Consider the following 110590-nt stretch of genomic DNA (forward strand, 5'->3'; position numbering starts at 1 on the left):
GTCGGCCGCCGTCTCGGCATGTACCCGATCGAGACCGCCATCGTGAATGCCTGCCATAGCGGCCAGGGCGGCACCGGGGACGTGGCGATCCTCACCGCCGCCAACCGCATGGCGCTGATGCCCTTCGCCCAGATCGCCACCCGCATCGGCGGCGCGCTGACGGTGACGGGGACGCTGGTGGTGATGCGGTGGGTCAGCGGGGCCTGAGGGGGCGCCTGTCGTTCCCCCGACCGGCTTCACCAGCGATAGATCAGGCTCCCGATCACCGTGGCGGGGGCACCGCGGTAGCAGAAGCCGGCCTGGCAGTTGACGTAGCTGCGGTCGAAGATGTTGAAGCCGTTCACCTGGACGCGGAAGCCCTTGTATTTCGGGTCCAGCGCCGAGAAGTCATACGCGACCAGCGCGTCCCACAGGGTCACGGTGGGGTTGCGCACGGTGTTCAAGTCGTCGGCGAAGCTGGTTCCGGCATAGCGCAGGCCGCCGCCGATCTGCAGGCCCGCCAGGACGGACGTGGACGGGAACTGATAGGTCGTGAAGGCCGAGAAGCTGTCGCCGGGGATGCCCGAGAGTCGCCTGCCCTCGAGCGCCTCCACGGTCTGGTTGACGAGGCGGAAATCGAGATGGGTGTAGGACAGCGTGAGGTTGGTGCCCGGCGCGAAATTGGCCGTCGCTTCCATCTCGAACCCACGTGAGTTCACCGCACCGGTGGCCACCTGATTGGCAGGACTGCCGGGATCCTGCTGTAGAATGCTCGACTGGTTGATGTCGAAGCCGGCGATGGCGGCGGTGATGTTGGTGCCGGGGATCGCGTATTTTACGCCGGCCTCGATCTGATCCCCGGTGGCGGCCTTGAAGGCATTGCCGCTTCTGTCGAAGCCCGCCTGAGGCGTGAAGGTGGTGGCGTAGCTGACATAGGGCACCACCGCGTCGGTCAGCAGATAGCTGAGGCCGACGCGGCCCGAGAAGGCTTGATCGCTGCTGGTCTGCGCGGTGCCGATGGTCCGGTCGGGGACCGTGCTCTGGGATACCCAGTCGTGCCGGCCGGTCATCGTCAGGATGAAGCGGCCGAGTTTGGCCTGATCCTGCAGGTAGATCCCGACCTGGTCCTGGCTCTGCCCCTGGAAGGTCGTCAGGGCCGGCCGCGCGATCGCTTGCTGGCCGTAGTTGAGGGTGACGAGGTTCAGGTCCGGCGCCGCGCCGAAGCCGAAGGCGCGCGTGTAATCGTAACGCGCGTAATCGACGCCGCCGATCAGCGTGTGCTGGATCGGGCCGGTGTCGAAATGGCCTTCGAGTTGGGTGTCTAGAGAGACTTGGCTCAGCGTATCGCGATAGTACCCGACGCCTCGTGTGGCCGCCGTCCGATTGGCGTTCAAGCCCGTGAAGTAGGCATACCCGTAATCGGCGTCGACGTTGTAGTAGCGAAAGTTTTGCCGGACGATCAAATCCGGTGAGAATTTGTGCTCGAATGCGTAGCCGATGCGGTATTGCTGCTGCTTGTACTGATTGAATGCCGGATCGCCGGAATAGAATTTCGTCACCTTGAAGCCGGGGTCGTTGTAGAAGAACGACGTGCCCGGCAAGCGCGATTCGAAGTACTCGGATAGGAACGTGAAGGTGGTATCGGCCGACGGCTTCCAGGTGAAGGACGGCGCGATGAAGCTGCGGTCGTCGCCGCCGCCAGGCAGGAAGGTGTTCGACTGGCGCTTCACCCCGGTCACGCGGTAGGCGAGTGTTCCGTCTGTCCCCTCCACCGGACCGCCGATGTCGAAATTGCCCTGGAAGCGGTCATAATTGCCGGCCTGGAACTGGACTTCGCCGAAGGGCACGAAGACCGGTCGTTTCGACGTCGAATCGACAATGCCGCCGGGGGAGCCGAGGCCGTACAGGCCCGAGGACGGCCCGCGCAGGATCGTCACGGCATCCAGGCCATAGGGCTCGCTGCGCGGGATCGTCAGGCCGACCGCGTTCAGGCGCAGCCCGTCGCGGAAGATGCCGTTGTAGGTGGCGGAGAAGCCTCGGATGTAGAAGGCGTCGTAGCGCGGATCGAACCCGAAGACGCTGCTCGAGACGCCGGGCGCGTAGGCGATGGCCTGGGCGAGGTCCTGCACGTTGCGGTCGTTCAACTGCTCGCGCGTGACCACCGAGACCGATTGCGGCGTCTCGATCAGCGGTGTGTTGGTCTTGGTCGCCGTCGGGCTGATCCGCGCGGTGTAGCCGGTGATGCCGGAAGGTCCGCCGCCGCCGCCGCTGGTCGCGGAGCCGTCCTGGCCGGTCGCGACGTTGCCCTGGCCGAGCCCGACCCCCTCCACTGAGAGCTGATCGAGCTGAACGCTCGCTTGCTGCGCCCGGGCGGTGCCGGCCAGCGCGGTGGAGGCGAGCAGCAGGGCACCGAGGCGGACGAGACGTCGATGAGATGACATGACAGGACCCTTAAGACGCCGGACGGCCAGATCTCGGTCCCGAATATCAAACTCGGCTCGGTTCTCAAGTCATAATCGTTGCATATTTGCAACTTAAGGCTATTCGATTTGTATCAGTTTATAATAATTCCATAATGATGGTTTGATTTGGATATTTATAGTTTTCATTTTGATTCTATCATATGCTTCTATCTGTCATTAAGGCGCATCGATCATCGAATTAAATCGAAAATTGGCTTATTATTGAGTCGATGTCCGTCGGGTCGCCCAGCTTTTCGCTGGCATATGATCCGCGCCTTGTCGGGGACGTGGCGATCCTCACCGCCGCCAACCGCATGGCGCTGATGCCCTTCGCCCAGATCGCCACCCGCATCGGCGGCGTGCTGACGGTGACGGGGACGTTGGTGGTGATGCGGTGGGTCAGCGGGGCCTGAGGGAGGCGGCCACGACGATCTCCGTCCTCACCGAATTCGCGATGAAGCACTCCTCATGCGCGGCCTCGTGGAGCGCCGCGAGCTGTCCGGCATCCGGGGTCTCGCCGGCCCAAGTGATGTCCGGGTGGAGCGTGACCCGCGTCACCGCACGACTTCCGGGGCTCATCTCCTGCAGCACCCCCTCGGCATGGTCCCGATAGGCGGTGACGCGAAAGCCCGCGAGGCGCGCGAGGTGGAGGAAGGTCAGCATGTGGCAGCTCGACAGGGCCGCGACGAGCATCTCCTCCGGGTCGACGGCGTCGGGGGCGGCCCATTTCCCGACCACGTGCTCCGACGCGGTGCCGGCGAGCGTCACGCCGCCGTCGAAACGCACGCCGTGCCCCCGGCCGTAGCGCCCGGCGGCGAAATCCTCGCCGGGCTTCAGGGCCCAGGCGACATCCGCGATATGGGTCGACATGCGGCGTCTCCTCCGTTGCATCGCCGGTGGTGGGGCGACGCTACCCTCCTCCGTGCTCGCCTTCCACCGTCTCGCACGCGAACGGCGACGGTGGCGCGTTCACCCCGCGCCAGCGCCCATAGGTCCATGGGGCGTACCAGGCCGAGCGCGGCGGCAAGGTTTCGGGTACGAGGTCGATGCCATGGGTGCCGAAGGGGCCGCAGCGGCAGATGCGGGACAATCCGATCCAGCCGCCCGGCCAGAAGCCGTGCCGGCGGATCGCCTCGTCAGTATAGTCCGAGCAGGAGGGCCAGTGCCGGCATTGCCGGCCGATCAGGCTCGACAGGGTGAGCTGGTAGCCCCGGATCGCCCAATGGGCCGCGCGGCGGACCATGGCCTCACTCTACGGCCTGGGCCTTCGCGGCGACCTGATCGAGGGCGTTCACCACGGCGTCGAAAGTGAGGAGGGTCGAGGCGTGGCGCGCCTTGAAGTCCCGCACCGGCTCCAGCACGGCGAGATCGGCCCATTCACCCTGCGGTGCCGGCCCGTTCTCTTTGAGCATGCGACGGACCGTGTCGCGCAGGCCCCGAAGCTCGTCCGCCTTCGCGCCGACCACATGGCGGGCCATGAGCGAGGAGGACGCCTGGCCCAGAGCACAGGCCTTCACCTCGTGGGCGAAATCCGTCACCGTGCCGTCCTTGACCGCAAGATCGACGGTGACGGTGGAGCCGCAGAGCTTCGAATGGGCGGTCGCGCTGGCATCCGGCGCGTCCAGGCGCCCGAGACGGGGGATGTCGGCGGCGAGTTCGAGGATGCGGCGATTGTAGATGTCGTCGAGCATGAGGCGGGTCCTGCCGGGGGACCGGCGGCGAGCCGGCTTCCGATCATGATGGTCTGATCCGCATTCCCCGCATTGCGCGGCGGCGCGATAACGACGATATAGGCGCCAGCGTGCCGTTTCGCGAGGAGGCGGCTCGTCGACCAGGGTCGCGCCCACGGCCTAGGAGACCTTATCGTTCGGGCGCCGGCCGGCGGCAACGCGGCTGATAACGCGGCCGAGATGGTTCGACGATGTACGCAAAACCGGATAGCTCGACGATGAACGCCCGGGTCGCTCGGGCGGGAGATGCCATGGATGCCGCGCTCAAATCCCTCTCCTACCGGCTGACCGAGACGGATCATCAGGGAATGGACCCGACTGCCACGGCCGCGCCCGCGCCCCTGAACGGGATGCGCAACGACAATTCCCGCCCCGTGGAGGTTCCCGCCGAGGTCGCTCCCCTGCCCGCTTCCGCCAAGCGCGTGCCCGATGCCGTGGCCACCGGCCGCCCGAGCCGGGAGGAGGCCGAAGCCGCCGTGCGGACCCTGTTGCGCTGGGCCGGCGACGACCCGAACCGCGAAGGCCTGAAGGACACGCCCGCCCGTGTGGCGAAGGCCTATGGCCAGCTCTTCGGCGGCTACGAGCAGGATGCCGACGCCCTGCTCGAGCGCGTGTTCGAGGAGGTGGAGGGCTATTCCGACATCGTGCTCGTGCGCGACATCCCGTTCTACTCCCATTGCGAGCACCACATGGTGCCGTTCATGGGCCTCGCTCACATCGCCTATTACCCGACCAAGGGCGTGGTCGGCCTGTCGAAGCTCGCCCGCGTGGTCGATACCTTCGCCCGCCGCCTGCAGACGCAGGAGACCATGACGGCCCAGATCGCCGACGTCATCGAGAGCATCCTCAAGCCGCGCGGCATCGCCGTGATGGTGGAGGCCGAGCATCTCTGCATGGCCATGCGCGGAGTGCAGAAGGCCGGCGTCTCCACCCTGACCACGCAATTTCGCGGTGCGTTCAAGGACGATGCCAACGAGCAGGTCCGGTTCCTCACCCTCGTCCGCAACAGCAAGAACTGACGCGGGCTTCCCGGCAATGACGGTGAGCCCAGCCTCCGCCCCGGCCGGTGGATTTCCTTCGCCCGGCCCGCGCAAGGACGTCGAGGAAGGGACGCGGCTCACCCCGCGTTTCGATGCCAACGGGCTCGTGGCCTGCATCGCCGTCGACGCCCATGACGGGCGGGTCCTGATGCTCGCCCATATGAACGCCGAATCCCTCCGTCTCACCCTCGAGACCGGCGAGGCCTGGTACTGGTCGCGCTCGCGCGGGGAGCTCTGGCACAAGGGCGCCACCAGTGGGCAGACCCAGCGCGTCGTCGAGATGCGGGTCGATTGCGACCAGGATGCGCTCCTGATCTCCGTGGAGGTCGGGGGCGATGGCGGATGTTGCCATACTGGGCGCCGCTCCTGCTTCTACCGCGCTGTCTCCCTGGATCCGCTATCCGGCGAGGCCCTGCTCGGACCCGCCGGGCCGTGACCTGGGATGGGCTGTCCTTTCGCGGGGTCGCCCTCTACCGCCAGGGCATGCTGTCCACCCTGTCGCAAAAGCCGGTCTTTCCACGGGGCAATGTCGAGCCCGTAGCCGAACAGCCGCCTCCACGACCGCGAATCGGCCTCGCCCTGGGCGGCGGCTCCGCGCGGGGCTGGGCGCATATCGGCGTTATCGAAGTGCTGGAAGAGGCCGGCATCCACCCCGACATGGTGGCCGGCTGCTCCATCGGTGCCGTGGTCGGCGGCTGCTACGCTGCGGGCAAGCTCGACCTGCTCAAGGATTTCGCCCTGTCGCTGACGAAGCGGCGGGTCATGGGGCTCCTCGACCTGCGCCTGGGGTCCGGCCTCATCGCGGGTGAGCGATTGAAGCGCCGTCTCGAAGGCGACCTCGGCACGCGGCGGGTGGAGAACCTGCCGATCCGGTTCGCCAGCGTTGCGACGGATCTGGGCTCCGGCGACGAGATCTGGCTGACCCGTGGCTCCCTGGTGGAGGCGATCCGGGCCTCCTACGCCCTCCCCGGCCTGTTTCCGCCGGTGCGCCTGGACGGACGGCTGATGATGGACGGGACGCTGGTGAATCCCGTGCCGGTCAAGCTTGCGCGGGAGCTCGGGGCCGAACTGGTGATCTGCGTGAACCTCAACGGCGATCCGCGGACCGAGCCCGGCCTGGTGATCGGGCCGGACGGCGACGGGGTCGTTGCGCCGGCCCTGCCCCTCACCACGTCGCGCCGGGGATGGAGCCTGCTGAACCGCATGCGCGGCACCGGTCGGCGTGGGCCGGGGCTACGCCCTGCCCCACCCCGCGAGCCCGGCCCCCCCGGCATGGGGCGGGTGATGTTCGATGCGTTCAACATCACCCAGGACAGGATCTCGCGGGCGAGGCTGGAGCGGGACCCGCCGGATCTGATGCTGTCCCCGCGTCTTGCGGAGATGGGATTGTTCGAATTCCACCGCGCCGAAGAGGCGATCCGCCTCGGGCGGGAGGCGGCCAAGACCGCCCTGCCGCGCATCAAGGAACTCGTTGCCCTGGCGGCCGAGCGGGTCTGACCTCGCCGGAACCCGTCCGCTTCGGGCGAGAGATGCCCGATGCGCGTTCGGGGCCTCGTCAGGCCATGGTGATATAGTCGCGCATGGCCTGATGCTCCGCCTCCACGGCGGCGATCCGGCGCTTGACCACGTCACCGATGGAGACGAGGCCGGCGAGGCGCCCGTCCTCGACCACCGGAACGTGGCGGAAGCGCCCGTCGGTCATCAGCTGCATGACGTCCTCGACGGTGCTGGAGCGCGTGCAGGTTGTGACCGCCACCGTCATGTGTTGGGAAATCGGTGCATCGAAGGCCCCCGCTCCCTGGCGGGACAGGGCCCGAATGATGTCCCGCTCCGACAGGATGCCGAGGACGGCTCCCTCGTCGTTGCTCACGACGATGGCGCCGATCCGCTTCTCGGCGAGGAGATGGATGGCGTCGTCCAGGGTCCGGTTCGGCTCCACAGTGACGACGGAGCGGCCCTTTTCGGAAAGGATGCGTGCGACGGTCATGGCCATGATCTCCCTGGGGCTGTCTCGCGGGCCGGGTTGATCCCGGCGCATCACGGAATTGTGTGACGTCATGTCGGACGTGACAACCCACGGGACGGGCCTTCCGGTGCCGAAACGTGCGGAAAAATTACGCTTTTGCGCTTCCTATGCGGTCAAAAATCGGAAAGAGGAAAAATCCTGCCAGGAACCCGCCCAGATGGGCGTCCCAGGCCACGGTCGAGGATTCCGCGCCCAGCGGCAGTGAGATGATCCCGAACACGAAGTTGGTGACGAGCCAGATGCCGAGGAACACCACAGCGGTACGGTTGCGCAGGAGTTCGGGAATGGTCTGGAGCGGCGGCTGCACGGCGCGCTGCCAGGGTGGGCCGGCATGGAAGGCCGGGGGTGGTTGGAACACGAAGCGCGCGGCGGCGGCCATCAGTGCCGAGACACCGGCCGAAGCGCCGATCAGGGGGGCCGTGCTCAACGGGTCGATCGCCACGTGCAGGACGCCTCCCGCCACCGCGCCGATGAGTCCGAGGATTCCATAGCGCCAGGGGCCGCAGCGCCGCGCCACGGGGGAGCCGAAGGCGGCGAGCCAGACCACGTTGAAGATGACATGCGTCCAGGAGCCGTGCAGCAGGGCATAGGTGGCAAAGGTCCAGAGGCTGGCCGAAGGGTTCGCCACAACGTACTGGGCAAAGGCCGCGCGGGCCTGGACCACATCCGTGTCGCCCGTTGCCGAGGAGGCGGCCGACAGGATCGCCGCGGCCCGGTCCGGATCCACCGAGACGAGCCAACGGCCCGGGATCAGGGCGAGATTGAGGAGGAGCGTGATGTCCCATTCGTCCGGCAGGACGAAGTCGCGCAGGGCATGGAGGCCGAGCAGGAGGGCGATCGAGGCCGTCACCACGCCGGGCATGTTGAAGACGGGGACGCGGCTTTGGCGCGGCAGGTCGGGCATGGCATCCATGGCGCCACCATGTCGGCGCGGATGCCGCCGCCGCAAGCCCCATAGCCATGCAAATTCAGGGGAGCGGTGCGCGATCTAGCCGAAGGGTCATCCCTTCGAAGGACGCTCTCCCGGCGATGAGCGACATCGCCCCGGATTGCCCCCCGCCTTTTCGTGCCTCGGCCGCGTTAACCCTAATCAAAGCTTAAGCGAGCGCGCGGCGTTGGACGGGCATAAGGTATGCGGCAGGCTTGTTAACCGAACCGCACGCTGTGTCCAGCGCCCTGTGGATCGGGTCGAATTCGAACAGGTCCCCCCGGGACCGTGCCACGACGGGACACCATGAAGCATCCGACCAGCCGTATGCTCTACCATTACTGGGACCGGCTTCGTGGGACACGGGCCGCGCCCGAGAGGAGCGAGATCGAGCCCGGCGAGATCCGCAATCTCTTGTCCGAGAGCCTCATCCTTGAGCTCGACATGGCGCAGTCCGCGGCGACTGTCCGGCTCGCGGGAACCCGCGTCTGCGCCCTGTTCGGGCGCGAATTGCGCGGCAGCGCCTTCGGCGACATCTGGGGCGCGGGACAGGCCGATCCCTGGCGCCTCGTGGAGACGGTGGCGGTCGATACGGTGGGGATCGTCGCGGGTCTGCGCGGGATGACGCAGAGGGACGAACAGATCGACCTCGAACTCCTGCTCCTTCCCCTGCGCCACCGCGGGCAGACCCAGGTCCGCCTGCTTGGGGCGCTCAGCCCGAAGGTCGTTCCGCAATGGCTGGGCCTTCGGCCCGTGACGCGGCTGGAATCCATCTCGCTTCGCGTCCTCGACCCGACCTACGACGTCATCGATCTCGCCAGGAACGATGCGGCCTCCAGCCTCAGGAACCTGCCCGAGCCCGCCAATGACAGTGTCCCGGTGCGGCGCGGCCATCTCATGGTGCATCCCGGTGGGCGGGCCTGATCGGCGCTTTACTGGACCAATCGCGACACTCATCTGTCTTCGGCAAAGATTTTCGTAACCAGCTGCCCTGTAGGGTTGTGCTGACGACGATCTAACCCGAGTGCGGATTTCGCGATGATCGAGGCTTTCGCGCCCGCCGAAACGACGCCGGTCCGCCTGGTGCGGCCGGCGGATCTGCGCCGTCATCAACGGGTCAAGGTCGCCCTCCTCGGCCGCTACATGCTGGCCGACCGCCGCGAATACCCCTGCCAGACCGTGGACATGTCACCGGGCGGAGTCCGCCTGACCTGCGCGGTCCTCGGGGAGCTCGACGAGCGCGTCGTGCTGTATCTCGAGAGTATCGGGCGCATCGAGGGGGTGATCGCCCGGTTCCCCAGCGGTGGCATGGCGGTTCGCCTGAACGCGACTCAGCGCAAGCGCGACAAGATCGCGTCCCAGCTCACCTGGATATCCAATCGCGAGGCCCTCGGCCTGCCCGAGGGGCGCAACCACGAACGCCTCACGCCACAGGAGACGGGCGTGCTCCTGAGGCTCGAGAACGGGCGCGAGGTCGCAGCCCGCATCATCGACGTGTCCATGTCCGGCGTCGCCCTTTCGACCCAGGCGCATCCGCCGATCGGAACGAGCCTCATGGTCGGGCGCACGCCGGGGCGGGTGGTGCGCTACTTCGAGGGCGGCATCGGCGTGGGCTTCATGCTCCCGATCTCGCCGGACCTGTTCCATGAGGGATTGACGCTCTGACATCGGCGTCCCGCCCCGAACCGGGCGGGAGATTGCCATCGTCGCTTCGAGGCCTGCCGGCGCCGGGCGCTCGTCCGGGGCTCTGCGACATGCCATCCTTCGAAGTCGCCGTTGCCGGGCGGGGATGAGCGCGGCGGCGGAAGTCCCCCCTCTGTCGGCTCGCATCGCCGATCCGCTCTCGGTCGAGGCGTCGATCACCGGGATCGATCGCTCCTCCGACGCTTAACGCGGCACGGCTGGATCGCCCGATCTCCGCTTCGAGCCGGGTCACACGAGTCGTCATCGCTCGTCCCGCCGCCCGTCCCGCGCCGTCATGGTTACGGATTCCTGATCTCAGTCGCGCCAATGCGAGTCGTCGATTCAGCCGCCGGTTGGCTCTGTCCGCCAGCGGCCCCGCTTCGAGACCGGATCGATAAAATTGCGCTTATCTGTTTCAGCACAGGTCAGGAAGCGTGGCGGCATCGTGGTCCTCGTTGGACGAGGTGGTCGCGATGTCACGGACGAAGTCACTCTTGGTTGGGATTCTCGCGGCCTTAGCGATGTTCGGCGTCGGGGCCTCGCAGGCCCAGACCATGGCCGCCCTGCCCTCGCCGTCCCAATCCGCCGACGTTCTCGGCGCCGCTCGCCCCATCGTCGGCTGGGTCTCGTTCTGCCAGCGCTACCCGGCCGAATGCGCCATCGACGCGAACGAGCCGCCGCGGATCGCCCTGACCCCCGCCACCTGGAGCCTGATCGTCTCGGTCAACCGCCGGGTGAATACGGGCCTCCGCGCCGTCACCGACATGGAGCATTGGGGCGAAGCCGACCGCTGGGACCTCGCCGAGGACGGAAAGGGAGATTGCGAGGATTTCCAGCTCCTCAAGCGCAAGCGTCTCGCCGATGCGGGGCTCTCCCGCCGCGCCATGCGGATGACCGTGGTCATCGACGAGAAGGGCGAGGGCCACGCCGTGCTGACGCTCCTCACCGACCGGGGCGAGTTCATCCTCGACAACAAGACCAGCGAGATCGTGCCCTGGTATCGGACCGGCTACGTCTTCATCAAGCGCGAGAGCCAGGATTCGGTGGCCTGGGTTTCGCTTGGCGGTGTCACCTCCCCGGTGACCACTGCGAACCGCTGAAGCGGATTCTCGCGGGTTGCCCGAAAACATCACGTCTCTGCCATGGAACCCATGGCCGCGTGGGAAGTTAATTCGCGTTTAATTTTTGGATTGAGCCCCGGCCCTCGCCGTGCCAGTTTCTTGCCTTCGGCAACGAATGGCAGGGCGACCGGAATGCGGCACGCGGTTCTGCGAGGCGTCGATGGCGCGAGCGTCTCGGCGAGCAGGCTATCCTGGCGAGGCCTTGGCCGTGCGGCCAAGCTGTCCCTGGTGGGCTCCATCCTCCTCCTCGGAGGGGCCGTGACGCAAGCGCGCCCGGTGGCCGCTCTCCCCGATGCGCCGGCCGTCAACGAGAATGGGGGCGCCCGGCCGGTGGCGGCCTGGAACGGGTTCTGTGCCAGATACCCCGCCGAATGCGTCGTCGATACGTCGCAGCCCGCCATCATCGCCCTCAATCCGGCGATCTGGCGGACGCTCACCAGCGTCAACCGCCGCGTCAACGCGCGCATCCATCCGATCACCGACATGGCCCATTGGGGCGTCGTCGACCGGTGGGACTTTCCCGATGACGGATTCGGCGACTGCGAGGATTTTCAGCTCCTGAAACGCCGGATGCTGGTGGAGCGGGGCCTCCCCCGCCGCGCCCTGCGGATGACCGTGGTCATCGACGATATCGGCGAAGGCCATGCCGTTCTGATGGTCCGCACCGACAAGGGCGACCTCATCCTCGACAACAAGACCACCGCGATCCTGTCGGCGCCGCGCACCGGCTACACCTACGTCAAGCGCGAAGGCCAGGACAGCATGGCCTGGGTCTCGCTCAACGGCGTCGCCTCGCCGGTGGCCACGGCCAACCGCTGAAAGAGGGGGTATCGATTCCTCTCCTCCGGTCCCGGCCGAGGACAGGTCGTGCGCGAGGCGGTCGATGGCCCGTACGTCATCGAGCCGCAGCTGCGGCTCGTTCCGCTCAGCCGGTGATCATCTGGGCGAGATCGAGGGCGACGCGGCCCGACAGCAAGCTCCAGCCGCAGGCGATGATCGTGGCGATCATGACGAAGGGAATCGGACGGCGCTCGATCCGGCGGCCGCGCACGGTGTTGCGCAGGATGATGAAGGGCGCGCCGAAGGCGAGGATCGGCAGGGCCGCCACCGCCCCGACACCGCCGCGTTCCAGCAGGCTGAAACTCGCGCGGCGGTCGGAGACCAGTTCGAAGGCGCTGGCGAGGAGGCCAGACAGGGCGAGACCGACGCACAGGGTTCGGATCGACTCGATGGCGGAGGGGCTGATATCCATGACGCGCTCGACCCTTGAGGACGGATTGAGCATGCACTCTGCCAGAGCGTTTACGAGTTGTTAAGGATGTCCCGGCGTCGGGATGAGCCGACGCACAGGGAGAACTACGTGCATCCGGGCGTCGCGCGGATCGCGGCTTCAGTCAGCGCGCGATGCGGGATGCGAGGCAGACTGCCCTTAGGCGCTTCAGTCTTCGAGATCGATGTCGAGGATAGCCATGGCGAAGTTGAACGACCGATCACCATCCTCGTCGTCAACGGAGACCACACCGAGGAACTCCTCGCCGATATAGACCTCGGCGGAATCGTCCTTCTTGGGCCGGGCGACGAGACGGATGTTCGTGTTGGCGAAGGTCCGGCGCATATAGTCCTGGACCTTCGTGATGTCGGTCTTGTTCACGCGTTCGCCTCTTGATTCATCGGTGGTCAGTGGAGGCCGGACTCGCTTCGAGCGATCGGGTACCCCCGGATGGGCACCGCTTGCCACGCCGCTTCGTTATGGGCAAGCGCGGGCGGGCGGGTTCAGATGCCGTCGGCCATGTGGATGAACTGGTCGATATTGACGAACTGGTCCATGGCGCGCGCCGGCTCGGCGCAGCCGGCGGTGCCGACCACGCGGGCGGGCACGCCCACCACGGTGGTGTGGGCGGGCACCGGGCGCAGGACCACGGAGCCGGCGGCGACGCGGGCATATTCGCCGACCTCGATATTGCCCAGGATCTTGGCGCCGGCACCGATCATGACGCCGCGGCGGATCTTCGGGTGGCGGTCGCTGCCCTGCTTGCCGGTGCCGCCGAGGGTCACGGCGTGCAGGATGGACACGTCGTCCTCGATCACGGCGGTGGAGCCGACGACGACGCCGGTGGCGTGGTCGAGGAAGATGCCCCGCCCGATGCGAGCGGCCGGATGGATGTCGGTCTGGAAGACCTCGGACGAGCGACTCTGGAGGTAGAGCGCGAGGTCGCGCCGACCGCTGGTCCAGTACCAATGCGCCAGCCGATGCGCCTGGATGGCGTGGAAGCCTTTGAAGTACAGGACGGGTTCGATAGCCCTTGCCGCCGCGGGGTCGCGATCCAACACCGCCCCGATATCGGCGCGGAAGCTGTCGCCGATGCGCGGGTCGGCGGCGATGGCCTCATGAAAGCCATGCGCCACGAGTTCCGTCGGCAGCGACGGATGGCCGAGGCGCGCGGCGACGCGGTGGGACACCGCCGCTTCGAGCGTCGCCTGGTTGAGGATGGTCGCGACGATGAACGAGGCGAGTTGCGGTTCCTCGCGGACCACGGCCTCGGCCTCGCCGCGCAGGCGCGACCAGACCGGATCGACGGTCCCGGCGATGGCTTCGTGTCCGATCGCGGGATTCGAAAGTGGGCTGGCGGACATGGACTCCTCCGCGATGCAGAATATCTATGGCGGGCGGCGCGGCCCGGACGGCTGGATCGCCTCGTCCGGGTCCGGACGGGCCTAGCCGGGAACCGATAGGGGAGAACACTCTCCCCGAGGTCAAGGGCGGACGGAGCACTCCGTTCCCTCGCGCCCTGTCCATAGCGTGGGGAAAGGCATCCCCGGTATCAAGGGGCATCTTCCCGTAACGATGGCCCGTTAGGCACTGCGCCGGTAATCCGCCGATCCGAAACGCGCATCGATCACGGCGGCGAGCCGGTCGATCATCTCTTCGAGAGGGACGTCGGACGTGTCCACCACCGCCGGGGCGCGGGCATAGAGCGGCTCGCGGCTGAGCAGCACGGCACGCAGCTCCTGCATGGCGGAGGCATGGTCGCCCGTAGTGGCGAGTTTTCCCTGGTCGCGCACGCGCTGCATGTGCTCCTCGGGCTTGGCGCGGAGCCACACCGTGAAAAAGGCCTGGAGGAGGAGGTCGTAGGTCAGGGGCTCGGCGACAATGCCGCCGCTCGTGGCCAGGATCATCGGGCCGGGATGTTCGGTCAGCCGGCGCAGGGCGGCCTGTTCGAGGCGGCGATACCCCTCCTGGCCGTAGATCGCGAAGATCTCTTTCACGGAGAGCGCGTTCTCGCGCTCGATCTCGGTGTTGAGCTCGATGAAGGTCCAGCCCAGGCGCTCGGCCACCCGGCGACCCAGGGTCGATTTGCCGGCTCCACGCAGGCCGACCAGGGCCACCCGCGGCATAGGGGTGTCACCGCTGGACGTGGCATGGCCGGACAGGATGCCCTTCGCCAGGGTGATCTGTTCCGCCGATGCCGAAGCGAGGAGGTCGCGGATCACGTGCCAGTCCGGCGGGGTGTCCTGCACGGTGATCATGTCGTCGAGCCGCACGCCCATCGCATCCGCCACGCGGCGCAGCAGGATGATCGACACGTTGCCCTGCCCGCTCTCGAGCTGGGCGATGTAGCGTTCCGACAGACCCGAGGTCTGGGAGAGGAGTTTTCGCGAAAGGCCTCGCACCGTCCGCGCATGCCTGACACGCCGACCGAGTTCGGCCAGGAAAATCGATTCTTGTTCAGCCGCGCCGGCCATGCCGTCGTCCGTCTTCCGTGTTCGCGTCCCGGACCTGACCGTCCCGGAGGCTGATGACCTCACCATATCCCGCCGGGCGATCCGGACCCGGCACGAATTCGTGCCGGCGAGATCGATTGCGGCAGGCTCCCGAGCGCCGATCGCGATCCTTCGTTCGGTGGTCGTTCGACCAAGATCAGGCTCGCGCCTAGGCTTCACCGTCGCCAGCGTTGGCCTCGATGTCCAAGACTTGCACTTCACGCCCCGGGTTGGAAGCCCGATCTTGCAAGCCGTGGTCGCTGAATGCCGCGCTGCACCATGTGATGTCGGCGTCGCTCATACGCAAGAGAGACATTTGTTGTCTCTGACGCAATCAGCATGACCGAGGGAGGGTCTGTGCGGGTTGATTTCAGACGCGATACCCCTTCGTCCCCGGCGGGGACATAACGCTTAAGTCAGGAAGCGAGGACCGCCGACCAGGTGAGGAGGCGCGTCCGGTACCGACGGCCTTGGGAGACCTACTGGCTCGGTGGGAGCGCCGAGGCTTCCATGATGGTGCCGGGCGTCGGCGCTTTCCTGGCCACGATCGGTCGTCCTACCGCGGCGAGGACCACGGCGGAGGGGCGACGCGGAGGCAGTGGGACCTCGACCGTTTCCGTCTGAGTCATCTCGCCGGAGGCCGCCCCTGCAGCCGTCCGGGGCGCAGCCGGATCCACGGACAGTGCGGCGAGCGCCGTGGCCTGGGGGGTGATGGCCGGCGCATGGGCCGGACCGATCTCCGCGACGGCGGGTGCGAGACCGGACAAGGCGGCCGGGCGACGCGGCGGTAGCGGGACTTCCACCAGTTCGGTCGGCATGGGGGTAGCGGTCAGGCTCGGAGCGTAAGCGAGGGCCGTGCCGGCGGCGATGACGTTTGCATCGGGCTGCGCTTTGCGCTGTCCATCGAAGCCACGGGTGAACACGTCGCCGAAGGCGACACCCGATTGCGGCGAGGCGGTTGTGGTCTCCTCGATGCCGGCGACCAGGGTGCCCTGGCGCTTGCCCGCATAGTAATAGCCACGATTGTAGTAGGTATAGGCTTGGTGAATATTGCCTCTTGCGGTGCGATAGGCACCGGCGAGGTAGGCGATCCCGTACCGCAGGTTGATCTTCGGATCGTAAAGGCCGGCCGCGTCGCCACGATAACCCAGGCCGCGCGCCGTGGCGTGCTTGATCTGCATCAGACCAAGGGCGCTGCCGCCCCGCGCATTGGGATTGTAGTTGCTCTCGCGCTTGACGACCTGGTGCACGAAGCTCGCCGGGACGCCGTTTGCCTTCGCCTGCTCCTCGATCAGCGCATCGATGTTGTCGCGGGCCGCAGTGCCCTGGCCGAGAACCGGGCCGGGCAGAACGGCCGCAACCACGGCGAGGAGCAGGAGGCGCTGATTCATTCGGAGACCCGGTGGCGTCGTTCTTGATCTGACGGCCAGGGTCGGGGCCAATTGAGGCCGGAAGGCGGCTCCGTCGCCATGATTGCGGGGAAGCGGAGCCGTTTCTCTCTGTGCTGTGGCGCACATGGCACAGGCGCTCTCTCTTCGCTGTCGCCTCGGCCGGCGATTCTGCGAGCAACGCCAAAGGGCTGGCTCGTGCCGGGCGGCCTGGGGCGACGTGGGCGCGTCAGCGCGTCAAGAGAAATTCGTCCACCGCTTTTGCGAACCCGTCCTCGTCGTTTCCCGCCGTCACCGCCGAAGCGGCCCGTTTCACGGCCTCCGTCGCGTTGCCCATGGCCACCGAAAACCCGCTGCGCGCGAACATAGCCACGTCGTTGGCGGCGTCCCCCAGGGTCGCGATCCGTGCGTGGGGGACACCGAGGCGGCGGGCGATCTCGTCGACGAATGTCCCCTTGCCGCGCCCGTGCGGCGTCACGTCGAGATAGTAGGCCTGCGAACGATGCACGTCGGCACCGTTCCCCAGTGCCTCGGCGACCCGGCTCTCGCATTCGGCCAGATGACCGGTATCGGCGCTGACGCCGACGATCTTGGACGCGACGGAGAGGAGCGGACCGAGATCCTCCACGCAGGTGGGCTCGGCCTGCAGGGTCCGGCGTTCGAGATCGGTATAGGGACCGTGAGGATCGCGCAGGTTCCATCGCCCCCGCGCGAACACCCACACGTCGAGACCGAGTCCGCCGAAGAGCCGCACCGCCTCGCGGGCCGTCTCCTCCGGGATGAGATGCTCGGCGATGACGGTGCCATCGGGGTCGACCAGGGTGCTGCCGTTGAAGGCCCCGACCGGGTGGCGCAGGCCGAGTTCGGCGATCAGCGACGTGAGTCCCATCGGCGGTCGTGCGGAGGCGATGGTGAAGCCGATGCCGGCCGCGTCGAGGCGCCGGACCGCGTCCCGGCTGCGCGGTGTCAGGGTCTTGTCGGAGGTGACGAGGGTTCCGTCGACATCGGAGATCACGAAGGCGATCTGCCGATCGCCGGAGGGGTGGCCCGACTTCATGCTGTGTCCCGCGCCGTCTCAATCGTCGGGGGGCAAACCCAGTTCGGCCAGGATCGTTGCCACGATCGCCTCCGCGCTGCCGAGGATCGGCACCGCCAGCGCGCCCTCCTCCGGGCGGGGCGGTTCGAGGGTGGCGAACTGGCTGTCGAGGAGGGCGGCCGGCATGAAGTGGCCGGTCCGGTGGGCGATGCGCGCCGCGATCAGGTCGCGGTCGCCGTCGAGATAGACGATGCGGATGCCCGCGCGGCCCTGGATGAGCGTATCGCGGTAGACCCGCTTGAGGGCCGAGCAGGCGAGAATGCCCGACAGGTCGGTCTCCAGCCGGGTGCCGATCCAGGCCGCCATCGCCGCCAGCCAGGGGGCGCGGTCGGCATCGTCGAGGGCGTGGCCGGCCCGCATCCTGGCCACGTGGTCCGGGCTGTGGAAGGCGTCTCCATCCACGAAATCCCACCCGAGGCGCTCGGCCAGCAGGCTGGCGACCGTGCTCTTGCCCGAGCCCGAGACGCCCATCACGATGATGATTCGGGGCAGGCCCGTCTTCAGTTCCGTGCTCAAGGCTTGGTCGCCGCGCCCGTGTCGATCCGGGGGCCGGTCACCCGGTCCCGCAGGCGCTGCGGGCCGAGCGCCACGGCGAAGAAATCGTACTCGCCGCGACGATCGTTGGCGAAGAGAAACTGGAAATGCATCCGGAACGGCCGCCATCGCACCTTGAGGTAGGTCTCCGGGTCGATGATCTCACGGAACTTGGCCGAGCGCACCAGCGGGTTGCGCGGGGCTCGGCCGCCGAGATCGAGGGGCAGGCGCTCCACCGGATCGAAATCCGGGAAGTTCATCCAGTCCTGCGGGGCAAAATAATCGACCCAGACGATCCGGTCCGAGACGACGAGGCTGGCGATGTCCGTGTGCACCCGGCGCGCCCCGTTCTGCAGGGCGACGATGGGCAGGCCCGAGCCGAGGGTCAGCAGGGAGAACGCCGTCGTTCCCGTACCGATCACAGGATCGGCGGCGAGCACGCGGGCGGCGATTTCCACCGCCGTGAGCGCGCCCGTGGAATGGCCGAGGATCAGCACCTCGTCGAGCTCGACACCCTCCGCCCGGAACGCCGCGAGTCGCTCCACCACCAGGGTGGCGAAGGCGTCGACGCGGGTTTCGTAGTCGCGCCGCCAGCCCTGGCCGTGCTGCCAGTTGAAGACCCAGTCGTTGAGCAACTGCCAAAAGAACGCGCGTTCCAGCAGGACGTCGAGGGACTTGATCCAGGCGATGCCGGCCGCGAGTCCCAGCGGCACCGTCACCCAGGCCGGCCAGTTCAGGCTGTGTCCGAACCCATCGCCCAGGTGAGCATGGATCTGATGCGCGATGAGGCCGCTCACGAGGGTGAGGAGGAGGATCAGGACGAGCGGATAGAGGATGACGTTGCCGTATTTCCAGTTCAGCCGGTAGAACTTCACCATCATGCCGGAGACGACGGCCTGGAGGCTGCCGAGGAACAGCAGCAGGACGCTGACGATGCGCCAGCGGGCGAAATCCTTAAGCACGAGGTCGTCCCAGAGCAGTACGTCGTAGCTCGTCTCCGCTCCGCCGACTGCGGGTTCGGCGGCCACGGTCCAGCGCTGGGAGAGGCCGTCCGCGCCCATGACCGCGCGTCCGGGGCGGCGCTTGGGCTCACCGAATCTCTTGGCATGGAGCGTCAGCTCGCGGACGAACAGCATGCGGTAGCGGGTGCGCCCCTCCGGGTCGTAGCCCGGGACATAGAAGACGTGCCGCCGCCGTACGGGGCCCCGGGAGCCGGCATCGCGGGGCCGCTCGGCGGATGTGCCGGGAGGGCGGTCGGGAATCGTGTCAGACAAAGGCATCCTGCTCGGCTGTCCGCGCAGGTGCCCCCTGCTCGTGATCCCGGGAAATTCGCATGGTGATCCCTTCATCGTCGAGCGCTTTCGGCAGCGAGACGATGCGGATGCGGCCAAGTAGCCATGTACCTCCTCCATCCCGAAGCCGCGACGGCAGGTCCGGACGGTCCGCATGTGGGTAGCGGGGACGATCCGCTGCGTGCATCCCGACGGGACGGCACTGTGACCGGGCCGCCACGGACAGTGACAAGGCTTTGGTTTAGGCAGCGGATGAGAGAAACCGACAGGCGAAACTGCATGCGCACTCTGCCTATCGTCCTTATCACCACGCTTTCGGTGTCGGGATGTGGCGCCTTCCTGCCCGCCGCCGGCCCGTCGACCACGGCCGTGGTGGACGGTGCGGATCAGGCGACGAGCGAAGGGACCTTCGCCCGCTACGAACTCATCGACATGAATGCCGCCGTGGTCGAGGCCCTGCGCGGGCGCTCCCTCGATAGCCTGTTCGCATCCTTCGGCGACCGTCGCGCACCGGCCGAATCCGTGATCGGCGTCGGGGACGCCGTCTCCGTCTCGGTGTTCGAGGCGGGTTCGGGCGGCCTGTTCTCCGGTCCGCTCACCGTGAATTCGTTCTCCGCCGGGTCCAAGGCGGCGCAGCTGCCCGAGCAGGTCGTCTCGCGCGATGGCGCCATCTCGGTGCCCTATGCCGGCCGGATCCAGGTGGCCGGGCGGCGGACGCAGGACGTCCAGGCGCTGATCGAGACCGAGCTCGCCGGCAAGGCGATCCAGCCCCAGGTCATCGTCACCGTGACCCGTGCGGTCTCGCAATCGGTGACGGTCGGGGGTGAATCCGTCGGCGGTGCCCGCGTCCCGCTCGGCACCCAGGGCGATCGCATCCTCGACGTCATCGCCACCGCCGGCGGGGTGAAGACGCCCGTCAACGAGACCTTCGTGCGCCTGTCGCGGGGCGGTACGACGGCGACGGTGCCACTGACGACCGTGGTGTCGAACCCCAAAGAGAACATCTACCTGCGCCCCAACGACAACCTCACCCTGGTGCGCGATCCGCAGACCTTCCTCGCGGTCGGCGCCTTGGGGCAGGCCACGGAGATTCCGTTCCAGGCCGAGGGCATCACCCTGGCGCAGGCGCTGGCCAAGGCGCGCGGTCAGCGCGACGTCGATGCCGACCCGACTGGGACCTTCATCTTCCGCTTCGAGCCGGCGGCGGTTGTGCGGCGCCTCAAACCCGGCAGTCCGCTCCTCGGCACGCCGCTGGTGCCCGTGGTCTACCGCGTCGACATGCGCGACCCCAACAGCCTGTTCCTCACCCAGGCGTTCCGCATGCGCAACCGCGACATGATCTATGTCTCGAACGCGCCGTTCACCGAGATCAAGAAGGTCCTCTCGGTCTTCGCCGCCGCGTCCCAGCCGATCACGACCGGTGTCCGCGTCGGCGGCGCGTTCGACTGAAGCCGGCTCGATCGTCGCGGATCGGGACGGGGCCGCCGGGCTGGGCGGACGGGCCGGGGGACTTGCGTTCTGGCTGGCCTTGCCGCACGGCATCCGCGATGCCATGGGTGCCCTGGGGTCACTCGCGGGGCTCGCTTGTCTTTCAGTGGGCCGGACGGGCGTTGGGGCGGGGCGACATGAGGATGAGACGGGTGGCCCGCTGCTTCGGGCCGGCGAACAGGGTCGTTCGCAGCGCCCTGCGGGGGCGGATGACCGGCGCACCGCGAAGGGTCGCTTCCGGACTCCTGGTCGTCGTCTCAGCCGCTTTCTCCGTTATTCCCTCCGCCCGAGCCGATGTCACGGTCGGCGTGGCGGTGCCGCGATCGGGCGCCTATGTCGCCGTCGGCGAGCAGGTCCTCCGCGGGGTCCGGGCCGCGGTGCGGGACGCCAACGCCAAGGGCGGCCTCGCCGGCCAGACCATCCAGCTCGATGTCCAGGACGATGCCTGCGATTCCAACAAGGCCGTTGCGGTGGCCAAGCATTACGCGGTGAGCGATGTGCGCCTCGTCGTCGGCCATGTCTGTTCCAACGCGTCGCTCGCCGCCTCGGAAGTCTATGCCGCCAATGGCATGACCATGGTCACGGCCGCCTCCGTCGCCGCCAAGCTCACCGATCGCGGCTTGCCGAACGTCTTCCGGGTCTGCGGGCGCGACGACGATCAGGCCAAGCTCTCCGCCACCGTGCTCGCCGAGCGCTTCCGCGACAAGAAGATCGCGATCCTCAACGACCAGAGCCCCGGTTCGCGGGCGCTGGCCGCCGCCACGAAGGACAACCTCAACCGGATCGGCATCAACGAGGCCCTGGCGACCGCCTTCGTCGCCAGCGACGCTGACGACGCCGCCCTCGCCGACCGGTTGAAGGATGCGGGCATCGCCGTGGCTTATTACGGTGGCGACGCCCAGGAGATGGGCCGCCTCGTGCGCATCTCGGCGGACCGGGGCTTCCGGCCGCAATGGTTCGGCACCTCCGCCATCGCCACGCAGGATTTCGCCACCGCGGCCGGACCGGCCAGCAACGGCGTGCTCATGACCTTCTATCTCGATCCGCGCCGCAAGCCGGAGGCGGCTGCCGTGGTCCAGGCGCTGAAGGCCGAGGGCGGCGATGTGGAGGGCTCGACGATCTATGGCTACGCCGCCCTCCAGGCCCTGGTGGAGGCAGGGAACTTCGCCCGCAGCACGGATGCGCGCCGCATCGCCGCCACGCTCCATACGGAGCGATTCGACCTCGTCCTCGGTCCCGTGGGATTCGACGGAAAGGGCGATGTCACCGCGCAGGGCTACGTGCTCTATGTCTGGAAGGACGGCACGTTCACCTATGCCCCTCCCCCCTGACCCGGCCGGGCGGGCGAGGGCCGAAGGGATGGTGCGCGGGGAGAATGATCGGATCGATTTGCCTCCTGCCTCGTTCGTGAACGAACCGACAGACCGGTGAAGCGAGATTCCATGGCCTCACACCCTGCGCGCCGCAGCCTGCTCGCCGCCGGATTGGGCGGTGCAGCCGCCCTGTCGATGGGAGCGGCCCGAGCCGAGACGATGCCCGAGACCCGCTGGCGGCTGGCCCCCCACTACCCGAAATCCCTCGACATCCTGTTCGGCGCGCCCGAGACCCTGTCCCGCCTCGTGGCGGAGGCGACGGACGGCCGTTTCCAGATCCAGGTGCTTTCGCCGGGAGAGCCTGTGCCCGCCGAGGGCGTGATCGATGCCGTGTCGGCGGCGACGGTGGAGATGGGGCATGCGCCGGCCACTCTCGGCAGCGGGAAGGATCCGACCTTCGCGCTGGCCACCGCCCTGCCCTTCGGCCTCAATGCCCGCGGCCAGAACGCGTGGTGGCTGCAGGGCGGAGCCGCCGACCTGTTCGCCGAGGTCTTCGCCAAGCATGGGCTCGTCAGCCTCCCCGGCGGCAATACCGGCGCGCAGATGGGTGGCTGGTTCCGCCGCGAGGTGAAGAGCGCCGCTGATCTCCAGGGCATGAAGATCCGCATCGGCGGACTCGGCGGCCAGGTTCTGGCGAAGTTCGGTGCCGTGCCGCAGGGAATGCCGGGGCCGGAGATTTATGCCGGGCTCGAATCGAAGGCGCTCGACGCGGCCGAGTGGATCGGCCCCTACGACGACGAGAAACTCGGTTTGCAGAAGGTGGCGCCGACCTACCATTACCCTGGGTTCTGGGAGGGCAGCGCGATGCTGCATTTCTGGATCGGCGCCGAAGCGTGGAAAGCCCTGCCGAAGGCCTATCGCGCCATCCTCCAGGCCGCCGCAGCGCAGGCCCATGCCGAGGTTCTGGCGAAATACGATGCGCGCAACCCCCGCGCCCTGCGCCGCCTGGTGGCCGCCGGCGCACAGCTCCGTCCTTTCCCCCAGGACGTCATGGAGACGGCCCTGAAGCATGCCAACGACGTCTATGCCGAGATCTCGGCCAAGAACGCCGATTTCAAGCGCATCTACGAGGCGATGAAGACGTTCAGAAACGAGGAATATCTCTGGTTTCAGGTGGCGGAATACACCTACGACAATTTCATGATCCGGGCGCGTGCCCGCGGATGAGCATGGTGTGGCTCATGGGCACGGCGTGGCTCCGGCCAGAAAAAAGGCCGCTCCGAAGAGCGGCCCGAAGTCTAGGGAGGAAACGCCCAAGAAGGGCAGCGGGAGCACGACGCCATCGCGTTCCCGCAATGCACAATCTGAGCGTCCTACACGGAAATGCAAGGCCGTTCGTGCAACGGAGCCATCTGTTTTCGTGTGGCGGCACACTTCGTAATCCCGCTGTAACGAAAATGTCGCAGGGCAAGGTCAGCCGCAGTCTTCCTGCTTATTGATGGGAGGTGAGGCGACGAGCGCATTCGGAAGCATGGCGTCTGCATTGGACGTGTCGCCCCGAATTCTGATGCTTTCACCTCCCTGGCCCTCGCATCACGAGATCGTTCATTTCCGATTCCCGTCTGACGGGAGAGCAAACTTCGACGGCAAAGGGGCGGTTTCACACGATGGCGATACAGGCGAAGCGACTTCGGGACCTGAACGACGCCGAATCGGATGCGGACGGCTCCTACGTCCTCTATCTGCTGCAGCAGGCGAACCGCGCCCATTTCAACCCGGCCCTGGAACTCGCCATCGAGGAGGGCAACCGGCTCGGCCTCCCCGTGGTGGCGTGTTTCGGCCTGCTCGATGGCGCGAACGGGTTTCCCGAGGCCAATGCGCGCCACTACGCCTTCCTGCTGCAGGGGCTCGCCGACGCGAAGGCGGGACTGGAGGAACGCGGCATCCATTTCGTGATGCGCAAGGCGTCCCCGGCCGAGATCGCCATCGACCTCTCGGCCAAGGCGGCGCTCCTCGTCCTCGACCGCGGCTATCTCGCCATTCAGAAGCGCTGGTACCGAGAGATCGTGGAGGCGGTGAAGACCCGCGTCGTCCAGGTGGAGGGGGACGTGGTGGTGCCGGTGGAGGCCGCTTCGCCCAAACACGAATACGCAGCCCGGACCCTGCGTCCCAAGATCCTGAAGCTCCTCGACGAGTACGTGGAAGACCTCAAGCCCAGGACCGTCAAGCACAAGGCCGGGCGCGGCCTGCCGAAGAGCGAGATCGACGTCTCGGACCCGGAGGCGGTGCTGGCGGGGATGAGCCTCGACCGCGAGGTCGCCCCGGTGACGCGCTTTACCGGCGGCGAGACGGAGGCGCGCCGGCGCCTGAAGGCCTATCTGGCCGGGCCGTTCGGCTCCTATGGCAACGACCGCAACCGGCCCGAGGCCGGCGCCGCCTCGCATATGAGCCCCTACCTGCATTTCGGGCAGATCTCGCCGGTGGAGATCGCCCTGGCGGTACGGGCGTCGAAGGCGGGCGCGTCGGAGGACAAGGCCTCCTATCTCGAGGAACTCGTGGTGCGGCGGGAGCTCGCCATGAACCATGTCCACTACACCGAGCGCTACGACAGTTTCGAGCACGCGGTGCCGGACTGGGCGCAAAAGGCCCTGGCCGAACACGCCGACGACGAGCGGCCGCACCGCTATACCGAGGCGCAGCTCGCCGCAGGCGAGACCCACGACGAGTACTGGAACGCGGCGCAGGCCGAGATGCGGGTGACCGGCTACATGCACAACCACCTGCGCATGTACTGGGGCAAGAAGATCCTCGAATGGTCCCCGAGCGCGGAGGAAGGGTTCAAACGCACCCTGCGCCTCAACAACCGCTACTTCCTCGACGGGCGCGACGCCAATTCCTTCACCAACGTCGCCTGGGTCTACGGCCTGCACGACCGCCCCTGGGCACGCCGTCCGATCTTCGGGACGGTCCGCTATCAGAGCGAGAACTCGCTCAGGAAATTCGATGCCAAGGCCTATCTCGAGACCGTCGGCGACCTCTGCCGAGCCGAGGAGAAGGCGGGAAAGACACCGCGCAAGAAGAGCTGAGGGCCGGTACGCGCCTTGCGTGGCGGCCCTTGCGTGGCGGGCCTTGCTTGGCGAGTGTCTTCGGGCTTCGAGCCCGTGCCGGCACGGGCGCCGTACCGTCTCGTGATCCTCTCCGTCTTTTCGGGACTGCGCAGTACAGCCCGAAAAAAACGGGGTCGGCTCACGAGCGTATCGTCAATCCGACGACCGATCGCCCGTGTGGCCGTGAGTCCGAATTCTACGCAGGCCGGCGACCATGCTTGACCCCGCTCCCCCTTCCTTTCCGCCGCGCACGCGACTGGACCGCCTGCGCGGTGCGGCCGCCGCTGCCGCGCCGCTGTGGCGGCAGCGTCTGCTGTTCCTGTTTGGAGGCCTCTGCGTCGGGCTCGCCGCCGTGGCGATGGCCAAGCTCGCGGATGGGGCGCACGTCGTGTTCCGCTGGATCGTCTCGCCCTCCCCCCTCGTCGCCCTGGTGCTGACGCCGCTGGGTTTCGCCGTCGCGATCCTGCTCTCCCTCCGGGTGTTCCCGAATTCGCAAGGGTCCGGCATTCCCCAGGTGATCGCGGCGCGCCATACGGACGATCCGGCGATCCGCAATGCCCTCGTTTCCCTCAGGACGGCCTTCGGCAAGATCCTGGTCATGACCCTGGGCCTCGTCTGCGGCGCCTCGACGGGGCGGGAGGGGCCGACCGTTCAGGTCGGCGCCGCGATCATGGCCGCTGTCGGCCGGCTCGATGCGGAACGTCTGCCGGGCGTCATCCTCGCCGGCGGGGCGGCGGGGGTCGCCGCCGCCTTCAACACGCCCATTGCCGGCATCGTCTTCGGCATCGAGGAACTGAGCCGGACCTACGAGTCGCGGACCAGCGGCCTCATCGTCGCCACCGTGATCGCGGCCGGGCTGACGGCGCTGGCGATCCAGGGCGACTACACCTATTTCGGCACCACCAAGGCCGCCCTGCCCTTCGGCCCGGGCTGGCTCGCGGTGGCGATCCTCGGCGTGCTCGGGGGTGTCGCGGGCGGCCTGTTCGGCCGCGTCACCCTCCTCTTCGCCAGGGGGCTGCCCGGCCGGGTCGGGGGCGCTATACGCCGCCATCCCATCCTGTTCGGTGCCCTCTGCGGGCTCGGCGTCGCCCTCTGCGGTCTCGCCTCCGGCGGCACGGTCTACGGCACCGGCTACGAGGAGGCCCGCGCCATGCTCCACGGCACCGATACCGGGCATCCGGCCTACGCCCCGCTGAAATTCCTGGCGACGGTGTTCTCCTCCATCAGCGGCATACCCGGCGGCCTGTTCGCCCCCTCCCTCAGCGTCGGGGCGGGAATGGGCGTCTGGCTGCACGGCCTCTTCGCGGACGTGCCCATCGGCGCCCTCGTGCTCATCGGCATGACCGCCTACCTCACCGGCGCGCTGCAGGCACCGATCACCGCCTTCGTCATCGTCACCGAGATGACCCAGGATCACGCGATGATGATCCCGCTCATGGTCACCGCCCTCATCGCCGACGCGGTCTCTAAACTGATCTGCCGCGAAGGGCTCTATCACGCGCTCGCCGCCACCATCCTGGAGAAGGCCGAATCCGGTGCCGCGCCCGTCACCGCGTCGTCGCGCAAGCTTGAGCGGAACGCTTGACCCGGCAGGAGGGTTATCGGTCGTTCCGCACGCTGGAGTTTTGCGCGTATGACCCTCCTCAAATGGGCCCTCATCTGTTTCGTCATCTCGCTCCTGGCGGGCGGCCTCGGCTTCACCGGCATCGCATCCGGCGCGCGCTCCCTGTCGCGGATCCTGTTCGGGGTGTTCCTCGTGATCGCGATCATCATCGTCGTGCTCGCCGTCGCCGCCGGGAAGATGATCTTCTGAACCGATGAACGCACCCGCTCCGGCGATCCCCGGCAAGATCTGTCTCGTGACCGGCGCCACCTCGGGCATCGGCCGCGAGACGGCCCTGGGCCTCGCCCGGGCGGGGGCCCGTGTCGGGATCGTCGGCCGGGATGCCGGTCGTATCGACGAGACGGCGTCCCGCATCCGCGACGCGGTGCCGGGTTCCGTGATCGACTTGTTCCTCGCCGATCTCTCGTCGCAGGCGGAAGTTAGGCGCCTCGCCGCCGAGGTGCGCGCGCTCTATCCGCGCCTCGACGTGCTGGTGAACAATGCCGGCGCCATCTTCGATGCCCGGCACCTCACCGTGGATGGTCTGGAGCGCACCTGGGCGCTCGATCACCTCGCCTACATGCAGTTGAGCCTGGAGCTCCTCGACCTGATGAAGGCGAGCGCGCCCGCCCGCATCGTCAACGTCGCCTCGATGGCGCATAAGCGCGGCCGGATCGATCTCGGGGATATCGACGGGGCGCGTCGTTACGGGGCTCTCAAGGCCTATTCCCAAGCCAAGCTCGGCAACGTGCTGTTCACCGCCGCCCTCGCCCGGCGCCTTGCCGGAACCGGAATCACCGTGAATTCCCTCCATCCGGGCGTGATCGCCAGCGGCTTCGCCGCAGGCACCGGGGGATGGTTCGGCGTCGGCTGGTCGCTGATCCGACCCTTCCTCAGCAACCCCGCCGACGGCGCGGCGACCTCCCTGCACCTGGCGACCTCGCCGGAGGTGGAGGGCGTCAGCGGCCTGTATTTCTCGAAATGCCGCTCCGTCCCGACCTCCGCGGCGGGCGGGGACCGAGACCTTCAGGAACGGGTCTGGTCGTTGAGCCTGCGGCAGCTCGGACGGCCGGAATAGGATGAGGAGCTCAAGGCTCCGGGCCGCGAGGAGCGGGTCAGGGCTCCGCACCTCGCCGTCGCGGCCTCATCCTGAAGTTCCCGCAAAAGCGGGCCTCCTTCGAGGGCCCCGTTCCGCTCCGGCACCTCAGGATGAGGGTGTGATAGGCAGGAATGCGAGACATCGATCCCGCGACGAGACCCGGCCCCCTGAGCGTCAGGAGGCCGGCACGAACGCGCCGGACAGGGCCTTCTCGATCAGCGCCTGCGTTTCCGCCACGCCGTAGAGGGCGATGAACGAGCCGAAGCGCGGTCCCCGCGCCTCGCCGAACAGCACGTTGTAGATGGTGGTGAACCAGGCCTGCGACACGCCGGGGCGGCCGTCCGGGCTCTTGGCCTTGCCGGACAGGTCTGGGAAGTGCCTGCGCCCGACTTCGTAGACGATGGCCTGCAGCCCCTCCGGATCGGTGGAGCCCTTATGGGCGTCCAGCGTCTGCGACAGGTCGGCGAGGGCCGCCCTCTCCTCCTCCGTCGCAACGCGGTAGGTTTTCGCCGGACGGACCAGATCGCGGAAATAGGCGAGTGCGTGCCCCACCAGCTTGTCGAGGACCGGATGGGTCCGCGGCCCGATCTCCGGGTCGTAGCGGCGGATGAAGCCCCATAGCACCGCTGGATCCTCGGTGTTGGCCACCGCCGCGAGGTTGAGCAGCATGGCGAAATTCAGCGAGCCGCCCTTGCCCACGGCTTCGGCCGCCGGCGGATGGCCGGCATGGAGGTGCCAGACCGGATTGCCGAGCTGCTGCGCCGGCTCCTGGCCGGGGAACTTCTCGAGGAAGTTCAGGTAATCGTCCACCTGGCGCGGGATCATCTCAACGAACAGGCGCTTGGCCTCGCGCGGCTTGTTGTACATGAATAGGGCGAGGCTGTCGGCGGTGCCGTAGACGAGCCAATCGTCGATCGAGAGGCCGTTGCCCTTCGACTTGGAGATCTTCTTGCCCTCCTTGTCGAGGAAGAGCTCGTAGTTGAAGCCGTCCGGCGGCTCGCCGCCGAGCGCCCGGGCGATCTCGCCCGACAGCTTGACCGAGTCGATCAGATCCTTGCCGGCCATCTCGTAATCGACGCCGAGCGCCACCCAGCGCATGGCCCAGTCGGGCTTCCATTGCAGCTTGGCGTGGCCGCCGGTGACCGGGGTCTCGTAGGCCGTGCCGGTTTTCGGGTCGCGCCAGACCAGGGCGCCTGCGGAGACCCGCACCTCGTCGATGGGCACCTGCATCACCTCTCCCGTCTCCGGGTGGAGAGGCAGGAACGGCGAGTAGCTCGCCGAACGCTCGGCCCGGAGCGACGGCAGCATGATCGCCATCACGGCCTCGTAGCGCTCCAGCACCGTGAGGAGGGCCGTATCGAACAGGCCGGCCTTGTAGCATTCCGTGGCCGAGCGGAACTCGTAGTCGAAGCCGAAGGCGTCGAGGAAGCGGCGCAGCTCCGCGTTGTTATGGGCGCCGAAGCTCTCGTGCGTGCCGAACGGGTCGGGCACGCGGGTCAGCGGCTGGTTGAGGGCGCCGATCAGCATCGCCTTGTTCGGCACGTTGTCCGGCACCTTGCGCAGGCCGTCCATGTCGTCCGAGAAGGCGATGAGGCGGGTGGGCACGCTGTCGTTGGTGAGCACGCGGAAGGCGTGGCGCACCATGGAGGTGCGCGCCACCTCGCCGAACGTGCCGATATGCGGCAGTCCCGACGGCCCGTAGCCGGTCTCGAACAGCACCTCGCTCTTGGGTTTGCGCTCGAGCCTCGCCACGAGCTTGCGCGCCTCCTCGAAGGGCCAGGCGGCCGCATGGGCGGCGGCTTCCACCAGGGCGGGGTCGAGGGTGAGCGGGGACGAGACGGGCGGGGCGGACATGGAATTGGCGTCAATTCTGCGAGAAGACACGGGAAGGCCGGAACCGGCCGGATTCGGTCCGGCACCCTAGGGAGCGGGCCGGGGAGGGTCAACGCGGAGGGGCAGTGCGGGTCGACGGCGAGGCTGGGGCTGAGGTCGCCGGAAACCGGGCTTTCATGCCCGGCGCCTCATGCAGCCGCGCAGCCCTGACCCCGGCGACGATCGAGACGGGCGGGAACCGTGCCGCGGCCCGCTCCCGGCGTATCCAGCGGACAGGCACGATCCCCTCGTCACCGTCGCGAATGACACCCGCATTGAGCACCGCATCATCCGGAAGGAGGACGCCGCCCCGTCGCTCGCCGAACCGGACGAGGTTGCGCCGAGGGTGAACGTCGTCCTGCTTCGATGGTGTAGACACGTCGTCCCCGGCCGGAAGGAATCCGTACCATGTGGCCCGATAGACGCATCCTCGATCTCGTCGGTCTGGATCATCCCATCGTGCAGGCCCCGATGGTAGGGCCGCGCGCCGGGCTCGCGGCCGCCGTCTCGGACGCCGGCGCCCTCGGGTCGCTGGCCTGTGCCGCCCTGAACGCCGAACAGGTGCGCAGCGAGGTCGCGGCGATCCGCCGGAGCACGGATCGTCCGTTCAATCTCAATTTCTTCTGCCACAGGCCGGCCTCCCCCGATCCGGCCCGCGAGGCCGCATGGCTGGAACGGCTGGCCCCCTATTATCGTGAACTCGGCCTCGACCCGGCGGCGCCGGTCGCCATGGCCAATCGCGCGCCCTTCGACGAGGCGATGTGTGCCGTCGTGGAGGATCTGCGCCCGGCGGTGGTCAGCTTCCACTTTGGGCTCCCCGACGACCTGCTGCTCCGTAGCGTCAGGGAGGCGGGCTGCCTCGTCGTCTCGTCCGCCACGACGGTGCGCGAGGCGCGCTGGCTCGACGCCTGCGGCGTGGACGCGATCATCGCGCAAGGGGCCGATGCCGGCGGTCATCGCGGCATGTTCCTCACCGATGCCCTCGCATCGCAGGTCGGCACTTTCTCCCTGGTGCCGCAGGTGGTGGACGCCGTGCGCGTGCCGGTGATCGCAGCGGGCGGCATCGCCGATGCGCGCGGGGTCGCCGCCGCCCTCACGCTCGGCGCGTCCGCTGTCCAGGTCGGCACGGCCTACCTCCTCTGCCCGGAAGCCGGCATCTCGCCCGTCCATCTCGCCGCCCTCCGGGCGGCCCGCGACGAGGATACCGCGCTCACCAACGTGTTCACCGGCCGCCCCGCCCGCGGCCTCGTCAACCGCGCCATGGCGGAGCTCGGCCCGGTGAACGCCGAGGCGCCCGCCTTTCCCTCCGCCGCCGTGGCGCTTCAGCCCCTGCGCCAGCGCGCGGAGGCTGCAGGCTCAGGCGATTTCTCGCCCCTCTGGTCGGGACAGGCGGCGTCCCTGGCGCGGGAAACCGGGGCTGCGGACCTGACCCTGCGGCTGGCGGAGGAAGCGCGCGGGATGCTGAGGATCCGCCGCTAGATCATTTTCAAGCGAGGTGGATGCCGGCTCGCGTGAAGAAACTGCTCTAGCCCGACACCCCGATGGGGAGGGGCCGGCGAATCCGTATCCTTCGCAAACTCCCGCTGCGCCGTCCTGCTCTGAGCGAGAGCCGACCGAGACCGGAAGTTTCGTGAAGCACTCTTAGAACGGACTGACGGGGAAGAACCGCAGATACAGTTCGGCATATTTCCCCTCGTCCCAGAGACGTTGCAGGGCCTCGTCGAGGGCGCGCGAGAGGGCCGTATCCTCGCGACGGGTGACGAGGCCGATGCCCTCGCCGAAATAACGGTTCTCCAGGTAGTCGCCGCCCACCAGCGCGCAGCAATTCGAGGAGTCGATGCCGCCGATCCATAGGGCAAGGTTGAGCCCGTCGGCGAAGACGTAATCTACGTCGCCGCGCCGGAGCGCGCCTTCGGCCGTGGCGAGGTCGGTGAAGTCGCGCGCCTCCGCCTGGGGGAAGAACGTCTTGAGATAGGCCGCGTGCGCGCTTCCCGCGACGATGCCGACGGATCTGCCCGCCAGCGCCTTGGCCGAGGGGGCGGGCAGGCCCTTGTCCGTTCGGGCGGCGAAGCGGGCTGGCCAGCGGAAATACGGGCGGGTGGCGAGGAAGCGGCTGCGCAGGGTCGGCGTCAGCGGGATCGCGGCCGCGACCACATCGCCCTGCCGCTCGGCCAACGCATCGAGCAGCGTATCGAACCGACGCGCCTGGATCGTGCAGCTGAGCGACAGGCGTTCGCACACCGCTCGGACGAGTTCCACCACGAAGCCCGTGGGCGCGCCGTCGGGGCCGGCAAAATGCAGGGGCGGAAATTCGTCGTCGGTGAGGAAGCGGACGGCGCGCGCCGTCTGCGGCGCTTCGATCCGTTCGAGGCGGCTGCGCGGGTTCCAGAAGTTCGGGATCGTCACCCTCGGCGACGTCGCGTCTTGCGCCGCCGCCGGCCAACCCGAGACCAGCATCGTCACCAGCAATGCGGCGGCGCACCAGGCGAGGCGGCTTGACGGTGTGGTTGTATGTGTGGCGCATTGGTTGTGCGCGGGAATCGTCTGGCTCACGGTTCTCCCACTATCACGTTCCCGGGCCTCGGGGAGCCGTTTCCGGTGTCGCTCGTCGGTTTCAGGAGCCTGCGCGGCGAAACGGTGGCATTGCCGCCGGAGATCGCGTTTCTCCTGGGCCACGCCGCCTCCCCGATGGTGCTGGCGAAGGCCGCCGCCCTGGCGCGGGCGAGCGGCACGGATGCCGCCACCGCCCTGATCCAGTGCGGGCTGATGGAGGAGGAGCGCTTCTACCGTGCCCTCGCCCTCACCCTCGGCGCGCGCTATCTCGGCGAGAGCCTGCCCCTCGGCGCCGGGGCGCGGTTTCCCGACAGTCTGGTCGCGGGGGTCGCGCCCCTCGATCCGGGGACGGGGGCGGCCTTCGTCTACGCGCCGCGGGGACGCGCCGTCGTCGAATTGCTGGAGGGACGCAGCCCCACCGGGCTGATGCCGGCCATCACCACCCCGACGGCCTTGCGCCACGCCATCTTCGCCCAGCGCCCGGCGGGGGTCGCGGCCCATGCCTCGGACGATCTCCTCAGGCGGAGGCCGGACTGGGCCTACAACGCCGCTCCCGTGGCCCCGCTCCTCGCTCTGGCGGGCCTCATCTTCGGTGCGTTCCTCCTCGTCCTGGCTTGGCTGCCGGCACTCCTCGTCACGGCGGCCTGGGTCCTGGTGCAGGTCGGGTTCCTCGCCCTGCTCACCTTTCGCGTGGCGGCCATCGGCCCGACCAGCGGGATCGCGCCGGAGGACAGACCCGGGCAGGGGATGCCGGACGGCGACCTGCCGGTCTACACGGTGTTCGTCGCCCTCTACCGGGAGGCGGCGGTGGTCCCCCGCCTCCTCGCGGCGCTGACGCGATTCGACTATCCCGTGACGAAGCTCGACATCAAGCTCCTCACGGAAGCCGACGATCCCGCGACGGCGGCGGCGCTCGCGCGCCTCGCCCTGCCGGCGCATGTGGAGGTCGTCGTGGTGCCGCCGGGGCTGCCCAGGACCAAGCCGCGCGCCCTCAACGCCGCCCTGCCCCTGGCACGGGGAAGCTGCCTTGTCGTCTACGACGCGGAAGACGTGCCCGATCCCGGCCAATTGCGGGCGGCGGCCGAGGCCTTCGCCCGTGCCTCCCCGCGTACCGCCTGCCTGCAGGGCCGGCTCGTCATCGACAATGCCCGCGATTCCTGGCTGACCCGGTGCTTCGCCCTCGAATACACCGCCCTGTTCGACGTGCTCGGCCCGGCGCTGGCCGCATGGCGGCTGCCGACGCCGCTGGGCGGCACCTCCACCCATTTCCGCACCCACATCCTGCGCGCCGTCCATGGTTGGGATGCATGGAACGTCACCGAGGATGCCGATCTCGGCCTGCGGCTGGCCCGGGCCGGCTACGATGTCGGTGACCTGCCGAGCAGCACGATCGAGGAGGCGCCGGCCCGTTACGGACCTTGGCTCAATCAGCGCACCCGCTGGATGAAGGGCTTCCTCCAGACCAGCCTCACCCATGGCCGCACCCCCCTGGCGACCTTCCGCGAGCTCGGCCCCCTGGCGAGCCTCTGTGCCCTGGCCCTCATTCCCGGTACGGTGGCCTCGGCCCTGGCCTACCCGTTCCTGATGCTGCCGGCCGTGGTCTCCCTCTGGCCGAGCCGGATCGAGGCGGGGAGCGATTTCTGGGCGAACCTGCCCACGGGGGCCGCGATCACGGTGCTCGTCTCCGGCTTCGTGGCGATGCTGCTGCCGGCCTATATCGGCTGCCGGCGTCGGGGCTGGCACGACCTCGCCCCCTTCGTGCCCCTGCTGCCGGCCTATTTCCTCCTCGTCAGCCTCGCCGCGTGGCGGGGGGTGATCGAGCTGATCCTGGCGCCGGACCGCTGGAACAAGACCGAGCACGGCCTGTCCCGCACCTCCCGCAGCGGAGCTTTGACGCCGCACCCGCCGCCGTGAGGCATCACATCGCCTTGGCGAGGTCCGCCGCCGCCTCGTCGGCGGGCTTCGTCAGGTTGAGGGCGTTCACGAAGCGGTTCCTGCCATCCATGATGTAGACGAGCGCCGTGTGCTCCATCGTGTAGTCGTCCCCCTTGGTCGGCACCTTTCGCACGTAGGCACGGTAGCCCTTCACCGCTGCGGCGACCTCCTCCGGCGAGCCGGTGAGGCCGACGATGCGGGGGTCGAAGCTCGCGAGGTAGGTCTTCAACGCCTCGGGCGTGTCGCGCTCGGGATCGACCGCGATGAACAGCGCCTTCGTGTCCTTGCCCTTGGGGCCGAGCGCCTGGAGCACGTCGCCGATCTGCTGCAGCGTCGTCGGGCAGACATCGGGACAATGGGTGAAGCCGAAGAACACGAGGTGGGTCGCCCCGGCGAAATCCCGCTCGGTGACGCGCCGCCCGTTCTGGTCCGTCAGGGTGAAGGGGCCGCCGACGCTGCTGGTCGCCACCTGACCGGCGTTGGGCACGAGTACCACGGTGGCCGCGACGCCGAGCGCCACGAGGCCGAGGGCGAAGAGGATGAGGGGAAGGGCACGACGCATGAGGAGCCTTCAAGCCGGTTCCGGAGGGACGCTGCGGCAAGAGCATGGGCCGGGGATGCGGGCAACCGTCAATGTGTCGCCGCGGGGCTCGGTGGACCAGGCTTCACCGCCGGGGTCAGCGGGTCGCGAGGGCGGCGATCAGCCTGTGGGTCGTGCGGGTCAAGGCAGAGAATGCCGCGAAGTCGATGCGGTTGATCACGACGAAGACCCCGACATCGCGCCCCGGCGCGAAGGCGATGTAGCTCATGAAGCCCGCGCCTCCCCCGCTCTTCGCCAGCAGCGCCGGTTCGTGCCTCTTGGCCGCCAAGGCCACCCAGCCGAGGGCGAGGCCCGCCATGGGCGAGGCTTCGTCGAAGCCGATCGCCGCCGGCATCGCTTGCCGCTGGCGGTAGACCGCATGGCTCAGGGCGAGCCCCCCGCCCGTGGCGGTGACGTTGTGCCGGAGCCAGCGCGCCATGTCGTTGCCCGTGCTGTAGAGGCCGCCGCTTCCCCCCGTCGCCTGGGTGTCGACGCAGGTGGCCGGGCCGCCGAGGCCCGAGCCGATCATCAGCCGCCCGCATTGCTCCGGCGTCGGCGAGAGAACCGTATCGGCCATGCCGAGGGGCGCGGTGACGTGGCTGCGCAGCAAATCGGAATAGGGCGCGCCCCCCGCCACGCCGACGGCATCGGCCAGGAGGTCGAACCCCACATTCGAGTAGGAGGTGACGGTGCCGGGAGCCCAGGGCAGCGTGTACTTGCCGAGCCAGGACCAGCGCTCGTCCCGGGTCGGCCAGGCGCGAGGGTTCGCGCCTTCGGGAGCGTGTCCCATCTCGCGCGGTAGGGCGCCGGAATAGGTCGCCAGATCGAGGAGGGTGATGGGCCGCCCTTCGAAGGCGGGCACCTTCGCCTCCGGGGCGAAGCTCTGCAGCGGATCGGTGAGGGCGAGCCTTCTCTGCGCGGCGAGGGAGGCCAGCACCTCCGTGGTGAAGACCTTGGTGACGGAGTTGAGCCGCACCAGACTCGTGCCGTCGGGCGTGATTCCGTTGCCCTTCTCGGTTTCGCCGTAGCCGCGAATGAAGGTCCCGTCCCCGCGCACGACCACCAGGACCATCCCGGGCGCGCCGGATTCGAGGAACAGCACCTCGCCGGTCAGGTCCGTCGCCGCCGCGATCACCGGATCGTCGGCGCTGACTGCCTGTGTCGTCGTCGCGAGCGACAGAGCGAGGGCGAGGACAACGAATCGCTTGATCACGGCGCGGCTCCGATTCGGGTCGGAACTCTACACGCATCGGACGCGGTGCAAGCCCATCGGGCGTGTGGGGCCGCCGCGTCGGTTCACAGGTGTTCGATCGGTCTCGCCGTTCGGAGGGGCGTTCCCGCATCGGGGGCCAAGGTCTCAGCCCTCGCCGCCCTTCCCACGGTCGCCGGCCAGGGCGGCGCTCTCGCGCCGGAGCGGCCGGCCGATGGGGCAGACCTCCTGCACGAACCCGGCGAGGGTGTTGGCGAGATTGTCCTCCACTTGCCGGTAGAACACGAACTGCCCGCGCTTTTCGCTGGCGACCAGACCGGCATTCTCCAGGATCGACAGGTGCTGCGAGATCGACGGTTTCGACATCTCGAAGCGCGAGGCGATCTCACCCGCACTCAACTCGGCATGCGCCAGATAGGCGAGGATTTTCCGGCGTACCGGGGATGCCAGGGCCTCGAAGACGCGCTGCATAGGGCTGGTGCCTCACTTCACCCGCCATTTAGGCGATGAACTAACGATTGACAAATAGTTCACTGGCGTAATTAGGTAATCATCTAATTACAGGAGGCCGACATGTCGCTTCTCTCGACGCCCCGCCTCGTTGCGGGGCCGGACACCTCCACCATGGAGGGGCGGGTCCGCTGGGCGCCGGCCCGTTCGCTCTGGACCGGCGGGATGACGTCGGCAGCCATCTTCCTGGCGCCGGTCTTCGTCACGCCCGGCGCGGTGCTGCTGTTTCTGGCGACGAGCGCGGTCACCCTCTGTCTCGGGCACTCCATCGGCCTGCACCGGCTCCTGATCCATCGCAGCCTGTCGGCGCCGCTCTGGCTGGAGCGGGTGCTGGTCTATCTCGGCACGCTGGTCGGCATGGCCGGCCCCCTCGGTATGGTGCGGCTCCACGACACCCGGGACTGGGCGCAGCGCCAGGCCGAGTGCCACGATCTCCATGCCCACCGCGCACCGTTCCTGCGTGACGCGTGGTGGCAGATGCATTGCCGCCTCGATCTCGCCCGCCCGCCCCGTTTCGTGCCGGAGGACAGACTCGTCCGCGATGGGGTCCTGCGCTGGCTGGAGAAGACGTGGATGGCGCAGCAGATCCCGTGGGCGATCCTGTTCTACGCGCTCGGCGGCATGCCGTGGCTGGTCTGGGGCGTCCCCGTCCGCATCGCCGTGAGCCTCACCGGGCACTGGCTCGTCGGCCACCTGACCCATCGGCGCGGGCCGCAGGGCTGGGCGGTGGACGGAGTCGCGGTGCAGGGCCACGACCTGCCGGCGGCCTCGCTCGTCACCTTCGGGGAGGCCTGGCACGGCAACCACCACGCCTGGCCGGACTCCGCCCGCCTCGGCATCGAGCCGGGCCAGCACGATCCGGGCTGGTGGGTGTTGCTGGCGATGCGGCGGCTCGGGCTGGTGTGGGGGCTCAGACAGCCGGGCGACCTGACGCCGAGGGAGGGATTGCGGCGCCTCGGTGCGGTGGAGGGGCGGCCATGATCGGCACCTCCGCATCCTGGCCCATCTCCGTGCGCGTCGCGGTCGGCGGCTTCCTCGGCGTGGTCGCGTCGGTGCTCCTCCTTCTAGGTCACGGGGCAGCTCTCGGTCGAGCGGGAGCGACCAGTTCGCTGGCCCTCGACGCCCTGCAAGGGTTCGCCGCGATGGTCATTCTCGTACCGATCAGCCTGACCGTTGCCAGCCCGCTTATCCTCATCGCCATCGTTTGCGGCGTGCTGCTCAAGCGCGCGATCGAACGGCACCTTCTGGCATGGAGCCTCGCGGCACCCGTCATCGTCTGGCTGTTCGTGTCGATGATGGACGCGGTGATGCGGCGAGAGTCGAACGTCGGCATGGCGGAGGTCCCCGGCCGCCTTGCGAGGGCGATGCGGAACGGCGAGAACCTGCTCACGCTCTTTGCCGCTGCCGTGGCGGGCGTGGTCTTCTATGTCCTCTCGGCAAAGCGGAGGAAGCGTCCGGAGGCCTGACCGGGTCGCGATATTCAGACCGCGAGCTTGCCTTCGATCGCCGAGACCGCCGCCTCGGCGCCCATGCGCCGCAAAGCCTCACCCACCATCAACAGGGCCGGCCCCTCGAAGCCGGATGCCTCCACCCGGTCCGCCAGATCGGCGGCGGTACCCGTGACCACGGCCTGATTCGGCCGGGTGGCGTTGAAGACGAGGAGCGCGGTGGTGTCGGGAGCCAGACCTTCGGCGGTGGCGCGGTCCAGCAGCACGCGCAGGGTCTTCTTCGGCATGTACACCACGGTGGTGACGCTGGGATCGGCGAGCGCGCCCCAGTTCAGGTCTTCCGGCAGGGCGCCGCGGCGATCGTGGCCGGTGACGAATTGCAGGCGCCGTGCCGCGTCGCGGTTGGTTAGCGAGACGCCCAGCGATGCGGCCGCCCCCTGCGCCGCCGAGATGCCCGGCACCACGCTCACGGGGATTCCGGCCTGATGGCAGGCGTCGATCTCCTCGCCGGCCCGGCCGAAGACGAGGGGGTCGCCGGATTTGAGGCGGACCACCTGCTTGCCGGACTTGGCGAGCTGCACCATCAGCGCGTTGATGTCGTCCTGGCGGCAGGAGGGGCCGTGCCCGGTCTTGCCCACCAGCATGGTGCGCGCCTCGCGGCGGGCATAATCGAGGATCTCGGGCGCCACGAGGTCGTCGTACAGGATCACGTCGGCGTTGCGGAGGGCCCGCAGGGCCTTGAGCGTCAGGAGTTCGGCATCGCCCGGCCCGGCGCCGACGAGCGCCACGGCTCCGCCCTTCGGCGCGGTTTCCGTGTGATCGAGGAGTTCGGCCAGGTCCGTCTCGGTGGGGACGCGATCCGGCTCGGCGAAGGCGCGGTCCGTGAAGCGCTCCCAGAAGGCCCGGCGATCGGAGAAGGCGTGGAACCGGCCCGTCACCTCCTCGCGCCAGTCGCGGGCGGCGCCGATCCAGGCCTTGAACCCGCGCGGCAGCATGCCCTCGATCCGGGCGCGCACGGTCTGGCCGAAGACCGGGGCGGCGCCTTCCGTGGAGATGCCCACCACCATGGGCGAGCGGTTGACGATGGCGCCGAACTTCACGTCGCAGAGATGCGGCCGGTCGACGGCGTTGACGATCGCTCCGGTCGCCCTCGCCGCCGCGACGAAGGCGATGCAATCGGCCTCGTCCTCCATGGCGCCGATGCAGAAGGCGGCACCGGTCAGGTCGGAGGGCTGCCACTGGCGCTCGTGCAGGGTGACGCTGCCGGCGACGATCTCGCCCGGCACCGCGCGCAATTCGTCGCTGGGCTCGGGGGCATAGACGTCCACATCGGCCCCGGCGGCGGCGAGCAGTTTCACCTTCCACGGCGCCCCGCCATTGGAGCCGGCGAGCACCGCGCGCTTGCCCTGCAGCGGCACGAAGACCGGCAGCACCGCAAGCGGTTCGAGGCCGGCATGTCCGGCGCCCTCACGGGCGGCGATTCCGGCGGGTCGGGTTTCCCGGGGCTGGCGGGGCGTGCTCATCCTGTGAAAATGAGCTTATGCGGCGTCGCGCGCAAGCGCCTGCGGCAGCAGCTTGCGTATCTCTGGAATGCACGAGCCGCAATTCGTGCCGGCCTTGCAGGCCGCACCCACCGCCTCGACGCTGTGGGCACCCGCCGCGATGGTGGCGGCGATGACGTCGAGCCCGACCCCATGGCAGGCGCAGACCGTCGGTCCGGCCGAGGCCGTCTCGGCCCGGCCGGAGAGGAGCGCGCGCCGGGCGGAGGGTTCGAGGCCGTCGGCGGCGAAATAGGCCTTTTCCGATTCCCACCCGGGTCTCGCCTCGCCGGGAGCCAGGGCGAGGCAGGCGACGAGGCGGTCGCCGTCATAGGCGGCGAAGCGGTAGCGGCCACGGGCGTGGTCGGCGTATTCGGCGATCTCGAGGCCCTGGAACATCCCCCGCAGCATCAGCGCGACCTCTCGCGAGCTCTCCTGGGTGGCGAAGTGCAGCCCGGATCCCCCCTGGATCGTGGCGCGTGCCCACCACCAGCCGGCGGGGAGCGACCTCTGATCGCGGGTCAACAGGAAGCCGCGGCTGCGATAGACCGCTGGCGCGATCGCGGCCGGCGTCGCCTTCAGCTCGGGCTGGCCGGACACCGGATCGGGGATGCCGCGTGCGAGGGCGCCGACCCGGCCCTCCGACGCCGTGGCCCCGCTCCAATGGAAGGCGGCGAAGAGGTCGCCCCGGCGCATGCCGGTCCCGACCATCACCTCCAGCACCGCTGCGCCATGCGCCGTGGAGACCGTGGCGAGGCCGCCATGGACCACGCCCATCGCCGCCGCGTCGTCGGGGTGGATCTCGACGAAGGGCACGTCGCGGTGAGCCGAGAGGCGCTGGCTCTTTCCGGTGCGGGTCATCGTGTGCCAATGGTCGCGCACGCGGCCGGTATTAAGCACGAAGGGAAAGTCCTCGCTCACGGCCTGCGCCAGGGCCGGCGCCTGCACCGCGACGAAGCGGGCGCGCTTGTCGAAGGTGAAGAACTGCCCGTCGGCGAAGAGGCGCGGCTTGCCGTCCTTGGCCCCGCGCTTCGTCAGCGGCCATTGCAGCGGCTTCGCTCCGGCATACGCCGCGTCCGAGATGTCGCTCACCGCGCCGATGTCGAAATCGCGGGTGCCGTTGTTCTCGAAGGCCGAGAGCGAGGCATGCTCGCGGAAGATCGCTGCGGCGTTGGGATAGGCGAAGGCCTCGCCGTGGCCGAGGCGCTTGGCGACGTCGCTGATGATCGCCCAATCGGCCCGCGCCTCGCCGGGGGCCTTGAGAAAGCTGCGCTGGCGCGAGATGCGCCGCTCCGAATTGGTGACGGTGCCGTCCTTCTCGCCCCAGGCCTGGGCCGGCAGCAGCACGGTCTTCCGGCCCGTCGCCATGGCGGTGTCGCTGTCGGCCACGGCCTCCGACACGACGTAGAGGTCGAGCCCTTTGATCGCCTCGCGGATCGCGTCGGCGCGGGGCATCGACACGACGGGGTTCGTGCCCATCACCCAGAGGGCCTTGATCTTGCCGCGCTCCACCGCCTCGAACAGGGCGACCGCCTTCATGCCCTCGCCGGTGATGATGCGCGGCGCGCTCCAGAAGCGGCGGACCCGGTCCACCTCTTCGGGAGCGAAATGCATGTGGGCGGCCAGCATGTTGGCCAGGCCGCCGACCTCGCGCCCGCCCATGGCGTTGGGCTGGCCGGTGAGGGAGAACGGCCCCGCGCCGGTCTTGCCGATGCGGCCGGTGGCCAGATGGCAGTTGATGATGGCGTTGCCCTTGTCGGTCCCTTGCGCCGACTGATTCACCCCCTGCGAGAAGGCGGTGACGACGCGCTTCGTGCGGGTGAACAGCGCGAAGAAGGCGCCCACATCCGCCTCCGGGAGGCCGGTGGCGGCGGCCGTTGCGGCGATGTCCGGCGCGATCGAACGGGCGCGTTCGAGCGCCCCCTCGAAGCCCGTCGTGTGGTCGAGGACGAAGCGGGAATCGAGGGCGCCCGCCCCCGCGAGATGCACGAGGAGGCCGGAGAACAGGGCCGTGTCGGTGCCGGGCTTGAGCCCGAGGAAGAGGTCGGCCTCCTCCCCCGTCTGGGTCCGGCGCGGGTCGATCACCACGAGCTTGGTGCCGCGCTTGGCGCGGGCATCGACCATGCGGCGGAACAGGATCGGGTGGCACCAGGCCGTGTTGGACCCCACCAGCACGATCGCGTCGGCCTCGTCGAGATCCTCGTAGCAGCCCGGCACCGTGTCGGACCCGAAGGCACGCCGATGGGCCGCCACCGCACTCGACATGCAGAGGCGCGAGTTGGTGTCCACATGCGGTGTGCCGAGGAAGCCCTTCGCGAGCTTGTTGGCGACGTAGTAATCCTCGGTGAGGAGCTGGCCCGAGAGATAGAACGCGATCGCATCCGGTCCGTGCTGCTCGGCGACCTTGCGCAGGCCGCCGGCCACGGTGCCCAACGCCGATTCCCAGCTCGCGCGCACGCCGTCGACGGAGGGGTGCAGCAGGCGACTATCCAGGGACAGGGTCTCGCCGAGGGCCGAACCCTTCGAGCAGAGGCGACCGAAATTGGCCGGGTGTTCGGTGTCGCCGGCGATGCCCGCTCCTCCGAACCCGTCGGGGGTGGCCAGCACGCCGCAGCCGACGCCGCAATACGGGCAGGTGGTCTTCACCACGGTCGGGGCGGGTGCCTGGACGTGCGCATTCATGGCGGGATCCTCGGCGAATTCCAGGGTTCGAAGGGCAGCAAGAGTCGGGCCGGTGCGCGACGTGGCTCTCCTCCCCCTCGTGGGGAGGAGTTGGAGGTGGGAGTGGTCGGGCGACCCTCAGCCGACTGAGACAAGCGTCGCCACCCCCATGCCCGACCTCTCCCCACAAGGGGGAGAGGGACATGTTCTGCCGGCAAGATCGGGTGCTTGAACCCGACAGCCCGCGAAGGGGGCTTCGCGCGGCTCAGTACACGTCGGCCTGATACCGCCCAGTCTTCTTCAGATGGGCGAGGTAGGCCACGGCCTCGTCGGGATTCTTGCCCCCGAACTGGCCGGCGACATCGATGATCGCCCGCTCCACGTCCTTGGCCATGCGCTTGGCATCGCCGCAGACGTAGAAATGCGCGCCGCCCTCGAGCCATTTCCACAGATCCGCGCCGCTCTCGCGCATGCGATCCTGGACGTAGGTCTTCTCGGTCCCGTCCCGCGACCAGGCGAGGGACAGACGGGTGAGCACCTTGCCGTCCTTCAAGGCGTTCAACTCGTCCTTGTAGAAGAAGTCGCTGGCCTGGCGCTGATGGCCGTAGAACAGCCAGTTGCGCCCCGGAGCTTGCGTCGCGGCACGCTCGCGCAGGAAGGCGCGGAACGGCGCGATGCCGGTGCCCGGCCCGCACATGATGACGTCCTTGCCCAGATCCTCCGGCAGGGCGAAGCCGTGCGCCTTCTGCAGGTAGACCTTGACCATGCTCTTCTCTGAGATGCGTTCGCCGAGATGGGTCGAGGCGACGCCCAGACGGAGCCGCGAGCGGTGATTGTAGCGCACCGCGTCGACGGTGAGGGAGACCCGGCCCGGATCCGCCTTGGGCGAGGACGAGATCGAGTAGAGCCGCGGCTGCAGCTCATCGAGGGCCTCCAGGAACACCTCCGCATCGGGACGGGCGCCGGGGAACTTGTGGAGCGCGCCGAGCACGTCGAGATAGGCGGCGTCGCCGTCCGGATCCTCGCCCGACGAGAGCGCCCGCGCCTTCTTGCGCGCCTCCCCCGAGGTGAGGAGGGAGAGGAGCTGGTAGAGCCCGTCCGGCGCGGCGCCCAGCGCGTAGTCCTTGATCAGCCTGTTCCGCAGGGTCTGGCCGCCGATGACCCGCTCGGGCCGGGCGCCGAGTTCGGCGATCACCGCATCCACCAGGGCGGGCGGGTTCGAAGGGAACAGCCCGAGGGAATCACCCACCACGTACTCGATGGGCGTGCCCGTGAGATCGATCTCGATATGCCAGGTCTCCTTCTCGCCACCCGGCTCGTTGAGGCGGGTGCGGGACAGGAACACGGCCTCCACCGGGTTCTCGCGGCAATAGCCCAGCGGTCCGAGGGGTGCATCCGCCTTGGCCTCGCCCTCCCCCGGTTCGGCGGCCTTCGCACCGCCGCCGCCCGCGCCGAACTCCTCATCCAGCTTCTTGAGCATGCGAAGGGTGTCCTTGCCCCCCGGCTGGCACAGGTTCAGGCGCTCTTCCTTCTTCAGGAACAGGGCGTTGGCGTAATCCGCGCAATTGTAGCCGCACTGGCCGCAATCCTGCTGCGCCATGGCGGCCATCAGCTTCTGTGCCTCCGGCCGTTCCTTGGCGAGTTCCATCCGGTCGGGCAGCGGCATCGACGGGTCGTGCCAGGGCGCGTCGTCGTTGTCGGCGAGCTTCGGCCCGCCGCCCGTGTCGCCGGGAGCGAGGGCCGTCGCGCCCTCCACGGCGGGGCCGAGCAGGGCGGCGAAGTAGCCGGACAGCCACGAGCGCTGGTCCGGGTTGAACGGGGCGTTCTCGGGGATGAGAACGAGCGGAGGAACGACGTGCTCGCTCATGCTGCGGCCTTCAGGACGGGTTGCTCTTCGGCAAGGTTGCGGAGGGTCTCGGGGCCGGTGCGGGCGGTGAAGGCCTGGAAGCTCTCCTCCCGGCTCTCGCGGCGGCCGAGGTAGCTGCGCAGCAGCGCCTCGATCCGCGAGGGGCAATCCTCGGCCCTGACCGCCTTCCAGATCTCGGTGCCGATCTTCGGGCTGTCGCCGAAGCCGCCGCCGACGACGATGTCGTAGCCCTCGACGGTGTCGCCCTCCTCCGAGACGACGACCTTGGCCCCGATGAGGCCGATATCGCCGATATAGTGCTGGGCGCAGGAATGGTGGCAGCCGGTGACGTGGACGTTCACGGGAACGTCGAGTTCGGTGAGATGGGCCTCGATGTAATCGGCGATGATGAGCGCATGGCCCTTGGTGTCGGAGGCGGCGAACTTGCAGCCCTTGTTGCCGGTGCAGGCCACGAGACCGGCGCGGATGCTGGAGGCTTCCGTGGTGAGGCCAAGCGCTGCCACGCGGGCCTGGACCTCGGCGACCTTGGCGTCGGGCACGCCCGAGAACAGGAAGTTCTGCCACACCGTCATGCGGATGGCGCCGTCGCCGCATTCCGACGAGATCTTCGCCAGTTCCCGCATCTGGTCGGAGGTCATCTTGCCCACGGGCAGGATCACGCCGATCCAGTTCAGGCCCGGCTGGACCTGCTTGTGGACGCCCACATGGGAGAATCGGTCCATGGGGCCGCGCGGGGCGATGTGCGCGGGATCGACCCGGTCGAGCTTGTAGCCGAGTTCGTCTTCCACGGCGGCGAGGTACTTGTCGAAGCCCCAGGCGTCGAGGACGTACTTCATCCGGCTCTTGTTGCGGTTGGTCCGGTCGCCGTTCTTGATGAAGACCCGCAGGATCGCGTCCGCGACCTTGTTGCAGGCCTCGGGCTTCAGCACAACGCCGGTGTCGCGGGCGAGATCCTTGTGACCGGAGATGCCGCCGAGCACGAGGCGCATCCAGATGCCGGGCTCGACGGCGGCGCCGTCGAGGACCTTCACCGCCTGGAAGCCGATGTCGTTGGTCTCCTCCAGCACCGGCATCACGCCGCCGCCGTCGAAGGCGACGTTGAACTTGCGCGGCAGGCCGTAGAGCGAGCGGTCGTTGATGATCCAGTTGTGCCAGGACTTGGCGAGGGGGCGCGTGTCGAGGAGTTCCTGGGCATCGATGCCGGCCACGGGTGAACCGGTGACGTTGCGGATGTTGTCCGCGCCCGAGCCCCGCGCCGTGAGGCCGAGGTCGATCAGCCCGTCGAGGAAGGGCTGGCCGTGCTCCGCCGTGATCTCGCGGACCTGGAGGTTGGCGCGGGTGGTGACGTGGCTGTAGCCGCCGCCATGGGCATCGGCCAGATCGGCGATGCCGGCGAACTGCCAGTGCTGCAGGATGCCGTTGGGGATGCGCAGGCGGCACATGAAGTCGCCGCTGGCCGGGGCGAGCCAGAACAGGCCGTGATAGCGCCAGCGAAAATTGTCCTCCGGCTTCGGGGCCTTGCCGGTGGCGGCCTCGGCGATGAGGCGGTTGTGCCCGTCGAACGGATTCTCGGCCCGCTTCCACTTCTCCTGGTCGCAGAGCTTGCCGCCGGCCTTCACCGTGGCGTCCTGGGCCTTGATGTGGATCGCGTCCGGCCCGGTGGGCTCGGCGGGCACGGCGGCACCCTGCCCGAGGGCGAGGCCGCCGGTGAGGCGGGCGGCGGCGATGCCCGAGGCGAAGCCTTCGAGGTAGCGCTTCTGCTCGGCGTTGAAGTCGTCGGCCATGGTAGCCTCCATCATGCTGCCAGGGATTGGGAATCGGGTGCGTGGACGCGCCCGAACATCAGGTCGTCGCGGTGGTCGGCGATGGGTTCGCCGGTGCGGATCAGCGTCTTGCACCAGCCCTGTTCGGCGATGTCGCCGACGAACACGGCGCCGAGGAGCCGGCCGTCGCCGACGATCAGCTTGCGGTAGAGGCCGAGGCCGGGATCGGACATCACGATCGTCTCTGCGCCTTCGGGCGCATCGATCAGCCCGGCTGAGAAGACCGGCAGGCCGGACACTTTCAGGCTGGTGGCCAACGAGGTGCCGGGATAGGCGGCGTCCTCGCCGACGAGATGGCGGCTCAGCACCTCGGCCTGCTCGTAGGCGGGCTCGACGAGGCCGTAGACCATGCCGCGATGCTCGGCGCATTCGCCGAGCGCGAAGATGCGCGGATCGGAACTCGTCATCCGGTCGTCGACCTTGATGCCGCGCCCGACATCGAGCCCGGCGCCCTGAGCGAGGACGGCATTGGGGCGCACCCCCACCGACATCACCACGAGGTCGGCCGGCAGTACGGTGCCGTCCGACAGGACGAGGCGCTCGACCCTGCCGTCGCCCTCCACATGGGCGGTGTCGGCCTTGAGGAGCACGCGGACGCCGCGGGATTCCATGGCCCGCTTGACCAGGCCGGCGGCGTGGTGGTCGAGCTGGCGCTCCATCAGACGGTCCATGACGTGAAGCAGCGTAGTGTCGACCCCGAGCCGCGCGAGGCCGACGGCGGCCTCCAGCCCGAGCAGGCCCCCGCCGATGACGATGGCCTTCGCCCCCGTCACCGCCGCCTTCCGGATGGCCGCCACGTCGGCGAGGTCGCGAAAGGTGATGATTCCGGGCAGGTCCATGCCGGGCTTCGGCAGCCGGATCGGCAGCGAGCCCACCGCCAGGACGAGCTTGTCGAAGGGCAGGACATGGGTCTCGCCGACGATGACGAGGGCGTTCTCCCGGTCGACCTGCGTCACCGGCGCGCCGGTGATGAGGCGGATGCCGTGCGCCTCGTACCAGTCGAGTCCCCGGAACGCGCAGGCGGCCTCGTCCACCTCGCCGCCGAGCAGCGACGAGAGCAGGACGCGGTTATAGGCCGCCTGCGGCTCGGCGCCGACGACGGTGACGTCGTACCGGCCGGGCGCGCGTTCGGTGAGCCGTTCGAGGAAGCGCAACGACGCCATGCCGTTGCCGATCACCACCAGACGTTCCTTCATCACGGAGGTCCGATCCTCAAGCCGCCATGGCGGGCTTGGCGTGGCGGGCATAGAGGAACTCGAGCACCGCCGCGCGGGCATGGGTGTAGGTGGCGTCCTCCACGAGATCGAGGCGGCGGCGGGGCCGCTCCAGATCGACCTTCAGGATCTCGCCGACGGTGGCCGCGGGGCCGTTGGTCATCATCACGATGCGGTCGGAGAGCAGCACCGCCTCGTCGACGTCGTGGGTGATCATGATGACGGCGTTCTTGAGCCGCGCATGGATGTCCATGAGCGAATCCTGGAGATGGGCGCGGGTCAGCGCGTCCAGCGCCCCGAACGGCTCGTCGAGGAGGAGCACCTTCGGTTCCATGGCGAGTGCGCGGGCGATGCCGACGCGCTGCTTCATGCCGCCCGAGATCTCGTTGGGGCGCCGGTCGGCGGCGTGGGTCATGTTCACGAGGGCGAGGTTGTGGTCGATCCAGTCGGAGCGTTCCGCCCGGGTCTTCTTGCCCTTGAGCACCTTCTCCACGGCCAGCGCCACGTTCTCGCGCACGGTCAGCCAGGGCAGCAGGGAATGGTTCTGGAACACCACGGCGCGGTCGGGGCCGGGGCTGTTGACCTCCTTCTCCTCGAGAAGGACGCCCCCGGTGGAGGCCTTGAGCAGCCCGGCGACGATGTTCAGCACCGTCGACTTGCCGCAGCCGGAATGGCCGATCAGCGAGACGAACTCGCCCTTGTCGATCTTCACGCTCACGTCGCGCAGCACCTCGTTGGTGCGCCCGGCGCGGGTGAAGCTGATGCCGACGTTCTCGATGCTGAGATAGCTCATGGGTCTCGTGTCCCTCTGCGAGAGGCGGTCGGGGCACGGCGCGGGGCAAGGCCCCGACGCGCCGCGCGGAGGCGTTCAGGCGGTGGCGCCGCGGGTGACGAGGGTGCCGATGAAGGCCACGAACCGGTCGAGGAAGAACCCGATCACGCCGACATAGACGAGGGCGACGATGATCTCGGAGATGTGCGACGAGTTCCAGGCGTCCCAGATGAAGAAGCCGATGCCGACGCCGCCGATGAGCATCTCCGCCGCCACGATGGCGAGCCAGGACAGGCCGACGCCGATGCGAAGCCCCGTGAAGATGTAGGGAGCCGCCGAGGGCAGCATGATCTTCACGAAGAATTCGAGCGGGTTGAGGCGCAGCACCGCCGCCACGTTGCGGTAGTCCTGCGGGATGTTGCGGATGCCCACCGCCGTGTTGATGATGATCGGCCAGATCGAGGTGATGAAGATCACGAAGATGGCCGAGGGCTGGCCGTCGCGGAACGCCGCGAGGGAGAGGGGCAGCCAGGCGAGCGGCGGGATCGTGCGCAGCACCTGGAAGATCGGGTCGAGGCCGCGCATGGCCCAGTCCGACTGGCCGATCAGGGTGCCGACTAGGATGCCGACGATCGTGGCCAGGGCGAAGCCGAAGGCCACGCGCTGGATGCTGGCATAGATGTGCCAGAACAGGCCCTTGTCGGTGCCGCCATTGTCGTAGAACGGATGGGCGATGATGTCCCACGCCTCGGTGACGACCCGCGAGGGCGGCGGCAGGCCGGCGGTGGGCCGCGAGCACAAGAGCTCCCAGATCACCAGGAACGCGATCAGCACCACGACCGGCGGGATCAGATTGACGGCGATCTGGCGGAACGTCGCCAGGGTCACGAGGGGCTTGCGCGGCGTCTTGACCGCCGCCGGCTTCGCGGCGGCCCCCGTCACGGCGATGGTGGAGGTGGTGGCCATCACGCGATCCTCTTGATGCCGAGGCTGGACAGGTAGGCGGCGGGATCGGCGGGATCGAAGACCTTGCCGTCGAAGAAGGTCTCCTTGCCGCGCGACGTGGAGCTCGGGATCGCGGTGACGCCCAGCGCCTTGGCGGCATCGCGCCACAGATCCTCGCGGTTCACCTTCGCGATGAGGGCCTTGGTGTCCGTCTGCGCGTCGAACTTGCCCCAGCGGATGTCCTCGGTGAGGAACCAGAGGTCGTGGCTCTGGTAGGGGTAGGAGGCGTTGTCGTTCCAGAACTTCATCACGAAGGGGCTGTTCTCGACCACGCGGCCGTCGCCGTAATCGATAGTGCCCTTGATGCGGCCGGCGACGTCGCCCACCGGAACGTTCATCCACTGGCGCTTCGCGGCGATGGCGGCGACCTCGTCCTTGTTCTCGGGCTTGTCGCACCATTGCTGCGCCTCCAGCACCGCCATCAGCAGGGCCTTGGTCGCGTTCGGATACTTCTCGGTGAAGGAGGCCCGCATGGCGAAGGCCTTTTCGGGGTGGTCCTTCCAGAGCTCGCCGGTGGTGAGGGCGGTGTAGCCGAGGCCCTGCTGCACGAGCTGCGCGTTCCACGGCTCGCCGACGCAGAAGCAATCCATCGTGCCGACCTTCATGTTCGCCACCATCTGGGGCGGCGGCACGACGATGGTCTCGATGTCCTTGTCGGGGTCGATCCCGCCGGCGGCGAGCCAGTAGCGGATCCAGAGGTCGTGGGTGCCGCCGGGGAAGGTCATGGCCGCCTTCACCGACTTGCCGGCGGCCTTCTTCTTCTCGATCGCCGCCTTGAAGACCTTGGAATCCAGGGCGACCTTGGCGTCGAGATATTCCTTGGCCACCGAGACGCACTGGCCGTTGGTGTTGAGCCGGGCCAGGATCTGCATCGGCACCGGAACGTTGTTCTGCGTCACCCGGCCGGCCGAGATCAGGTAGGGCATCGGCGTGAGGATATGCGCGCCGTCGATGCCGTTGCCCTCCGAGCCGAGCACCAGGTTGTCGCGGGTGGTGCCCCAGCTCGCCTGTTTCAGCACCTCGACGTCGGGCATGCCGTGCTTGGCGAAGAAGCCCTTCTCCTTGGCGACGAAGAGCGGGCTGGCATCCGTGAGGGCGATGAAGCCGAGCTTGGCGCCTTTCACCTCGGGGCCGGCACCCTGCGCGAAGGCGCCGCCGGGCAGCGCGGTGCGCGCCAGGGCGGCCAGCGACAACGTTGCCGCGGCTCCCTTCAGGAGGCTGCGCCGGCTGTTCTGAAACCCGTCAGTCATTGAGAAATCGACCCCTCGAAGCGTAAGCATTCGACCCGAAAACGAAAAAACCGCCGCCCAAACGCAACCGAAGGCAGCCGCGAAAGCGCGCCAACGGGTTACTTGGGTCAGCGGCTCTGCCGACATTCGTGCCCGTCGCCGTTGACGAGCGGGATAGGCTCAGCAGGTTCCGTGCCAAACGCCGTTCAGCCTGTAACAGCTCTAGGTTCGGGGGTGGGGATCGAGGCTGCGCGGGCTATCGCGGCCCTGGGCCGGGCGGGGCGTGCGGTGCACAATCGGAAGGCTTGTCCTGCCGTCAAAAGCGGCGTCCGGCCCCGTTCAGCCGCTCAGAGCGGCATCGAACAGGTCCGGGCGGTAGACCGCGCGGGCGTCGGCCAGCAGATCGTCGGAGGATGCCAGCTGCCCGGCGCGCTGCGCCTGGTCGATGAACCAATCCGCATGGGCGGGGTCCGGCCGGTGCGCCGCCTCCCCGAACAGGGCGAAATGCGGGTCGCGCCGGCGTCTGCCGCCGGGATCGACGACGACGTCCCCCGTGATCGCCCGTGCGAGGATCGGCGCCGACGTTCCCAGATAGGCCTCACGCGCGAGGAGGGCAGCGAGTTCGACGCCGTTGCCGGGATCGGCGCACCAGCGCCCGGCCCGGTCGAGGGCCCGCACCAGGGGGGCGCACCGCGGGGCCTCGGATTCGGGCAGGGCGAGGACCTTTTCCGGACAGCCGGGCACGAGCTCGCTGCACAGCACGGCGATGCGGCCATAGCCCTCCGCCACGGCGACGCTGTTCCAGGGGCTGCCGACGCAGAACCCGTCGACGAGTTCGCGCCGCAAGGCCTCGGCGATCTGCGGCGGCGGGATCACCACGAGGCGGGTATCCGTATCGAGATCGAGGCCGCCGCGCTCGGCGAAGATCCTCAGCTGGTAGGTGTGGCTGGAGAACGGATGCACCGTGCCCAGGGTCAGGGGCCGTCCCTCCCGCGCCCGCCGCCGGGCGATGCGGGCGAAGGCGGCGGCCACGGTGTCCACCTCGTCGTCCGCGGCCTCCATCGCGTCCCATAGCGGCCGGGACACCGTGACGGCGTTGCCGTTCAGGTTCAGCGCCATGGGCACACAAAGCCGGGTCTGGGGACCGCTGAGCCCCAGCGTGCTGGCGATGGCGAGGGGCGCCAGGATATGCGCGCCATCGAGATGGCCCACGGCCAGCTTGTCGCGCAGGGTCGCCCAGGACGGCTCACGGACGAGATCGAGGGTGAGCCCCTCCGCCCTGGCGAAGCCGAGTTCCGCCGCCGCGATCAGGCTCGCGGCATCGACGAGGGGGACGTATCCGAGGGCGAGCCTCATCCGAAAAGGTCCGCAGTGGTGACGATCGCGCGGGCGATGTCGGCGATCTTGCGCTTCTCGTTCATGGCCTTGCGCCGCATCAGCTTGTAGGCCTCCTCCTCGCTCATGGAACGGGCGGCCATGAGGATGCCCTTGGCACGCTCCACGATCTTGCGGTCGGCGAGCTCCCCCCGCGCCTCGACGAGCTCACGCTGCAACCGGGCGAAGGCCTGGAAGCGCAGGATAGCGATGTCGAGGATCGACCGGATGCGCTGGGGATGGAGTCCGTCCACCACGTAGGCGGAGATCCCGGCATCCACCGCCGCCTGCATCATCGGCGCGTCCGAGCGGTCGACGAACATCGCCACCGGCCGCTCCACATGGCGCGACAGGCCCGACATCTGTTCGAGGATGTCCCGGCTCGGGCTCTCCAGGTGGATCACCACCACGTCCGGGTTGAGGGCGGCCACCTGCGCGGGCAGGTCGGCGGTGTCGGGGATGATCATCACATGCGCGATGCCGGCGGCGCGAAGCCCCTCTTCGAGGATCGCGGCGCGGGCCCGGCTCGGATCGATCACGGCGACGGTGAGGGATGGGTCTGTCATCGGGGCCCAATGGGGCGGCGGGACGGCCGGTGCATGCCGGCCGGAGAGGGCAAGACGCATACCGAATGAGCCGCCTGCCGAACAGGCCGTTCGGCGGCACGGATCGACCCAAGTCCGATGGCGCGGAAAAGCAGCGCCACCGATTCAATCGTCGCCGGTCTGTTTCGATACGAACGGGAAAGGAAATGGCCCAGCTTCCGCCGCAAACGGAGGCGCTTATGGCTGGGTCGAGGCGCGGGGTGAGGTGTTCGGATGGTGGAGTGCCGCATATCGCAACCCGTTGAGAACGCCCTCGCCTCCGAGGCGGGCTCGGGCATGGCGCTTCCGCTGCTGCCGACGATCGTCGTCGCGGTGATCGTCTCAGCCGCGTCCTTCCTCTGCCAGACGCCTTCCGCGACCGTCCCCGAGACCCCCATCGGCCCGCCGATGGTCGAGATGGAGAGCCGGACGGCGCAGGCGAGCCCGACCGAGGCCGATCCCGTCGCTCCCTTCGTCCCGGCGGCCTTCGCCTTCCGCGATCAGTTTCCGTTGCGCGATCACGGTGCCATGAGCGTCGCGGCGATGGGCGCGGTGACCGCGCCCCGTCGTGCGGCACCTCGCGTCGCCGCCAAGCCGTCCCTCCGGCGGACGGATCCCGATCGGTCCGAGACGGCCAGGGCCGAATCCGCGAGGCCGGACGCCGTCCGCGCGCCATCAGTCGTCGCCGCCAGGGCGCCCGCCGCGGCTCCCGAGCCGTTCCGGGTCGAGGCCGAGGCGGACGAGGATCTCGTTCCCCGTCTCGCCCTGCCCTTCGCGCCGGCGATCTCCGCCATCAGCCGGGCCGGCAACTTCGTCGGGACCCAGAGTGCGGCGGCGGGAGCCAGGGCCGTGGCCCTCGGCAACGTGGTGACCGGCCTCGTCGACAGCCTGCCGCTGCGCCCCTGACCGTGCCGGACCGCGCATCACTCGCGGTCCAGACCCTGTCCGGCCTCTCTTTCCGAACGTTGCCGCTGGATTCTCGCCCTGCCGGGGACTAGGTGAGCCTTCATCGAGAGTACGGGCGCGACGACCGGAATGCCGCGGAGTCCCGGCGGCGAGGATGGGCATGGCGGGACGCATCGAGGATTACGCGCTGGTGGGCGATGGCCGCACGGCCGCTCTCATCGGTCGGGATGGCAGCGTCGACTGGCTCTGCTGGCCGCGTTTCGATTCCGCCGCCTGCTTCGCCTCTCTCCTCGGCACCGAGGAGCACGGCTTCTGGAAGCTGTCCCCGGCGGACGGCGACGCGGCGGTCTCCCGGCGCTATCGCGAGGGCAGCCTCGTCCTCGAGACGCGCTACGTCACCTCCACCGGCGAGGCCAGGGTCACCGACTACATGCCGGCCAATGACGGCTCGCACCTCGTGCGCATCGTCGAAGGGCTGTCCGGCTCGGTGGACATGCGGATGGTCTTGTCCGTGCGCTTCGATTACGGGCTCGCGGTGCCCTGGGTCTCGCACAACGAGCTCGGCGACCTGCGCGCCATCTCCGGCCCGCACAAGGTGGTGCTGCGCACCCTGGCCCCCCTCGATGGCGTCGGCCAGACCACGGTGTCGGCCTTCCGCGTGAGCGAGGGCGAGAGCATGGCCTTCAGCCTCAGCTACGGCCCCTCCCACGAGGACGACCCGCCGCCGATCCAGCCGCGCAAGGTCCTCTACGAGACCGACCGCTACTGGCGCGACTGGTCGAGCCGCGCCGCCTCGGGCACCCCGTGGGACGCCATCCTCAAGCGCTCCCTCCTCACCCTGAAGGCGCTGATCTACCAGCCCACCGGCGGGATCGTGGCCGCGCCCACCACCTCCCTGCCCGAAGAGCTCGGCGGCGTGCGCAACTGGGATTACCGGTTCTGCTGGCTGCGCGATTCGACCTTCACCCTCATCGCCCTGATGGATGGCGGCTACCTCGACGAGGCCCGCGCCTGGCGCGACTGGCTGGTGCGGGCGGTGGCGGGCAATCCGGAACAGGCCCATATCCTCTACGGCATCGCCGGCGAGCGGCTGCTGCCCGAGATCGAACTCGACTGGCTGCCCGGCTACGAGGGCTCGAAGCCGGTGCGGATCGGCAATGCGGCCGTCGACCAGTTCCAGCTCGACGTCTACGGTGAGATCTTCGACGCCCTTTATCAGGCCCGCCAGCGCGGGATGCTCGGCGACGCGGACGGCTGGCGCGTGGGCCTCGCCCTGCTGGAGCACCTGGAGAAGGTCTGGAGCGAGCCCGACGAGGGCATCTGGGAGGTGCGCGGCGGGCGCCGCCACTTCGTCCATTCGAAGGTCATGGCCTGGGTCGCCTTCGACCGCGCCATCCGCTCCTTCGAGATGGGCGACGGGCCGCCCGCCCCCGTGGATCGCTGGCGCGCGATCCGCGACCACATTCACGAAGAGGTCTGCGAGAAGGGGTTCGACACCGAGCTGAACAGCTTCGTGCAGTATTACGGTTCGAAGACCCTCGACGCGAGCCTGCTCCTCATCGCCCATATGGGCTTCCTGCCCCAGGACGACCCGCGCGTCGTCGGCACGGTGGAGGCCATCGGCCGGAAACTGATGCGCGGCGGGTTCCTGCTGCGCTACGACACCGAGGATGACAATACCGATGGGCTGCCCGGCGGCGAAGGGGCTTTCCTGCCCTGCAGCTTCTGGTACGCCGACAATCTCATCGGCCTGGACCGTTGCGACGAGGCCCGTGACCTGATCGAGCGGCTGATCGGGGTCTGCAACGATCTCGGTCTGATCGCGGAGGAATACGACGTGGACGCCAAGCGCCTGGTGGGTAATTTTCCCCAGGCCTTCAGCCATGTCACGCTGGTGAACACGATCTTGAACTACAGCCGCGCCTACGGGCCGGCTCGGGAGCGGAGCGAAAAATCCGCCCTCGCCCGCGCCACCTCCCCCAACCGGGCGAAGTCTCTCGGCGAGGTGAGTTCTCCCGGCCGGGGCGGTGCAGACTTAACGGATGCCGCGGCGCAGCGCAGTTGAGCGCCGCCGCCACAAACGACGGGAAGACGAGACCATGAGCGGAGCCGACAACAGGCCGACCGAGGCCCTGAGCGAGATCGACAAGCTGTCGATCGATACCCTGCGCACCCTGGCGATCGACGCGGTGCAGAAGGCGAATTCGGGACATGCGGGTGCGCCGATGGCGCTGGCGCCCGTGGCCTACACCCTGTGGAACCGGTATCTCCGCTACGACCCGGCTCATCCGCACTGGCCCAACCGCGACCGTTTCGTCCTCTCGGCCGGCCACGCCTCCATGCTGCTCTACGGCCTGCTGCATCTCGCCGGCGTCGCCCAGACGGATGGCGGCAACGAGCCGGCCGTCAGCATCGAGGACATCAAGAACTTTCGCCAGCTCGATAGCAAGACGCCGGGGCACCCGGAATATCACTTCACCACCGGCGTCGAGACCACCACCGGGCCTCTCGGCCAGGGGGTCGCGAACTCCGTCGGCATGGCCATGGGCGGACGCTTCCTCGGCGAGACCCTGAACCGTCCCGACCTGCCGCTGTTCGACTTCAACGTCTACGCCATCTGCTCGGACGGCGACCTGATGGAGGGCGTGGCCTCGGAGGCCGCCTCCATCGCCGGGCACCTGCGCCTGTCGAACCTGTGCTGGATCTACGACAACAACACCATCACCATCGAGGGCCATACCGAGCTCGCCTTCTCGGAAGAGGTGGCGACGCGCTTCCTCGGCTACGGCTGGCAGGTGCTGCGGGTGGCCGACGCCAACGACGTCCACGCCGTCTCCGCCGCCCTGGAGACCTTCCTCCAGTCCAGCGACCGCCCGACCCTGATCGTCGTCAACTCGATCATCGGGTATGGCGCTCCCAATAAGCAGAACACCTCGAAGGCGCATTCGGACGCGCTCGGCGTGGACGAGGTCAGGGCCGCCAAGCGCGCCTATGGCTGGCCCGAGGACGCGCAGTTCCTGGTGCCCGAGGGCGTCAAGGAGAACTTCCAGGCCGGGATCGGCGAGCGCGGCGCTGCGCTCTTCGCCGATTGGGAGCGGTTCATGGCGGAGGCCAAGGCCGCCGAACCGGCGCTGGCGGAAGAGATCGACGCCCTCCTCGCCGGCCGCCTGCCCGAGGGTTGGGACCGGGACATCCCGGTCTTCCCGGCCGACGCCAAGGGCATGGCCACGCGCGAATCCTCGGGCAAGGTCCTCAACGCCATCGCCAAGAACGTGCCCCACATGCTCGGGGGCTCGGCCGATCTCGCGCCCTCCAACAAGACCAAGCTCGAATTCGAGGGGGCCGGCACCCTGTCGCCCTTCGAGCCGGGCGGGCGCAACATCCATTTCGGCGTGCGCGAACACGCCATGGGGTCCATCGTCAACGGCCTCGGCCTCGTCGGCCTCAGGGCCTACGGCGCGACCTTCCTGGTCTTCGCCGACTACATGCGTCCGCCCATCCGCCTCGCGGCGCTGATGGAGCTGCCGGTCTTCCACGTCTTCACCCACGATTCCATCGGGGTCGGCGAGGACGGGCCGACCCACCAGCCGGTGGAGCAGCTCCTGACGCTGCGCGCCATTCCGGGCCTCGTCACCCTGCGCCCGGCGGATGCCAACGAGGTGGCGGAAGCCTATCGCGTCATCATGAACCTCAAGGACCAGCCGGCGGTGCTCGCCCTCTCCCGCCAGCCGCTGCCGACCTTCGACCGCGCGACCTATGGCAGCGCGGCCGGCACCGCCAAGGGCGCCTACGTGCTCGCCGACAGCGAGGGCACGCCCGACGTGATCCTCATCGGCACCGGCTCCGAGGTGCAGCTCTGCGTCGCCGCCTACGAGGCGCTCAAGGCCGAGGGGGTGAAGGCCCGCGTGGTCTCGATGCCGTCCTGGGACCTGTTCGAGCGCCAGGACGAGGCCTACCGCAACAGCGTGCTGATCCCGGACGTGCTGGCCCGCGTCGCCGTGGAGCAGGGCTCGGTGATCGGCTGGGACCGCTATTCCGGCTCGTCCGGGACGATCATCGGCATGCACACCTTCGGCTCCTCGGCACCGATCAAGGACCTGCAGACCAAGTTCGGCTTCACCCCCGAGAAGGTGGCGCAGGCCGCCCGCGACCAGATCGCACGGCACAAGAAGTAGGGATCGAGGGTTTTCTGAAGGACGGAACGCACGTCCCCCTCCCCCTTGTGGGGAGGGGAGGCGCGCTTCCTGAGAACGAGTGTTCAACGACGCCGGCTTTCGCGCGCCGCTTACGACGACCACGACGAGGAGTTTTCGCATGAACCCGCTCAAGGCTCTCTTCCCGGAACAGGGCCAGGCCGTGTGGCTCGACTTCGTCGCCCGCGGCTTCATCGCGGACGGGCGCCTGAAGGCGCTGGTGGACGAGGACGGCCTGCGCGGCGTGACCTCGAACCCGTCGATCTTCGAGAAGGCGATCGGCGATTCCAGCGAGTACGACGCCGCGCTGAAGGAGGTCATGGATGCAGGCGACGCCCGCGTCATCGACCTCTACGAGGGCTGCGCCATCGCCGACATCCAGGCCGCCGCCGATGTCCTGCGTCCCGTCTACGACGAGAGCGACGGGGCCGACGGCTATGTCAGCCTCGAAGTCTCGCCGTATCTCGCCCTGTCCACGGAGGACACCCTCGAAGAGGCCCGCCGCCTGCACCAGACCGTGGCCCGCGACAACCTGATGGTGAAGGTGCCCGCCACCCCCGCCGGGATCCCGGCGATCCGGGCGCTCACGGCCGACGGCATCAGCATCAACGTCACCCTGCTGTTCGGGCAGGATGCCTACGAGGAGGTGGCGCGCGCCTTCATCGCCGGCCTCGAGGAGTTCGGCGCCAAGGGCGGCGACGTTTCGAAGGTCGCCAGCGTCGCGAGTTTCTTCATCAGTCGCATCGACGTCGCCGTGGACAAGGCGCTGGACGCCAAGATCGTCGAGGCCAACGATCCCGACGAGAAGGCGGAGCTGGAAGGTCTGAAGGGCAAGGTCGCCATCGCCAACGCCAAGCTCGCCTACCAGCGCTACAAGCGCATCTTCGCCGAGCCGACATGGCAGGCGCTGGCGCAGAAGGGCGCCAAGGCGCAGCGCCTGCTCTGGGCCTCCACGGGGACCAAGAACAAGGCCTATTCCGACGTGCTCTACGTCGAGGAGCTGATCGGCCGCGATACCGTCAACACCATGCCGCCGGCCACCATGGACGCCTTCCGCGACCACGGCACGGTCAAGCCCGCCATCGAGGAGAACCTCGGCGACGCCGAGGCCGTGATGGCGCGTCTCGCCAAGGCCGGCATCGACATCGGTGCGGTGGCCGATACGCTCGTGGACGAGGGCGTCCAGCTCTTCATCGATGCCGCCGACAAGCTCCTCGGCGCGGTGGCGGGCAAGCGCGCCGATTTCCTCGGCGCCAAGCTCGACGGCCAGACCCTGATCCTCGGCGATGTCATCGGCGCGGAGGCGAAGAAGGCCGTCGAATCCTGGCGCGCCTCGGGCTCGATCCGCCGGCTCTGGGCCCATGACAAGACGGTCTGGTCGAATGCCGACGAGGATCAGTGGCTCGGCTGGCTCCGCATCGTCGAGGACGAACTCGCCCGCGTCTCCGAGTACCAGGCCTTCGCCGAGGATGTCCGCCAGACGGGCTTCACCGACGTGGTCGTCCTCGGGATGGGCGGGTCGAGCCTCGGCCCGGAAGTCCTGGCCGAGACCTACGGCACCCGCGAGGGCTTCCCGCGCCTGCGCATCCTCGATTCCACCGACCCGGATCAGGTTCGCGCCACGGAAGGCGCGGTGAACCTCGAGACGACCTTGTTCATCGTCGCCTCGAAATCCGGCTCCACCCTCGAGCCCAACGTCTTCCGCGACTACTTCCTCGGCCGGATGAAGGCCCTGGTCGGCGAGTGGGCGGGGGCGCATTTCGTCGCCGTCACCGATCCCGGATCGGCCATGGAAGCGGCGGCCAAGGCCGACAATTTCCGCCGGATCTTCCACGGCGTGAAGCAGATCGGCGGACGCTATTCGGTGCTCTCCGCCTTCGGCCTCGTCCCGGCGGCGGCCTCCGGCATCGACGTGAAGCAGTTCCTCGACACGGCGCGGACCATGGTCCGCTCCTGCGGCCCGGCCGTGCCGCCCGCCCAGAATCCCGGCGTTCTGTTGGGCACTGCCATGGCGGCGGCGGCGCTCCATGATGGTCGCGACAAGGTGACGTTCATCGCCTCGCCGGGCATCGACACGTTCGGCGCCTGGGCCGAACAGCTCATCGCCGAATCCACCGGCAAGGACGGAAAGGGCCTCATCCCCGTCGATGGCGAGCCGGTGGGCGTGCCGGCGGTCTATGGCCGCGACCGCTTCTTCGTCTACCTGCGTCTCGACAACCGGGCGGATGCCCGGCAGGACGAGGCCGTGCGCAGCCTGGAGCGCGAGGGGCACCCCGTCGCCCACATCACCATGGCGAACGAGGAGCAGCTGCCGCAGGAATTCTTCCGCTTCGAGATCGCCACGGCGGTGGCCGGCGCGCTGCTCGGCATCAACCCGTTCGACCAGCCGGACGTGGAAGCGAGCAAGATCGAGACGAAGAAGCTGTTCGACGCCGCCGAGAAGAGCGGGGCCCTGCCCTCCGAGACGCCGCTCGTCGAAGACGAGACCATCGCCCTCTACGCCGACCCCGCCAATGCCGGGGCGCTGCCGCAGACCGCCGAGGGGTTCGAGGCGGGACTGAAGGCGCATCTCGCACGGATCAAGGACGGCGATTACGCCGCGCTGCTGGCCTATGTCGCCCGCAACGAGGGGCACCACGCCATCCTGCAGGAGGCGCGCATCGCTCTGCGCGACAAGCGCAAGGTCGCGACCTGCCTCGAATTCGGGCCGCGCTTCCTCCATTCCACCGGCCAGGCCTACAAGGGCGGTCCGGATACCGGAGTGTTCCTGCAGATCACCGCCGACCCGTCCGAGGATCTCGCCATCCCCGGCCGGGCGCTGGGCTTCGGCACCGTCGTGGCGGCCCAGGCACGGGGCGACTTCGCGGTGCTGGCCGAGCGCGGTCGCCGGGCGCTGCGCGTCCATATCAAGGGCGGCGACGTGGAGGCCGGCCTCAAGCGCATCGCGGGGGCGATCAAGGCGGCCCTGGCCGGATAATCGCACCGCCTCCGAACACCCGCGATGGGCCCCCTCTCCCGTCTGGGAGAGGGTTGGGGTGAGGGTCGCGGACTGGCCGGATCGGTCACACACCGCACCCCGTCCCTCTCCTTCCAGGAGAGGGAACCCGCGCCCGGCGACGGCAAGTTGGCACGTTCCGAAATCCAAGCACGGAGATCCCCAATGCAGCTCGGCATGATCGGCCTCGGCCGGATGGGCGGCAACATCGTCCGCCGACTTCTGCGCGACGGGCATACGGCCGTGGTGTTCGACCAGAACCCGGAGGCCGTGGCGGCCCTCGTCGCCGAGGGCGCCACCGGGGCTGCGAGCCTGGAAGAGTTCGTGGATAAACTCGATGCGCCGCGTGCGGCCTGGGTGATGCTGCCGGCGGGTGCCATCACCGAGGCCACGGTGGCGAAGCTCGGCGACCTGATGCAGGCGGACGACGTCGTCATCGACGGCGGCAATTCCTTCTACAAGGACGACATCCGCCGGGCCGCCGAACTCAAGCTCAAGGGCCTGCACTACGTCGATGTCGGCACGTCGGGCGGCGTCTGGGGCCTGGAGCGCGGCTATTGCATGATGATCGGAGGCGACACCGACGCCCTCGACAGGCTCGACCCGATCTTCAGGACCCTGGCGCCCGGCATCGGCACGATCCCCAAGACACCGGGGCGCGAAGGCCGCGATCCCCGCGCCGAGCAGGGCTATATCCATGCCGGCCCGAGCGGGGCCGGCCACTTCGTCAAGATGATCCACAACGGCATCGAATACGGGCTGATGCAGGCCTATGCCGAGGGGTTCGATATTCTCAAACACGCCAATTCGAAGGACCTGCCCGAGGGCCAGCGCTTCGATCTCAACATCGGCGACATCGCCGAGGTCTGGCGGCGGGGCAGCGTCGTCTCGTCCTGGCTCCTCGACCTCACGGCCGGCGCCCTGGCGGGCGACGAGACCCTCACCGACTTCTCCGGCTTCGTCGCCGATTCCGGCGAGGGACGCTGGACGCTGAACGCCGCCATCGAGGAATCGGTGCCGGCCAACGTCCTCTCGGCAGCCCTCTACGCCCGCTTCCGCTCCCGCGAGGACGCGTCCTACGCCGACAAGCTGCTCTCGGCCATGCGCAAGGGGTTCGGCGGGCACGTCGAGCCGAAATAGCCCGGAGCCGCGCCATGATCCCACTGCCCAACAACGCGGAGATCTTTCCGGACGCGGACAGCGTCGCCCGCGCCGCGGCCGACCGGCTGGTCGCGCTCTGCGCCGAGAGCAGGCAGGAGCGCATCGCGGTCTGCCTGTCGGGCGGCTCGACCCCGAAGCGGCTCTACGCGCTGCTCGCCGGGCCGGATCATGTCGGCGCCCTCCCCTGGGAGCGCCTGCACTGGTTCTTCGGGGACGACCGGTTCGTGCCCTGGACGGATGAGGCGAGCAACATGCACATGGCCCGGACGGCGTTCGGGAACGCGCCGATCCCGGAGGGCCATCTCCATGGCATCCCCACCGACGGGACCCTGGACGCGGCGGCCTCCGTCTATGCGAAGACCCTGCGGGACTTCTACGGTGCCGATAGTCTCGACCCGGCCCGCCCGCTCTTCGACCTCGTGCTCCTCGGCCTCGGCGAGGACGGACACACCGCCTCCCTGTTTCCGGGCAAGCCCGCCGTGGACGAGCGCGAGGCCTGGGTCGCCGCCGTGCCCGAGGCGGGGCTCTCGCCGTTCGTGCCGCGGATCACCTTGACCTTCCCAGCGCTCGCCTCCTCGCGCCAGCTCCTCGTGCTCGTGACGGGGGCGGGCAAGCGCGAGCCCCTCACCCACATCGCCGGCGGCGAGGATCTGCCCGCGCGTCACATCTCCAGCACCGGCACCCTGACATGGCTGCTCGACCGCGCGGCGGCGGATCTCGGCTGAGACCGAGGACCGGCGGTCCGTGACTGTCCTGCCCCTTGGCATCGTCGCAGGCGGAGGTTACGTTACATGTAACGCTTTGGGAAAGGTCTCGTCATGTCGGCATCTGTCCGTCAGCGCGTGAGCAAGCGCCGTGATGCGCTCCGCGCGGCCGGCCTGCGACCCATTCAGATTTGGGTGCCCGACACCCGAAGGGCGGGCTTTGCCGAAGAATGCGGGCGACAGGCTCGGGTCGTAGCGGCGGCAGATGCGGCCGATCGGGAGCTGGATGCCTTCATGGAGGCGGCGCTTCTCGATATGCTCCCTGAGCGCGAGGCATGAAGCGGGGCGATCTCGTCACCATCGCCATGCCCGGCGATTTCGGCAAACCCCGTCCAGCACTCATCATCCAATCGGACGCGTTCATTGAGACCGGCACGGTCACGGTGCTGCTGATTTCCGGGACGCTGGCCGAGGCTCACCTGATCCGCACGACCATCGAGCCGAGTGAGGCCAATGGCTTGAAGAAGCGCTCACAGGTCATGGTGGACAAGGCCATGTCGGTGAAGCGTGAGGAGATCGGGGCACGGATCGGGCAGCTCGATACAGAGACGATGCTGGCGGTGACGCGGGCGCTGGCCGTGTTCTTGGCAATCGCCTGAGGGCGGATCGCCGCTGAGGCGATCGCACGAGGCCGATGAGAGACCGTCCGGGATCGGCGGCTACGACTTCAGCACCGGATCCGAAATGTCGCCGCCGCCGCGCCGGGCGAGGTAGGCGGGCTGGAACAGGCACATCCGCACCGCGTCGCGGTACTTGCCGTTGACGAAGAACTCGTCCTTGAGGATGCCCTCGGGCTCGAAGCCGCAGCGCTCGTAGATGCGCACGGCGCGGGCATTGTCCTTGTCCACATGCAGGTAGAGCTTGTGGATATTGAGGACGCTGAAGGCGTAGTCCATGGCGATCCGGGTGGCGCGCGGGGCGTAGCCCTGGCCCTGGAAGGCCGGATGGATCGCGATCTGGAACTCGCAGCGCCGGTGCAGGTGGTTGATCTCCACGAGCTCGACGAGACCGGCCGGCTCGCCGTCCGCATTGGCGATGATGAAGCGCCGCTCGGTCTGGTTGTGGATGTTGCGCTCGTAGAGCTGCGCCAGTTCGGCGAAGGACTCGTAGGCCTCCTCGAACCAGTAGCGCATGATGCTGTCGTTGTTGTTGAGCTGATGCACGAACATCAGGTCTTCGCGCTCCAGCGGTCGGAGCTTCACCGGGCCGTCGGCGGCGATGGTGCGGGGAGCGAACTTGCTCATGGTTTGAGGCTCATGGGGTCACGCATTCCGTGATGAGACGGCGCATGAACGCCTCGCCGGCCTCGAGGGCGGCGAGGGTGATGTACTCGTCGGGCTGGTGGGCCTGGTCGATGGAGCCGGGTCCGCAGACCACGGTGGGGATGCCCGCCACCTGGAATCGCCCGGCCTCGGTGGCGTAGGGCACGGAGATGGTGTGGTTGCGCCCCGCCACCCGCAGGGTCAGGCGCTCGGCCTCGGAACCCGGCTCGGGGGCGAGGCCCGGCACCGCCACCTCCTCGATGGTCTCGATCCGCCCGTAATCGCCGTAGCGGTTGAGCCGCCCCGTCAGCACCGCCTCGACCTTGGCCGCGAACAGGCCTGGGATCTCGCCCAGGTCGAGATCGGGCAGGCCGCGAAACTCCCAGTGGAAGGTGCAGATCTTGGGCAGGATGTTGCGCGCCGTGCCGCCGGAGATCGTGCCCACATGGACGGTGGTGGAGGGCGGGTCGAAGCGGCCGGACGCGTCGCCCCGCTCAATCATCACGTCGGCGATGCGGTTCAATTCGGAGACGAGCTCGGCCGCGGCCATCACCGCGTTGGCGCCGAGCATGGGCTTGGCCGAATGCGCCTCGTGACCGTGGACGGTGGTGAAATAGGTCACGATGCTTTTGTGGGCGTCGGCGACGTCGAGATCGGTGGGCTCGCCCACGATCACCGCACCCGGCCGGGGCAGATCCTTGCCGAACCGGGCGATGGTGTCGGCCACACCCAGGCAGGTGGTCTCTTCGTCATAGGAGAGCAGGATGTGGATCGGGCGCTTGAGGTCGGCGGCGAGCATGTCCGGCACGGCGGCGAGCGCCAGGGCGCAGAACCCCTTCATGTCGACGGAGCCGCGTCCATAGGCGCGCCCGTCCGCGATCCGCAGGGTGAAGGGGTCGCTGGTCCAGGCCTGGCCCGTCACCGGCACCACGTCGGTATGGCCGGAGAGGACGACGCCGCCATCCACCATCGGGCCGATCGTGGCGAAGATCGCCGCCTTGTCGCCCGCGGCGTTGGGGATGCGCACATGGCTGACGCCCCAGCCGTCGAGATAGGCACAGACGCTGTCGATCAGCGCGAGGTTGGAGCGCGAGCTCTCCGTGTCGAAGGCGACGAGGCGCGCCAGCAGGTCGAGCGTGCTCAACCGCTCTCCGCCACGGGACATCGGCCTAAGCAGGTTTCGCAAAAGTGGCCCCCGGATCTGCGGCAAACACCTGCGTCAGAGCAGAAACCCAAGCAGGGTGAAGCGTTGGCCCGCCAACGTGAACCCGCTCAGTGGACGCTGCGGCGGACGTGCGGCGAATCGAGGGAGAAGGCGGGGATCTCGGCCTCGAAGCTCTCGCCGGCGGTGGTCGACATGGTGTAACTGCCGGCCATCAATCCGTCGGGCGTGGTGAGCGGGCAGCCGCTCGTGTAGCTGAACGACTCGCCCGGGCCGAGCACCGGCTGCTTGCCGACGACGCCGGCACCGCGCACCTCCTGGGTCTCGCCTCGGCCATCGACGATGCGCCAGTGGCGCGAGCGCAGCTGCACCTGCTCGGAACCGTTGTTCACGATCTCGACCGTGTAGGCGAAGAAGTAGCGGCTCTCGTCGGGCGAGGATTCCTCTTCGACGAAGCGGGGCTGGACGGTCACGCTGATGCCGCGCGTCTGGGCCTTGTACATCGCCTTCAAAGCCTCCCGTACCGTCGCCCACCGATAAGCGACATAGCCTTTTCGCCGTGGTACGTCCCGGGCGAAATCGCGTCAATCGTGCTGAATGCTGGGCTGCCCGCCCCAATCGGAAGGTCGTGCCCCGTGGTCGAGGAGACCGTCTCGCCCCTGCCCGCTCCGTTTCCGAGCCGGGCCGTCCTCGCCAGCCTCGCCATCGCTGTCCTGGCCGCCGCCTTCGCCTGGAGCGCGCCGGAGCGGAACGGCTGGGCCGCCCTCGCCCTGGGGGGAGCGCTGGTGCTCGACGGCTTCGCGCTGCTGGCGGGCGCGCTCCTGGCCCGGCGCGGCCCGGCGCCCCGGATCGCCGGTCTGCCCTCCGTGGTCCTGGCCTTCGGTCCGGCGGCGGGACTTGGTGCCGTGCTCTTCGCCGTGGCGCTCCTGATCCGGCCCGCCTGGTTTCCCCCCGTGGCGAGTGCGCTGGCGGGGCTGATCGCCATGGGCGCCATCGCCCGCCTCGTCGTCGCCTGGATCGTGTTGCGGGCGGGGCGGGAGGACGAGGCTTAACGGCCCCTTCAGCGATCCGTAGGATGGTGCGCCGGATCATGCGGCGTTTCCTGGTCCCCAGCCGGGGAAGGCGGCCGAGTGCGGAGCGGGCGACGCGAGACCATGCCGGATACCAAGCAGGACACGGCGCCGACGAGCCCGCCCCCTTCCCTCGGCGAGAAGGCCGGGGGTATTCTGGCGGCGCAAGGGATCCAGGCCCTGCATGCGGCCGGCGCGATCCTCCCCGAAACCCCCTTCGCGGCCGATCAGGTCCAGCCGGCGAGCCTCGACCTGCGCCTGGGTTCCCGCGCCTTCCGGGTGCGCACGAGCTTCCTGCCCGGTGCGCGGCCGGTCTCGGCCTGTATCGAGGCCTTCGCCCTCCATGAGATCGACCTCACCGCCGGCGCGGTGCTGGAGACCGGCTGCGTCTACATCGCTGAATTGCAGGAGACCCTGGCCCTTCCGGCGGACGTGGCCGCCAGCGCCAACCCGAAAAGCTCCACCGGCCGCATCGACGTGTTCACCCGCGTCATCACCGACCGGGGCCAGGCCTTCGACCAGGTGGAGGCCGGCTATAGCGGCCGGCTCTATGCCGAGATCTCGCCGCGCACCTTTCCGGTCCGCGTCCGCACCGGCTCGCGCCTGTCGCAGATCCGGTTCCGTCGCGGCGAGCCGCGCCTTACGGACGCCGAACTCGCCGCGCTTCATGCGGCCTCGCCGCTCGTCGCCTCCGCCGCCCCGTCCTTCCAGGGCGGCATCGCCGTCTCGGTGGATCTCGCCGGCTTCGAAGGGCTGATCGGCTACCGCGCCAAGCGCCATACCGGCCTCGTCGATGTGGACGCGCCGGGCCGGCACCGCACCGCGGATTTCTGGGAGCCGCTGCCCGCCGACGGCTCGGGCGCACTGATCCTCGATCCCGGCCAGTTCTATATCCTCGCCTCCAAGGAGGCCGTGCAGGTGCCGCCCGATTTCGCCGCCGAGATGGTGCCGTTCGATCCGCTGGTGGGTGAGTTCCGGGTCCATTACGCCGGCTTCTTCGACCCCGGCTTCGGTTTCGCCGCGGCGGGAGGCGCAGGCGCGCGGGCGGTGCTCGAAGTGCGTTCGCGGGACGTGCCGTTCCTGCTGGAGGACGGCCAGATCGTTGGCCGCCTCGTCTACGAGCGCATGGCCGAGCGCCCCGCCGCCCTCTACGGCGCCGATGCCGGCTCGAACTACCAGGCGCAGGGCCTGAAACTGTCGAAGCACTTCGCCTGAGATCGAAGGCGCCCTACTGCGCCGAATCGCTCTCCGCCTCGGCCGGGTCGATGTCGTAGCGCCGCGAGCAGAACTCGCAGGTGATGCCGATGCGGCCGTCCTCGGCGACCATGTCCCGGCGTTCCTGCGGCGAGAACGAGCGGATCATCCCCATGACGCGCTCGGGCGAGCAGCGGCAGCGCTCGTGGACGGCCTGCGCCTCGAACACCCGCACGCCGCGCTCGTGGAAGAGCCGGTAGAGCAGGCGCTCGGAGGAGACCTCCGGATCGACCAGTTCGTGGTCCTCCACCGTGTTGACGAGGCTGCGCGCCTCGACCCAGGCATCGTCCTCCGGTGCCGCGCCCGCATCGAAATGGGCGTGGCCCTCGGGGATGTCGCCGGGGGGGAGGTCGGCGAGTCGGGCGCGGTCGATGGATTGCGGCAGGAACTGGATCATCAGGCCGCCGGCGCGGTAGGTCTTGGCGCCGCCCGCGAACTGCTCGGCCACCGCGAGGCGGACCTGGGTGGGGATCTGCTCTGACTGGCGGAAATACTGATGGGCCGCCTCTTCCAGGCTCTGGCCCTCCAGGGCCACCACGCCCTGGTAGCGGCTGAAATCGTTGCCCTGGTCGATGGTCATGGCGAGATGCCCCTGCCCGATCAGGTCGGCATCCCTGAGAGGGGCGCTCCCCAGAGCTTCGATCCGCGCGGCGTCGAAGCGCGCCGTGGCGCGCAGGCGGTCGGGCGCCTCGAAATCCACCACGATCATCTCCACCGGGCCGTCGGTCTTGGTCTGGAGCTGGAACCGGCCCTCGAACTTCAGGGACGAGCCGAGCAGCACGGTGAGCGCCGCCGCCTCACCCAGCAGACGCGCCACCGGGTCGGGATAGCCGTGGCGGCGCAGGATGGTGTCGACGCTGGGGCCGAGCCGGACCACGCGGCCGCGCACATCCAGCGCTTCCACCGAGAACGGCAGGGCGACGTCGTCGGCACCCTCGATGATCGTGGGGGAAATCTCGTGTCCGGAGGTCATGGCCTCTCCATGTCTCTATTCTCGACCTCATCCTGAGGTGCCGGAGCGAAGCAAAGGCCTCGAAGGAGCCCGCCAGTCCGCGCGATGGCTGCCGGGGGCCTCCTCCGAGGCGGCTTCGCGTCACCTCAGGATGAGGTCGCGCGGGGGGCGAGCAACGCTGCGAGGATCGCGATCCTCGGCATCCACGAGCCGGACGTTCAACCGCCGATCGTGCATCTGGACCCCGATATAGACACGGGGCCGCCATTTCGCATGGCCTTCGGCCCTGGTCGCACGCGACCTCCGCCACCGGCGCATGTGGCCAATCCCGGTCGGGTGCGTCGCGAACGTCGTCCGCGCGTCGAGGCAAGCGCGTCCGGACCGGGCCTCACGCCCCCAGGCACCAGGCCAGAATGCCCTTCTGCGCATGAAGCCGGTTCTCGGCCTCGTCGAACACCACCGAGCGCGGGCCGTCCATGATCTCGGCGGTCACCTCCTCGCCGCGATGGGCGGGAAGGCAATGCATGAAGATCGCGTCGTCCTTGGCCGCCGCCATCAGCTTGGCGTTGACCTGATAGGGCGACAGCAGGTTGTGACGGTAATGCTCGTCGTCGTCGCCCATGGAGACCCAGCAGTCGGTGACGACGGCATCCGCTCCGTCCACCGCCTCGAAGGCGTCAGTGGTGACGTTGATGCGCGCGCCCTCGGCCCTCGCCCAGGCGAGCAGGGCCGGCGGGGCGGAGAGTTCGACGGGGGCGGCGATGTTGAGGGTGAAGTCGAACCGTGCCGCCGCGTGGACCCAGGAGGCCAGCACGTTGTTGGCGTCCCCCGACCAGGCGATGGTGCGTCCCTGGATCGGCCCCCGATGCTCCTCGAAGGTCAGCACGTCGGCCATGATCTGGCAGGGATGCGAGACCTTGGTCAGGGCGTTGATCACCGGCACGTCGGCATAGTCGGCCAGTTCCAGCATCGTGTCGTGGTCGAGGATGCGGATCATGATCGCGTCGATGTAGCGCGACAGCACGCGGGCCGTGTCGCCCACGGTCTCGCCCCGGCCGAGCTGCATCTCGCTGCCCGTCAGCATCAGGGTCTCGCCGCCGAGCTCGCGCATGGCGACGTCGAAGGAGACGCGGGTGCGGGTGGAGGGCCGGTCGAACACCATTGCCAGCATCTTGCCCGTCAGCGGGCGCTCGGCGGCGATCTCGCCCTTGCGGCGACGGCCCTTCATCGCGGCCGCGGAGGTCAGGACGGCACGCAGATCCTCGCCGGAGAAATCCTTCAGGTCGAGGAAGTGGCGGGGCCTGGCGGCGGTCCCGTTGGTCTGGGGAATCATCAGCTCGTTCTTCGTGTTGGGCATATCGGTCGTGCGGGCGTCGCGGTCCGGCGACGAAGCCGGACGGCCATGCGTTACTCCGCGGCTCCGCGCATCTGCGAACCGAGTCGTCCGGCCGTGGCGTCGAGGCGCTCCACCGCCTCGGCCACGTCCGCCTCGGAGACGATCAACGGCGGCAAGAGTCGGACCACGTTGTCGCCGGCGGGAATCACCAGCAGGCGCTCGTCGCGCGCCGCCGCGGTGAAGGCGGTGTTGGGCACGTCGAGCTTGAGCCCGAGGATGAGGCCGGTGCCGCGAATCTCCGTGATCACGCCCGGATGCCGGTCGATGACCGCGCCGAGCCGCTGCTTGAGGAGCAGGCCCATGCGCAGGACATGGTCGAGGAAGCCGTCGGCGAGCACCACGTCGAGGACGGCGTTGCCCACCGCCATGGCGAGCGGGTTGCCGCCGAAGGTGGTGCCGTGGCTCCCCGCCGTCATGCCGCGGGCGGCCTCCGCCGTGGCGAGGCAGACGCCGAGGGGGAAGCCGCCGCCGATGCCCTTGGCCGCGCTCATGATGTCGGGGGTGACGCCCGCCCATTCATGGGCGAACAGGCGGCCGGTGCGGCCGACGCCGGTCTGGACCTCGTCCATGATCAGGAGCAGGCCGTGCTCGTCGCAGAGGGCCCGCAGGCCGCGCAGCATCTCGGTGGGCACCGTGCGGATGCCGCCCTCGCCCTGGATCGGCTCGATCATCAGAGCGGCCGTCTCCGGGCCGATCGCCGCCACCAGCGCGTCGTGATCGCCGAAGGGCACCTGGTCGAACCCGTCCACCTTCGGGCCGAAACCGTCGATGTACTTCTGCTGCCCGCCCGCCGCGATGGTGGCTAGCGTCCGCCCGTGGAACGCGCCCTCGAAGGTGATGATGCGGAAGCGCTCCGGATGTCCGCCCGCCGCGTGGTACTTGCGCGCCATCTTGATGGCGGCCTCGTTGGCCTCCGCCCCGGAATTGGCGAAGAACGCCACGTCCGCGAAGGTCGCGTCCACGAGCCGCCGGCCGAGGCGCTCGCCCTCGGGGATCTCGAACAGGTTCGAGGTGTGCCACAGCTTCTGCGCCTGGGTGGTCAGGGCCTCCACGAGGTGCGGATGGGCGTGGCCGAGGGCGTTCACGGCGATGCCGGCGCCGAAATCGAGATATCGCTCGCCGTCGTGCGTCACGAGCCAGGCGCCCTCTCCGCGCTCGAAGGCGATCGGAGCCCGGGCGTAGGTCGGCAGAAGGGCGGATGTCACGATCCCGACTTCCCATCGTCAAAGCGGACACGCGGACGTGCCGCGGCACCAAATGAAAGTGCCGCCTCGAAACCGGGCGGCACCGCTGCGATTACTAGAGAATTGGCCGGTTCTGTCAATGATCGGCCGGGTTCACAGGCCTGACATGCCTGAGGGTTAAGCTGTGCTGCAGGGCGGTCTCCGGCTGTCGCACGACGGCCATGGCCGGCACGGCCGGGAGCTTGCGCGGCTCGGAGCAAGTGTGCTCTGTCCCGCCCCGGCGGGCATGACCCCTGGGATGGCATGCCCTGACATCAGGACGCTCGCCTTCAAGGCAGGCACCCCCTCAAGGGAAGGACGGACGGATGAGCACGGTCAAGGAACGCCTAGATGCCCTCGGCCTGGTGCTGCCGAAGGCCGCGGCGCCGGTCGCGAACTACGTACCCTTCATCCGCACCGGCAATCTGGTGATCATCTCCGGCCAGATCTGCTTCGGCGCCGACGGCAAGCTCGCCGACGCCCACAAGGGCAAGCTCGGTGCCGAGATCTCCCCGGAGGCCGGCATCGCCGCCGCCCGGCTCTGCGCCCTCAACGTGCTGGCGCAGGTGCAGGCGGCCGTGGGCGATCTCGACCACGGCGTTGTGCAATGCCTGCGCCTCGGTGGCTTCATCAATGCGGTGCCGACCTTCGCCGGCCTCGCCGGGATCATGAACGGAGCTTCCGACCTGATGGTCGAGATCCTGGGCGATCGCGGCCGGCACGCCCGCTCCACCGTGGGCGTCGCCGAACTGCCCCTCGACGCCGCCGTCGAGGTCGAGGCGATGTTCGAGGTGAAGTGAGGGTGGCGCCGAACGCCCCCGCCTGGCTCACCGCGACGCCCATCGCCCATCGGGGCCTGCACGACCGGGCCGCCGGCATCCCCGAGAACACCCTGGCGGCGGCGAAAGCCGCCATCGCCGGCGGCTACGCCATCGAATGCGACGTGCAGCTCAGCGCCGACGGCGAGGCGATGGTGTTCCACGACGAGGCCCTCGGGCGTCTCACCGGCGCCGTCGCCCTCGTGGCCGAGACGCGGGCGGACGCCCTCGCAGCGCTCTCCGTCGCCGGCTCGCCGGAGACGATCCCCACCCTGCCCGTCTACCTCGCCGCCATCGCCGGCCGGGTGCCCCTCGTGGTCGAGGTCAAGTCGCGCTTTACCGGCGATCTGCGCCTGGTCGAACGCGTGGCCGCCATCGTCTCAGGCTATGACGGCCCCGTGGCGGTGAAGTCCTTCGACCCGGCCCTGATCGCGGCCTTCGCCGGTCTCGCGCCGGGTATCCCGCGCGGAATCGTCGGCGAGACCGCCCAGGACGATCCGGCCTACGCACTGATGCCGGAGAGCCTGCGGCGCTCGCTCTCCGACCTGCTGCATCTCGGGGCGAGCCGCCCCGATTTCCTGTCCTGGCGCGTGGACGACCTGCCCTGCGCCGCCACCTATCTCTGCCGCCATCTCGGCCGGATGCCGCTGATGACCTGGACGGTGCGCCATCCCGATCAGCGCCAGCGCGCGCAGGAGCATGCCGACCAGATGGTGTTCGAGGGGTTCCGGCCGTGAGGGCCGGCCTGATGGGAGATTGGACTCCGTTCCGTTGACGGGGGCAATCTTCGTCCTGCTAACCCGGGGCTCCAAATGGCGTGACAGTCATGGACCCACTTGCGTCATTCCGGGGCCGCGGAGCTGAGGCCCGCAATCCGGGTTCATCAACGTCGTCACCTCACCGAATGCGATGGACGAGGGCAAGGTGAGTTCCATGCTCATCGGTCCCCACAACGCCGATCAGGCCGGCACGGGCACGAGCCCGTCGAGGAAGGCCGTGACCTCGCGGCGGTTCCAGGATGCGCCATCTGTCCAGAATCGGAGCAGGGCGACGTGGTTGAGCCGCACCCAGGCGATCACACGCGGTCTCGCCAGGCGGGAAGCGCCCTTGGGCAAAAAGTCGTCGCGCACCTTCGGATCGGCTCCGATGGACACGATCAGGCAGGGCAGGTCGCGACCGGCCCGGTCGGGATACCATTTCACCCGAGGTCCGTGCGAACCGAGGGCCGTCGAAACGAAGATCGTGCCGGGGACGTTGGTGTCCTGCTCGTCGAGATTGGCCATCTCGATCAGGACATCGTCGGCGAAGTCATCCGGCGGCGTCCGCCTTTCGCTGCCGGGTCGGACATCGAGGGTCGTCGGTCCCATCTATCTCATCCCTCCTCGGGAATCGTGCCTGTCATTCTTGATCCAGGGCCATTCGAGCCGCAAGGGCGGCGGTCTCCAAGATCGGTCCCCGGAGGTGACCGGCGTCTGCGTCCGCACCGCGCGCTTGTCCCCTCGCCCCATAGGGCTAGATTGCGGTCATGGAAAAGACCGGACCGGTAGCCGAGCCAGAGCTGGATCCCGCACCGACCCTACAGGTGCGAGCGGTCACCGGCCTCGCCCAGATCCCGGCGGCGGAATGGGATGCCTGCGCCACGTCGCCCGAGACCCTGGCGGCGGGGGACGAGATGCATAATCCCTTCGTCTCCCATGCCTTCCTCTCCGCCCTGGAGGATTCGGGCTGCGTCTCGCGCAGAACGGGGTGGCTGCCCCTGCATGTGGTGGTGGAGCGGGAGGGGCGGCTCGTCGGGGTCGCGCCGTGCTATCTCAAGTCGCACAGCCAGGGCGAGTACGTGTTCGACCATGGCTGGGCGGATGCCTACGAGCGCGCGGGCGGAGCCTATTACCCCAAGCTCCAGGTCAGCGTCCCGTTCACGCCGGTCACCGGCCCGCGCTTCCTTATCGCGCCGGGGCAGGACGTGGCCGAGGCCGCCTCCGCGCTGATCGCCGGGCTGCGCGCGCTCCGGGCGGAGACCAAGGCCTCCTCGATCCACGTCACCTTCATGCAGGAGCGGGAATGGGAGCAGGCCGGCGCGCTGGGGCTCCTCCAGCGGCTCGACCAGCAGTTCCACTGGGACAATGCCGGCTATGCCGGGTTCGAGGATTTCCTCGGGGCGCTCTCCTCACGCAAGCGCAAGGCGATCCGGCGCGAGCGCCGGGACGCGCTGAGCCAGGGCATCACCATCGAGCACATCACCGGCGCCGATCTGACGCCGGCCCATTGGGACGCGTTCTACGAGTTCTACGCCGATACCGGCGCGCGCAAATGGGGCCGGCCCTACCTCAACCGCGAGTTCTTCGGCCTCATCGGCGAGCGGATGCCGGAGCGCATCCTGCTGATCATGGCCAAGCGCGAGGGCCGCTACGTGGCCGGCGCCATCAACCTCATCGGCGACGTGGCGCTCTACGGACGCAACTGGGGCTGCGTCGAGGACCACCCATTCCTGCATTTCGAGGTCTGCTACTATCAGGCCATCGATTACGCGATCCGTCGCGGGCTCAAGCGCGTCGAGGCGGGGGCGCAGGGGGAGCACAAGCTCACCCGCGGCTACCGGCCGGTGCTGATGCATTCGGCCCACGACATCGCCGATCCCGCCCTGCGCCGGGCCATCGCCGATTATCTCCGCCGCGAGCGCGACCACGTGCTCGAGGCGGCCTCCGTCCTGGGTGAGATGACGCCGTTTCGCCGGGACTGCATGATAGCCGATCCCGAGACTCCCGAGGACGAAGAGCGCCCATGAGCCCGATCGACCGTATCAAGGCCTTCGCCGACGACCTGACGGCAATCCGCCGGGACATCCATGCCCATCCCGAGATCGGCTTCGAGGAAGTGCGGACCTCGAACCTCGTGGCCGAAGAGCTGCAGCGCTACGGCATTGCGGTCCATCGCGGGCTCGGGGGCACCGGCGTGGTCGGGGTGCTCGAAGGGCGCTCGCCCAACGGCCGCCGCATCGGCCTGCGCGCCGAACTCGATGCCCTGCCGATCGAGGAGGAGACCAACCTCCCCCACCGCTCCACCATTCCGGGCAAGATGCACGCCTGCGGCCATGACGGCCACACCACCATGCTGCTGGGAGCCGCGCGCTACCTGGCCGAGACCCGGGACTTCGACGGCACCGCCCTGTTCGTGTTCCAGCCGGCGGAGGAAGGCCTCGGCGGCGCCCGCGCCATGCTCGCCGACGGGCTGTTCGAACGCTTCCCCTGCGACGAGATCTATGGGCTCCACAACGCCCCCAACGGCCCGCACGGCAAGCTCAAGATCCGCCCCGGCCCGATGATGGCGGCGGCCGACTTCTTCGACATCCGCATCACCGGGCGCGGTGCGCACGCGGCCGAGCCCCATCGCGGCCTCGATTCCATCGTGGCCGCCTCCGCCCTGGTCCAGGCGATGCAGTCCATCGTCTCGCGCGGCGTCGATCCCCTGAAGAGCGCCGTGGTCTCGATCACCCAGATCCATGCGGGGGCGGCCTACAACGTCATCCCCGAGGGCGCCCATCTCGCCGGCACGGTGCGGACCTTCGACGCGGAGGTGCGCAGGCTCGTCTCCGCCCGCATCCGCGAGGTCGCCGAGGGCGTCGCCCTCGCCCACGGTGTCGAGATCGCGGTGGAGATCCGCGACGTGTTCTCGGTGCTGGAGAACAGCGCCGCGCACGCGGCGGCGGCGGCGGAGATCGGGCGCGAGGTCTTCGGGGCGGAGGGCGTCGACGACGACACGGTGCCCCGCATGGGCAGCGAGGATTTCGCCGACATGCTGAGGGTGGTGCCGGGTGCCTATGCCTGGATCGGTGCAACGCCGGGGCCGGGCCTGCACAACGCCGCTTTCGATTTCGACGACAGCATCATCCCCCTGGGCAGCTCCTACCTCGCCCGCCTCGTCGAGAAGCGCACCGCCGCATGACCAGCCTGTTCGACTTCACGCCCAAGGCCGCCGACGGCACGCCCTATCCCCTGGATCAGCACCGGGGGCAGGTCGTGCTCGTGGTCAACACCGCCTCGAAATGCGGCTTCACCCCGCAATACGAGGGGCTGGAGACCCTCTGGCGCAGGCATCGCGAGGAGGGGCTCGTGGTGCTCGGCTTCCCCTGCAACCAGTTCGGCGCCCAGGAGCCGGGCGATGCCGGGGAGATCGCGCAGTTCTGCAGCCTGACCTACGATGTCAGCTTTCCCGTCCTCGCCAAGGTGGAGGTGAACGGGGCCGGCACCGACCCGGTCTTCGCCCATCTGAAGCAGGAGAAGCCTGGCCTCCTCGGCACCAAGGGCATCAAGTGGAACTTCACCAAGTTCCTGGTGGGCCGCGACGGCAGGGTCGTCGGGCGCTACCCGCCCACCGCCAAACCCGCCGATCTCGAGGGCGACATCGCGGCGGCGCTGGCCGGACGCTGAGCGTCAGGCGGCGGAGCCCTTCGCCTGGATCTCGATGAAGACCCGCTTCACCGCCGGGTTTTGCGCCTTCAGCCGGGCGTCCAGACGGCCGACCATCGCCTCGACCTCACCGGCCTTGAGGTCGTCCTCCATGTCGAGGCTGATGTTCACCAGGATGTCGGAAGGGCCGAGATGCTGGGTCAGCACCGCGTTGACGTGGCGGACGCCGGGCTCGGTCCGCACCGTCTCCTGGATCGCCGCCACGGTTTCGGGGGCGGCCGCCTCGCCGACGAGGAGGCCGTGGGTCTCGATCATCAGGAACAGCGCCATCCCGATCAGGATCGCGCCGATGCCGATGGAGGACCAGCCGTCGAGGGAGGGCATCTGCAGCCATTCGGCGAGGATCACGCCGGCCAGGGCCACCATCAGCCCGAGGAGGGCGGCGACGTCCTCGATCAGGACCGTGAACAGGGCCGGGTCCTTGCTCCGGCGGATCGCGGTGATCGCCTCGCGGTCGCCCTTCTCGGCCCAGAACGCCTTGAGGGCGACGGCGCAGGAATAGCCCTCGGCCAGCACCGCGAAGCCGAGGATCGAGAGGTTGACCCAGAAGCCCGGAATGGTGCGGCCGAAGATCACCGCATCGGCGGAGGCCTCCGGGTAGTGGATCTTGTGGATGCCCTCGTAGACCGCGAAAGCACCGCCGCCGAGGAAGATGAACAGCGCGACGATGAAGGCGTAGAAATAGACCTCGCGGCCATAGCCGAAGGGAAAGCGCGCATCCGCCGGCTTCTTGGCCCGCGACAGGCCGACGAGGAGGAGGATCTGGTTGGCCGTGTCCACCAGGGAATGGACGCCCTCGGCCAGCATGGCCGAGGATCCGGTGAAGAACGCGCCCACGAACTTCGCCGCCGCGATGGCGAGGTTGGCCCCTGCGGCGGTGTAGATCGCGCCGTTGCTCTCATGCGCCATGCCGGCGAAACTCTCTTGGAAGGGACCGCCCCCGCGCCGTGGACGCCAGGGCCAGTCTGTGCAAGGTCCGGCCGGAACCCCGCAGACGACATCCGCGATGGAGACCGGCCCCCATGTCCTCAAACGCCGAAGCTGCGCAGTACGATCCGCAGAATGTCTTCGCCAAGATCCTGCGCGGCGAGATCCCCGCCCATAAGGTCTACGAGGACGAGCACACCTTGGCCTTCATGGACGTGATGCCCCAGGGGCCGGGCCATACCCTGGTGATCCCGAAGGCGCCGGCCCGCGGCCTCCTCGATGCCGACCCCGCCTCCCTGGCCGCCGTCGCCGCCACGGTGCAGCGGGTGGCTCGCGCCGTGAAGACCGCCTTCTCCGCCGATGGCCTCACGGTCTTCCAGTACAACGAGGCGGCCGGCGGGCAGACGGTGTTCCACCTCCACGTCCACGTCGTCCCCCGCTTCGACGGCGTGGCCCTGGGCCGGCATACGGGCAAGATGGCCGACCAGGATCTCCTCGGCATCCATGCGGCCCAGATCCGGGCGGCGCTGGACGGCGCGTGACTCAGTCGGCGCCGGCGGGGGCCGGCGTCGCGGCGACGAGCCGGCGCAGGACGGCGTTCTCGGCTTCGAGTTCGCTGATGCGTTGGATCAGGGCCAGCATCGCGCCCGGCTCGGCCTGTGGCACCGGCGCCGGCGCGGCAGCCACCGCCGCCGTCTCGTCCACGAAGGCGACGCCGATGCCGTCGGTGCGGCGCCAGCGGAGATTGGCCCGATAGGTCCGCTCCTTTTGCGGGATCAGCAGGTCGAACGTATCGGGAAGCGTCGCGGTCTCCGTCAGCGCGAGGCGCGCGCCGATCGACGACAGGTCGCGCACGAGGCAATCCATGCTCGACGCGCCGTTGTTGAAGATGATGCGGCCCTTGAGGAACGTCCTCTGCCGCGCTTCCTTGCGTTTGTCCGACATGACGGCCGGCCTCCGACTTCCGCTTGGTGCGACCGGCCGGACCCTCGCATGACGCCTCTTAAGGAATGATCGCCGCGATGGACGGGCCCGCTCAGTTGAAGCGCCGGTCCATGGTCTCGAACAGGTAGAAGCCGTTGAACCGCACCGCCGTGGTCGCGGCCCGCTCGTCGAAATCGGCCGGCGCCTCGGCCTCGTCGCTCAGGCGTCCGCTGAACGCCCAGTTCCGTCCGCTGAGGAAGCTCGGCACGGCGCGGCTCTCGGGCACCGCGCAGCACAGGCCGCTGACGGACTTCAGGCAGAACACGTTGTAGCTTTGCATCGGTCGGTCTCCGACTGGCCACCCCGACTCGGGCTGATAGTGCCATAATCGGACCGGACTGTGTCGGTCAGCTTTCCGGGACGTTGCGGGCGAGCTCGTCGAGCCAGATCCGGGCGTTGCCGTCGGACGGCGCACGCCAGTCGCCGCGCGGGGAGAGGGCGCCCCCGGCCGCGACTTTCGGGCCGTTGGGCATCGCCGAGCGCTTGAACTGGCTGAAGCCGAAGAACCGCTGCAGGAAGACGCCGAGCCAGGAGCGGATGTCCGGCAGGGCGTAGGCCCGACGCTTGGCCTCGGGAAAATCCGGCGGCCATGCGCCGCGCCCCGCATCGCTCCAGGCATGCAGGGCCAGGAAAGCGATCTTCGAGGGTCGGAAGCCGTAGCGCAGGGTGTAGAACAGGTTGAAATCTTGAAGCGCGTAGGGGCCGATCTTGGCCTCCGTGCTCTGGGGCGAGCCGCCCTCCTCCGCGGGCACGAGTTCGGGCGAGATCTCGGTGGCGAGGATCGCCTGCAGGGTGGCGTTGGCGCCGTCCCCGATCTGGCCGCTGGCGATGACCCAGCGGATCAGGTGCTGGATCAGGGTCTTGGGCACCCCGGAATTGACGCCGTAATGGCTCATCTGGTCGCCGACGCCGTAGGTGCACCAGCCGAGCGCCAGCTCCGACAGGTCGCCCGTGCCGATGACGATGGCACCGTTCTGGTTGGCGAGCCGGAACAGGTAATCGGTCCGCAAACCCGCCTGCACGTTCTCGAAGGTGACGTCGTAGACCGGCTCTCCCCGCCCGTAGGGATGGCCCATATCGGCGAGCATCTGCCGCGCCGCCGGCCTGATGTCGATCTCCTCCGCCGTCGTCCCCAGCGCCGCCATCAGCGCGTGGGCATTGGCCTTGGTGGCGTCCGAGGTGGCAAAGCCCGGCAGCGTGTAGGCGAGGATGTCCTTCCGCGGGAGGCCGAGCCTGTCGAAGGCCTTGGCGACCACGATGAGGGCATGGGTCGAATCGAGCCCGCCGGAGATGCCGATCACGGCCTTCCTCGTGCCGGTGGCGGCGAGGCGCTGGGCCAGGCCCGCCACCTGGATGTTGTAGGCCTCGTAGCAATCCTGAGCGAGGCGGGCGATGTCGGCCGGCACGAAGGGAAAGCGCTCCACCCGCCGCATCAGCCCGAGATCGCCCGAGGGCGGATCGAGGGGGAAGCGGATCGTGCGGTAGGAGAGGCCGCGCCCGTGCGCATTGTCGTCGAAGCTGCCCGCCTGGAGCCGTTCCTGGACGAGGAGGTCGAGGTCGATATCGGCCAGCGTCGCCACGGGACCGGCGGCGAAGCGCTCGCCCTCGGCGAGGCGGAGGCCGGCCTCGTCGATGCTGGTCTGCCCGTCCCAGGACAGGTCGGTGGTGGATTCGCCGAGGCCCGCCGCCGCGTAGACATAGGCGCAGGCGCAACGCATCGAGGCGGACCGGGTGAGCAGCGCCCGGGATTCCGCCCGGCCCACGGTGATCGGGCTGCCCGACAGGTTGGCGAGGACGGTGGCGCCGGCCAGCGCCGCATCGGTGCCGGGGGAGGCGGGCACCCAGAGATCCTCGCAGATCTCGATGCCCAGGGTGAAGCCGGGGAGGTCGTCCGCCGAGAAGAGCAGGTCCGTGCCGAAGGGGGCATCGAGGCCCCGAAGGGTGATCGCCTCGCCGACGAGGCCGGCACCGGAGGCGAAATGGCGCTTCTCGTAGAACTCCCGGTAATTCGGCAGGTAGCTCTTCGGCACCACGCCGAGCACCCGGCCCCGATGGATCGCGAGGGCGCAGTTGTAGATCCGGTGACGCCAGCGCAGGGGGGCTCCCACGACGAGGAGGGGAGTCAGGTCGGCCGAGGCGGCGGCGATGCGAAGGATCGCCGTCTCCACAGCGTCGAGGAGCGTCGCCTGCAGCAGCAGGTCCTCAATGGCATAGGACGAGACGCAGAGTTCCGGGAACACGGCGAGGATCGCGCCCGCCCGATGGCACTCCCCGGCCAGCGCCAGAATCTCGTCGGCATTGCGCTCCGGATCGGCCGGATGGCTTCGTGCCGCACACGCCGCCACACGGGCAAAGCCGTGACGGTAGAGGGACTTGAAGGCGGAGCTTCGTGTGGTTTCGGCCAAGGGGCGGGGTGCCTCTCGCAAGGGTGACGCAGCGTCTGCATCGCGCAGGGGCGGGCCGGCAGGGGGCGCCGAGGGAAACCCGTGTGATCCGAGACGCTTCATCGGGTTCCCTCATCTAACCCGTTACGCGCCGGGGCTCCAGGGGGAGGCGGACGCCCCCGCGCTCCGGAGATCCGACACTTCGCGGCATGCGGGCAAGCGTCTGTTAACGACGTTGGCCCTAGCTTGGGGAAGAACCGCTCCTGTCGAGGACGCGGACCGGTACCCTTCGAGTCAATCCAGAGCATCATGCGCGCATCGGGACGGCCTCCCTATTCACATCGTGATCCCTCCCGGCCCGGACGCGGCGGCGACCGCCCCGGCCTGACCTTGGGCGCCCTCGCGCACAGGCTGATCAGCCTGCGCGCGAGCCTGACCCGGCGCCTCGCCGGACCGCCGCAGCGTCCGAGCCTGGTCTCGCCGCGCCCCGCGCAATCCTGGCTCACGGCTCCGAGGGACATGGTTCACGCCGCTCCCGCGCCCCATGCCCAGCCTTGGGCAGAGCAGGGCGAGTGGGCCGAGGCGCAGGCCTGGCCGGACCACGTCTTCGACGACCGCGCCACCCCCGATCTCGCCCGCTCCTCCGGCATCGCGGCCCTGGACTCGATAGGCGAGAGCCGGATCGACCACGGTGCATCGAGCCCGCGCGTACTGATCCGCTCGCCGCGCCGCCCCGCCTCGATCACGCCGGAGGGCTACGACGCGCCGGCCCATTCCGCGCCCGAGCCGGACGCCCCGGCGGTGCGCTACACCCGCACCCCCGATCCGGTGCTGCAGGAGCGCCGCCAGCGGGCACTCGATGCCGAGCGCCTGGCTCAGGAGGAGCAGATCCGCGCCGCGCGTCAGGCCGAGGACGAGGCGCGGCAGGCCGCCGAACGCGCCGCCCTCGCCGCCGCGGAAGCCGAGCGTGCCGCCCGGGAAGCGGCCGAGGCCGCGCTTCTCGCGGCAATCCCCCCCGAGCCGCCCCAGCCCCTGTGGCGCCAGCCCTATACCCCGCCGCCCGGCGTGCGCTTCTTCCGCTCGCCCGACCGCCGGCCGCAAGCCGTCATCGCCGCCATCGTCGAGGAGCCGCTTCCGATCCCTGCATCGGTGAGCGAGCCCATGGCCCCCACCGAACCGGCTCCGCTGCCTGTCGACCGCGACTGGACCGAGGTCCCGGATTGGGCCGCCATGCGCGCCTGGTTCGACGGCGAGGATTCGACGGCCGTCGAGACGTGGTCGGCGATCCAGGCCGATTCCGCCGAAGCTCTGGCTCCGTCCGGGCCGGAAATGTCTCCGGTGCCGGATCTGGCCCCGGTGAGAGCGCCGGAGGACCAGACCTTTGCCTTTATGGTCTCGCCGCCGGTGGACATCTCGCTCCTGCGCCCGCTGCCGCCCAGCCCCGTCTACGTTCTCGACCGTCTGATGCGGTTCGACCCTGGCGGCGCGCCGATGCCTGCCGACGGTCAGGATAACGGCCAGTCCCCGCGCCCCGGCGACGAGCCGAGCCACGAGGACCGCGTCGCCGAAGTCGCCGAGGCGGCCACCCTGGCTCTCGTCATCGAGCAGACCGGGCCGGCTCCCCAGCGCCCCGTCGCCGTCTCGGCCATGGCCGCCCGCGCGGCGATCCGCCCGGCCCGCATGTCCGCCGCCCCCGTGGCGCAGGCTCCCGTGATGCTGCCTTCCGTCGCGGAATTTCCCGTGATGGACGCCACCGTCGCGCAAACCTCCCCCATGCAGGCCCCCTCCCCTGCCAGGGTCGACCCAGTCTTCACGCCGCTGCCGCCGCGCCCGGTCCTGTTGCGCAACCCGAAGGCCGCCGCTCCTGCTCCGGAGCCCGAGCCTCAGGTGGCGGAAGAGCCCGCCGCCCCTGAAGCCGCCGAGGTCGAGGAAGCCCCGGCTCCCGTCCTCGCCCTGCCCGCTCCGGCACCCGCCCCGGCGCCGTCCCGCGCGATCTTCCCCGAGCCCCGCGCCACGCTGATCCCGGCCGGCCGGCACACGCCGATGTCGCTGGTGGAGAACGAGGATTACGAACACCCCTCGCTGGAACTCCTGGCCGAGCCGCCGCTCACCGGCACCGAGGAGGTCGATGCCGACGTGCTGGAGCAGAACGCGCTGAACCTCCAGCAGACGGTGCAGGATTTCGGCGTGCGCGGCGACATCCTCGCCGTCCGCCCCGGCCCGGTGGTGACCCTCTACGAACTGGAGCCGGCCCCCGGCACCAAGTCGAGCCGCGTCATCGGCCTGTCGGACGACATCGCCCGCTCCATGTCGGCGGTCTCGGCCCGCGTGGCGGTGGTTCCCGGCCGCAACGTCATCGGCATCGAACTGCCCAACGAGACCCGCGAGACCGTCTATCTGCGCGAGCTCCTCGCCTCGGCCGATTTCTGCATCAGCAAGCACAAGCTCGCCCTCTGCCTCGGCAAGAACATCGGCGGCGAGCCGATCATCGCCGATCTCGCCAAGATGCCCCACCTGCTGGTGGCCGGCACCACGGGCTCGGGCAAGTCGGTGGCGATCAACACGATGATCCTGTCGCTGCTCTACCGGATGAAGCCGGAAGAGTGCCGCCTGATCATGGTCGACCCGAAGATGCTGGAACTCTCCGTCTATGACGGCATCCCGCACCTGCTCTCTCCCGTCGTCACCGACCCGAAGAAGGCGGTCATCGCCCTCAAATGGGCCGTGCGCGAGATGGAGGAGCGCTACAAGAAGATGTCCAAGATCGCGGTCCGCAACATCGACGGCTACAATGCCCGGATGGCGGAGGCGCGGGCCAAGGGCGAGATCATCACCCGCGAGATCCATACCGGCTTCAACCGCGAGACCGGCCAGGCCGTGTTCGAGACGGAGGAGATGGACCTCTCGGCGCTCCCCTACATCGTGATCGTGGTCGACGAGATGGCCGACCTGATGATGGTGGCGGGCAAGGACATCGAAGGGGCGATCCAGCGCCTGGCGCAGATGGCGCGTGCGGCGGGCATCCACCTGATCATGGCGACGCAGCGTCCGTCGGTGGACGTCATCACCGGCACGATCAAGGCGAACTTCCCGACCCGAATCTCCTTCCAGGTGACGTCGAAGATCGACAGCCGCACGATCCTGGGCGAGATGGGCGCCGAGCAGCTGCTGGGCCAGGGCGACATGCTGTTCATGGCGGGCGGCGGCCGCACCACCCGCGTCCACGGCCCGTTCTGCTCGGATTCGGAAGTCGAGAGCGTGGTCGCCCATCTGAAGCGCCAGGGCCGGCCCTCCTATCTCGAAGCCGTCACCGTCGACGACAACCCGCCCGAGGAGAAGCCGGCCAAGGCCTCCAAGGCCGAGAAGGCGGCGGCCGCCGAAGCCGAGGAGATCGACGCGCCGATCTTCGATGCCGGAGCCTATGCCGGCGGCGGGATCGATGCGGGAGCCGACCTCTACGACCAGGCGGTGCAGGTGGTGATGCGGGACCGCAAGGCCTCCACCAGCTACATCCAGCGCCGCCTGCAGATCGGATACAACCGCGCCGCGTCGATCATGGAGCGGATGGAGGTCGAGGGCATCGTCGGTCAGGCCAACCACGCCGGCAAGCGCGAGATCCTGATGGAGACCGCGCCCTCCTCGATGGGATCGATCTCGATATCCTCGCCGATGATGGACGACGACGATTGAGCGCCTCCTCCCTCCCCCTCGTGGGGAGGGGCCGACAACGGGGGGCCGGACGAGGCAAGCCGTCTCCGCCCCCCTCACCTCCACCGCATCGACGTCCCATATTCGCCACAGGCTGGGGCTCTAAGAGGACCTCACACAACTCCCGGTCCCCGTCTGTTCTCGCTGACGGCCCGTCGGCGCAGCGGGAGTTTTGTGAGAGACACGACGCCAGACCCCCCCGCGACTTCGGAGAACGCCCCAGGATGACCGGCCGACGCCACCTTCTCGCCGCCGGCTCGCTCCTCGTGCTGGCGGCCGGCCTCCAACCCGCGCCGGCCTCGGCGCAGGTCTCGTCCTTCCTCGACGGCCTGTTCGGCCGCAAGGAACAGCCCGCCCCTGCCCCGGCCCCCGAGCCGGAAGCGCCCCCGGCTGCTTCTCCCGCCGCCCCGAAGAAGCCGGCGGCCCAGGCCCCCAAACCTGCCAAGGACGCCAAGGCGGCGTCGGACAAGACGGCTCCCGCCGCGAAGCCCGCTGCAAAGGCGGCACCCTCGGATACCCCCGCCAAGGTCGCCGCCGTCGGCGCTCCCACCGCCGCGTCGTCCATGCTGGATGCCGAGCCCGCCGCGGTGCTCGCCCAGGCCAACGCCTATTTCAACGGCATGACGACGCTCACCGGCAACTTCGTCCAGATCGCCGGCGACGGGCGCCGCATCGGCGGCAAGCTGACCCTGGCCAAGCCCGGCCGCCTGCGCTTCGACTACGACCAGCCCTCCCCCATGGAGGTGGTGGCCGACGGGACCTCGGTGGCGGTGAAGGACCGCAAGCTGAAGACCCAGGACCTCTACTTCATCTCGCAGACGCCCCTGAAATTCCTGCTCCGCGAAAAAATCGATCTGGCCCGCGACCTTACCGTGTCGGACGTCTCCAACGATCCGGGCGGCATCCGTATCTCCCTGGAGGACCGGGCGACGCTGGGCGGCACCTCGAAGATCCAGCTGTTTTTCGACGCCGAGATGAAGACCCTCAGCCAGTGGCGGATCACCGATCCGCAGGGCTACCAGACCACGGTGCAGCTCTCGAACCTGCAGAAGGGCAAGGCCGTCGACGCCAGCCAGTTCTTCATCAATTACGGGCGCACCGAGGACAAGGCGATGGAGAAGCAGATCAAGGCGCAGTGAAGATGCTCTCCCTCCCCCGCAGAGGGGGGAGGGTCTTCTCGATCACGACGCCTGAAGCTCCATGGCTGTTCCCTCTCGCCAGCGGTTCAGCTCCGCATCGATCGCGTCCTGCGTGCCCCGCATGAACTCGCCGCCCGAGAGGCCCGGCTTCAGGGTCGCGAGGTAGCTCACCACCACGGTGCCGGGGATGTGGCGCGAGCCGCCATGGGGCCAGTAGAGGCCGGAATTCACCGCCACGGGCAGGACCGGCAGGCCGAGCTTGGCGTAGAGCAGTTCCACCCCGCGCTTGAACTGGACCGGCGCTTCGATGGTGCTGCGGGTGCCCTCCGGGAACATCAGGATCGAGCGCCCCTCCGCGATGGCCATCCGGCTCTCGTCGATCATGGTGCGAAGGGCCTGGGTGCCGTTGGCCCGGTCGATGATGATCATCGGCGAGCGGCGCAGGAACCAGCCGACGATGGGGATCGCCACGAGCTCGCGCTTGGCGACGATGGCGACGTTGGGGATCAGGATGAGGAAGGCCAGGGTTTCCCAGGCCGATTGGTGGTTGGCCACGATGAGGCACGGCTCCGCGGGGATGCGGGCGCGCCCCTCCTCGATATAGGTCAGGCCGACGATGTGGCGCAGGCCGAACAGGATGCCGCGCGACCACAGCCGCGTGGCCGCCCGGATCGGCCGCGTCGGGCAGCCGAGGGCCGCGAGCACCACGAGGGGAAGCGCGAAACAGGCGGTCCAGGCGGCCCAGTAGACGTTGAAGAGCGCAGAGCGGGTGCGCGACACGACGGGCGATCCTTCCTGAATCTTCGAATTCGCGTCCCTCTCGATGGGGGAACGCGGCATTTGTGCGGCGACGGGCGGGCCGATCCGGTCTATCGAGGCGGCCGAACCCATCCTTATAAGTTACGTGAGCTAGACCCGTTGCGCCTCTCCGTCACCACCTGGAACATCAATTCGGTGCGGTCGCGCATCGATCTCGTGCTTCGGTTCCTCGCGCAGGCGAAACCCGACGTGCTCTGCCTGCAGGAGACGAAGTGCCCGGACGATGCCTTTCCGCTCAAGGCCCTGCGCGGGTCCGGCTACGAGCACGTCGTCTTCGCCGGGCAGAAGGGCTATAACGGCGTGGCCATCCTGTCGCGCTTTCCCCTGCTCACCCGCGACGTCATGGCCTTCTGCGAAAAACCGGATGCCCGCCACATCTCGGCCGTGCTCGGGCCGGAGGCGGGGGCGGCGGCGGGCCTCGTGATCCACAATTTCTACGTTCCGGCCGGCGGCGACGTTCCGGATGTCGGCCTCAACCCGAAATTCGCGCACAAGCTCGACTTCCTGCGCGACCTGCGCGCCTGGGGCAGCCGGCGCATGGCCGGCCCGGCGATCCTGGTGGGCGACCTCAACGTGGCCCCGCTCGAACACGACGTCTGGTCGCACAAGCAGCTCCTCTCCGTGGTCAGCCACACGCCGGTGGAGACGCAGGCCCTGGAAGAGCTGCGCGGGGAAGCCGGCTGGATCGACGCCGCCCGCGTGCTCACCCCCGAGCCGGAGAAGATCTACACTTGGTGGAGCTACCGCTCGCCGGACTGGTCCGCCGCCGACAAGGGGCGGCGCCTCGACCATGCCTGGATCTCGCCGGACCTTATCGGCACCGCGCGCTCCGTGGACGTGTTCCGCGAGGCGCGAGGCTGGGAGCGGCCCTCCGACCACGTGCCGGTGACGCTGACCCTCGATCTCTGACGGGCCGCGGCGTCCGATCCGTCTAGCCGGCCGAGGAACGCAAAGCCCTGCCGATCATTGCTCTTCGGACAAGTGACCCCGGATGGGGGTCGCATCTTTTTCCCGCTCCGAAGAGTCCCGCATGCGCAAGCTGATCCTCGCCTTCCTTCTCCCCAAGGTCGTGTCCTACCTTCGCCGCCGCTACGCCGGCCGCTCGGGCCGCCCGACCGCGTGAAGGTCGTTCCCCGCCCGTCCCCGAACCGTCGGAGGACGGGCGGCTCTCGCCGCATTGCGGCCCATCCCGCGCGCTGTTAAGTCTCATCCTGCATCAAGAGTCGCGGCGACGCCCGACGCCAACCTGCTGATCCGAGCAAGGTGGAGCCCTCATCGACTGGAGGGGATGTGGCCGAACCGGCAACGAAACGGGTTTCGCCACGCGTCGCTTCGGCTCCCATGCGGAGCCGACGGAAGGCGTAGCGACGATGAATCCGGAACCCCAGCAATTCGCCAGCGACAATTACGCCGGCATCTGTCCCGAGGCCTGGGCCGCCACCGCGGCGGCCAATGGCGGCTCGGTGCCGGCCTACGGCGAGGACGCTTGGACGAAACGGGCCTCGGACGCGTTCCGCGATCTGTTCGACAAGCCGGATGCCGAGGTGTTCTTTGCCTTCAACGGCACCGCCGCGAACTCCCTCGCGCTCGCCTCCCTGTGCCAGTCCTACCACAGCGTCATCTGCTCGGCCTCGGCGCATGTGGAGACCGACGAGTGCGGCGCGCCAGAATTCTTCTCCAACGGCTCGAAGCTGCTGGTGGCGGCGAGCGCGGACGGAAAGCTCACGCCCGCCCTCATCCGGGGCCTCGCGGCGGGGCGTTCCGACATTCACTTCCCCAAACCCCGCGTCGTGACGATCACCCAGCCGACGGAGACCGGACAGCTCTACACGCTCCGGGAGATCGCCGAGATCGCGGCCACTTGCCGCGACCTGTCCCTGCGTCTCCACATGGACGGCGCGCGCTTCGCCAATGCCTGCGCCAGCCTCGGCTGCGAGCCGGCCGAGATGACCTGGAAGATCGGCGTGGACCTGCTCTGCTTCGGCGGGACGAAGAATGGCATGGCGGCGGGCGAAGCGATCCTGTTCTTCGATCCCGCCCTCGCCGAGGATTTCGGCTATCGCTGCAAACAGGCGGGGCAGCTCGCCTCGAAGATGCGCTTCCTCACCGCTCCCTGGGTCGGCATGCTGGAAGGCGGCGCCTGGCTCCGCAACGCGGCCCACGCCAATGCCTGCGCGCAGCGCCTCGCCGGGGCGGTGGCGGAATGCCCGGGCTTTGCCGCCATGTTCCCGGTGGAGGCCAATGCCGTGTTCCTGAAGGCCTCGCCCGAGCGGCTGGACGCCTTGCGGGAGAGGGGCTGGCGTTTCTACACCTTCATCGGCGGGGGCGCCCGGTTCATGTTCGCCTGGGACTCTGAGCCCGAGCGGATCGATGCGCTGGTGCGGGACATCCGCGCGGTGAGCGCGGCCGTCCCGGATCGCCTGTCCACCTCCGGCTGACTCCGTCCGCCCATCGGGCTTCGCTCAGGCTTCTGGCGTGTCGCGGAGTTCCAGCCGCAGAACCGCCGATCGCGTTTCCCGAAACGTGTTCACTCGGCTTTCTTCGGGTCGGGCATGCCGGCGACGAACTCCTTCACGGTGGCATCGTAATGCTGCTTGGCGAAAGTCTTCGTCTCGGAGGGAATGACGGCCCAGATCACGGCGGCGACGAAGATCAATGCTGAAATCGTGTAGGAGAAACCCTCGAATATGCCGAGCAGCCCAAGCAAGAGAGGGAGAAGGCTGAGTGCCGACGAAATGAAAATCGAACCGAATATATAATAACTCGAAATAAAGGCGATGACCGCGAACGCTATCGGTCTTGCGGTCTTAATGATAAAACTGTTCATTGTGTCACCAATTGTTTCGAAAAATCCGCTTGGGCTTCTTGAGCGAGGGGCGGGCTTTTATCACATTTGTGTTTGGGTGTAAAAGACAGAAGCTGGAATTTGCGACAGTGTGATCTTTGCGTCCACATGGAGCACGGATCATTAATGGGTTATTTGATCAATCCAGTCGTCAGAGCTGAACGATCCGTTTGGCCCATGCGCCGCTACGGCCCCTCCGCCGTAGCGGAGCGAGCGCCCGGACCCGCCCGGGCGGGCGCCGCGACGGGGGTGGCACGAAGCCCGGATTCGTGTATGTGTCCCCTGGCCTCGACCCGGAAACGGGCACGGGGCTAAAGCTGCTTGTGAACGCGACCGTGCTGGACGACATCCCGGCACAGGCCCCGTCCCAGGCTGAGACGGCCTCTTCCGAGGAGAACCGTCTCGATCCGAAAACCCGTATCGAAAGGGAATGCGATGTCGATTTCGGCCGAGCGCAAGACTGCGCTCATCAAGGAATACGCGACCGGCGGCAAGGACACCGGTTCTCCGGAGGTCCAGGTGGCGATCCTCACCGAGCGGATCACCAACCTCACCGGCCACTTCAAGACCCACGGCAAGGACAACCATTCCCGCCGCGGCCTCCTGAAGATGGTCTCGCAGCGCCGCTCGCTGCTCGACTACGTCAAGCGCAAGGACGAGGCCCGCTACCGCAGCCTCATCGAGCGTCTCGGCATCCGCCGCTAAGGCGGCGTTCACGCGGTTCCGGGCCCGGCCCGGGGCCGCGTTCTAATAGGTCGGGGTGCCGGAATGGGTCCGGCCACCCGAAAACCGGGCGACTTGGAGGCGCGGAAGCGCCGGGGACAGGATCGCGCGGCGCTTTTGCCCAGTCCGGGCCGAAGCGCCGCGCCATCTTGCCCCTGGCGGCGCCGGGTTCGCCCGACCGCAGGAAGGCAAGACATATGTTCGACGTACAACGTGAAGAGCTGATCTGGGGCGACCGCAAGCTGGTCCTCGAGACGGGCAAGGTCGCCCGCCAGGCCGACGGCGCCGTGATGGCGACGTATGGCGAGACCTCGGTGCTGGCCACCGTCGTCTCGGGCAAGGAGCCGAAGGCCGGAATCGACTTCCTGCCGCTCACCGTGAACTACCAGGAGCGCGCCTACGCCGCCGGCCGCATCCCCGGCGGCTACTTCAAGCGCGAAGGCCGTCCCTCCGAGAAGGAGACCCTGGTCTCCCGCCTCATCGACCGCCCGATCCGTCCCCTCTTCGTCGAGGGCTGGCGCAATGACACCCAGGTCGTCGTCACCGTCCTGACCCACGACCTCGAGAACGATCCCGACATCCTCGCCATGGTCGCGGCCTCCGCCGCCCTCACCCTGTCGGGCGTGCCCTTCACCGGCCCGATCGGTGCGGCCCGCGTCGGCTACGTCAACGGCCAGTACATCCTGAACCCGCCGGTTCCCGAGCTCGAGAACTCGACCCTGGACCTCGTCGTCGCCGGCACGCAGGACGCCGTGCTGATGGTGGAATCCGAGGCCAAGGAGCTCGACGAAGAGACCATGCTCGGCGCCGTGATGTTCGGCCACAAGCATTTCCAGCCGGTCATCGAGGCGATCATCCGCCTCGCCGAGAAGGCCGCCAAGGAGCCCCGCAACTTCTCCGCCCCCGAGAACGGCGACGTGGAGAAGGCCGTCCTCGACGTGTGCGAGGCGGAACTCCGCGACGCCTACAAGAACACGGTCAAGCAGGAGCGCTACGCCGCCGTCGACGCCGTGAAGGCGAAGGTGGTCGCGGCTCTCTGTCCCGTCGAGGGCGAGCAGAAGTTCTCGCCCGAGAAGGTCAAGGCCGCGTTCAAGGAAGCGCAGTCCAAGGTCGTGCGCTGGAACATCCTCGACACGGGCTCGCGCATCGACGGACGCGACGTCCGCACCGTGCGTCCGATCGTGTCCCAGGTCGGCGTGCTGCCCCGCGCCCACGGTTCGTCGCTCTTCACCCGCGGCGAGACCCAGGCCCTCGTGGTCGCCACCCTCGGCACCGGCGAGGACGAGCAGTTCATCGACGCGCTGGAAGGCACCTACAAGGAGACCTTCCTGCTGCACTACAACTTCCCTCCCTACTCGGTGGGCGAGACCGGCCGCATGGGTTCGCCGGGCCGTCGCGAGATCGGCCACGGCAAGCTCGCCTGGCGCGCCGTGCACCCGGTCCTGCCGCCGGCCCACGAGTTCCCGTACACGATCCGCGTGGTGTCCGAGATCACCGAGTCGAACGGCTCCTCCTCCATGGCCTCCGTCTGTGGCGCGTCGCTGTCGCTGATGGATGCGGGCGTCCCCCTGCGCCGTCCGGTGGCGGGCATCGCCATGGGCCTCATCCTCGAGGGTGAGCGCTACGCCGTGCTGTCCGACATCCTCGGCGACGAGGATCACCTCGGCGACATGGACTTCAAGGTGGCGGGCACGGAAGCCGGCATCACCTCGCTGCAGATGGACATCAAGATCGCCGGCATCACCGAGGAGATCATGAAGGTCGCCCTGCATCAGGCGCAGGAAGGCCGCGTCCACATCCTCGGCGAGATGGCCAAGGCTCTGACCGACGCCCGTCCCGAGCTCGGCGAATACGCGCCCCGCATCGAGACCATGCAGATCCCCACCGACAAGATCCGGGAAGTGATCGGCACCGGCGGCAAGGTGATCCGCGAGATCGTCGAGAAGACCGGCGCCAAGATCAACATCGACGACACCGGCACGGTGAAGATCGCCTCCAGCGACGGCAAGGCCATCAAGGCCGCCTATAACTGGATCCGTTCGATCGTGGCGGAAGCCGAAGTCGGCATGATCTACGACGGCACCGTCGTGAAGTGCATGGAGTTCGGCGCCTTCGTGAACTTCTTCGGCGCCAAGGACGGTCTCGTCCACATCTCGGAACTCGCCGCCCAGCGCGTCGCCAAGGTGACGGACGTCGTCAAGGACGGCCAGAAGGTCAAGGTGAAGTTCCTCGGCGCCGACGACCGCGGCAAGATCCGCCTCTCCATGAAGGTCGTCGACCAGGAGACCGGCGAGGACCTCACCGAGAAGCTGAAGGCCGAGCGCAACGCCGAGCAGGACCGCGCCCGCGGACCCCGCCAGGACGCGTAAGCCGCCTCGGCCCCGGCCGATCGAGTATCGAGAAGCGCGGTCCCGAGAGGGGCCGCGCTTTTTTCGTTCGGGACGAGGATGCGGGCGCGTCCGGGTGGAATCGTGAGGAACACCCATCCACCCGCCGCGTTCGCCCCGCGACGCAACACGAGGAGTAGACTCCACCATGGCAGATCCGATGATTCCGAGCATCTTCGACGGCGAAGCGAACCTGTCCACCACCGAGCGGGCGGTGTCCGTGGTGCTCGGCCTCGGCATCGCGGCCGCCGCCGCCCAGCCGCGCCCGAACAAGTGGCTGAGCCTGGCCGCCCTCGTGGTCGGCGCCGGCCTCGCCATCCGGGGCGCCACCGGCCATTGCCCGGTCAAGTCGGCCGGCTACATCTCCTGAACGGAGACACGAAAAAGGGGCGCTCCCATAGGGCGCCCCTTTAGTCTTGCCGATTCTCTTGCCGATTGTCTCGCCGGACTCAGGCGCGGGTCGTGGGGCCCGCGCCGTTCGAGGCTCAGAGGGTGGTGGTGCGGCGGCTGGCGACGAAGCCGTAGATGGCGAGCACCACGATGGCGCCGACCACCGCGCCGATGAAGCCCGCGCCCTGGTTGGGGCCGTACCAGCCGAGGGCCTGACCGAGGAAGGTGGCGACGAAGGCGCCGATGATGCCCAGGATGGTGGTGAGGATGAAGCCCGCGGGCTCATTGTTTCCCGGCATGATGAACTTGGCGACGACACCGGCGAGGAAGCCGATGATGATGGTCCAGATGATACCCATGAGATGATCCCCGATACGCGGCGGCCGGGATTGTCCCCGCCGGACTTGGCCGTATTGGTCAAGCAACGCCGCACCGCGGGATGGGTTGCGCCCTGCGTGGCGAGAATGTCTCATTCGGCGAGGGGCCGCGTCCCCCTGCCCCTTTACGGGCGGCCCTCCCGCGCGGCACAACGCGGGGCCACCCTCCCCCATTTCCGAGTTTGTCCGCATGACCACGATCACCCGTTTCGAATCCGGCGCCCGCATGAGCCAGGCCGTCACCTATGGCGACATGGTCTACCTCGCGGGCCAGGTGGCCGGCACGGTGGTGGGGGCCGGCGTTACCGCGCAGACGCAGGAGATCCTCGCCGAGATCGACCGGCTGCTCGCCCAGGCCGGCAGCGACAAGAGCCGGATCCTCTCGACCACGATCTATCTCGCCGACATCGCCACCTTCGCCGAGATGAACGCCGCCTGGGACGCCTGGGTCGCGAAGGACAATCCGCCCGCCCGCGCCACGGTGGAGGCCAAGCTCGCCGCACCCGAATACCTCGTGGAGATCGTCGTCGTCGCGGTGAAACGTCCCGCCTGACGCACCGACAAGCCAGGAGCCAGCCGATGCGCCGGATCGTTTTCGTCATCCTTCTGATCGCGCTGGCGCTCAGCCTCGCCGGGTCGCTGTTCCTGGCCTTCGCCTTCCTCAACTCGGCGCAGGCTCAGGAGAACAAGGGCCCCGAGCGCGTGGTCAACATCTACAACTGGTCGGACTATATCGACCCCCGGATGCTGGACGCCTTCACCAAGGAGACCGGCATCAAGGTCGTCTACGACACCTACGACAACAACGAGATCCTGGAGACGAAGCTGCTCGCCGGCCAGTCCGGCTACGACATCGTGGTGCCCACCGGCCCGTTCCTGCAGCGGCTGATCAAGGCCGGCGTGTTCCGCCCCCTCGACAAGGCCAAGATCCCCAACCTCAAGCACGCCTGGCCCGAGATCGCCCAGCGTCTCGCCGTCTACGACCCCGGCAACGCCTATGCGGTGGACTACATGTGGGGCACCACCGGCATCGGCGTGAATCTCGGCCCTGTGCGCGAGCGCCTCGGCCCGAACCAGCCCCTCAACACCTGGACCCTGGTGCTCAACCCCGCCCTGATGGCCAAGCTCAAGGATTGCGGGGTGATGATGCTCGACAGCCCCGAGGATCTGATCCCGAGCATGCTGCCGGCCTACGGCCTCAAGCCCGACACCAAGCGCTGGGACGACATCTCCCAGGTCACCGACGCCCTGTTCAAGGTGCGCGGCTCGGTGCGAAAGTTCCACTCCTCGGAATACATCAACGGGCTCGCCAACGGCGACCTCTGCCTCGCGGTCGGCTATTCCGGCGACGTGATGCAGGCCAAGAAACGCGCCGAGGAATCGAAGAACGGCGTCGAGATCGCCTATTTCATCCCCAGGGAAGGCGCGCTGATGTGGTTCGACGCGCTGGCCATCCCCAAGGACGCCCCCCACCCGGAGGAGGCCCACCGCTTCATCGACTACCTGATGCGCCCCGAGGTCGCCGCCGCCAACACCAACTTCGTCGCTTACGCCAACGGCAACCTCGCCGCCAAACCCCTGGTGAAGCCGGAGATTCTTTCGAATGCCGGCATTTACCCGGACGAGGCGACGATGCAGCGGTTGTTTACGAACCAGGCCTGGGATGACCGGACGCAGCGGTTCGTCACGCGGAATTGGACGCGGGTAAGAACGGGGCGGTGAATGCATTCATTTTAAATCCGCAGCCAACTGCCAATCAATTCTTTTATGCAACGGAAGTAGATAATTTAAATTTATATCTAATATTAAAGCGGTAATTATAATAAAAATTATCTTTGTATTTGCAGTTTTTTATGCAACAGGAAGTCTGAGATGGGATGTTCAAGAGGCAAGGCTCAGCCAGACTCTGCGACAAAGCTTCGATTGTTTACAGATTCTGCGGGATATTGCCAAAACCCTGGGTGCAATGGGCCGCTATTTGTGGAGGGGTACGAAGGACATCCGCACATCGCTGAAATGGCCCATATATTTGCTGCCACGGACGGAGGGCCGCGGACACAAGTAAAACTTAGCAAGGAGGAGAGGGGTACATACAAGAATCTTATCTTGCTTTGCTCGAACTGTCATACACTTATTGATAAGACACCTATCGAGCACCCTGCTTCCTTGATGATGTCTTGGAAGAGAGATCATCTTGAGGCAATACGTAGAGCGTTTGGTTGTAAGACATTCGATACAAGGCAAGATCTGCGTATAGAAATCGGCCGTCTTCTAAACGAAAACAAAACGGTACATTCTATTTCTGGCCCAGATAATGATTATAGATTCAACCCTGAAGCAACAGAAGCGGAAGTATGGAAAGCCCGTGTCTTGTCAACAATAATACCTAATAGCAATAAAATAATTTTACTGGTAGAATCTAATCTTGATTTACTCACTTCGGCTGAGGTTGGTGTTGTAGAGCAGTTTCGATATCACGTTAAAGGACTCGTGCTTAAACATCTCGATGATCAGCCTCTGCCGAACATTCGTTTTCCAGAAGCGATGAATGAATTGGCGAAGTAGCAAAAATGTCAGATCACCTCCTAAATAAAATCCTGTCTGAAAGCCAAGACATTAAAGATTTTTCTTGGAGGTCAAAGGAGGTCGTTTCCATCAAAAGGAATGAAAAATCTGATTTTAACGCTGTTGTATTTAAGAAAAACCAAATCACATTTGAAGATGTTGAGCCATTTATTGTAAATAATAATATATCTATTGTAGTAAAATTTCCAAAAGTAGGATCGTGGCGAGGCGATGCTATTGAAGCATGCGAAAGTCACAATATAGCATGGGGGCGATTTGGGGTTTTACTGCGGGCTCTATCTATGGACGACCCGGAAAATAGCGACGATCCCGAAATTGCCTTTTCTCGACGTGCGCTTTCTCAACATACAAGAGTCCGCAAAGTAAGTTTCGAGTCAGACCACTTGCTTAAAGTGCATCATGACACCGGGAAAATAATACGAGTTGCGCTTGTTTATGAGTACGATTTATCGGCAAATGACGTCCGAAATGCAGTAACCAGGCTTGGGAAATTTGATGCATTGCTCAAGACTAATCCAAATGGTTCTGTATTGAATGATGCCTATTCATCAGCAAGAAGTATTGGTGCAGAAGTTTATAAAATTCGGGATTTAATGAGTTATTTGGCAAAATTAAGATGAATGTTAGATATGATATGCTTCTCGCTGCGGGTGTCTATACTATAATTGAAAATTGCCTGAAAAATGGCGTGATTGCTGAGTGGTATGTTTTTGGATCAATTATGAGAGGGGACCACTTGCCTGCTGATATAGATTTGCTTTGCATTGTTCCGAACTACGAATCATACGAAAATATTATCGCTATTTGTGACGAACAGATTTCTCAAAGTCCGATTCATCTGAGGGTCCTATCAATTGAAGATGAAAAATATTTGGAATTCATAACAAAGACGGAAGCGATGCCGTTTAACTCACTATTGCTGCATCATGCGCGATCGTGTTCTAATGATCTGCTAACTTAGCTGCGATTTCCGACGCAATTTTATAAAGCATTTTGGGTAAAATCTAGAAATTTAAAAATCTCCTTGAGAGCTCATATATTGACAAAATTCCTATTCCATGCCTATATCCCCATACCTGCCGCTCAACGAAGGGGGCCTGTCCGGTGACCGACCGGGTGGGCCGAAAGGGGCGGTGGGGCGGTGCCTGCGTCGGTGGTGTCGGTCACCATCGCCCCGGGCGGCGGCTCGATAGCCTGGGGGCTCGGATGGGGGCGCGGTAGGTCGGGAGTTAAATGCCCCGGCACTGACCCCGTTCTGGGCTGCCATGATGAGGTTTGCGGCCCCTCCAATACGAGAGGGCGTGCGGGGCAAAGTCCGTTCGAACAGCCGGGCTGGGATGCAACACGACCACCTCAGGCGCGACGCAACGCGAGGACCGTTGGAGACACCGCGACGAAAAAACAGGCCCCGGCGGGAACGCCGGAGCCTGACGGGACGCCGGGGGACCGGCAAATATTTATAGCGCTCAATGGGTTCCGCGGCGTCCCGCGTCCCCCTCTTGGGGCTTCTTTTGGGCCATGCCCCCGGCGCTGTCGCGCGCGGGGGTAAAGGTGTGTGGATCCCCTCGCCCCGCCCGCGGGGAGAGGGACGCGACGACCTCGTCGTCGGCGCGTCGAGGCGGCAGCCGAGGGTGAGGGGGCGATAACGGACGAGTCTCTTTCGAAATCGCCCCCTCACCCTCGCTTCGGCTCCGCCTCTCGCTCATCGCGGACACGACGAGGTGTCCGCGATCCTCTCCCCGCCCGCGGGGAGAGGGGGACTCTCCCCTGCGATCAATCCTTCAGGTCGGCCGGCACCTTGCCGCCGTTCTCCTCGAGCTTCTTGATCACCTGCTTGTGCAGCCAGACGTTCATCGTGGCCGAGTCTTCCTTGTCGCCGGTGTAGTGCAGCTCGTCGGCGAGCGACTTGCGGGCGCTGAGGCTCGAATCGATGTCGAGGAGCTTCATCAGGTCGACGATGGAGGTGCGCCAGTTGAGGGTCTGGGAGTTCTTGGCGGCGAGGCCGTTCAGCACCGCCTCCACGTCCACGGGCTCGCCGGGCTTCGGTGCGCCGGCGCCGGTCGTGTCGGTCGTGGCCGTGCCGGCCGGTGCGTCGGCGGGGGCGGCCTCCGCGCTGGTGCTTCCGCCACCGAACGGGTGCAGGATCTTGCTGACGATGCTGCCGAGAAAGCTCATGGCGTTGTGTCCTTGTCGTTGGCCGGCCGCGACGAAATGCGTCCGGTCTCCTGCTCTCAACGGAATCGGGACGAGGCCGTTCCGGTCGGTCACCGGGGAATAAAGCCCGCGCGGCGACCCTCGGGCCTGGAACGCCCTCCCCGATCGAGGAGCCGGGGCCGTTCTTTCGCTCACGGGTGTTTGAAGAATGCGCCGCCTGTGGCATGGCCGGGCTCAAGGCTCCTCGGCGGGCCTCCCTTCGCTCCGGAATCCGGATCTCCCGATGCGCTCTCCCCTCCCCGTCTTCGCGACGCTCCTGACCGCCTTCGCCGGGCTCCTCTGCATCGCCCCCGCCCAGGCGCAGACCGCGCCGATCCCCATGCGGATCGGCGTCATCCCGGTCATCGGCGCCGCGCCGATCTTCGTGGCCAACGGCGAGGGCTGGCTCAAGGAGGCGGGCCTCAGCCCCTCCTTCACCACCTTCGAATCCGGCCCGAACATGATCCAGGCGCTGGCCTCGGGCACCATCGACGTCTACGTCGCCGGGGTCGCGCCGCTGGCCGTGGCGCGGACCAAGAACATCGACGTCCGCGTGGTCGCCTCCACGGCGGTGGAGGAGATGGTGTTCGTGGCCGGGCCGAAGCTCGCCCCGTTCTTCGCCGGCGGCGCGAGCAAGGCTGAGGCCTTCGCGCAGTTCAAGGCCAAGGAGGGCCGCCCCGCCCGTCTCGCCACCCAGCCCCTCGGCTCGGTGCCCAACACCACCCTGCAGCATTGGCTGTGGCAGGTGGCCAAGGCCGACAAGGCCAATGCCGAGGTGGTGTCCATGGGCATCGACGCCACGCAGCAGGCGATCCTCGCCGGCGCCGTGGACGGCGCCTCGATCCGCGAGCCGGCCCTCACCATCGTCCAGGGCCGCAACCCCGCGATCACGCTGATCGCCAACGGGGCCGAGATGTTCCCCGACCAGCCGGGCACGGTGGTGGGCGTCTACGGCGCCTATGCCGACCGGAACCCCGGCGCCGTGGAATCCCTGGTGCGCTCCCTCATCCGCGCCGACACCCTGCTGAAATCCGACCCCACCAAGGCCGCGCCCCACGTGCTCGCCGCCCTCGGCAAGGGCATCGTCGATCTCGCCACCATCCAGAAGGCCCTCACCTCCCCGGCGGCGAAGTTCACCGTCGATCCGCGCGCCATCGTGGTCGCCACCAAGGCGATGCAGGCCTATCAGGTCTCCATCGGCGCCCTGGAGAAGGACGTGCCCCTCGATGGGCTGTTCGACTCGCGCTACTACGAGAAGGCCATCGCGCGCTGATCGGATGACCGCCCTTCGCGCACCCGCCCTCGCGGCTCTCGGACTCGTCGCCTTCCTCCTGTTCTGGGAGGCGATGCCCCGGCTCGGGCTGATTAACCCGGCCTTCCTGCCGCCGCCGTCCACGATCCCCGCCGCCTTCCTCAATGAGATCCGCCTCGGGGTCTGGGGCGAGGCGGTGTGGTCGAGTCTCAGCCACTATCTCGTCGGCCTCGTGGTCGGCGCCGGGGCGGGTATTGCGCTGGGCATCGTCGTGGGAATGTTCCGCGGCTTCGAGGCGCTCACCGCCTGGATCGTGCGCCTGCTGCGCCCCATCCCCGGCCTCGCCTGGGTGCCCTTCGCCATCATCTGGTTCGGGGTCCAGCCCTCGGCCGCCGTGTTCATCATCGCCATCGGCGTGTTCTGGATCGTGTTCTTCGCGACGCAGGGGGCGGTGCGCGGGGTCGACCGCGACCTCATCGAGGTGGCTCAGGCCTTCGGCTTCCGCTCCGCCTGGTCGCGCCTCACCAAGATCCTGCTGCCGGCCGCCACGCCGGGCATCCTCGTCGGCCTGCGCACGGCGCTGGGCCAGGCCTGGATGGCGGTGGTGGCCGCCGAGATCTTCGGCGTGCCCGGCGTCGGTGCCCGCATGATGCAGGCCTCCAGCCTTCTCTCCACCGACATCGTGGTCGTCTACATGCTCACCATGGCCGGGCTCTACGGCCTGTTCGACACCGGCTTCGTCGCCCTCCAGGGCTGGCTCCTGCGGTGGCGCGCCTGATGGACCCGATCATCGATATCCGCGGCCTGAGCCTCGCCTACGAGCGCGACGGCATCCGCAACGTCATCCTGTCCGAGCTCGACCTCGCCATCCCGCGCGGCGAGTTCGTGGTCATCGTCGGTGAATCCGGCGTCGGCAAATCCACCGTCCTGCGGGTGCTGATCGGGCTGGCCGAACCCAGCGGCGGCACGGTGCGCCTCGCCACGCGCGAAGGCTGCCGGACGCCGATGGCCCTGGTGTTCCAGGACGCCCGCCTGCTTCCCTGGCGCCGGGTGATCGCCAACGTCGCCTTCGGTCTCGAGGGCGGCGGCCTGTCGAAGGCTCAGCGCTTGGCCAAGGCGCAGGAGATGCTCGCCCTCGTGGGCCTGGGCGACCTCGGCCAGCGCTGGCCGCACCAACTCTCCGGCGGCCAGCGCCAGCGCGTCGCCATCGCGCGCGCGCTCGCCGTCGATCCGGACGTGCTCCTCATGGACGAGCCGTTCTCGGCGCTGGACAGCTTCACCCGCGAGGGCCTGCAGGACGAGCTGCAGCGTATCCAGGCCGCGACGGGCAAGACCATCCTGTTCGTCACCCACGACATCGACGAGGCGGTGACCCTCGCCGACCGTGTGGTGGTGCTCGCGGGCAGTCCCGGACGGGTCGCCGCCGACATGACGATCGACGTTCCCCGCCCGCGCCTGCGCAGGGATAAGGCCCTCACCGACGCCGCCCGGCTCCTGCGGGCCGAATTGTCGGGGCGGTCGGCGGAATTGTGACCCTCCACGCAGGCGAGGTGTCGGCGAGGCGTTCTCTGGGGAACACGCCATTGCATCCCGCCGATAAAGACTGCATCGCTCCCCACCCGAGACCGCCCGGACGGTCGATCGGCAGAAAGACCCGACCATGACGCCCGACGAGATTGCAGACCTCAACCGCGCCCGCGCCAGCCTCTCCCGGCAGCGCAGCGCCCTCGCCAAGCGGATCGGTTCGAGCGAACTCGCCGCTGCCTCCGCGGCGGAGGATTTCATGCGCATCCTGCTCGCGATCGAGGCCGTCGACCGGGCGCTGACCAATGCCGGGCAGCCCTACATGCCTCCGATCTCCAACGCGGACGCCTGAGCCATGGCCGACACCAAGGACGCCAATGGCACGAAGCTGGCGGACGGAGATTCCGTGACCCTGGTCAAGGACCTCAAGGTGAAAGGAACCTCGACCACGTTGAAGCGGGGAACGCTGATCAAGAACATCCGCCTCACGGAAGATCCCGATGAGATCGAATGCAACGCCGATAAGGTGAAGGGTCTCGTCCTGAAGACCCAGTTCCTCAAAAAGGCCTGAGATCAGTCGCCGGAGACGGCACTCGGCGCCCGGATCGGCGAGCGGCTCAGGCTGCGGATGGCACGGGAGGGGCGGCCGGACTTTTCGGCGATGGCGCGGTCCTGCTCCTCGATGAGGAGCCGGGCGGGCTCGTCGCCGTCGAGGCCTCCGAGGATCTCCATGGGGACCCGCCGGTTCGAGGCGCGGGACTCGTCCTCGTAGAGGACATCGAACAGGACGGAGCCACGCTCCTGCGGTTTCGACTTGGTGCGCTTGGCCATGACGGATGCTCGGACGATAAAACCGGGAGGGTGCCCGGTCGACGGCTCTCAAGGCGGATGTCTGGCGATCGACCCCATGGTCCCGCCGACACCCCGCCTTCTTTGCCGTCGCCGATCGATCGGAAGGGTCGCGACCGGGCTCAGGCGCTACATGGTCCCGTCCCGACGTTAAGGCAACCCGTATCCCCTCCGGCATGGTGCGGCGCAAGGCAGCCTGCCGCATGGACCGGCCTGCTGGGCCGATCTGTGGCATGATGCGTGCGGACCGCTCGCTGGGACCCGCCCCGTCGGACAGGGGCGCCGGGCGAGGCGAGGAGCCGATAGTACGATGACCGATCCGACACCGCTGACACGCTTCTCCGTCGCCCCCTTGAGCCGCATGACCCGCCAGCTCGCCGGTGTCGCAGGCGGACGGGCCGAGCCGGATCTGGTCATCACCGGCGCTCGCGTCCTGTCCACTTATTCCGAGCGGATGCGGCCTGACAGCGAGGTGTGGATCACCGGCGGGCGTATCGCCGCCGTGCAGCCGGCGGGAACCTACAGGGGGGGCGCCTCACGCTATGACGCCACGGGCGGGATTCTGGCGCCGGGCCTCGTCGATCCGCACCTCCACATCGAGAGCAGCATGGTGACGGCCTGCGCCTATGCCGAGGCGGCGCTCCTGAACGGCACCACGACGATCGTGTGCGACAGCCACGAGATCGGCAACGTCCTCGACACGGACGGAATCGCCTGGATGCTGGAGGATGCCCGCGAGGCGCCGCTCAACATCTACCTCACGGTTCCGAGCACAGTCCCGGCCACTTCGCCGGAACTGGAGACCGCCGGCGGCGATCTCACCGCCGAAAAGATCGGCGCTCTGTTCGATGCCTGGCCGGAGGCGATCGGCCTCGGTGAGAAAATGGATTTCGTCGCCGTGGCCGAGGGCGACGAGCGGGCTCATGCCATCATCGCGGCGGCACTGCAGCGTGGGCGGCCGGTCTCGGGCCACATTTACGGACGCGGCTTCGTCAATGCCTATGCGGCGAGCGGCGTCACCGACACCCACGAGGCCATCGACCACGATATCGCCGACGATCTCCTGGAGGCTGGCCTGTGGATCTACCTGCGTGGCGGCCCGCCGACCACGCCCTGGCACAGCCTGCCCAAGGCCATCGGCACGATCATCGAACTCGGGGCCGCCGCCAAGCGGGTCTGCGTCTGTACCGACGACCGCGACGCGCAGGACCTTCTCGCCTACGGGCTCGACTGGGTGGTGCGGGAGGCCATTCGCATGGGAATTCCACCTGAACAGGCATGGTCGATGGGCTCGCTCCATCCGGCCACGCGCTATGGCCTCGACGGCGAGATCGGCGGTTTCGGTGGGGGACGCCGAGCCGATCTCGTGCTCCTCGACGACGATTTCATTCCGCAAACCACTTGGTTCGGCGGACGCTGCGTGGTCGAGAACCGCAGGATCACGCCGCTCCTCGATGCGGCGCTCGCGCGCGCCTACCGATACCCCGCACCGGCCTATGCGACGATGCATCTGCCGCAGCCCCTGCCGGCCCTCGTCCCGGCGCTCCCTGAAGGTCGCTGTGTCGTCAACGCCATCCGCACCACGCTGCCCGGCATCGAATTGACCCACGAACGGTACGACCTGACGCCTGGCCCGGATTGGGCGACGACCTTGCGGGACAACGACCTGTGCTTCGTCACCGTCATCGAGCGCCATGGCGGAGCCGGGAACGTTGCTCACGGCTTGCTGCGCGCCTTCGGGCTGAAACATGGCGCGGTCGCGAGCAGTGTCGGACACGATTCACACAACGTGATCGTTGCAGGGCTGAACGAGGAGGACATGCGCGTCGCCCTCGATGCAATATCGGCGATTCAAGGTGGCGTCTGCGTCGTCGAGGATGGGCGGGTCACCGCCATGGTTCCGCTGCCTGTGGCGGGGCTTCTCTCTGACAAGCGCGTCGGCCTCGTCGCCGAGGAGGTCAGCCTGCTGAAGAAAGCTTGGGAGCGGGCCGGATGCACGATCCCCTATATGGGTTTCAACCTGATCCCCCTGTCGGTCATTCCCGAAATTCGGATCACCGATAAAGGCCTCGTGCTGGTGCCCGCCATGAGGATCGTGCCGCTCTTCGAACCCGCAGAGGCATAAGGCTCCTTCCTGGGAACCGAGACACTGGCAACGACGTTGTTGGAGCAGGTCTCAACAGCCTTTCCCATGTCGGCTTCTACAAGCCGTGGTATTACCGAACCGGCCAGCCGAATTGTCCGTTGAGGCGATTGGCTGGCCGTTTTGCGTTGTCTTCTATGGGCTTGCGCCCTGTTATCGGGAGAGAGCGCTCATTTTTTGGAGTGAGTTGATGCGGAATCTCCTGACGCTTGTCGTCCTCGGCTTCGTCGGCTTCGTCCTCGTGGCGATGTTCGTCGCACCAACCCAGCCGGATCTGAAGGCTTGGTATCTCAAGAATGCCTGCGAACATCTCGATAAGGTGTCCGCGAAAATCTGCGATCCCATGCGTCAGAACGGTGGACAAGCCCTGTGACGGGATCGCCGTTCCGGGCTCTCGCTGAGCGATAAGGGGCTGGCCTATCCGGAATTCGCGAGGGTTAGGTCAATGAGACTGGGTGTCTTGACGCTCGTCGTGTTCGGTATGCTGCGAGCAGCAAATAACGCCATCTGAAGGCTGTAATCGACCGATTACAAGAACAGGCCAGGGTCACCTTGTGGCGATGCGGATGGGGATGCCACCCGATATCGGCATGACCTAATGCAGGCGCGTTAGTGACAACGGACCGTTGCTCTCGACCGATCCTGTATGAACGATAAAGCCATTCAGGCCCGTATATGAAAACAGCCCGGCCCCATTCCATGGCGCCGGGCTGTTCTTTTCAGTTCCGTCAAATACCGATGATGGCGTGACGCTCAGTAGCCGTAGCGCCAAGCGCGGCGACGGGCATCCCAGCGACGCTCGCGACGGATTTCCTGCCGAATGGCTTTGCGACGCAGATAGCGGGCACTGTGACCGTAACCATAGCCATAGCCGTACTGGACATGTTCCACTGCGCTCGACGGAGCGATGTCCCCCTTGCCGAGCGACATCGGCGCAGCCTGGGACGTCGAAGCGAAGCCTGCACAAGCTACGAATGCCGTGAGGGCGGCAATCCGGAATGATTTCATCGCGTCGTATTCCTTCGGTCTGGATTCAGCGGATCGGGGCCGGGACGGGCATAAGGAGCAAAAATCGTTACCGGAACCCTAACAGGCGGTCCCAGCCCTCAGACCAGATAGAGCGTTGCCGTCGCGCGGAAAACCTTGGGGCAATGGGCCTCGTTCACGATCCGGAGAGCCTCATCTACCGAAATCTGGCGGTTCAGGGCGACTTCCTCGATGGTCATCCATGCCAATGTCATGTGTTCGATCCCTCGCTGTTGCTCACTCAACATGCAGAGAGGCGCATTGGTTCATCGACAAGACCCACGGTGGCCAACTGACGACCCGCTATGCCGCGAGAAGATGCGCCATGTCTGCCTGTCGAAAGACGCGGTGCGAAGCGCAGAAACGACGAAGGCCACCCGAAGGTGGCCTGTCGCATATCTTTGATCTGGTTGGATGAATTGGAGCGGGCGAAGGGATTCGAACCCTCGACCCCAACCTTGGCAAGGCTCTCACCCCGCCGCAACTTTCCTAGGGACCGGCGTCCGGCCCGTCAATTCCCATGCAACGCCGTTCGATTGGATCGAGCGCCATGCACGGCCATGCGGGCCGGATTTCGTAATTGCGGGGCCATTCCGGGACCCCGCTCCGGGCGTCAGATATACACGTACCGCCCATCCTTCAGACGCATCCGGATCCCCAGGACGACGACGAAGGCTCCCGGCAGGATCTGGAACAGGTAGCTCACCAGGTACAGCCAGGGCGCGCCGGCCATCGCGGACATGATCGCCTCCGCGGTGGATCCGACCAGCATGAGGCCGGAGCCGAGGATGAGCGCGTCGAGGCTGTAAGCCCGCTTTGGCTGCGGCTCGGTCCTCAGGATCCCGCCGACGCTCCACCAGCAGCCGAGAGCATGCCGGAGCTGATCGAGCTTGGTGTCGCAGTCGGCGAGGTGCGATGACCACTCCTCGGCGTAGGACTCCCGCTTGCCCTCCGGCAGCCGGGCGGCCGCCTTGCGGATGAGGAAGCGGGCGAGCCTCGGGCAGCGGTCGTAGAGGTCCGCGCCCAGGATGTTCATGAGCAGCCCGATCAGGAGTTCCATGCGAGGGCTCCTTCCGGCGCGACCTGGTACTCGGCGAACGCGGCACGGGCCCGGGCGCGCCCTGCCATCGTCAGCGTGTAGAACCGTCGCCTCGGCCTCCCGGCCTCGCTCGGTTCCACCTCCTCCCACTTCCCCTCGACCCAGCCGGCGGTCTCCAGCCGGGCGAGCATGGGGTACATCGTCCCCGACCCGATGCGGGCGGACTTGCTGATCTCCGCGCCCGACCTCCCCTCAAGGGGAGCCGAGAGCAGGAACTTGAGCGCGCGCAGGGTCGTGTCGGAGAGCCGGACGTCCTCAGCCATGGTGTACCTCGAAAGTCGACATAGCCCCCTATATCGACTTTCGACTACGCTTGTCTAGTCCCTGGTCCTTCCGACGCAGGGCCCGCCCTCAGGCCAGTGTCGCGAGGTCGGCTTTGTCCTCCTCCGGCGCCGCCGGGGCCCACTCCATCCGGATCTCGGCCGCGCGGCGTTCCAGGTCCTCGGCCGCTCGGATCGCGAGACGCCGAGTGGGCTCGAACAGGGCATCGGGCACGGGGCGGGAGCCCGAAATCCACTGCGACACCTGCGCCTGGGTGATGCGCCGGCCCGCAACTTCCGAGAGCGCCGTCGCGAAGAAGCTCTGCCAGCGCGGCCCGAAGGCTCGCTCGCCGAGGCTGATGACGCCCCGTCGGATGAGGATTTGAGCCTCGGTCAAACCCGAGAGGTCGACCTTGGCCTCGCGGATCGGCTTGGGGAAATCGAAGGACACGGTGCGGGCTCCTGCGCAGGACGGGCGTTTCAATTCTACACCGGCCGCCCCGTGATGGGGGGCCGGTGGAGGTGCAGGCTTCAGGCGGCCTCGACTTCGAGGAGGTTTTTGATCCCCCGGCGGATGCGCTCGGCGCCCTCGTGCAGGCCCTGGTCGTTGCCGGCCTTCCAGCCGAGGATCGCCATCTCGACCTCGCGGCGCGTGACGTCTCCGGGGAGCGAGAGGATCGGCCTGCCACCCACGCGGACTTGGATGCTCATGCCTCCCGGCGCGCCCCACGCCCACCACCCCTGACCGCGGACGTCGTACCCGGGGAACTGGCCGATGCGATCGCACGCGACCTCCTCAAGATGGCGCACCTGCAGGTTTCGCAGAGTCGCAATCAAGTGCTCGCGTGCCTCCCAGCGGTCGTGGCCGGCGCGTCCGTGGCCGGTCATCCGAGCTACCTCTCCGACGAAGGTCCTGGCGGCGTAGACGGCCCTCTCAGCGGCCGTCCACTCGTCGTCCTCGGTCGACTGGCGCAGCGTCGGTGCCGCGGCGGCGTGCGGCTCCAGGGCGGCGGCGACGGTAGCGTGGTCGTCGGAGGTGCAGAAGTCGAACGTGAGGATCGCGGCAACGGCGGGGTGCTCCGGGAAGGCGCGTTTGGCGGCGGCCCGACCCTCGGCGTCGATCGTGCCGAGGGCGCCGAACATGGCGTAGACGGTCGCGTCCTCGTCCCGGGACGGGGACGCGGCGAGCACGGCCTCGATGGCGGGGATGGCAGCTTTCATGGGTGTGGTCCTTCCGGAAGGGCTGGGTTCGGTCCTGAGGCCCGGGATCGGGAGGTCTCTCACCCCTCCCGAGGGGCGGGCCTCAGTCGCCGGAGAGGCGGCGCTCGGCGCGCTTGCGCAGCACGGAGGCCTCGATCGTGCGGGCCGTCGGGCCGGTGCGCACGTGCACGGTCGCCTCGCGCTCGAAGTCCCGCTCGCCCTCGTAGCGGCGGTAGACGCCGACCCGGACGATCCAATTGCCGTCGAACCTGAACTCGCCCTCGGTCGTCAGGCGCAGGCCGTCGTCGAAGTCCACGCCGTCGTTGTCGAAGTCCACCATCCTGGCCATGTCCGGATCCTCTGTGCTGGGGGTAGGGTTCTCGCCTGAGGCCGGGGGGCGATCCCCCGGCCGGTCCGCGCCCTCAGTCGGCGCAGACCTGGGAGTCCTCCCAGATCTCGGCCTGGAGCTCGGCGTTCATGACGCCATGGCCGTCCTCGGCGCCGCCGGCGACGACGATGTCGCGGTACGTGCGGCCGTTGATCCTGTGCTCATTGCCCCAGCAGAGGACCGAGCCGTCGCCCAGCACCGCGATCGCATCGGAGCCGAGGTCGTCGAGGTCGACCGTGGCGGTCTCGGTGGGGGCGGAGAGGGCCGCGATCTCGGCGAGCGCGGTGTCGAGGTCGGACTGGGTGATGATTTCGTTCAGGGCGTGCTCGACGGCCTGGTTGTGGGCGACGTTGGCGGCGGTGAGTTTGGACATCGGTGCGGTTCCCTCGGGGAGACCGTCTCCCCGTTGCTTGTAAATATACAAGCAACGGGGCCGAAAGCAAGGGGTGCTTGTAAAAAATAAAGCTCCGCGTCAGGCCGCCGCAGCCGCCTTCTGGTAGGCGCTCGACGTGTGGCCGTAGACCTTGAGGACCATGGCCAGCGACATGCCGAGGTACTCGCTCACCTCCACCGGAGGCACGCCGGCGCGGAGCATGATCGTTGCCCTGGAGTGCCGGAGGATGTGCGGCGTCGGCCAACCCATCTCGTCGGCGTCGCCCTCGGCCTCCTCCGAGAGGTAGCCCTCCTCCTCCTCGGGCAGGTCGGCGGCGAGGCCGGCCGACAGGTCGGTGACGCGGTGCGTCCCGTCGATGTCGCGCCGGTCCAGGCAGGCCCGGATCGCGGCCATCCTGAACCCCTTGCTGACCCGCTTCACGGCGGCACCGTTCCGATGGACGACGCGCGACACGCCGGCCGCCAGGTCCTCCTCGCGCCACTCCTTGAGGAGCGGGAGCAGGCGATCGTGGATCCGGCACGGGGGCTGCCTCTTGCGGGATGCCGGCGCCTCGGGGCCCTCGCGGAACATCGTCACCGTCGGGAAGTCCACGTACCCGGCGACCTTGTGCTTGCGCCAGCGCAGGTCGAGGACGGCCGCGCTCCGGGTGCCCGAGTAGAACGCGATCTGGAGGAACCGCACCAGCTGGTCGCCGGGCTCGTGGCGCAGGCCCTCGATCGGCTGCCAGTACGGCTCGCGCGTGGCGATGTCTGAGGAGAACCAGCGGAACCCGGAGGCCGCCTTCAGGAGGCGCTCGAACTCCGATTCGGTCAGCCAGTCCGGATGGCCCTTCGAGGCCTTGGGCAGTTCGAGCACCGGAACCGACGAGAGGTTGTACTCCCGATGCCAGGCGTTGATGGCGGCCGACAGGGTCCCGAGCTCGCGCCGGGCCGTCGACGTCGAGATCGGCTTCGAGATCTTCCAGCCGGGCTTCGTGTAGCGCTCGCTCGTCCGCTTCTCGACGTAGTCGCGGCACGTCGATCCACGGATCTGCGCCAGCGTCAGGCCCCTCAGGATGCGAAGTAGGTGGACGATGTGCTGGCCGACCAAGGCGGCATTCTTCGTGCCCTCCATGCGGGCGCCGTAGAACGTCAAGCAAGCGGCGACGGACACCAGGCGGGGGTTGGAATTCGCCGGGTCGTCGTGATCCGGCGAGGCCATGAGCCGCTCTCGGGCTAGGCGCCCTTGCTCCGCGATGTGGAGCGCGAGCTCCTCTTGAGCCGCGCCGCGAGCTGCAAGGCCGTGTCGTGTTCTGCGCTTGTAGCGCTCGCCATCGATGAAGTCTGCGATTGCCCAGACCTGTCGCTTCCGGTCGAAGACAAGGCGGGAGGGTTGCTTGGGGCGAGCCACGTATTTCTCCAGTCGAGCAGGTATTGGCGGGTCGTGTAGATCGCGTGTCCGGGCTGCATCGATTTCAGTCGATGAGGATCCGGGGCACGCGTCGCGGCCCGCAGCTGCGCGGTGGAGAAGGTCGGGAAGCCTAGGGCGTCCGCTAGCTCGGGGGCCCACGCGGCGACGTCGAGCGACATCAGCGTGTCCGTACCGGCCATGGAGGCCTCGTCGCGGGCGCCGTCCGAGAAGTCGAACGGGCCGGCGTGAAGGACGAATGTGGGCTTCGAATTGAGCATGGTGCGATTCTGAATCGAGGGGGCTTCGACTGCAACGGCAAATAGAGGCCGCGGTTAACACGGCGGGGGATGGTTACTGGGACATGCTCGAAGTCCCAGCGTTTCGGCCGTCCGCGTGTAGGTCCGGTTCGGGCGGTACCGGCGGTAGATCTGCCGCATCGCGTCATCGACGGCCTCGGCGCTATCGTCCTCGAGGAGCTCCGCCGACGCATCGCCGTCGTCGGATTCCGAAAACCGAAAGACGATGTACTGCCGCCCCAAGGTCGGCCGCCATCCGAAATGGGCCGGGCACGCGTCCGGGTCCCGCCGGCGGAAGAGCAGGAGCCGCCCCTCCTCGACGCCGAGGATCTCCCCCAGGAACTCGTCCTCCGGATCGCGGGAGAGGTGGGAGTCCCCGTCATCCCTCGCCGTGAACGGCGGACTGGCCGTCACCAGATACCCATGCTTGATCACGCAGCGATCGAGGCTGTGGGCCTCGGTGATGCTCATGTCGAACGTGATCGACAGGGGAGCGGACGGGGTCGGGGCGGGCTTCTTCTTGGTGGCCATGGTCAGGTGTCCTTGTGTTCGGTGGAACGCGCAGCCTTGGCGCGTGCCCGGGAGGATCCGGCGCCTCACCACGCGAGGCTACCGAGGGCATCGGCATCGTCGGAGGGGGGCGGTTTGGGCCCCGCCGCCTCGACCGCGGCCACCCGGCGGCGGATCACCCGGAGCCAGTGCAAGCACGTCGCGACGTCGAACCCGGCGTGGCGGTGGTGCGCCGCGAGCGTCGGGACCGCCGCGTCGACCCGCGCCGTGCGGAACTCGGGCGGCAACGCGCCGATCCTGACGAGGGCGTGCCCCACGAGGGCGTCCGGATCGAGCACCAGCAGCTTGCGCAGAAGGGGCTCAACAGCGGCGTCGAGTTCCAAGTACGACCGGGCAACCCGCCCGCGTGGCCGCGCCGACCTCAGCGCCGCCGCGACCGCCTCCGCTTCGCGCACCTCGGCCTCGTACGCGTGCCGCGCGGCCTGCTGGACCGGCGGGAGCCCGCGGACCTGGATGTAGTGGGTCCGCCCGTCGTCGTCGCGGAACTTGATCCACGTCTGCTCGTGTGTCAGCAGGCGCCACATGCGCTGCCCCTCGGGCCCCGTCTCGGCCGCCAGCATGTCGACACGCAGGCCGTAGCGGACGATGACCCCCGCATCGCGCCAGGGCGTCTCCGGGTCGCGGGGGATCACGAGGGCCCGACGTCCCTCCCTGATCCTGGGGAGGTCCTCCACGATCCGATCGATGCCGAGCACGTCCACCGGCTCGCCGTCCCCGTAGACCCCGTAGAGCCAGAGGACGTCCTCGCAGACGGCGACCATCTGAGCGTAGGCACCGGCCTCGCCCAGCGGCGTACCTGCCTCAAGGCCCTCGTCGAACGCCCCCTCGTAGCGCCTCGTCCGGAGCTCCTCGATCTGGCGCACCAGCTCGTCGAGACCGGAACCGGTCAGGATCCCGCCCGCCATCAGATGACCTCCCCGACACAGGCGTTCTCGACGCGCGTCCACGCGCCGTCGACGTAGTGGAAGGCGCGCCTGTCCTCGCCCTCGGGATCCCACCCACGCACGTGGGGCTCGGGGCCCCCGTCCACTCTCAGGACGACGACGCCCCCATCGAACAGGCGCACGCGCGTGACCAGGACCTCGCCGTCCCGGCGCACCGAGAGAACCGCCGAGACGAACGTCGGCACGTCGGCCGGCAGGCTCCTCGCGATCGCGGCCTCGACGATGGCTACGTCGCGGGGCCGCCGGCGCCCGACGCCCGCGTCGTCGATGAGGGCCGTCAGGCGGGCGCACGGCGGCAGGGGGGCCGCCTCCCGGATCAGGGGGACCGGCGGCGTCCAGTCGGCCG

Annotated in this window: 111 protein-coding genes, 2 pseudogenes and 1 riboswitch (1 of these 114 cut by a window edge); of the genes and pseudogenes, 56 read left to right on the forward strand and 57 right to left on the reverse strand. The window is 68.1% G+C overall.

All coding sequences use genetic code 11. The features are described from left to right. Positions 1-207 (forward strand): 2-hydroxycarboxylate transporter family protein (locus MKK51_RS15430; protein WP_243978671.1); only part of this gene is annotated, 207 nt, incomplete at its 5' end. Between the two features lie 29 nt (positions 208-236). Here MKK51_RS15430 and MKK51_RS15435 read toward each other — a convergent pair. Then, a complete protein-coding gene (locus MKK51_RS15435; protein WP_243978673.1) occupies positions 237-2420 on the reverse strand; it encodes a TonB-dependent siderophore receptor in 2184 nt (727 codons plus the stop codon). Positions 2421-2722: 302 nt separating this feature from the next. On the opposite strand from MKK51_RS15435, the pseudogene MKK51_RS15440 reads away from it, so the two are divergent. Next, a pseudogene (locus tag MKK51_RS15440) lies at positions 2723-2854 on the forward strand (2-hydroxycarboxylate transporter family protein); the annotation flags it as partial. Here MKK51_RS15440 and MKK51_RS15445 read toward each other — a convergent pair. The 3 genes from MKK51_RS15445 to MKK51_RS15455 are packed head-to-tail and all read right to left on the reverse strand — an operon-like array spanning position 2841 to position 4132. After that, on the reverse strand, positions 2841-3311 hold the full coding sequence (locus tag MKK51_RS15445; protein ID WP_243978675.1) for an OsmC family protein: 471 nt from the start codon (positions 3309-3311) through the stop codon (positions 2841-2843). The pseudogene MKK51_RS15440 and the gene MKK51_RS15445 overlap by 14 nt on opposite strands. A 40-nt stretch (positions 3312-3351) precedes the next feature. Further along, on the reverse strand, positions 3352-3684 hold the full coding sequence (yidD, locus tag MKK51_RS15450) for a membrane protein insertion efficiency factor YidD (protein ID WP_409565694.1): 333 nt from the start codon (positions 3682-3684) through the stop codon (positions 3352-3354). Between the two features lie 4 nt (positions 3685-3688). Next, entirely contained in the window at positions 3689-4132 is a 444-nt protein-coding gene (locus MKK51_RS15455; RefSeq protein WP_243978677.1) for an iron-sulfur cluster assembly scaffold protein, read from the reverse strand. Between the two features lie 230 nt (positions 4133-4362). On the opposite strand from MKK51_RS15455, the gene folE reads away from it, so the two are divergent. The 3 genes from folE to MKK51_RS15470 are packed head-to-tail and all read left to right on the forward strand — an operon-like array spanning position 4363 to position 6708. After that, on the forward strand, positions 4363-5190 hold the full coding sequence (gene folE, locus MKK51_RS15460) for a GTP cyclohydrolase I FolE (RefSeq protein WP_243978678.1): 828 nt from the start codon (positions 4363-4365) through the stop codon (positions 5188-5190). Positions 5191-5206: 16 nt separating this feature from the next. Next, a complete protein-coding gene (hisI, locus tag MKK51_RS15465; RefSeq protein WP_243978688.1) occupies positions 5207-5647 on the forward strand; it encodes a phosphoribosyl-AMP cyclohydrolase in 441 nt (146 codons plus the stop codon). 47 nt (positions 5648-5694) lie between these two features. Further along, positions 5695-6708, forward strand: a complete 1014-nt coding sequence (locus MKK51_RS15470; RefSeq protein ID WP_279601178.1) for a patatin-like phospholipase family protein — start codon at positions 5695-5697, stop codon at positions 6706-6708. A gap of 58 nt (positions 6709-6766) precedes the next feature. On the opposite strand, the gene MKK51_RS15475 is transcribed toward MKK51_RS15470, so the two are convergent. Beyond that, positions 6767-7198: a CBS domain-containing protein gene (locus tag MKK51_RS15475; protein WP_243978693.1), complete on the reverse strand. Its 432-nt coding sequence runs from the start codon at positions 7196-7198 to the stop codon at positions 6767-6769. Between the two features lie 127 nt (positions 7199-7325). Beyond that, positions 7326-8150: a rhomboid family intramembrane serine protease gene (locus tag MKK51_RS15480; protein WP_243978695.1), complete on the reverse strand. Its 825-nt coding sequence runs from the start codon at positions 8148-8150 to the stop codon at positions 7326-7328. Between the two features lie 321 nt (positions 8151-8471). Between MKK51_RS15480 and MKK51_RS15485 the strand changes: the two genes are divergently transcribed. From MKK51_RS15485 to MKK51_RS15500, 4 genes are all read left to right on the forward strand, one after another. Continuing rightward, positions 8472-9089 (forward strand): PAS domain-containing protein, encoded by a 618-nt coding sequence (locus tag MKK51_RS15485; protein WP_243978697.1) that lies wholly within the window; start codon positions 8472-8474, stop codon positions 9087-9089. A gap of 114 nt (positions 9090-9203) precedes the next feature. After that, entirely contained in the window at positions 9204-9830 is a 627-nt protein-coding gene (locus tag MKK51_RS15490) for a PilZ domain-containing protein (RefSeq protein WP_243978699.1), read from the forward strand. A gap of 491 nt (positions 9831-10321) precedes the next feature. Then, positions 10322-10948: a transglutaminase-like cysteine peptidase gene (locus MKK51_RS15495; protein WP_409565695.1), complete on the forward strand. Its 627-nt coding sequence runs from the start codon at positions 10322-10324 to the stop codon at positions 10946-10948. Between the two features lie 153 nt (positions 10949-11101). After that, positions 11102-11788 (forward strand): transglutaminase-like cysteine peptidase, encoded by a 687-nt coding sequence (locus tag MKK51_RS15500; RefSeq protein WP_243978710.1) that lies wholly within the window; start codon positions 11102-11104, stop codon positions 11786-11788. 106 nt (positions 11789-11894) lie between these two features. Here MKK51_RS15500 and MKK51_RS15505 read toward each other — a convergent pair whose 3' ends face one another. From MKK51_RS15505 to MKK51_RS15540, 8 genes are all read right to left on the reverse strand, one after another. After that, a complete protein-coding gene (locus tag MKK51_RS15505; RefSeq protein WP_243978712.1) occupies positions 11895-12221 on the reverse strand; it encodes a DUF6949 family protein in 327 nt (108 codons plus the stop codon). 186 nt (positions 12222-12407) lie between these two features. Next, positions 12408-12620 carry a DUF3126 family protein gene (locus MKK51_RS15510; protein WP_027173107.1) on the reverse strand — a complete coding sequence of 71 codons (213 nt, stop codon included), beginning with the start codon at positions 12618-12620 and terminating at the stop codon, positions 12408-12410. Positions 12621-12742: 122 nt separating this feature from the next. Then, entirely contained in the window at positions 12743-13603 is an 861-nt protein-coding gene (gene cysE, locus MKK51_RS15515) for a serine O-acetyltransferase (RefSeq protein WP_243978714.1), read from the reverse strand. A gap of 219 nt (positions 13604-13822) precedes the next feature. Beyond that, entirely contained in the window at positions 13823-14779 is a 957-nt protein-coding gene (locus tag MKK51_RS15520; RefSeq protein WP_279601175.1) for a helix-turn-helix transcriptional regulator, read from the reverse strand. 431 nt (positions 14780-15210) lie between these two features. Next, a complete protein-coding gene (locus MKK51_RS15525) occupies positions 15211-16122 on the reverse strand; it encodes a transglycosylase SLT domain-containing protein (RefSeq protein ID WP_243978718.1) in 912 nt (303 codons plus the stop codon). Between the two features lie 226 nt (positions 16123-16348). Then, entirely contained in the window at positions 16349-17176 is an 828-nt protein-coding gene (locus MKK51_RS15530) for a Cof-type HAD-IIB family hydrolase (protein WP_243978720.1), read from the reverse strand. Between the two features lie 18 nt (positions 17177-17194). Then, positions 17195-17686, reverse strand: a complete 492-nt coding sequence (locus tag MKK51_RS15535; protein WP_243978994.1) for a gluconokinase — start codon at positions 17684-17686, stop codon at positions 17195-17197. Positions 17687-17727: 41 nt separating this feature from the next. Beyond that, the gene (locus MKK51_RS15540) at positions 17728-19029 is read right to left on the reverse strand and encodes an alpha/beta hydrolase (protein ID WP_243978721.1); all 1302 of its coding nucleotides are present in this window, start codon (positions 19027-19029) and stop codon (positions 17728-17730) included. 291 nt (positions 19030-19320) lie between these two features. Between MKK51_RS15540 and MKK51_RS15545 the strand changes: the two genes are divergently transcribed. The 7 genes from MKK51_RS15545 (at position 19321) to MKK51_RS15575 (ending at position 27630) form a co-directional block, all read left to right on the forward strand. Further along, positions 19321-20490 (forward strand): polysaccharide biosynthesis/export family protein, encoded by a 1170-nt coding sequence (locus tag MKK51_RS15545; protein WP_243978723.1) that lies wholly within the window; start codon positions 19321-19323, stop codon positions 20488-20490. A 248-nt stretch (positions 20491-20738) separates the two neighbouring features. Beyond that, entirely contained in the window at positions 20739-21860 is a 1122-nt protein-coding gene (locus tag MKK51_RS15550) for a branched-chain amino acid ABC transporter substrate-binding protein (protein ID WP_243978995.1), read from the forward strand. A gap of 111 nt (positions 21861-21971) precedes the next feature. Further along, positions 21972-23069: a TRAP transporter substrate-binding protein gene (locus MKK51_RS15555; protein ID WP_243978725.1), complete on the forward strand. Its 1098-nt coding sequence runs from the start codon at positions 21972-21974 to the stop codon at positions 23067-23069. A gap of 440 nt (positions 23070-23509) precedes the next feature. After that, on the forward strand, positions 23510-24928 hold the full coding sequence (locus tag MKK51_RS15560; RefSeq protein WP_243978727.1) for a deoxyribodipyrimidine photo-lyase: 1419 nt from the start codon (positions 23510-23512) through the stop codon (positions 24926-24928). Positions 24929-25163: 235 nt separating this feature from the next. Next, positions 25164-26534: a chloride channel protein gene (locus tag MKK51_RS15565; RefSeq protein ID WP_243978728.1), complete on the forward strand. Its 1371-nt coding sequence runs from the start codon at positions 25164-25166 to the stop codon at positions 26532-26534. A gap of 48 nt (positions 26535-26582) precedes the next feature. Next, positions 26583-26762: a DUF1328 domain-containing protein gene (locus MKK51_RS15570; protein ID WP_243978730.1), complete on the forward strand. Its 180-nt coding sequence runs from the start codon at positions 26583-26585 to the stop codon at positions 26760-26762. 4 nt (positions 26763-26766) lie between these two features. After that, positions 26767-27630 (forward strand): SDR family oxidoreductase, encoded by an 864-nt coding sequence (locus tag MKK51_RS15575; RefSeq protein WP_243978738.1) that lies wholly within the window; start codon positions 26767-26769, stop codon positions 27628-27630. A gap of 195 nt (positions 27631-27825) precedes the next feature. Here the strand turns inward: MKK51_RS15575 and MKK51_RS15580 are convergent, their stop codons facing one another. Further along, on the reverse strand, positions 27826-29505 hold the full coding sequence (locus MKK51_RS15580; protein ID WP_243978740.1) for a lysine--tRNA ligase: 1680 nt from the start codon (positions 29503-29505) through the stop codon (positions 27826-27828). Positions 29506-29931: 426 nt separating this feature from the next. Here MKK51_RS15580 and MKK51_RS15585 point away from each other — a divergent pair, with 426 nt between their 5' ends. Next, the gene (locus MKK51_RS15585) at positions 29932-31002 is read left to right on the forward strand and encodes an NAD(P)H-dependent flavin oxidoreductase (protein ID WP_243978741.1); all 1071 of its coding nucleotides are present in this window, start codon (positions 29932-29934) and stop codon (positions 31000-31002) included. 162 nt (positions 31003-31164) lie between these two features. Here the strand turns inward: MKK51_RS15585 and MKK51_RS15590 are convergent, their stop codons facing one another. Further along, positions 31165-31980: a transporter substrate-binding domain-containing protein gene (locus tag MKK51_RS15590; RefSeq protein ID WP_243978996.1), complete on the reverse strand. Its 816-nt coding sequence runs from the start codon at positions 31978-31980 to the stop codon at positions 31165-31167. Between the two features lie 141 nt (positions 31981-32121). Between MKK51_RS15590 and MKK51_RS15595 the strand changes: the two genes are divergently transcribed. Then, entirely contained in the window at positions 32122-33990 is a 1869-nt protein-coding gene (locus tag MKK51_RS15595; RefSeq protein ID WP_243978751.1) for a glycosyltransferase family 2 protein, read from the forward strand. Positions 33991-33994: 4 nt separating this feature from the next. Here the strand turns inward: MKK51_RS15595 and MKK51_RS15600 are convergent, their stop codons facing one another. The 3 genes from MKK51_RS15600 to MKK51_RS15610 form a co-directional block, all read right to left on the reverse strand. Beyond that, positions 33995-34573 carry an SCO family protein gene (locus tag MKK51_RS15600; protein ID WP_243978754.1) on the reverse strand — a complete coding sequence of 193 codons (579 nt, stop codon included), beginning with the start codon at positions 34571-34573 and terminating at the stop codon, positions 33995-33997. Positions 34574-34688: 115 nt separating this feature from the next. Next, positions 34689-35804 carry a D-alanyl-D-alanine-carboxypeptidase/endopeptidase AmpH gene (ampH, locus tag MKK51_RS15605; protein WP_243978755.1) on the reverse strand — a complete coding sequence of 372 codons (1116 nt, stop codon included), beginning with the start codon at positions 35802-35804 and terminating at the stop codon, positions 34689-34691. Positions 35805-35948: 144 nt separating this feature from the next. After that, positions 35949-36272, reverse strand: a complete 324-nt coding sequence (locus tag MKK51_RS15610; protein WP_243978757.1) for a metalloregulator ArsR/SmtB family transcription factor — start codon at positions 36270-36272, stop codon at positions 35949-35951. Positions 36273-36374: 102 nt separating this feature from the next. Between MKK51_RS15610 and MKK51_RS15615 the strand changes: the two genes are divergently transcribed. Further along, positions 36375-37292, forward strand: coding sequence for an acyl-CoA desaturase (locus tag MKK51_RS15615; RefSeq protein WP_243978759.1), 918 nt, complete (start codon positions 36375-36377; stop codon positions 37290-37292). Next, positions 37289-37777 carry a hypothetical protein gene (locus tag MKK51_RS15620; RefSeq protein WP_243978761.1) on the forward strand — a complete coding sequence of 163 codons (489 nt, stop codon included), beginning with the start codon at positions 37289-37291 and terminating at the stop codon, positions 37775-37777. Before MKK51_RS15615 ends, MKK51_RS15620 begins: the two co-directional genes overlap by 4 nt. 14 nt (positions 37778-37791) lie before the next feature. On the opposite strand, the gene cysG is transcribed toward MKK51_RS15620, so the two are convergent. The 10 genes from cysG to MKK51_RS15670 form a co-directional block, all read right to left on the reverse strand. Next, entirely contained in the window at positions 37792-39282 is a 1491-nt protein-coding gene (gene cysG, locus MKK51_RS15625) for a siroheme synthase CysG (protein ID WP_243978762.1), read from the reverse strand. 15 nt (positions 39283-39297) lie between these two features. Beyond that, entirely contained in the window at positions 39298-41979 is a 2682-nt protein-coding gene (locus tag MKK51_RS15630) for a nitrate reductase (protein ID WP_243978773.1), read from the reverse strand. A gap of 244 nt (positions 41980-42223) precedes the next feature. After that, a complete protein-coding gene (locus tag MKK51_RS15635; protein ID WP_243978781.1) occupies positions 42224-43825 on the reverse strand; it encodes a sulfite reductase subunit alpha in 1602 nt (533 codons plus the stop codon). Beyond that, positions 43822-45609: a NirA family protein gene (locus MKK51_RS15640; protein WP_243978783.1), complete on the reverse strand. Its 1788-nt coding sequence runs from the start codon at positions 45607-45609 to the stop codon at positions 43822-43824. Before MKK51_RS15640 ends, MKK51_RS15635 begins: the two co-directional genes overlap by 4 nt. Positions 45610-45620: 11 nt before the next feature. Then, the gene (locus MKK51_RS15645) at positions 45621-46844 is read right to left on the reverse strand and encodes an NAD(P)/FAD-dependent oxidoreductase (RefSeq protein WP_243978997.1); all 1224 of its coding nucleotides are present in this window, start codon (positions 46842-46844) and stop codon (positions 45621-45623) included. A 16-nt stretch (positions 46845-46860) separates the two neighbouring features. Then, positions 46861-47655: an ABC transporter ATP-binding protein gene (locus tag MKK51_RS15650; RefSeq protein WP_243978785.1), complete on the reverse strand. Its 795-nt coding sequence runs from the start codon at positions 47653-47655 to the stop codon at positions 46861-46863. Between the two features lie 75 nt (positions 47656-47730). Then, positions 47731-48600 (reverse strand): nitrate ABC transporter permease, encoded by an 870-nt coding sequence (ntrB, locus tag MKK51_RS15655; protein WP_243978787.1) that lies wholly within the window; start codon positions 48598-48600, stop codon positions 47731-47733. Beyond that, on the reverse strand, positions 48600-49889 hold the full coding sequence (locus MKK51_RS15660; protein WP_243978789.1) for a CmpA/NrtA family ABC transporter substrate-binding protein: 1290 nt from the start codon (positions 49887-49889) through the stop codon (positions 48600-48602). The genes ntrB and MKK51_RS15660 overlap by 1 nt, the downstream gene beginning before the upstream one ends. A 318-nt stretch (positions 49890-50207) precedes the next feature. After that, complete coding sequence (locus MKK51_RS15665) at positions 50208-51224, reverse strand: CmpA/NrtA family ABC transporter substrate-binding protein (RefSeq protein ID WP_243978791.1); 1017 nt, start codon at positions 51222-51224, stop codon at positions 50208-50210. Next, positions 51221-51808 carry an ANTAR domain-containing response regulator gene (locus MKK51_RS15670; protein ID WP_243978793.1) on the reverse strand — a complete coding sequence of 196 codons (588 nt, stop codon included), beginning with the start codon at positions 51806-51808 and terminating at the stop codon, positions 51221-51223. Before MKK51_RS15670 ends, MKK51_RS15665 begins: the two co-directional genes overlap by 4 nt. A 315-nt stretch (positions 51809-52123) precedes the next feature. Here MKK51_RS15670 and MKK51_RS15675 point away from each other — a divergent pair, with 315 nt between their 5' ends. The 8 genes from MKK51_RS15675 to MKK51_RS15710 all read left to right on the forward strand — a co-directional run bounded on the left by MKK51_RS15675 (position 52124) and on the right by MKK51_RS15710 (position 62444). Further along, a complete protein-coding gene (locus MKK51_RS15675; protein WP_243978794.1) occupies positions 52124-52732 on the forward strand; it encodes a hypothetical protein in 609 nt (202 codons plus the stop codon). A 160-nt stretch (positions 52733-52892) separates the two neighbouring features. Further along, positions 52893-54797, forward strand: coding sequence for a glycoside hydrolase family 15 protein (locus tag MKK51_RS15680; protein ID WP_243978797.1), 1905 nt, complete (start codon positions 52893-52895; stop codon positions 54795-54797). A 34-nt stretch (positions 54798-54831) separates the two neighbouring features. Then, the gene (tkt, locus tag MKK51_RS15685; protein ID WP_243978798.1) at positions 54832-56907 is read left to right on the forward strand and encodes a transketolase; all 2076 of its coding nucleotides are present in this window, start codon (positions 54832-54834) and stop codon (positions 56905-56907) included. Between the two features lie 139 nt (positions 56908-57046). Continuing rightward, a complete protein-coding gene (locus MKK51_RS15690) occupies positions 57047-59902 on the forward strand; it encodes a bifunctional transaldolase/phosoglucose isomerase (RefSeq protein WP_243978800.1) in 2856 nt (951 codons plus the stop codon). Positions 59903-60085: 183 nt separating this feature from the next. Further along, the gene (gnd, locus tag MKK51_RS15695; RefSeq protein ID WP_243978801.1) at positions 60086-61060 is read left to right on the forward strand and encodes a phosphogluconate dehydrogenase (NAD(+)-dependent, decarboxylating); all 975 of its coding nucleotides are present in this window, start codon (positions 60086-60088) and stop codon (positions 61058-61060) included. A gap of 14 nt (positions 61061-61074) precedes the next feature. Next, a complete protein-coding gene (gene pgl / locus MKK51_RS15700; protein WP_243978804.1) occupies positions 61075-61806 on the forward strand; it encodes a 6-phosphogluconolactonase in 732 nt (243 codons plus the stop codon). A 93-nt stretch (positions 61807-61899) separates the two neighbouring features. Further along, complete coding sequence (locus MKK51_RS15705; protein ID WP_243978806.1) at positions 61900-62124, forward strand: antitoxin MazE family protein; 225 nt, start codon at positions 61900-61902, stop codon at positions 62122-62124. Beyond that, positions 62121-62444: a type II toxin-antitoxin system PemK/MazF family toxin gene (locus tag MKK51_RS15710; RefSeq protein WP_243978807.1), complete on the forward strand. Its 324-nt coding sequence runs from the start codon at positions 62121-62123 to the stop codon at positions 62442-62444. The genes MKK51_RS15705 and MKK51_RS15710 overlap by 4 nt, the downstream gene beginning before the upstream one ends. Before the next feature lie 60 nt (positions 62445-62504). On the opposite strand, the gene speG is transcribed toward MKK51_RS15710, so the two are convergent. The 3 genes from speG to apaG form a co-directional block, all read right to left on the reverse strand. Next, complete coding sequence (gene speG / locus MKK51_RS15715) at positions 62505-63089, reverse strand: spermidine N1-acetyltransferase (protein WP_243978809.1); 585 nt, start codon at positions 63087-63089, stop codon at positions 62505-62507. A 10-nt stretch (positions 63090-63099) separates the two neighbouring features. Further along, the gene (argE, locus tag MKK51_RS15720) at positions 63100-64272 is read right to left on the reverse strand and encodes an acetylornithine deacetylase (protein WP_243978811.1); all 1173 of its coding nucleotides are present in this window, start codon (positions 64270-64272) and stop codon (positions 63100-63102) included. Between the two features lie 107 nt (positions 64273-64379). Beyond that, positions 64380-64772 carry a Co2+/Mg2+ efflux protein ApaG gene (apaG, locus tag MKK51_RS15725; RefSeq protein ID WP_018044100.1) on the reverse strand — a complete coding sequence of 131 codons (393 nt, stop codon included), beginning with the start codon at positions 64770-64772 and terminating at the stop codon, positions 64380-64382. A gap of 132 nt (positions 64773-64904) precedes the next feature. Here apaG and MKK51_RS15730 point away from each other — a divergent pair, with 132 nt between their 5' ends. Together MKK51_RS15730 and MKK51_RS15735 are read left to right on the forward strand one after the other, a co-directional pair. Then, complete coding sequence (locus MKK51_RS15730) at positions 64905-65321, forward strand: hypothetical protein (RefSeq protein WP_243978813.1); 417 nt, start codon at positions 64905-64907, stop codon at positions 65319-65321. A gap of 102 nt (positions 65322-65423) precedes the next feature. After that, positions 65424-66554 carry a 2'-deoxycytidine 5'-triphosphate deaminase gene (locus MKK51_RS15735; RefSeq protein WP_243978816.1) on the forward strand — a complete coding sequence of 377 codons (1131 nt, stop codon included), beginning with the start codon at positions 65424-65426 and terminating at the stop codon, positions 66552-66554. Positions 66555-66567: 13 nt separating this feature from the next. Here the strand turns inward: MKK51_RS15735 and MKK51_RS15740 are convergent, their stop codons facing one another. The 3 genes from MKK51_RS15740 to MKK51_RS15750 form a co-directional block, all read right to left on the reverse strand. Further along, positions 66568-67566, reverse strand: a complete 999-nt coding sequence (locus MKK51_RS15740) for an Hsp33 family molecular chaperone (RefSeq protein ID WP_243978818.1) — start codon at positions 67564-67566, stop codon at positions 66568-66570. A 367-nt stretch (positions 67567-67933) separates the two neighbouring features. Continuing rightward, on the reverse strand, positions 67934-68902 hold the full coding sequence (argF, locus tag MKK51_RS15745; RefSeq protein ID WP_243978820.1) for an ornithine carbamoyltransferase: 969 nt from the start codon (positions 68900-68902) through the stop codon (positions 67934-67936). 50 nt (positions 68903-68952) lie between these two features. Next, on the reverse strand, positions 68953-70146 hold the full coding sequence (locus MKK51_RS15750; RefSeq protein ID WP_243978822.1) for an aspartate aminotransferase family protein: 1194 nt from the start codon (positions 70144-70146) through the stop codon (positions 68953-68955). Positions 70147-70490: 344 nt separating this feature from the next. Between MKK51_RS15750 and MKK51_RS15755 the strand changes: the two genes are divergently transcribed. Then, positions 70491-70964, forward strand: coding sequence for a RidA family protein (locus MKK51_RS15755; protein ID WP_018044106.1), 474 nt, complete (start codon positions 70491-70493; stop codon positions 70962-70964). 2 nt (positions 70965-70966) lie between these two features. Further along, positions 70967-71719, forward strand: a complete 753-nt coding sequence (locus MKK51_RS15760; RefSeq protein ID WP_243978824.1) for a glycerophosphodiester phosphodiesterase family protein — start codon at positions 70967-70969, stop codon at positions 71717-71719. A gap of 222 nt (positions 71720-71941) precedes the next feature. On the opposite strand, the gene MKK51_RS15765 is transcribed toward MKK51_RS15760, so the two are convergent. Then, a complete protein-coding gene (locus MKK51_RS15765; protein ID WP_243978826.1) occupies positions 71942-72349 on the reverse strand; it encodes a hypothetical protein in 408 nt (135 codons plus the stop codon). Between the two features lie 158 nt (positions 72350-72507). Here MKK51_RS15765 and MKK51_RS15770 point away from each other — a divergent pair, with 158 nt between their 5' ends. Genes MKK51_RS15770 through MKK51_RS15780 form a run of 3 tightly spaced genes read left to right on the forward strand, consistent with a single transcriptional unit; the run spans position 72508 to position 75409 of the window. Continuing rightward, entirely contained in the window at positions 72508-73767 is a 1260-nt protein-coding gene (locus MKK51_RS15770; protein ID WP_243978827.1) for a GNAT family N-acetyltransferase, read from the forward strand. After that, a complete protein-coding gene (locus tag MKK51_RS15775) occupies positions 73764-74924 on the forward strand; it encodes a M20 aminoacylase family protein (RefSeq protein ID WP_243978834.1) in 1161 nt (386 codons plus the stop codon). The genes MKK51_RS15770 and MKK51_RS15775 overlap by 4 nt, the downstream gene beginning before the upstream one ends. Then, the gene (locus MKK51_RS15780; RefSeq protein ID WP_243978836.1) at positions 74921-75409 is read left to right on the forward strand and encodes a glutathione peroxidase; all 489 of its coding nucleotides are present in this window, start codon (positions 74921-74923) and stop codon (positions 75407-75409) included. The genes MKK51_RS15775 and MKK51_RS15780 overlap by 4 nt, the downstream gene beginning before the upstream one ends. Positions 75410-75412: 3 nt before the next feature. Here MKK51_RS15780 and MKK51_RS15785 read toward each other — a convergent pair whose 3' ends face one another. Next, positions 75413-76357: a cation diffusion facilitator family transporter gene (locus tag MKK51_RS15785; protein ID WP_243978838.1), complete on the reverse strand. Its 945-nt coding sequence runs from the start codon at positions 76355-76357 to the stop codon at positions 75413-75415. A 113-nt stretch (positions 76358-76470) separates the two neighbouring features. Between MKK51_RS15785 and MKK51_RS15790 the strand changes: the two genes are divergently transcribed. Beyond that, the gene (locus tag MKK51_RS15790) at positions 76471-76917 is read left to right on the forward strand and encodes an HIT family protein (protein WP_027173055.1); all 447 of its coding nucleotides are present in this window, start codon (positions 76471-76473) and stop codon (positions 76915-76917) included. Between the two features lies 1 nt (position 76918). On the opposite strand, the gene MKK51_RS15795 is transcribed toward MKK51_RS15790, so the two are convergent. From MKK51_RS15795 to MKK51_RS15805, 3 genes are all read right to left on the reverse strand, one after another. Beyond that, positions 76919-77320, reverse strand: a complete 402-nt coding sequence (locus MKK51_RS15795) for a PilZ domain-containing protein (protein WP_243978839.1) — start codon at positions 77318-77320, stop codon at positions 76919-76921. Positions 77321-77411: 91 nt separating this feature from the next. Then, positions 77412-77639: a hypothetical protein gene (locus tag MKK51_RS15800; RefSeq protein ID WP_027173053.1), complete on the reverse strand. Its 228-nt coding sequence runs from the start codon at positions 77637-77639 to the stop codon at positions 77412-77414. 67 nt (positions 77640-77706) lie between these two features. Beyond that, positions 77707-79764 carry an NAD(+) synthase gene (locus tag MKK51_RS15805; protein ID WP_243978849.1) on the reverse strand — a complete coding sequence of 686 codons (2058 nt, stop codon included), beginning with the start codon at positions 79762-79764 and terminating at the stop codon, positions 77707-77709. 288 nt (positions 79765-80052) lie between these two features. Here MKK51_RS15805 and MKK51_RS15810 point away from each other — a divergent pair, with 288 nt between their 5' ends. Both MKK51_RS15810 and MKK51_RS15815 read left to right on the forward strand, forming a co-directional pair. Then, a complete protein-coding gene (locus MKK51_RS15810; protein ID WP_243978851.1) occupies positions 80053-83433 on the forward strand; it encodes a DNA translocase FtsK in 3381 nt (1126 codons plus the stop codon). A gap of 242 nt (positions 83434-83675) precedes the next feature. Continuing rightward, complete coding sequence (locus MKK51_RS15815; RefSeq protein WP_243978853.1) at positions 83676-84590, forward strand: LolA family protein; 915 nt, start codon at positions 83676-83678, stop codon at positions 84588-84590. A gap of 42 nt (positions 84591-84632) precedes the next feature. Here the strand turns inward: MKK51_RS15815 and MKK51_RS15820 are convergent, their stop codons facing one another. Beyond that, on the reverse strand, positions 84633-85430 hold the full coding sequence (locus tag MKK51_RS15820) for a lysophospholipid acyltransferase family protein (RefSeq protein WP_243978855.1): 798 nt from the start codon (positions 85428-85430) through the stop codon (positions 84633-84635). A 78-nt stretch (positions 85431-85508) separates the two neighbouring features. On the opposite strand from MKK51_RS15820, the gene MKK51_RS15825 reads away from it, so the two are divergent. Further along, positions 85509-86318, forward strand: a complete 810-nt coding sequence (locus tag MKK51_RS15825; RefSeq protein ID WP_243978863.1) for an exodeoxyribonuclease III — start codon at positions 85509-85511, stop codon at positions 86316-86318. 299 nt (positions 86319-86617) lie between these two features. Continuing rightward, positions 86618-86729: riboswitch (SAM-I-IV-variant riboswitch) on the forward strand. A gap of 50 nt (positions 86730-86779) precedes the next feature. Beyond that, entirely contained in the window at positions 86780-87847 is a 1068-nt protein-coding gene (locus tag MKK51_RS15830; RefSeq protein ID WP_243978864.1) for a threonine aldolase family protein, read from the forward strand. 89 nt (positions 87848-87936) lie between these two features. On the opposite strand, the gene MKK51_RS15835 is transcribed toward MKK51_RS15830, so the two are convergent. After that, positions 87937-88236 (reverse strand): hypothetical protein, encoded by a 300-nt coding sequence (locus MKK51_RS15835; RefSeq protein WP_243978867.1) that lies wholly within the window; start codon positions 88234-88236, stop codon positions 87937-87939. Between the two features lie 453 nt (positions 88237-88689). On the opposite strand from MKK51_RS15835, the gene rpsO reads away from it, so the two are divergent. The 3 genes from rpsO (at position 88690) to MKK51_RS15850 (ending at position 91734) form a co-directional block, all read left to right on the forward strand. Beyond that, the gene (gene rpsO, locus MKK51_RS15840; RefSeq protein ID WP_018044126.1) at positions 88690-88959 is read left to right on the forward strand and encodes a 30S ribosomal protein S15; all 270 of its coding nucleotides are present in this window, start codon (positions 88690-88692) and stop codon (positions 88957-88959) included. Positions 88960-89174: 215 nt separating this feature from the next. Further along, positions 89175-91346 (forward strand): polyribonucleotide nucleotidyltransferase, encoded by a 2172-nt coding sequence (gene pnp, locus MKK51_RS15845; protein WP_243978868.1) that lies wholly within the window; start codon positions 89175-89177, stop codon positions 91344-91346. 166 nt (positions 91347-91512) lie between these two features. Continuing rightward, a complete protein-coding gene (locus tag MKK51_RS15850; protein ID WP_243978870.1) occupies positions 91513-91734 on the forward strand; it encodes a DUF2892 domain-containing protein in 222 nt (73 codons plus the stop codon). Between the two features lie 115 nt (positions 91735-91849). On the opposite strand, the gene MKK51_RS15855 is transcribed toward MKK51_RS15850, so the two are convergent. Further along, positions 91850-92113 (reverse strand): GlsB/YeaQ/YmgE family stress response membrane protein, encoded by a 264-nt coding sequence (locus MKK51_RS15855; RefSeq protein WP_243978872.1) that lies wholly within the window; start codon positions 92111-92113, stop codon positions 91850-91852. 208 nt (positions 92114-92321) lie between these two features. Between MKK51_RS15855 and MKK51_RS15860 the strand changes: the two genes are divergently transcribed. From MKK51_RS15860 to MKK51_RS15880, 6 genes and pseudogenes are all read left to right on the forward strand, one after another. Then, complete coding sequence (locus tag MKK51_RS15860) at positions 92322-92684, forward strand: RidA family protein (RefSeq protein WP_243978874.1); 363 nt, start codon at positions 92322-92324, stop codon at positions 92682-92684. Positions 92685-92710: 26 nt separating this feature from the next. Beyond that, positions 92711-93853 carry a polyamine ABC transporter substrate-binding protein gene (locus tag MKK51_RS15865; protein ID WP_243978875.1) on the forward strand — a complete coding sequence of 381 codons (1143 nt, stop codon included), beginning with the start codon at positions 92711-92713 and terminating at the stop codon, positions 93851-93853. Between the two features lie 150 nt (positions 93854-94003). Next, positions 94004-94261, forward strand: a pseudogene (locus tag MKK51_RS27570) (hypothetical protein); the annotation flags it as partial. A 39-nt stretch (positions 94262-94300) separates the two neighbouring features. Next, on the forward strand, positions 94301-94696 hold the full coding sequence (locus tag MKK51_RS15870) for a hypothetical protein (RefSeq protein ID WP_243978877.1): 396 nt from the start codon (positions 94301-94303) through the stop codon (positions 94694-94696). Between the two features lie 5 nt (positions 94697-94701). Further along, entirely contained in the window at positions 94702-95337 is a 636-nt protein-coding gene (locus MKK51_RS15875) for a hypothetical protein (protein ID WP_243978879.1), read from the forward strand. 14 nt (positions 95338-95351) lie between these two features. Then, positions 95352-95678 (forward strand): nucleotidyltransferase domain-containing protein, encoded by a 327-nt coding sequence (locus MKK51_RS15880; RefSeq protein ID WP_243978881.1) that lies wholly within the window; start codon positions 95352-95354, stop codon positions 95676-95678. An 812-nt stretch (positions 95679-96490) separates the two neighbouring features. Here the strand turns inward: MKK51_RS15880 and MKK51_RS15890 are convergent. Further along, positions 96491-96892, reverse strand: a complete 402-nt coding sequence (locus MKK51_RS15890) for a DUF3597 domain-containing protein (protein ID WP_243978883.1) — start codon at positions 96890-96892, stop codon at positions 96491-96493. A gap of 262 nt (positions 96893-97154) precedes the next feature. On the opposite strand from MKK51_RS15890, the gene MKK51_RS15895 reads away from it, so the two are divergent. The 5 genes from MKK51_RS15895 (at position 97155) to MKK51_RS15915 (ending at position 100257) form a co-directional block, all read left to right on the forward strand. Then, positions 97155-98183 carry an ABC transporter substrate-binding protein gene (locus MKK51_RS15895; protein WP_243978884.1) on the forward strand — a complete coding sequence of 343 codons (1029 nt, stop codon included), beginning with the start codon at positions 97155-97157 and terminating at the stop codon, positions 98181-98183. 4 nt (positions 98184-98187) lie between these two features. Continuing rightward, positions 98188-98940 (forward strand): ABC transporter permease, encoded by a 753-nt coding sequence (locus MKK51_RS15900; RefSeq protein WP_243978886.1) that lies wholly within the window; start codon positions 98188-98190, stop codon positions 98938-98940. Then, the gene (locus tag MKK51_RS15905; protein WP_243978888.1) at positions 98940-99695 is read left to right on the forward strand and encodes an ABC transporter ATP-binding protein; all 756 of its coding nucleotides are present in this window, start codon (positions 98940-98942) and stop codon (positions 99693-99695) included. The genes MKK51_RS15900 and MKK51_RS15905 overlap by 1 nt, the downstream gene beginning before the upstream one ends. Positions 99696-99822: 127 nt before the next feature. Continuing rightward, positions 99823-100038: a hypothetical protein gene (locus MKK51_RS15910; protein WP_027173037.1), complete on the forward strand. Its 216-nt coding sequence runs from the start codon at positions 99823-99825 to the stop codon at positions 100036-100038. Between the two features lie 3 nt (positions 100039-100041). Beyond that, entirely contained in the window at positions 100042-100257 is a 216-nt protein-coding gene (locus MKK51_RS15915) for an alkylphosphonate utilization protein (RefSeq protein ID WP_243978890.1), read from the forward strand. Between the two features lie 2 nt (positions 100258-100259). On the opposite strand, the gene MKK51_RS15920 is transcribed toward MKK51_RS15915, so the two are convergent. Further along, positions 100260-100517, reverse strand: a complete 258-nt coding sequence (locus MKK51_RS15920; protein ID WP_227435974.1) for a hypothetical protein — start codon at positions 100515-100517, stop codon at positions 100260-100262. Between the two features lie 328 nt (positions 100518-100845). Here MKK51_RS15920 and MKK51_RS15925 point away from each other — a divergent pair, with 328 nt between their 5' ends. Both MKK51_RS15925 and MKK51_RS15930 read left to right on the forward strand, forming a co-directional pair. Next, complete coding sequence (locus MKK51_RS15925; RefSeq protein WP_243978892.1) at positions 100846-102660, forward strand: adenine deaminase; 1815 nt, start codon at positions 100846-100848, stop codon at positions 102658-102660. Positions 102661-102868: 208 nt separating this feature from the next. Further along, positions 102869-103051 carry a hypothetical protein gene (locus MKK51_RS15930; RefSeq protein WP_056427522.1) on the forward strand — a complete coding sequence of 61 codons (183 nt, stop codon included), beginning with the start codon at positions 102869-102871 and terminating at the stop codon, positions 103049-103051. A 380-nt stretch (positions 103052-103431) separates the two neighbouring features. On the opposite strand, the gene MKK51_RS15935 is transcribed toward MKK51_RS15930, so the two are convergent. The 12 genes from MKK51_RS15935 to MKK51_RS15990 all read right to left on the reverse strand — a co-directional run. After that, positions 103432-103686 (reverse strand): hypothetical protein, encoded by a 255-nt coding sequence (locus MKK51_RS15935; RefSeq protein ID WP_243978894.1) that lies wholly within the window; start codon positions 103684-103686, stop codon positions 103432-103434. A 631-nt stretch (positions 103687-104317) separates the two neighbouring features. Then, positions 104318-104764 (reverse strand): hypothetical protein, encoded by a 447-nt coding sequence (locus tag MKK51_RS15940; protein WP_056250388.1) that lies wholly within the window; start codon positions 104762-104764, stop codon positions 104318-104320. Beyond that, a complete protein-coding gene (locus MKK51_RS15945) occupies positions 104752-105066 on the reverse strand; it encodes a PadR family transcriptional regulator (protein ID WP_056250390.1) in 315 nt (104 codons plus the stop codon). Before MKK51_RS15945 ends, MKK51_RS15940 begins: the two co-directional genes overlap by 13 nt. Before the next feature lie 88 nt (positions 105067-105154). Further along, the gene (locus tag MKK51_RS15950) at positions 105155-105514 is read right to left on the reverse strand and encodes a hypothetical protein (protein ID WP_056250392.1); all 360 of its coding nucleotides are present in this window, start codon (positions 105512-105514) and stop codon (positions 105155-105157) included. A gap of 80 nt (positions 105515-105594) precedes the next feature. Then, positions 105595-106284, reverse strand: coding sequence for a hypothetical protein (locus tag MKK51_RS15955; RefSeq protein WP_147842675.1), 690 nt, complete (start codon positions 106282-106284; stop codon positions 105595-105597). A gap of 82 nt (positions 106285-106366) precedes the next feature. Next, positions 106367-106612, reverse strand: a complete 246-nt coding sequence (locus tag MKK51_RS15960; protein ID WP_147842676.1) for a hypothetical protein — start codon at positions 106610-106612, stop codon at positions 106367-106369. A gap of 73 nt (positions 106613-106685) precedes the next feature. Then, a complete protein-coding gene (locus MKK51_RS15965) occupies positions 106686-107024 on the reverse strand; it encodes a hypothetical protein (protein WP_056250399.1) in 339 nt (112 codons plus the stop codon). 99 nt (positions 107025-107123) lie between these two features. Then, on the reverse strand, positions 107124-108245 hold the full coding sequence (locus MKK51_RS15970) for a tyrosine-type recombinase/integrase (protein ID WP_243924973.1): 1122 nt from the start codon (positions 108243-108245) through the stop codon (positions 107124-107126). A gap of 14 nt (positions 108246-108259) precedes the next feature. After that, on the reverse strand, positions 108260-108712 hold the full coding sequence (locus tag MKK51_RS15975) for a hypothetical protein (RefSeq protein WP_056250404.1): 453 nt from the start codon (positions 108710-108712) through the stop codon (positions 108260-108262). Between the two features lie 54 nt (positions 108713-108766). Next, the gene (locus MKK51_RS15980; RefSeq protein ID WP_147842678.1) at positions 108767-109261 is read right to left on the reverse strand and encodes a hypothetical protein; all 495 of its coding nucleotides are present in this window, start codon (positions 109259-109261) and stop codon (positions 108767-108769) included. 65 nt (positions 109262-109326) lie between these two features. Beyond that, positions 109327-110205 (reverse strand): hypothetical protein, encoded by an 879-nt coding sequence (locus MKK51_RS15985; protein ID WP_147842679.1) that lies wholly within the window; start codon positions 110203-110205, stop codon positions 109327-109329. Further along, positions 110205-110590 carry the 3' portion of a hypothetical protein gene (locus tag MKK51_RS15990; protein ID WP_147842680.1) on the reverse strand. Its footprint extends 118 nt past the window's final position, so 386 of the gene's 504 nt are visible here — the last part of the coding sequence; its start codon lies beyond the right edge, outside the window; its stop codon occupies positions 110205-110207. The genes MKK51_RS15985 and MKK51_RS15990 overlap by 1 nt, the downstream gene beginning before the upstream one ends.

Origin of the sequence: Methylobacterium sp. E-045, assembly GCF_022829685.1 — a bacterium.
GTDB lineage: Bacteria > Pseudomonadota > Alphaproteobacteria > Rhizobiales > Beijerinckiaceae > Methylobacterium.

Bases quoted from the DNA above. Each gene is read 5' to 3' on its own strand.
- tkt (WP_243978798.1), top strand. From the start codon at position 54,832: ATGAGCGGAGCCGACAACAGGCCGACCGAGGCCCTGAGCGAGATCGAC.
- MKK51_RS15920 (WP_227435974.1), bottom strand. From the start codon at position 100,517: ATGGCCAAGCGCACCAAGTCGAAACCGCAGGAGCGTGGCTCCGTCCTG.
- MKK51_RS15960 (WP_147842676.1), bottom strand. From the start codon at position 106,612: ATGGCCAGGATGGTGGACTTCGACAACGACGGCGTGGACTTCGACGAC.
- MKK51_RS15530 (WP_243978720.1), bottom strand. From the start codon at position 17,176: ATGAAGTCGGGCCACCCCTCCGGCGATCGGCAGATCGCCTTCGTGATC.
- MKK51_RS15890 (WP_243978883.1), bottom strand. From the start codon at position 96,892: ATGAGCTTTCTCGGCAGCATCGTCAGCAAGATCCTGCACCCGTTCGGT.
- MKK51_RS15560 (WP_243978727.1), top strand. From the start codon at position 23,510: ATGGCGATACAGGCGAAGCGACTTCGGGACCTGAACGACGCCGAATCG.
- MKK51_RS15480 (WP_243978695.1), bottom strand. From the start codon at position 8,150: ATGGATGCCATGCCCGACCTGCCGCGCCAAAGCCGCGTCCCCGTCTTC.
- MKK51_RS15965 (WP_056250399.1), bottom strand. From the start codon at position 107,024: ATGTCCAAACTCACCGCCGCCAACGTCGCCCACAACCAGGCCGTCGAG.
- rpsO (WP_018044126.1), top strand. From the start codon at position 88,690: ATGTCGATTTCGGCCGAGCGCAAGACTGCGCTCATCAAGGAATACGCG.
- MKK51_RS15555 (WP_243978725.1), top strand. From the start codon at position 21,972: ATGGCCTCACACCCTGCGCGCCGCAGCCTGCTCGCCGCCGGATTGGGC.
- MKK51_RS15925 (WP_243978892.1), top strand. From the start codon at position 100,846: ATGACCGATCCGACACCGCTGACACGCTTCTCCGTCGCCCCCTTGAGC.
- MKK51_RS15945 (WP_056250390.1), bottom strand. From the start codon at position 105,066: ATGGCTGAGGACGTCCGGCTCTCCGACACGACCCTGCGCGCGCTCAAG.
- MKK51_RS15985 (WP_147842679.1), bottom strand. From the start codon at position 110,205: ATGGCGGGCGGGATCCTGACCGGTTCCGGTCTCGACGAGCTGGTGCGC.
- MKK51_RS15905 (WP_243978888.1), top strand. From the start codon at position 98,940: ATGGACCCGATCATCGATATCCGCGGCCTGAGCCTCGCCTACGAGCGC.
- MKK51_RS15500 (WP_243978710.1), top strand. From the start codon at position 11,102: ATGCGGCACGCGGTTCTGCGAGGCGTCGATGGCGCGAGCGTCTCGGCG.
- MKK51_RS15540 (WP_243978721.1), bottom strand. From the start codon at position 19,029: ATGCCTTTGTCTGACACGATTCCCGACCGCCCTCCCGGCACATCCGCC.
- MKK51_RS15810 (WP_243978851.1), top strand. From the start codon at position 80,053: ATGCGCGCATCGGGACGGCCTCCCTATTCACATCGTGATCCCTCCCGG.
- MKK51_RS15820 (WP_243978855.1), bottom strand. From the start codon at position 85,430: ATGCCGCGTTCCCCCATCGAGAGGGACGCGAATTCGAAGATTCAGGAA.
- pnp (WP_243978868.1), top strand. From the start codon at position 89,175: ATGTTCGACGTACAACGTGAAGAGCTGATCTGGGGCGACCGCAAGCTG.
- hisI (WP_243978688.1), top strand. From the start codon at position 5,207: ATGACGGTGAGCCCAGCCTCCGCCCCGGCCGGTGGATTTCCTTCGCCC.
- MKK51_RS15855 (WP_243978872.1), bottom strand. From the start codon at position 92,113: ATGGGTATCATCTGGACCATCATCATCGGCTTCCTCGCCGGTGTCGTC.
- MKK51_RS15880 (WP_243978881.1), top strand. From the start codon at position 95,352: ATGCTTCTCGCTGCGGGTGTCTATACTATAATTGAAAATTGCCTGAAA.
- MKK51_RS15800 (WP_027173053.1), bottom strand. From the start codon at position 77,639: ATGCAAAGCTACAACGTGTTCTGCCTGAAGTCCGTCAGCGGCCTGTGC.
- MKK51_RS15915 (WP_243978890.1), top strand. From the start codon at position 100,042: ATGGCCGACACCAAGGACGCCAATGGCACGAAGCTGGCGGACGGAGAT.
- MKK51_RS15490 (WP_243978699.1), top strand. From the start codon at position 9,204: ATGATCGAGGCTTTCGCGCCCGCCGAAACGACGCCGGTCCGCCTGGTG.
- MKK51_RS15455 (WP_243978677.1), bottom strand. From the start codon at position 4,132: ATGCTCGACGACATCTACAATCGCCGCATCCTCGAACTCGCCGCCGAC.
- MKK51_RS15580 (WP_243978740.1), bottom strand. From the start codon at position 29,505: ATGTCCGCCCCGCCCGTCTCGTCCCCGCTCACCCTCGACCCCGCCCTG.
- MKK51_RS15645 (WP_243978997.1), bottom strand. From the start codon at position 46,844: ATGAAGGAACGTCTGGTGGTGATCGGCAACGGCATGGCGTCGTTGCGC.
- folE (WP_243978678.1), top strand. From the start codon at position 4,363: ATGTACGCAAAACCGGATAGCTCGACGATGAACGCCCGGGTCGCTCGG.
- ntrB (WP_243978787.1), bottom strand. From the start codon at position 48,600: ATGGCCACCACCTCCACCATCGCCGTGACGGGGGCCGCCGCGAAGCCG.
- MKK51_RS15585 (WP_243978741.1), top strand. From the start codon at position 29,932: ATGTGGCCCGATAGACGCATCCTCGATCTCGTCGGTCTGGATCATCCC.
- MKK51_RS15670 (WP_243978793.1), bottom strand. From the start codon at position 51,808: ATGACAGACCCATCCCTCACCGTCGCCGTGATCGATCCGAGCCGGGCC.
- MKK51_RS15895 (WP_243978884.1), top strand. From the start codon at position 97,155: ATGCGCTCTCCCCTCCCCGTCTTCGCGACGCTCCTGACCGCCTTCGCC.
- MKK51_RS15795 (WP_243978839.1), bottom strand. From the start codon at position 77,320: ATGTCGGACAAACGCAAGGAAGCGCGGCAGAGGACGTTCCTCAAGGGC.
- MKK51_RS15520 (WP_279601175.1), bottom strand. From the start codon at position 14,779: ATGGTGAGGTCATCAGCCTCCGGGACGGTCAGGTCCGGGACGCGAACA.
- MKK51_RS15635 (WP_243978781.1), bottom strand. From the start codon at position 43,825: ATGAGCGAGCACGTCGTTCCTCCGCTCGTTCTCATCCCCGAGAACGCC.
- MKK51_RS15640 (WP_243978783.1), bottom strand. From the start codon at position 45,609: ATGGCCGACGACTTCAACGCCGAGCAGAAGCGCTACCTCGAAGGCTTC.
- MKK51_RS15615 (WP_243978759.1), top strand. From the start codon at position 36,375: ATGTCGCTTCTCTCGACGCCCCGCCTCGTTGCGGGGCCGGACACCTCC.
- pgl (WP_243978804.1), top strand. From the start codon at position 61,075: ATGATCCCACTGCCCAACAACGCGGAGATCTTTCCGGACGCGGACAGC.
- speG (WP_243978809.1), bottom strand. From the start codon at position 63,089: ATGAGCAAGTTCGCTCCCCGCACCATCGCCGCCGACGGCCCGGTGAAG.
- MKK51_RS15815 (WP_243978853.1), top strand. From the start codon at position 83,676: ATGACCGGCCGACGCCACCTTCTCGCCGCCGGCTCGCTCCTCGTGCTG.
- MKK51_RS15675 (WP_243978794.1), top strand. From the start codon at position 52,124: ATGGCGCTTCCGCTGCTGCCGACGATCGTCGTCGCGGTGATCGTCTCA.
- MKK51_RS15495 (WP_409565695.1), top strand. From the start codon at position 10,322: ATGTCACGGACGAAGTCACTCTTGGTTGGGATTCTCGCGGCCTTAGCG.
- MKK51_RS15755 (WP_018044106.1), top strand. From the start codon at position 70,491: ATGAGCACGGTCAAGGAACGCCTAGATGCCCTCGGCCTGGTGCTGCCG.
- MKK51_RS15470 (WP_279601178.1), top strand. From the start codon at position 5,695: ATGCTGTCCACCCTGTCGCAAAAGCCGGTCTTTCCACGGGGCAATGTC.
- yidD (WP_409565694.1), bottom strand. From the start codon at position 3,684: ATGGTCCGCCGCGCGGCCCATTGGGCGATCCGGGGCTACCAGCTCACC.
- MKK51_RS15865 (WP_243978875.1), top strand. From the start codon at position 92,711: ATGCGCCGGATCGTTTTCGTCATCCTTCTGATCGCGCTGGCGCTCAGC.
- MKK51_RS15545 (WP_243978723.1), top strand. From the start codon at position 19,321: ATGCGCACTCTGCCTATCGTCCTTATCACCACGCTTTCGGTGTCGGGA.
- argF (WP_243978820.1), bottom strand. From the start codon at position 68,902: ATGCCCAACACGAAGAACGAGCTGATGATTCCCCAGACCAACGGGACC.
- MKK51_RS15630 (WP_243978773.1), bottom strand. From the start codon at position 41,979: ATGAATGCGCACGTCCAGGCACCCGCCCCGACCGTGGTGAAGACCACC.
- MKK51_RS15485 (WP_243978697.1), top strand. From the start codon at position 8,472: ATGAAGCATCCGACCAGCCGTATGCTCTACCATTACTGGGACCGGCTT.
- MKK51_RS15705 (WP_243978806.1), top strand. From the start codon at position 61,900: ATGTCGGCATCTGTCCGTCAGCGCGTGAGCAAGCGCCGTGATGCGCTC.
- MKK51_RS15830 (WP_243978864.1), top strand. From the start codon at position 86,780: ATGAATCCGGAACCCCAGCAATTCGCCAGCGACAATTACGCCGGCATC.
- MKK51_RS15910 (WP_027173037.1), top strand. From the start codon at position 99,823: ATGACGCCCGACGAGATTGCAGACCTCAACCGCGCCCGCGCCAGCCTC.
- MKK51_RS15975 (WP_056250404.1), bottom strand. From the start codon at position 108,712: ATGCTCAATTCGAAGCCCACATTCGTCCTTCACGCCGGCCCGTTCGAC.
- MKK51_RS15835 (WP_243978867.1), bottom strand. From the start codon at position 88,236: ATGAACAGTTTTATCATTAAGACCGCAAGACCGATAGCGTTCGCGGTC.
- MKK51_RS15525 (WP_243978718.1), bottom strand. From the start codon at position 16,122: ATGAATCAGCGCCTCCTGCTCCTCGCCGTGGTTGCGGCCGTTCTGCCC.
- MKK51_RS15900 (WP_243978886.1), top strand. From the start codon at position 98,188: ATGACCGCCCTTCGCGCACCCGCCCTCGCGGCTCTCGGACTCGTCGCC.
- MKK51_RS15870 (WP_243978877.1), top strand. From the start codon at position 94,301: ATGATGTCTTGGAAGAGAGATCATCTTGAGGCAATACGTAGAGCGTTT.
- MKK51_RS15765 (WP_243978826.1), bottom strand. From the start codon at position 72,349: ATGGGACCGACGACCCTCGATGTCCGACCCGGCAGCGAAAGGCGGACG.
- MKK51_RS15790 (WP_027173055.1), top strand. From the start codon at position 76,471: ATGTCCTCAAACGCCGAAGCTGCGCAGTACGATCCGCAGAATGTCTTC.
- MKK51_RS15770 (WP_243978827.1), top strand. From the start codon at position 72,508: ATGGAAAAGACCGGACCGGTAGCCGAGCCAGAGCTGGATCCCGCACCG.
- MKK51_RS15620 (WP_243978761.1), top strand. From the start codon at position 37,289: ATGATCGGCACCTCCGCATCCTGGCCCATCTCCGTGCGCGTCGCGGTC.
- MKK51_RS15780 (WP_243978836.1), top strand. From the start codon at position 74,921: ATGACCAGCCTGTTCGACTTCACGCCCAAGGCCGCCGACGGCACGCCC.
- cysE (WP_243978714.1), bottom strand. From the start codon at position 13,603: ATGTCCGCCAGCCCACTTTCGAATCCCGCGATCGGACACGAAGCCATC.
- MKK51_RS15735 (WP_243978816.1), top strand. From the start codon at position 65,424: ATGCCGGATACCAAGCAGGACACGGCGCCGACGAGCCCGCCCCCTTCC.
- MKK51_RS15775 (WP_243978834.1), top strand. From the start codon at position 73,764: ATGAGCCCGATCGACCGTATCAAGGCCTTCGCCGACGACCTGACGGCA.
- MKK51_RS15980 (WP_147842678.1), bottom strand. From the start codon at position 109,261: ATGGCCACCAAGAAGAAGCCCGCCCCGACCCCGTCCGCTCCCCTGTCG.
- gnd (WP_243978801.1), top strand. From the start codon at position 60,086: ATGCAGCTCGGCATGATCGGCCTCGGCCGGATGGGCGGCAACATCGTC.
- cysG (WP_243978762.1), bottom strand. From the start codon at position 39,282: ATGAGCACGCCCCGCCAGCCCCGGGAAACCCGACCCGCCGGAATCGCC.
- MKK51_RS15740 (WP_243978818.1), bottom strand. From the start codon at position 67,566: ATGACCTCCGGACACGAGATTTCCCCCACGATCATCGAGGGTGCCGAC.
- MKK51_RS15610 (WP_243978757.1), bottom strand. From the start codon at position 36,272: ATGCAGCGCGTCTTCGAGGCCCTGGCATCCCCGGTACGCCGGAAAATC.
- MKK51_RS15590 (WP_243978996.1), bottom strand. From the start codon at position 31,980: ATGCTGGTCTCGGGTTGGCCGGCGGCGGCGCAAGACGCGACGTCGCCG.
- MKK51_RS15665 (WP_243978791.1), bottom strand. From the start codon at position 51,224: ATGAGGCTCGCCCTCGGATACGTCCCCCTCGTCGATGCCGCGAGCCTG.
- MKK51_RS15690 (WP_243978800.1), top strand. From the start codon at position 57,047: ATGAACCCGCTCAAGGCTCTCTTCCCGGAACAGGGCCAGGCCGTGTGG.
- MKK51_RS15955 (WP_147842675.1), bottom strand. From the start codon at position 106,284: ATGAAAGCTGCCATCCCCGCCATCGAGGCCGTGCTCGCCGCGTCCCCG.
- MKK51_RS15850 (WP_243978870.1), top strand. From the start codon at position 91,513: ATGGCAGATCCGATGATTCCGAGCATCTTCGACGGCGAAGCGAACCTG.
- MKK51_RS15505 (WP_243978712.1), bottom strand. From the start codon at position 12,221: ATGGATATCAGCCCCTCCGCCATCGAGTCGATCCGAACCCTGTGCGTC.
- MKK51_RS15660 (WP_243978789.1), bottom strand. From the start codon at position 49,889: ATGACTGACGGGTTTCAGAACAGCCGGCGCAGCCTCCTGAAGGGAGCC.
- MKK51_RS15565 (WP_243978728.1), top strand. From the start codon at position 25,164: ATGCTTGACCCCGCTCCCCCTTCCTTTCCGCCGCGCACGCGACTGGAC.
- MKK51_RS15535 (WP_243978994.1), bottom strand. From the start codon at position 17,686: ATGGGCGTCTCGGGCTCGGGCAAGAGCACGGTCGCCAGCCTGCTGGCC.
- apaG (WP_018044100.1), bottom strand. From the start codon at position 64,772: ATGTACAAGGCCCAGACGCGCGGCATCAGCGTGACCGTCCAGCCCCGC.
- MKK51_RS15570 (WP_243978730.1), top strand. From the start codon at position 26,583: ATGACCCTCCTCAAATGGGCCCTCATCTGTTTCGTCATCTCGCTCCTG.
- MKK51_RS15710 (WP_243978807.1), top strand. From the start codon at position 62,121: ATGAAGCGGGGCGATCTCGTCACCATCGCCATGCCCGGCGATTTCGGC.
- MKK51_RS15600 (WP_243978754.1), bottom strand. From the start codon at position 34,573: ATGCGTCGTGCCCTTCCCCTCATCCTCTTCGCCCTCGGCCTCGTGGCG.
- MKK51_RS15475 (WP_243978693.1), bottom strand. From the start codon at position 7,198: ATGACCGTCGCACGCATCCTTTCCGAAAAGGGCCGCTCCGTCGTCACT.
- MKK51_RS15650 (WP_243978785.1), bottom strand. From the start codon at position 47,655: ATGAGCTATCTCAGCATCGAGAACGTCGGCATCAGCTTCACCCGCGCC.
- MKK51_RS15575 (WP_243978738.1), top strand. From the start codon at position 26,767: ATGAACGCACCCGCTCCGGCGATCCCCGGCAAGATCTGTCTCGTGACC.
- MKK51_RS15445 (WP_243978675.1), bottom strand. From the start codon at position 3,311: ATGTCGACCCATATCGCGGATGTCGCCTGGGCCCTGAAGCCCGGCGAG.
- MKK51_RS15935 (WP_243978894.1), bottom strand. From the start codon at position 103,686: ATGAAATCATTCCGGATTGCCGCCCTCACGGCATTCGTAGCTTGTGCA.
- MKK51_RS15680 (WP_243978797.1), top strand. From the start codon at position 52,893: ATGGCGGGACGCATCGAGGATTACGCGCTGGTGGGCGATGGCCGCACG.
- MKK51_RS15930 (WP_056427522.1), top strand. From the start codon at position 102,869: ATGCGGAATCTCCTGACGCTTGTCGTCCTCGGCTTCGTCGGCTTCGTC.
- MKK51_RS15550 (WP_243978995.1), top strand. From the start codon at position 20,739: ATGACCGGCGCACCGCGAAGGGTCGCTTCCGGACTCCTGGTCGTCGTC.
- argE (WP_243978811.1), bottom strand. From the start codon at position 64,272: ATGTCCCGTGGCGGAGAGCGGTTGAGCACGCTCGACCTGCTGGCGCGC.
- MKK51_RS15435 (WP_243978673.1), bottom strand. From the start codon at position 2,420: ATGTCATCTCATCGACGTCTCGTCCGCCTCGGTGCCCTGCTGCTCGCC.
- MKK51_RS15875 (WP_243978879.1), top strand. From the start codon at position 94,702: ATGTCAGATCACCTCCTAAATAAAATCCTGTCTGAAAGCCAAGACATT.
- MKK51_RS15785 (WP_243978838.1), bottom strand. From the start codon at position 76,357: ATGGCGCATGAGAGCAACGGCGCGATCTACACCGCCGCAGGGGCCAAC.
- MKK51_RS15970 (WP_243924973.1), bottom strand. From the start codon at position 108,245: ATGGCCTCGCCGGATCACGACGACCCGGCGAATTCCAACCCCCGCCTG.
- MKK51_RS15860 (WP_243978874.1), top strand. From the start codon at position 92,322: ATGACCACGATCACCCGTTTCGAATCCGGCGCCCGCATGAGCCAGGCC.
- MKK51_RS15940 (WP_056250388.1), bottom strand. From the start codon at position 104,764: ATGGAACTCCTGATCGGGCTGCTCATGAACATCCTGGGCGCGGACCTC.